General features: G+C 63.2%; 108 protein-coding genes, 3 pseudogenes and 1 riboswitch (1 of these 112 cut by a window edge). Of the genes and pseudogenes, 67 read left to right on the forward strand and 44 right to left on the reverse strand.

The annotated features are described in order from the left end of the window. Nucleotides 1-84 precede the first annotated feature (84 nt). From qcrB to ctaE, 4 genes are all read right to left on the reverse strand, one after another. Nucleotides 85-1,689 carry a cytochrome bc1 complex cytochrome b subunit gene (gene qcrB / locus QM716_RS12120; protein WP_283304471.1) on the reverse strand — a complete coding sequence of 535 codons (1,605 nt, stop codon included), beginning with the start codon at nt 1,687-1,689 and terminating at the stop codon, nt 85-87. Between the two features lie 59 nt (nt 1,690-1,748). Then, nucleotides 1,749-2,891, reverse strand: a complete 1,143-nt coding sequence (gene qcrA, locus QM716_RS12125; RefSeq protein ID WP_283304362.1) for a cytochrome bc1 complex Rieske iron-sulfur subunit — start codon at nt 2,889-2,891, stop codon at nt 1,749-1,751. After that, nucleotides 2,888-3,739, reverse strand: coding sequence for a cytochrome bc1 complex diheme cytochrome c subunit (gene qcrC / locus QM716_RS12130; protein WP_283304363.1), 852 nt, complete (start codon nt 3,737-3,739; stop codon nt 2,888-2,890). The genes qcrA and qcrC overlap by 4 nt, the downstream gene beginning before the upstream one ends. Nucleotides 3,740-3,803: 64 nt before the next feature. Continuing rightward, entirely contained in the window at nt 3,804-4,415 is a 612-nt protein-coding gene (ctaE, locus tag QM716_RS12135) for an aa3-type cytochrome oxidase subunit III (RefSeq protein ID WP_020908101.1), read from the reverse strand. Nucleotides 4,416-4,542: 127 nt separating this feature from the next. On the opposite strand from ctaE, the gene QM716_RS12140 reads away from it, so the two are divergent. Both QM716_RS12140 and trpD read left to right on the forward strand, forming a co-directional pair. Beyond that, nucleotides 4,543-5,031: a hypothetical protein gene (locus QM716_RS12140; protein WP_283304364.1), complete on the forward strand. Its 489-nt coding sequence runs from the start codon at nt 4,543-4,545 to the stop codon at nt 5,029-5,031. A 126-nt stretch (nt 5,032-5,157) separates the two neighbouring features. Next, complete coding sequence (gene trpD, locus QM716_RS12145; protein WP_283304365.1) at nt 5,158-6,249, forward strand: anthranilate phosphoribosyltransferase; 1,092 nt, start codon at nt 5,158-5,160, stop codon at nt 6,247-6,249. Nucleotides 6,250-6,292: 43 nt separating this feature from the next. Here trpD and QM716_RS12150 read toward each other — a convergent pair whose 3' ends face one another. Next, nucleotides 6,293-6,568: an Lrp/AsnC family transcriptional regulator gene (locus QM716_RS12150; RefSeq protein ID WP_283304366.1), complete on the reverse strand. Its 276-nt coding sequence runs from the start codon at nt 6,566-6,568 to the stop codon at nt 6,293-6,295. A 58-nt stretch (nt 6,569-6,626) separates the two neighbouring features. Continuing rightward, nucleotides 6,627-8,309, reverse strand: coding sequence for a DEDD exonuclease domain-containing protein (locus tag QM716_RS12155; protein WP_283304472.1), 1,683 nt, complete (start codon nt 8,307-8,309; stop codon nt 6,627-6,629). Between the two features lie 599 nt (nt 8,310-8,908). Further along, nucleotides 8,909-9,087, forward strand: a riboswitch (cyclic di-AMP (ydaO/yuaA leader). 14 nt (nt 9,088-9,101) lie between these two features. Here QM716_RS12155 and QM716_RS12160 point away from each other — a divergent pair. The 4 genes from QM716_RS12160 to QM716_RS12175 all read left to right on the forward strand — a co-directional run bounded on the left by QM716_RS12160 (nt 9,102) and on the right by QM716_RS12175 (nt 13,734). Continuing rightward, nucleotides 9,102-9,659: a C40 family peptidase gene (locus tag QM716_RS12160; protein WP_283304367.1), complete on the forward strand. Its 558-nt coding sequence runs from the start codon at nt 9,102-9,104 to the stop codon at nt 9,657-9,659. 326 nt (nt 9,660-9,985) lie between these two features. Next, nucleotides 9,986-11,038, forward strand: coding sequence for a C40 family peptidase (locus QM716_RS12165; protein ID WP_283304368.1), 1,053 nt, complete (start codon nt 9,986-9,988; stop codon nt 11,036-11,038). 74 nt (nt 11,039-11,112) lie between these two features. Beyond that, nucleotides 11,113-12,471 (forward strand): hypothetical protein, encoded by a 1,359-nt coding sequence (locus QM716_RS12170; RefSeq protein ID WP_283304369.1) that lies wholly within the window; start codon nt 11,113-11,115, stop codon nt 12,469-12,471. Nucleotides 12,472-12,606: 135 nt separating this feature from the next. Then, on the forward strand, nt 12,607-13,734 hold the full coding sequence (locus QM716_RS12175) for a glycosyltransferase family 4 protein (RefSeq protein ID WP_283304370.1): 1,128 nt from the start codon (nt 12,607-12,609) through the stop codon (nt 13,732-13,734). Between the two features lie 83 nt (nt 13,735-13,817). Here QM716_RS12175 and QM716_RS12180 read toward each other — a convergent pair whose 3' ends face one another. Then, the gene (locus QM716_RS12180) at nt 13,818-15,629 is read right to left on the reverse strand and encodes an AMP-dependent synthetase/ligase (protein ID WP_283304371.1); all 1,812 of its coding nucleotides are present in this window, start codon (nt 15,627-15,629) and stop codon (nt 13,818-13,820) included. Nucleotides 15,630-15,788: 159 nt separating this feature from the next. Here QM716_RS12180 and QM716_RS12185 point away from each other — a divergent pair, with 159 nt between their 5' ends. The 8 genes from QM716_RS12185 to QM716_RS12220 all read left to right on the forward strand — a co-directional run bounded on the left by QM716_RS12185 (nt 15,789) and on the right by QM716_RS12220 (nt 22,482). Next, nucleotides 15,789-16,175, forward strand: coding sequence for a polyketide cyclase / dehydrase and lipid transport (locus QM716_RS12185; protein WP_283304372.1), 387 nt, complete (start codon nt 15,789-15,791; stop codon nt 16,173-16,175). 63 nt (nt 16,176-16,238) lie between these two features. Then, nucleotides 16,239-16,676, forward strand: a complete 438-nt coding sequence (locus QM716_RS12190; RefSeq protein WP_283304373.1) for an SRPBCC family protein — start codon at nt 16,239-16,241, stop codon at nt 16,674-16,676. Beyond that, nucleotides 16,677-17,975, forward strand: coding sequence for an ArsA family ATPase (locus tag QM716_RS12195; RefSeq protein ID WP_283304374.1), 1,299 nt, complete (start codon nt 16,677-16,679; stop codon nt 17,973-17,975). Further along, nucleotides 17,972-18,382: a hypothetical protein gene (locus tag QM716_RS12200; RefSeq protein WP_283304375.1), complete on the forward strand. Its 411-nt coding sequence runs from the start codon at nt 17,972-17,974 to the stop codon at nt 18,380-18,382. The genes QM716_RS12195 and QM716_RS12200 overlap by 4 nt, the downstream gene beginning before the upstream one ends. Before the next feature lie 124 nt (nt 18,383-18,506). Further along, entirely contained in the window at nt 18,507-19,547 is a 1,041-nt protein-coding gene (locus QM716_RS12205) for an ROK family protein (RefSeq protein WP_283304473.1), read from the forward strand. Between the two features lie 94 nt (nt 19,548-19,641). Then, nucleotides 19,642-20,448 carry a lysophospholipid acyltransferase family protein gene (locus QM716_RS12210; RefSeq protein ID WP_283304376.1) on the forward strand — a complete coding sequence of 269 codons (807 nt, stop codon included), beginning with the start codon at nt 19,642-19,644 and terminating at the stop codon, nt 20,446-20,448. 66 nt (nt 20,449-20,514) lie between these two features. Next, on the forward strand, nt 20,515-21,006 hold the full coding sequence (locus QM716_RS12215; RefSeq protein ID WP_003941683.1) for a polyadenylate-specific 3'-exoribonuclease AS: 492 nt from the start codon (nt 20,515-20,517) through the stop codon (nt 21,004-21,006). Between the two features lie 90 nt (nt 21,007-21,096). Further along, nucleotides 21,097-22,482: a class II 3-deoxy-7-phosphoheptulonate synthase gene (locus QM716_RS12220; RefSeq protein ID WP_007730070.1), complete on the forward strand. Its 1,386-nt coding sequence runs from the start codon at nt 21,097-21,099 to the stop codon at nt 22,480-22,482. A 95-nt stretch (nt 22,483-22,577) separates the two neighbouring features. On the opposite strand, the gene QM716_RS12225 is transcribed toward QM716_RS12220, so the two are convergent. Continuing rightward, on the reverse strand, nt 22,578-23,006 hold the full coding sequence (locus QM716_RS12225) for a protein-tyrosine phosphatase family protein (RefSeq protein WP_283304377.1): 429 nt from the start codon (nt 23,004-23,006) through the stop codon (nt 22,578-22,580). A 27-nt stretch (nt 23,007-23,033) separates the two neighbouring features. Then, nucleotides 23,034-25,097, reverse strand: coding sequence for a Stk1 family PASTA domain-containing Ser/Thr kinase (gene pknB / locus QM716_RS12230; protein ID WP_283304378.1), 2,064 nt, complete (start codon nt 25,095-25,097; stop codon nt 23,034-23,036). Nucleotides 25,098-25,433: 336 nt separating this feature from the next. On the opposite strand from pknB, the gene QM716_RS12235 reads away from it, so the two are divergent. Continuing rightward, nucleotides 25,434-25,802, forward strand: coding sequence for an Rv2175c family DNA-binding protein (locus QM716_RS12235; protein WP_141488829.1), 369 nt, complete (start codon nt 25,434-25,436; stop codon nt 25,800-25,802). A gap of 20 nt (nt 25,803-25,822) precedes the next feature. Here the strand turns inward: QM716_RS12235 and QM716_RS12240 are convergent, their stop codons facing one another. The 4 genes from QM716_RS12240 to QM716_RS12255 form a co-directional block, all read right to left on the reverse strand. Continuing rightward, nucleotides 25,823-26,764 carry a phytoene/squalene synthase family protein gene (locus tag QM716_RS12240; RefSeq protein WP_283304379.1) on the reverse strand — a complete coding sequence of 314 codons (942 nt, stop codon included), beginning with the start codon at nt 26,762-26,764 and terminating at the stop codon, nt 25,823-25,825. Between the two features lie 19 nt (nt 26,765-26,783). After that, on the reverse strand, nt 26,784-28,352 hold the full coding sequence (locus QM716_RS12245; protein WP_283304380.1) for an alpha-(1->6)-mannopyranosyltransferase A: 1,569 nt from the start codon (nt 28,350-28,352) through the stop codon (nt 26,784-26,786). 98 nt (nt 28,353-28,450) lie between these two features. Further along, nucleotides 28,451-30,043, reverse strand: coding sequence for a phytoene desaturase family protein (crtI, locus tag QM716_RS12250; RefSeq protein WP_283304381.1), 1,593 nt, complete (start codon nt 30,041-30,043; stop codon nt 28,451-28,453). Between the two features lie 2 nt (nt 30,044-30,045). Next, a complete protein-coding gene (locus QM716_RS12255) occupies nt 30,046-31,185 on the reverse strand; it encodes a polyprenyl synthetase family protein (protein ID WP_283304382.1) in 1,140 nt (379 codons plus the stop codon). A gap of 170 nt (nt 31,186-31,355) precedes the next feature. On the opposite strand from QM716_RS12255, the gene QM716_RS12260 reads away from it, so the two are divergent. After that, the gene (locus tag QM716_RS12260; protein WP_283304383.1) at nt 31,356-32,345 is read left to right on the forward strand and encodes a methylenetetrahydrofolate reductase; all 990 of its coding nucleotides are present in this window, start codon (nt 31,356-31,358) and stop codon (nt 32,343-32,345) included. Between the two features lie 46 nt (nt 32,346-32,391). Here the strand turns inward: QM716_RS12260 and QM716_RS12265 are convergent, their stop codons facing one another. Genes QM716_RS12265 through QM716_RS12275 form a run of 3 tightly spaced genes read right to left on the reverse strand, consistent with a single transcriptional unit; the run spans nt 32,392 to nt 35,428 of the window. After that, complete coding sequence (locus QM716_RS12265) at nt 32,392-33,171, reverse strand: LppM family (lipo)protein (RefSeq protein WP_502942025.1); 780 nt, start codon at nt 33,169-33,171, stop codon at nt 32,392-32,394. Between the two features lie 56 nt (nt 33,172-33,227). Next, entirely contained in the window at nt 33,228-34,826 is a 1,599-nt protein-coding gene (locus QM716_RS12270) for a phytoene desaturase family protein (protein ID WP_283304384.1), read from the reverse strand. After that, the gene (locus QM716_RS12275; protein WP_283304385.1) at nt 34,823-35,428 is read right to left on the reverse strand and encodes a GNAT family N-acetyltransferase; all 606 of its coding nucleotides are present in this window, start codon (nt 35,426-35,428) and stop codon (nt 34,823-34,825) included. The genes QM716_RS12270 and QM716_RS12275 overlap by 4 nt, the downstream gene beginning before the upstream one ends. 147 nt (nt 35,429-35,575) lie before the next feature. Between QM716_RS12275 and QM716_RS12280 the strand changes: the two genes are divergently transcribed. The 25 genes from QM716_RS12280 to QM716_RS12400 all read left to right on the forward strand — a co-directional run bounded on the left by QM716_RS12280 (nt 35,576) and on the right by QM716_RS12400 (nt 63,933). Beyond that, nucleotides 35,576-36,127 (forward strand): SAV_6107 family HEPN domain-containing protein, encoded by a 552-nt coding sequence (locus QM716_RS12280; protein ID WP_283304386.1) that lies wholly within the window; start codon nt 35,576-35,578, stop codon nt 36,125-36,127. Nucleotides 36,128-36,364: 237 nt separating this feature from the next. Further along, nucleotides 36,365-36,811, forward strand: a complete 447-nt coding sequence (locus tag QM716_RS12285) for an SCO2097 family morphological protein (protein ID WP_283304387.1) — start codon at nt 36,365-36,367, stop codon at nt 36,809-36,811. Nucleotides 36,812-37,435: 624 nt separating this feature from the next. Next, a complete protein-coding gene (gene mraZ / locus QM716_RS12290; RefSeq protein WP_003941779.1) occupies nt 37,436-37,867 on the forward strand; it encodes a division/cell wall cluster transcriptional repressor MraZ in 432 nt (143 codons plus the stop codon). Between the two features lie 190 nt (nt 37,868-38,057). Beyond that, nucleotides 38,058-39,071, forward strand: a complete 1,014-nt coding sequence (rsmH, locus tag QM716_RS12295) for a 16S rRNA (cytosine(1402)-N(4))-methyltransferase RsmH (protein WP_283304388.1) — start codon at nt 38,058-38,060, stop codon at nt 39,069-39,071. Next, nucleotides 39,068-39,712 carry a cell division protein FtsL gene (ftsL, locus tag QM716_RS12300; RefSeq protein ID WP_283304389.1) on the forward strand — a complete coding sequence of 215 codons (645 nt, stop codon included), beginning with the start codon at nt 39,068-39,070 and terminating at the stop codon, nt 39,710-39,712. Before rsmH ends, ftsL begins: the two co-directional genes overlap by 4 nt. Beyond that, complete coding sequence (locus QM716_RS12305) at nt 39,709-41,583, forward strand: peptidoglycan D,D-transpeptidase FtsI family protein (protein WP_283304390.1); 1,875 nt, start codon at nt 39,709-39,711, stop codon at nt 41,581-41,583. Before ftsL ends, QM716_RS12305 begins: the two co-directional genes overlap by 4 nt. A gap of 151 nt (nt 41,584-41,734) precedes the next feature. Continuing rightward, on the forward strand, nt 41,735-43,369 hold the full coding sequence (locus QM716_RS12310) for a UDP-N-acetylmuramoyl-L-alanyl-D-glutamate--2,6-diaminopimelate ligase (RefSeq protein WP_283304391.1): 1,635 nt from the start codon (nt 41,735-41,737) through the stop codon (nt 43,367-43,369). Then, nucleotides 43,366-44,919, forward strand: a complete 1,554-nt coding sequence (locus QM716_RS12315) for a UDP-N-acetylmuramoyl-tripeptide--D-alanyl-D-alanine ligase (protein ID WP_283304392.1) — start codon at nt 43,366-43,368, stop codon at nt 44,917-44,919. The genes QM716_RS12310 and QM716_RS12315 overlap by 4 nt, the downstream gene beginning before the upstream one ends. Then, nucleotides 44,916-45,998 carry a phospho-N-acetylmuramoyl-pentapeptide-transferase gene (gene mraY, locus QM716_RS12320; protein WP_003941699.1) on the forward strand — a complete coding sequence of 361 codons (1,083 nt, stop codon included), beginning with the start codon at nt 44,916-44,918 and terminating at the stop codon, nt 45,996-45,998. The genes QM716_RS12315 and mraY overlap by 4 nt, the downstream gene beginning before the upstream one ends. 5 nt (nt 45,999-46,003) lie before the next feature. Further along, the gene (gene murD, locus QM716_RS12325) at nt 46,004-47,527 is read left to right on the forward strand and encodes a UDP-N-acetylmuramoyl-L-alanine--D-glutamate ligase (RefSeq protein WP_283304393.1); all 1,524 of its coding nucleotides are present in this window, start codon (nt 46,004-46,006) and stop codon (nt 47,525-47,527) included. Continuing rightward, nucleotides 47,524-49,002 (forward strand): putative lipid II flippase FtsW, encoded by a 1,479-nt coding sequence (ftsW, locus tag QM716_RS12330; RefSeq protein ID WP_283304394.1) that lies wholly within the window; start codon nt 47,524-47,526, stop codon nt 49,000-49,002. The genes murD and ftsW overlap by 4 nt, the downstream gene beginning before the upstream one ends. Beyond that, nucleotides 48,999-50,168 carry an undecaprenyldiphospho-muramoylpentapeptide beta-N-acetylglucosaminyltransferase gene (gene murG / locus QM716_RS12335; protein WP_283304395.1) on the forward strand — a complete coding sequence of 390 codons (1,170 nt, stop codon included), beginning with the start codon at nt 48,999-49,001 and terminating at the stop codon, nt 50,166-50,168. The genes ftsW and murG overlap by 4 nt, the downstream gene beginning before the upstream one ends. After that, entirely contained in the window at nt 50,165-51,673 is a 1,509-nt protein-coding gene (gene murC, locus QM716_RS12340) for a UDP-N-acetylmuramate--L-alanine ligase (RefSeq protein ID WP_283304396.1), read from the forward strand. The genes murG and murC overlap by 4 nt, the downstream gene beginning before the upstream one ends. Next, nucleotides 51,670-52,476: a cell division protein FtsQ/DivIB gene (locus tag QM716_RS12345; RefSeq protein WP_283304397.1), complete on the forward strand. Its 807-nt coding sequence runs from the start codon at nt 51,670-51,672 to the stop codon at nt 52,474-52,476. Before murC ends, QM716_RS12345 begins: the two co-directional genes overlap by 4 nt. Nucleotides 52,477-52,750: 274 nt before the next feature. Beyond that, the gene (gene ftsZ / locus QM716_RS12350; RefSeq protein ID WP_230813510.1) at nt 52,751-53,938 is read left to right on the forward strand and encodes a cell division protein FtsZ; all 1,188 of its coding nucleotides are present in this window, start codon (nt 52,751-52,753) and stop codon (nt 53,936-53,938) included. Between the two features lie 108 nt (nt 53,939-54,046). Continuing rightward, nucleotides 54,047-54,814 carry a peptidoglycan editing factor PgeF gene (gene pgeF / locus QM716_RS12355; protein WP_283304398.1) on the forward strand — a complete coding sequence of 256 codons (768 nt, stop codon included), beginning with the start codon at nt 54,047-54,049 and terminating at the stop codon, nt 54,812-54,814. 6 nt (nt 54,815-54,820) lie between these two features. Next, complete coding sequence (locus QM716_RS12360; protein WP_283304399.1) at nt 54,821-55,570, forward strand: YggS family pyridoxal phosphate-dependent enzyme; 750 nt, start codon at nt 54,821-54,823, stop codon at nt 55,568-55,570. An 85-nt stretch (nt 55,571-55,655) separates the two neighbouring features. Beyond that, entirely contained in the window at nt 55,656-56,306 is a 651-nt protein-coding gene (locus QM716_RS12365; protein WP_003941752.1) for a cell division protein SepF, read from the forward strand. Between the two features lie 189 nt (nt 56,307-56,495). Continuing rightward, nucleotides 56,496-56,774, forward strand: a complete 279-nt coding sequence (locus QM716_RS12370; RefSeq protein ID WP_003941780.1) for a YggT family protein — start codon at nt 56,496-56,498, stop codon at nt 56,772-56,774. A gap of 126 nt (nt 56,775-56,900) precedes the next feature. Then, nucleotides 56,901-57,728, forward strand: a complete 828-nt coding sequence (wag31, locus tag QM716_RS12375) for a DivIVA-like cell division protein Wag31 (RefSeq protein WP_003941722.1) — start codon at nt 56,901-56,903, stop codon at nt 57,726-57,728. Nucleotides 57,729-57,777: 49 nt separating this feature from the next. Then, nucleotides 57,778-58,086, forward strand: coding sequence for a hypothetical protein (locus QM716_RS12380; protein WP_283304400.1), 309 nt, complete (start codon nt 57,778-57,780; stop codon nt 58,084-58,086). Between the two features lie 311 nt (nt 58,087-58,397). Next, nucleotides 58,398-61,511 carry an isoleucine--tRNA ligase gene (gene ileS, locus QM716_RS12385; protein WP_283304475.1) on the forward strand — a complete coding sequence of 1,038 codons (3,114 nt, stop codon included), beginning with the start codon at nt 58,398-58,400 and terminating at the stop codon, nt 61,509-61,511. Nucleotides 61,512-61,579: 68 nt separating this feature from the next. After that, nucleotides 61,580-61,918 (forward strand): TfoX/Sxy family protein, encoded by a 339-nt coding sequence (locus QM716_RS12390; protein ID WP_283304401.1) that lies wholly within the window; start codon nt 61,580-61,582, stop codon nt 61,916-61,918. A gap of 36 nt (nt 61,919-61,954) precedes the next feature. Then, the gene (locus tag QM716_RS12395; protein WP_283304402.1) at nt 61,955-63,319 is read left to right on the forward strand and encodes a DNA polymerase IV; all 1,365 of its coding nucleotides are present in this window, start codon (nt 61,955-61,957) and stop codon (nt 63,317-63,319) included. A gap of 116 nt (nt 63,320-63,435) precedes the next feature. Further along, nucleotides 63,436-63,933, forward strand: a complete 498-nt coding sequence (locus QM716_RS12400; RefSeq protein ID WP_283304476.1) for a WKL family lipoprotein — start codon at nt 63,436-63,438, stop codon at nt 63,931-63,933. 30 nt (nt 63,934-63,963) lie between these two features. On the opposite strand, the pseudogene gad reads toward QM716_RS12400, so the two are convergent. From gad to QM716_RS12415, 3 genes and pseudogenes are all read right to left on the reverse strand, one after another. Beyond that, nucleotides 63,964-65,325, reverse strand: a pseudogene (gene gad / locus QM716_RS12405) (glutamate decarboxylase); the annotation flags it as partial. A 143-nt stretch (nt 65,326-65,468) separates the two neighbouring features. Further along, nucleotides 65,469-66,236, reverse strand: a complete 768-nt coding sequence (locus QM716_RS12410; protein WP_283304403.1) for a sensor domain-containing protein — start codon at nt 66,234-66,236, stop codon at nt 65,469-65,471. Further along, nucleotides 66,233-67,159 carry a hypothetical protein gene (locus QM716_RS12415; RefSeq protein WP_283304404.1) on the reverse strand — a complete coding sequence of 309 codons (927 nt, stop codon included), beginning with the start codon at nt 67,157-67,159 and terminating at the stop codon, nt 66,233-66,235. The genes QM716_RS12410 and QM716_RS12415 overlap by 4 nt, the downstream gene beginning before the upstream one ends. A 68-nt stretch (nt 67,160-67,227) precedes the next feature. Here QM716_RS12415 and lspA point away from each other — a divergent pair, with 68 nt between their 5' ends. From lspA to dnaE, 5 genes are all read left to right on the forward strand, one after another. Continuing rightward, on the forward strand, nt 67,228-67,929 hold the full coding sequence (gene lspA / locus QM716_RS12420; RefSeq protein ID WP_283304405.1) for a signal peptidase II: 702 nt from the start codon (nt 67,228-67,230) through the stop codon (nt 67,927-67,929). Continuing rightward, nucleotides 67,926-68,852 carry an RluA family pseudouridine synthase gene (locus tag QM716_RS12425; protein ID WP_007733161.1) on the forward strand — a complete coding sequence of 309 codons (927 nt, stop codon included), beginning with the start codon at nt 67,926-67,928 and terminating at the stop codon, nt 68,850-68,852. Before lspA ends, QM716_RS12425 begins: the two co-directional genes overlap by 4 nt. After that, complete coding sequence (locus QM716_RS12430; protein WP_283304406.1) at nt 68,849-69,517, forward strand: hypothetical protein; 669 nt, start codon at nt 68,849-68,851, stop codon at nt 69,515-69,517. The genes QM716_RS12425 and QM716_RS12430 overlap by 4 nt, the downstream gene beginning before the upstream one ends. Continuing rightward, on the forward strand, nt 69,514-70,443 hold the full coding sequence (rarD, locus tag QM716_RS12435; protein WP_283304407.1) for an EamA family transporter RarD: 930 nt from the start codon (nt 69,514-69,516) through the stop codon (nt 70,441-70,443). Before QM716_RS12430 ends, rarD begins: the two co-directional genes overlap by 4 nt. 99 nt (nt 70,444-70,542) lie before the next feature. Further along, on the forward strand, nt 70,543-74,079 hold the full coding sequence (gene dnaE, locus QM716_RS12440; RefSeq protein WP_283304408.1) for a DNA polymerase III subunit alpha: 3,537 nt from the start codon (nt 70,543-70,545) through the stop codon (nt 74,077-74,079). A 95-nt stretch (nt 74,080-74,174) separates the two neighbouring features. Here the strand turns inward: dnaE and QM716_RS12445 are convergent, their stop codons facing one another. Then, nucleotides 74,175-74,408 (reverse strand): hypothetical protein, encoded by a 234-nt coding sequence (locus QM716_RS12445; protein WP_283304409.1) that lies wholly within the window; start codon nt 74,406-74,408, stop codon nt 74,175-74,177. A 200-nt stretch (nt 74,409-74,608) separates the two neighbouring features. Between QM716_RS12445 and QM716_RS12450 the strand changes: the two genes are divergently transcribed. The 3 genes from QM716_RS12450 to ilvA all read left to right on the forward strand — a co-directional run bounded on the left by QM716_RS12450 (nt 74,609) and on the right by ilvA (nt 78,393). Next, entirely contained in the window at nt 74,609-75,043 is a 435-nt protein-coding gene (locus tag QM716_RS12450; protein WP_283304410.1) for a nitroreductase family deazaflavin-dependent oxidoreductase, read from the forward strand. 116 nt (nt 75,044-75,159) lie between these two features. Next, entirely contained in the window at nt 75,160-76,935 is a 1,776-nt protein-coding gene (locus QM716_RS12455) for a pyruvate dehydrogenase (protein WP_283304411.1), read from the forward strand. 102 nt (nt 76,936-77,037) lie between these two features. Further along, nucleotides 77,038-78,393: a threonine ammonia-lyase IlvA gene (ilvA, locus tag QM716_RS12460; RefSeq protein WP_283304412.1), complete on the forward strand. Its 1,356-nt coding sequence runs from the start codon at nt 77,038-77,040 to the stop codon at nt 78,391-78,393. A 13-nt stretch (nt 78,394-78,406) separates the two neighbouring features. On the opposite strand, the gene QM716_RS12465 is transcribed toward ilvA, so the two are convergent. Further along, on the reverse strand, nt 78,407-78,928 hold the full coding sequence (locus QM716_RS12465) for a TetR/AcrR family transcriptional regulator (RefSeq protein WP_003941685.1): 522 nt from the start codon (nt 78,926-78,928) through the stop codon (nt 78,407-78,409). A 129-nt stretch (nt 78,929-79,057) separates the two neighbouring features. On the opposite strand from QM716_RS12465, the gene QM716_RS12470 reads away from it, so the two are divergent. Beyond that, nucleotides 79,058-80,602: an MFS transporter gene (locus QM716_RS12470; protein WP_283304413.1), complete on the forward strand. Its 1,545-nt coding sequence runs from the start codon at nt 79,058-79,060 to the stop codon at nt 80,600-80,602. Between the two features lie 21 nt (nt 80,603-80,623). On the opposite strand, the gene treZ is transcribed toward QM716_RS12470, so the two are convergent. Together treZ and QM716_RS12480 are read right to left on the reverse strand one after the other, a co-directional pair. Further along, nucleotides 80,624-82,345, reverse strand: a complete 1,722-nt coding sequence (gene treZ, locus QM716_RS12475; RefSeq protein WP_283304414.1) for a malto-oligosyltrehalose trehalohydrolase — start codon at nt 82,343-82,345, stop codon at nt 80,624-80,626. A 69-nt stretch (nt 82,346-82,414) separates the two neighbouring features. Next, complete coding sequence (locus QM716_RS12480) at nt 82,415-83,776, reverse strand: NAD(P)-binding domain-containing protein (protein WP_283304415.1); 1,362 nt, start codon at nt 83,774-83,776, stop codon at nt 82,415-82,417. Between the two features lie 98 nt (nt 83,777-83,874). Between QM716_RS12480 and QM716_RS12485 the strand changes: the two genes are divergently transcribed. The 4 genes from QM716_RS12485 to QM716_RS12500 all read left to right on the forward strand — a co-directional run bounded on the left by QM716_RS12485 (nt 83,875) and on the right by QM716_RS12500 (nt 86,724). Beyond that, nucleotides 83,875-84,759, forward strand: a complete 885-nt coding sequence (locus QM716_RS12485; RefSeq protein WP_283304416.1) for a helix-turn-helix domain-containing GNAT family N-acetyltransferase — start codon at nt 83,875-83,877, stop codon at nt 84,757-84,759. Between the two features lie 68 nt (nt 84,760-84,827). Next, the gene (locus QM716_RS12490) at nt 84,828-85,214 is read left to right on the forward strand and encodes an ArsR/SmtB family transcription factor (protein ID WP_283304417.1); all 387 of its coding nucleotides are present in this window, start codon (nt 84,828-84,830) and stop codon (nt 85,212-85,214) included. Next, a complete protein-coding gene (gene arsB, locus QM716_RS12495; protein WP_283304418.1) occupies nt 85,211-86,314 on the forward strand; it encodes an ACR3 family arsenite efflux transporter in 1,104 nt (367 codons plus the stop codon). The genes QM716_RS12490 and arsB overlap by 4 nt, the downstream gene beginning before the upstream one ends. Continuing rightward, nucleotides 86,311-86,724, forward strand: a complete 414-nt coding sequence (locus QM716_RS12500) for an arsenate reductase ArsC (protein ID WP_283304419.1) — start codon at nt 86,311-86,313, stop codon at nt 86,722-86,724. The genes arsB and QM716_RS12500 overlap by 4 nt, the downstream gene beginning before the upstream one ends. A gap of 21 nt (nt 86,725-86,745) precedes the next feature. Here the strand turns inward: QM716_RS12500 and QM716_RS12505 are convergent, their stop codons facing one another. From QM716_RS12505 to QM716_RS12510, 3 genes and pseudogenes are all read right to left on the reverse strand, one after another. Then, nucleotides 86,746-86,877 carry a hypothetical protein gene (locus QM716_RS12505; RefSeq protein ID WP_256922339.1) on the reverse strand — a complete coding sequence of 44 codons (132 nt, stop codon included), beginning with the start codon at nt 86,875-86,877 and terminating at the stop codon, nt 86,746-86,748. A 273-nt stretch (nt 86,878-87,150) separates the two neighbouring features. Continuing rightward, nucleotides 87,151-87,198, reverse strand: a pseudogene (locus QM716_RS29255) (hypothetical protein); the annotation flags it as partial. A gap of 15 nt (nt 87,199-87,213) precedes the next feature. Next, nucleotides 87,214-87,696, reverse strand: coding sequence for an MFS transporter (locus QM716_RS12510; RefSeq protein ID WP_283304420.1), 483 nt, complete (start codon nt 87,694-87,696; stop codon nt 87,214-87,216). Between the two features lie 193 nt (nt 87,697-87,889). On the opposite strand from QM716_RS12510, the gene QM716_RS12515 reads away from it, so the two are divergent. Genes QM716_RS12515 through QM716_RS12525 form a run of 3 tightly spaced genes read left to right on the forward strand, consistent with a single transcriptional unit; the run spans nt 87,890 to nt 89,178 of the window. Further along, on the forward strand, nt 87,890-88,084 hold the full coding sequence (locus QM716_RS12515; RefSeq protein ID WP_283304421.1) for a DUF1918 domain-containing protein: 195 nt from the start codon (nt 87,890-87,892) through the stop codon (nt 88,082-88,084). 57 nt (nt 88,085-88,141) lie between these two features. Beyond that, nucleotides 88,142-88,765 (forward strand): TetR/AcrR family transcriptional regulator, encoded by a 624-nt coding sequence (locus QM716_RS12520; protein ID WP_283304422.1) that lies wholly within the window; start codon nt 88,142-88,144, stop codon nt 88,763-88,765. Between the two features lie 56 nt (nt 88,766-88,821). Beyond that, entirely contained in the window at nt 88,822-89,178 is a 357-nt protein-coding gene (locus tag QM716_RS12525; RefSeq protein ID WP_283304423.1) for a PLD nuclease N-terminal domain-containing protein, read from the forward strand. A 1-nt stretch (nt 89,179) separates the two neighbouring features. On the opposite strand, the gene QM716_RS12530 is transcribed toward QM716_RS12525, so the two are convergent. After that, nucleotides 89,180-90,070 carry a LysR family transcriptional regulator gene (locus QM716_RS12530; protein ID WP_283304424.1) on the reverse strand — a complete coding sequence of 297 codons (891 nt, stop codon included), beginning with the start codon at nt 90,068-90,070 and terminating at the stop codon, nt 89,180-89,182. An 82-nt stretch (nt 90,071-90,152) separates the two neighbouring features. Between QM716_RS12530 and QM716_RS12535 the strand changes: the two genes are divergently transcribed. Further along, entirely contained in the window at nt 90,153-91,049 is an 897-nt protein-coding gene (locus QM716_RS12535) for an EamA family transporter (protein WP_283304425.1), read from the forward strand. Nucleotides 91,050-91,068: 19 nt separating this feature from the next. Here QM716_RS12535 and QM716_RS12540 read toward each other — a convergent pair whose 3' ends face one another. Then, nucleotides 91,069-91,662, reverse strand: a complete 594-nt coding sequence (locus tag QM716_RS12540; RefSeq protein ID WP_283304426.1) for a TetR/AcrR family transcriptional regulator — start codon at nt 91,660-91,662, stop codon at nt 91,069-91,071. A 55-nt stretch (nt 91,663-91,717) separates the two neighbouring features. Here QM716_RS12540 and QM716_RS12545 point away from each other — a divergent pair, with 55 nt between their 5' ends. Then, nucleotides 91,718-92,137 carry a PaaI family thioesterase gene (locus tag QM716_RS12545; RefSeq protein WP_283304427.1) on the forward strand — a complete coding sequence of 140 codons (420 nt, stop codon included), beginning with the start codon at nt 91,718-91,720 and terminating at the stop codon, nt 92,135-92,137. Between the two features lie 18 nt (nt 92,138-92,155). On the opposite strand, the gene QM716_RS12550 is transcribed toward QM716_RS12545, so the two are convergent. The 5 genes and pseudogenes from QM716_RS12550 to QM716_RS12570 all read right to left on the reverse strand — a co-directional run bounded on the left by QM716_RS12550 (nt 92,156) and on the right by QM716_RS12570 (nt 100,088). Beyond that, nucleotides 92,156-93,085 carry an NADP-dependent oxidoreductase gene (locus QM716_RS12550; RefSeq protein ID WP_283304428.1) on the reverse strand — a complete coding sequence of 310 codons (930 nt, stop codon included), beginning with the start codon at nt 93,083-93,085 and terminating at the stop codon, nt 92,156-92,158. Between the two features lie 66 nt (nt 93,086-93,151). Further along, a pseudogene (locus QM716_RS12555) lies at nt 93,152-93,852 on the reverse strand (SDR family NAD(P)-dependent oxidoreductase). A gap of 94 nt (nt 93,853-93,946) precedes the next feature. Beyond that, on the reverse strand, nt 93,947-96,304 hold the full coding sequence (gene treY / locus QM716_RS12560) for a malto-oligosyltrehalose synthase (protein WP_283304429.1): 2,358 nt from the start codon (nt 96,302-96,304) through the stop codon (nt 93,947-93,949). Nucleotides 96,305-96,317: 13 nt separating this feature from the next. Further along, nucleotides 96,318-98,738: a glycogen debranching protein GlgX gene (glgX, locus tag QM716_RS12565; RefSeq protein ID WP_283304430.1), complete on the reverse strand. Its 2,421-nt coding sequence runs from the start codon at nt 98,736-98,738 to the stop codon at nt 96,318-96,320. 45 nt (nt 98,739-98,783) lie between these two features. Then, complete coding sequence (locus tag QM716_RS12570) at nt 98,784-100,088, reverse strand: adenosylmethionine--8-amino-7-oxononanoate transaminase (RefSeq protein WP_283304431.1); 1,305 nt, start codon at nt 100,086-100,088, stop codon at nt 98,784-98,786. Between the two features lie 38 nt (nt 100,089-100,126). Here QM716_RS12570 and QM716_RS12575 point away from each other — a divergent pair, with 38 nt between their 5' ends. The 4 genes from QM716_RS12575 (at nt 100,127) to QM716_RS12590 (ending at nt 103,551) form a co-directional block, all read left to right on the forward strand. Next, nucleotides 100,127-101,272: an 8-amino-7-oxononanoate synthase gene (locus QM716_RS12575; RefSeq protein ID WP_283304432.1), complete on the forward strand. Its 1,146-nt coding sequence runs from the start codon at nt 100,127-100,129 to the stop codon at nt 101,270-101,272. Beyond that, nucleotides 101,269-101,952, forward strand: coding sequence for a dethiobiotin synthase (bioD, locus tag QM716_RS12580; protein WP_283304433.1), 684 nt, complete (start codon nt 101,269-101,271; stop codon nt 101,950-101,952). Before QM716_RS12575 ends, bioD begins: the two co-directional genes overlap by 4 nt. 184 nt (nt 101,953-102,136) lie before the next feature. Further along, on the forward strand, nt 102,137-102,886 hold the full coding sequence (locus tag QM716_RS12585; RefSeq protein ID WP_283304434.1) for a diguanylate cyclase family protein: 750 nt from the start codon (nt 102,137-102,139) through the stop codon (nt 102,884-102,886). Continuing rightward, complete coding sequence (locus QM716_RS12590) at nt 102,847-103,551, forward strand: GGDEF domain-containing protein (protein WP_283304435.1); 705 nt, start codon at nt 102,847-102,849, stop codon at nt 103,549-103,551. The genes QM716_RS12585 and QM716_RS12590 overlap by 40 nt, the downstream gene beginning before the upstream one ends. A 55-nt stretch (nt 103,552-103,606) precedes the next feature. Here QM716_RS12590 and QM716_RS12595 read toward each other — a convergent pair whose 3' ends face one another. The 7 genes from QM716_RS12595 to QM716_RS12625 form a co-directional block, all read right to left on the reverse strand. Beyond that, on the reverse strand, nt 103,607-104,989 hold the full coding sequence (locus tag QM716_RS12595) for a tripartite tricarboxylate transporter permease (protein ID WP_283304436.1): 1,383 nt from the start codon (nt 104,987-104,989) through the stop codon (nt 103,607-103,609). After that, nucleotides 104,986-105,480 (reverse strand): hypothetical protein, encoded by a 495-nt coding sequence (locus QM716_RS12600; RefSeq protein WP_283304437.1) that lies wholly within the window; start codon nt 105,478-105,480, stop codon nt 104,986-104,988. The genes QM716_RS12595 and QM716_RS12600 overlap by 4 nt, the downstream gene beginning before the upstream one ends. Nucleotides 105,481-105,559: 79 nt before the next feature. Continuing rightward, nucleotides 105,560-106,528 (reverse strand): hydroxymethylglutaryl-CoA lyase, encoded by a 969-nt coding sequence (locus QM716_RS12605; RefSeq protein ID WP_283304438.1) that lies wholly within the window; start codon nt 106,526-106,528, stop codon nt 105,560-105,562. Nucleotides 106,529-106,533: 5 nt separating this feature from the next. Further along, nucleotides 106,534-107,838 carry a hydroxymethylglutaryl-CoA reductase, degradative gene (locus QM716_RS12610; protein WP_283304439.1) on the reverse strand — a complete coding sequence of 435 codons (1,305 nt, stop codon included), beginning with the start codon at nt 107,836-107,838 and terminating at the stop codon, nt 106,534-106,536. A gap of 106 nt (nt 107,839-107,944) precedes the next feature. Next, complete coding sequence (locus tag QM716_RS12615) at nt 107,945-109,918, reverse strand: helix-turn-helix domain-containing protein (RefSeq protein WP_283304440.1); 1,974 nt, start codon at nt 109,916-109,918, stop codon at nt 107,945-107,947. Nucleotides 109,919-109,928: 10 nt separating this feature from the next. Further along, nucleotides 109,929-110,474 carry a tail fiber domain-containing protein gene (locus tag QM716_RS12620; RefSeq protein WP_283304441.1) on the reverse strand — a complete coding sequence of 182 codons (546 nt, stop codon included), beginning with the start codon at nt 110,472-110,474 and terminating at the stop codon, nt 109,929-109,931. Continuing rightward, a complete protein-coding gene (locus QM716_RS12625) occupies nt 110,458-110,586 on the reverse strand; it encodes a hypothetical protein (RefSeq protein WP_003941742.1) in 129 nt (42 codons plus the stop codon). The genes QM716_RS12620 and QM716_RS12625 overlap by 17 nt, the downstream gene beginning before the upstream one ends. Before the next feature lie 288 nt (nt 110,587-110,874). Between QM716_RS12625 and QM716_RS12630 the strand changes: the two genes are divergently transcribed. Then, nucleotides 110,875-111,039, forward strand: a complete 165-nt coding sequence (locus QM716_RS12630) for a hypothetical protein (protein WP_214888215.1) — start codon at nt 110,875-110,877, stop codon at nt 111,037-111,039. 5 nt (nt 111,040-111,044) lie between these two features. On the opposite strand, the gene QM716_RS12635 is transcribed toward QM716_RS12630, so the two are convergent. The 3 genes from QM716_RS12635 to QM716_RS12645 all read right to left on the reverse strand — a co-directional run bounded on the left by QM716_RS12635 (nt 111,045) and on the right by QM716_RS12645 (nt 112,567). After that, nucleotides 111,045-111,419 carry a VOC family protein gene (locus QM716_RS12635; protein ID WP_283304442.1) on the reverse strand — a complete coding sequence of 125 codons (375 nt, stop codon included), beginning with the start codon at nt 111,417-111,419 and terminating at the stop codon, nt 111,045-111,047. Between the two features lie 29 nt (nt 111,420-111,448). Next, a complete protein-coding gene (locus QM716_RS12640) occupies nt 111,449-111,862 on the reverse strand; it encodes a VOC family protein (RefSeq protein WP_283304443.1) in 414 nt (137 codons plus the stop codon). Nucleotides 111,863-111,976: 114 nt separating this feature from the next. Then, nucleotides 111,977-112,567: a helix-turn-helix domain-containing protein gene (locus tag QM716_RS12645; RefSeq protein WP_283304477.1), complete on the reverse strand. Its 591-nt coding sequence runs from the start codon at nt 112,565-112,567 to the stop codon at nt 111,977-111,979. Between the two features lie 64 nt (nt 112,568-112,631). On the opposite strand from QM716_RS12645, the gene QM716_RS12650 reads away from it, so the two are divergent. Further along, nucleotides 112,632-113,363, forward strand: coding sequence for an AzlC family ABC transporter permease (locus tag QM716_RS12650; protein WP_283304444.1), 732 nt, complete (start codon nt 112,632-112,634; stop codon nt 113,361-113,363). Continuing rightward, nucleotides 113,360-113,680, forward strand: a complete 321-nt coding sequence (locus QM716_RS12655) for an AzlD domain-containing protein (RefSeq protein ID WP_283304445.1) — start codon at nt 113,360-113,362, stop codon at nt 113,678-113,680. Before QM716_RS12650 ends, QM716_RS12655 begins: the two co-directional genes overlap by 4 nt. On the opposite strand, the gene QM716_RS12660 is transcribed toward QM716_RS12655, so the two are convergent. After that, nucleotides 113,666-114,322 (reverse strand): TetR/AcrR family transcriptional regulator C-terminal domain-containing protein, encoded by a 657-nt coding sequence (locus tag QM716_RS12660; RefSeq protein ID WP_283304446.1) that lies wholly within the window; start codon nt 114,320-114,322, stop codon nt 113,666-113,668. The two genes, QM716_RS12655 and QM716_RS12660, sit on opposite strands and share 15 nt — an antisense overlap. Nucleotides 114,323-114,486: 164 nt before the next feature. Here QM716_RS12660 and bioB point away from each other — a divergent pair, with 164 nt between their 5' ends. Next, nucleotides 114,487-115,011: the 5' portion of a biotin synthase BioB gene (gene bioB, locus QM716_RS12665; protein ID WP_024487821.1), read on the forward strand. It continues 489 nt past the right edge of the window; only the first 525 of its 1,014 coding nucleotides appear in the window; the start codon lies at nt 114,487-114,489; its stop codon lies beyond the right edge, outside the window.

Below are 115,011 nucleotides of genomic sequence, written 5' to 3' on the forward strand. Positions count from 1 at the left end.
GGTTCTCACCACTGAATCCATCAGCCAACGAGTGGGGCCCCTACCCGCAATCCGGTTGGGGGCCCCACTGGTCAGCTGTCGTTCTTAGTGGAGCTCTCCACTCGAACCGTCGGACTTGCCATTGGTTCGGTTCTGGTAGTCCAGAAGGATCTGAAGCTGCTCGTGCTCAGCTTCGTGATGAGCGGCTTCGAGAGCGTCGCTCTCCTCGACCGGGTCAGCGGTGATCAGGCTACCGCTACCGGGCTTGCCTGCGAGGCCGAGCTTGTTCATCTTCTTCGGGACAGCTGCACCCTGGTACTCGAGCGGGATCGGGTGTCCGTGCTCGTCGACGGGGCCGAGCGGCTGGTGGATCTCGATGTACTGGCCGTTCGGCATCCGCTTGATGATGCCGGTCTCGATGCCGTGCTCGAGGACTGCACGGTCACTGCGCTGCAGGCCGATGCAGAACCGGTACGTCACGAAGTACGCGATGGGCGGAAGGATGACCATGCCGATGCGGCCGATCCACGTCATTGCATTCAGCGAGATGTGCAGGTGGTACGCGATGATGTCGTTGACGCAGGAGATCGTGAGCACCAGGTAGAACGCGATGGACATTGCACCGATAGCGGTACGGACCGGCACATCGCGCGGGCGCTGCAGGATGTTGTGGTGAGCGTCGTCTCCGGTGAGACGCTTCTCGATCCACGGGTACGCGATCAACAGTGCGAAGACGAGACCCATGATCAGGGCGACGGCAAACACAGCGGGGATCGTGTAGCGGTTGAACAGGTAGATCTCCCACGCCGGCCACAGTCGAGCAAGGCCGTCCGTCCACATCATGTAGATATCGGGCTGGGAACCAGCCGAGACCTGAGACGGGTTGTACGGACCGATGTTCCACACGGGGTTGATCTGGAACAGACCACCGAGCAGTGCGAGCACGCCGAAGGTCATGGCGAAGAACGCGCCACCCTTCATCGCGAAGACCGGGAGAATACGAACGCCGACGACGTTCTGTTCCGTACGGCCGGGGCCGGGGAACTGCGTGTGCTTCTGGTACCAGACCAACGCGAGGTGGCCGGCGATCAGGGCCAGGATGATGCCCGGGAACAGCAGCACGTGTGCGACGTAGAGGCGCGGAATGATGAGGTCGCCGGGGAAGTCGCCGTCGAAGATCAGCCAGTGCATCCAGGTACCGACGATCGGGATACTCATCGTGATACCACCGAAAGCGGCGCGAAGGCCGGTGCCCGAGAGCAGGTCGTCGGGGATGGTGTAGCCGAAGAAGCCTTCGAACATCGCCAGGATGAGCAGCAGGCAGCCGATGACCCAGTTCGCCTCACGCGGACGACGGAATGCGCCGGTGAAGAAGATGCGAGCGAGGTGAACGACGATCGACGCCGCGAACATCAGTGCAGCCCAGTGGTGAATCTGGCGAACGAAGAGACCGCCGCGCACCTCGAAGGAGATGTTGAGGGTGGTCTCGTAGGCGCGAGACATCGTGACGCCGCGTAGCGGCTGGTATGCGCCCTGGTAGACGACGTGTGCCATCGACGGATCGAAGAACAGTGTCAGGAACACACCGGAGATCAGCAGGATCACGAAGCTGTACAGCGCGATCTCGCCGAGCATGAAGGACCAGTGCGTCGGGAAGACCTTGTTGATCTGCCGACGCATGCCTGCGGCGAGGTGGTAGCGGGAGTCCATAGCCTCCGCTTGTCCAGCCGCTGCCGCGCTGATCTTGGACGGTTTGGTTGTTGTTGTGGTCACGGTCGACGCTCCCAAAATGCCGGGCCGAGTGCTTCGATGAAGTCACCGTCGGCGACCAGGAAGCCCTCTTCGTTCACTGTAATAGGCAACTGCGGAAGTGCGCGAGCAGCGGGACCGAAGATCGGCTTGCCGTAGGTCAGTGCGTCGAACTGCGACTGGTGGCAGGGGCACAGAATACGGTTGCTCTGCTGTTCGTAGAGCGAGGTGGGGCAACCCAGGTGGGTGCAGATCTTCGAGTACGCGAAGTAGTCGCCGTAGTTGAAGCTTTCCTGGCCCTTGCGCTTGGTGACACGCGCGGTGTCTTCCGTGCGGAGGCGGATGAGCATCACCGAGTTGCGAATGCCGCGCAGTGCTGCGAGCAAAGCATGCTCGTCGCCACGGTCGGACTCGCGGAACGGGAAGACCGTTTCCATCGATCCGGCATCGAGATCTTCCGGGCGAACGAGGACGATGTCCTCGGGACGGCCGGTGTCACGACGCAGGTAGATGGTCTCGCCCGGGTAGTTCGGGGTCCAGCCGGACACCCACAGGGGTGAGTCGTCGCCCTTGGCCCACGGGTTCTTGATGAGTCCGCCGAGAGGCATGACCATCATCACGCCGAGTGCGCCACCGCCGAACATCAAGCTGCGCTTGATGGCCTTGCGGCGGGGGAGGGTGGACGTATCGAGGGTGTCGCTGAGTTCGGCAACGACCGTGCGACGATCGACCTCTGTGGAACCACCGTCGTGGCGGTCCTGGATCGAAACCTCTTCGGGGATGAACTTCTTCGTGAACTGGACAGCACCGATGCCGACGCCGAGGATCGCCAGACCCATGGTCAAGCCGATCAGCGGGGTGTACAGGCTGTACTTGCCGTAGTTCTCGTCACCGGCGCCGGCGTATTCCCAGGGCCAGAACAGGTAAATCGCGATGAACGCGATCGCCGAAACGCCAGCGAGGCCGAACCAGAAGGCGACGTTGCGCTCTGCGCGCTTCTCCGCCCTGGTGCCCTTTACCGACCAACGATCACGGCGGTAGACGACGTCGACGCCATCGAGATTGGTACCCAGCTTGACCAGGTCGTCGCGTGACATCGCGTCGAGCTCTTCATCTGTGTACTTCTTAGGCGTATCGCCGCCATGCTGGCCAGCGTCGCTCATGACCTTGCTCCGATCCACAATGCTGCACCGACGACAGCGATGATTCCGACGGCCCACATGGCGAGACCCTCAGAGGCCGGACCGATGCCACCGAGCCCGTACCCACCGGGGTCCTTCGACTCGCCAGACGACTTGACGTAGGCGATGATGTCCTTCTTCTCCTCGATCGTCAGCTGACGATCCGAGAACTTCGGCATGTTCTGGGGGCCGGTAACCATGGCAGCGTAGATCTGCTGCTCGCTGGCCGGATCCAGGACCGGGGCGTACTTGCCCGAGGACAGTGCGCCGCCGCGGCCGGTGAAGTTGTGGCACGACGCGCAGTTGAGCCGGAAGAGCTCACTGCCGCGTCCGATGTCGCCACCGCGCAGCGAGGACTGGGCGATTTCGCCGTTCTCGTCGCGGATGAGCGTCGGGCCGCCGCCGTTGGCCTGGATGAAAGCGCCGAGGGCGTCGGTCTGCGCAGCATCGAACTTGGGGTCCTTGCGCTCGGCCTGGGCCTCGTTGCGAGCTGCGGGCATACGACCAGAGGAAACCTGGAAGTACACGGCTGCTTCGCCGACGCCGATGAGGCTCGGACCGCGGTCCTGGACGCCCTGCAAGTTCGCGCCGTGGCACGTGATGCATGACGTGTCGTAGAGCTGCTTGCCTTCACGAATCAGGGCTGCTGAATCGTCACTGGCGGTCGCAACCTGCGGAGCTGGTGTCAACGCCGAAGCGAGGAAACCTGCGCTGATCAATCCCATCATCAATACGAGCGCGCCGGTAACGCGCCGGCGGATTTTCCGCTGGCGACGCGACTTCGCGGCATTCGCTGAGTTATCGGATGCGGGAGGGGGGGATGAACTCATCTGTATCCCTTTGGTATGTCGGGACGGAACTGGACGTCAGGGGCTGCCTGGGGCGTACAGCTGATTAACGGATGAAATAAATCGTGGCAAACAGCGCGATCCACACGATGTCGACAAAGTGCCAGTAGTACGAAACAACGATCGCGGCGGTGGCCTGGGCGGGCGTGAACTTGCTGACCCGGGTACGTGCGATCAAGAAGACGAAGGCGATGAGACCGCCGATGACGTGCAGACCATGGAAGCCGGTGGTCATGTAGAACACCGAGCCGTACACGCTGCTCGAAATCGTGGTGCCCTCGTGCACAAGGTGGTAGTACTCGTAACCCTGGCCGGAGACGAAGAACGCCCCCATGATCAAGGTGATGGTGTACCAGCGGCGAAGTCCGAAGACGTCGCCACGCTCAGCCGCGAAGACACCCATCTGGCAGGTGAACGAAGATGCGATCAGCACCAAGGTCACCGGCACGGCCAGATACAGGTTCAATTCGGTTGGCTCCGGCGGCCAATTTCCGTTCGCCTGAGCTCGTGCCACGAAGTACATGGCAAAGAGCCCCGCGAAGAACATGAGCTCACTTGACAACCACACGATGGTGCCAACGCTGACCATATTCGGCCGGTTCAGCGAGTGCACGCGTTGGGTGATTGCCGATCCTGAAGTCCCTACTGCGCTCGTCACAGACAGAAGTATGACGCTTCGTCGTAAGAGACGACCACTCGGGTCCACCATCGGCGCGTCGCTCGGCTCGAGTTCGCGGGATCGGGCGGCGAACGCGCTGGTGGCGTGGTCGGAATATGCTGGCGCGATGGCAGCTACACACAAGAGTAGACCGTGGTTCCTGAGAATTTTCGGCACAAAGATTCCGATGCCGCTCGACGCAACGCGGTCGGATCTGGTCGTCGTAGCCGAGGGCTTCGACGACGCCGAGGCGAGTTCGACCGCTCTCGAACGTGCCGGCTCCACCGAGCCGGAGTTCCGGGCGGAGTCCGAAGTGGTCCTGCGGCACCATCTCGACCTCCCGGAGGGTTCGGTTGCCGATGCCGAGAACATCGTCGCCCAGGACGGATATGTGCGAGGCGTGAGTCGGCCTGAGGACGTGGCTCAGGCGGTCGGGAATTCGGTTCGCGTCATCTTCGAGCGTGTCCAGGTGCTGGACGCCCTGCATTGCTCCCAGGAGCGATCACGAATGGCCGGTCTGGCCCAGCGACTCGGTGGTTCGGTAGCCGGGTGGGATGCGCTCCAGCCCCCAGCTCTTGCGGAGGCGATGCCCAAGCGCGGTCGCCGAAAGTCCTGAGCGGCCCTATTCGGTGTCCTCGCCACCTCACTGGCTAGGCTGCGAGGGTCATCGGCAGCACAAAATGACAGCACGAAATGACAGCACGAAATACAGCCCACATGAACGACAGGGGACCAAGGCACTATGGCCGGCACCGACGCATCCAACGCCGTGAACGTCGATTCGAGTGCAGTGGTGCGGTCCTGGCCGATGATTCTCGGATTGCTCACGGACGGCAGTGACTTGTCGGAAGAGGACGCCCGTTGGGCGATGGGCGAGATCATGTCGGACAACGCCACTTCCGCTCAGATCGCAGCCTTCGGCGTCGGGCTGAAGATGAAGGGCGAAACTCCCGCGGAGTTGGAAGGGCTCGCTGCCGCGATGCTCGAACACTCCCGGCGCGTCCCGGTCGATTCCGACGTCGTCGACATCGTCGGTACGGGTGGTGACCGCTCCAACACCGTCAACATCTCGACGATGGCCTCGATCGTGGTTGCCGCGTCCGGTGTGCGAGTTGTCAAGCACGGCAACCGCGCTGCTTCGTCCAAGAGTGGAGGAGCCGACGTGCTCGAGGCACTCGGCGTTCGCATCAACCTCGGGCCGGAGGAGGTGGCGAGGTGTGTCGAGGAGGTCGGCATCGGCTTCTGCTTCGCGCCGGTCTTCCATCCCGCACTGCGCTTTGCAGCGGTGCCCCGCAAGGAAATCGGCATCCCGACGGCGTTCAACGTGCTCGGTCCACTGACCAATCCGGCTCGCCCGCGAGCCGGCCTGATCGGGTGCGCATTTCCGAAGCTGATCTCGGTTGTCGCGGGAGTACTTGCGCAGCGCGGTAATTCGGCGTTGGTGGTGCGCGGAGACGACGGACTCGACGAGCTGACCACCTCCACGACTTCGACGATCCACATCGTCGGCGGTGGAAGTGTGCGAACCGTCACGTTGGATCCGCGTGATCTCGGACTCGACCGCGTTCCTCTCGAAGAGTTGCGGGGAGGAGACGCCGAAGTCAACGCCACGGTTGCACGAACGCTGCTCTCCGGGCAGAAGGGCCCGGTCCGGGACGCGGTCTTGTTGAATGCGGGAGCGGCCATCGCGGCATTCAACGGTGTCGGCGACGACCTCGAGGGTGCGATCTCTGCCGGGATGAACGCCGCCGCTGCCGCGATCGACAGCGGCGCGGGGGCTGAACTGCTTCACCAATGGGCGGCACTCACCGTCGATCTGGCTGACCGAGCCTGATCGACGTCAGTCGAAGAGGCACCGATCAGGCTCGGCCGACGGGCTACTCGCCCAGCGAGAAACCGGCCTCGACGTCAGCGCTGGAGAATGACTGGAAGGCAATGTGGGTAGCGGTTCGGAGAACACCGGGCACCTTGTTGATTCCTCCGGTGACCACCTCGGCGATCTGGGCGTGGTCACGTACTTTCACGATGGCGATCAAGTCGACGTCGCCTGCGCACGAGTAGACCTCGGTCACTCCGGACAGGTCGGCCACGGCCTGGGCGGTTTCCGGGATCCGGGCGGACTCGGCGTGAATCATGACGATGGCGTTGATCATTTCTCTCCTTGATTGCCGGTGCTCGTGATCGAGCTTAGGGTGCCGCTGAACGCTGACGTCACCGATGTTCGGATTCGGTACCCGCCCGCGCGAGTCGGCACCAGGCTTCCCACTTGCCGGCGCCGCCCAGGGGTTCGACGTAGCCGGATGTCGCCGACACGATTCGGACACCGTCCGATCCGAGCCACCTGGCGATCAATCCCAGTTCTTCGGGCGAGGCGCCGCGAAACGGGGCGTCGTCCGGCAACACGGTTTCGGCCGCCGCAGTAATGGCGTCGACGACGGGCATCGGGTGTGTTCCGTGTCTGGCGAGTCCCGCGGAGGCGAGCCGTCCGGAGCGGATCACGGACAGCTCCCAGCCGCCGTCCCCCGTGGGGCGGGCGAGAACGAGTTGTTCGATCGCCGCGACTGCGGCGAGCCGCTGTGTGCGCCGCACTGCGGTGGCGACTGCGACTGTTCGGTCACGTAGACGAGCGGCATTCTCGAACAACGCGTGTGCGGACAGTTCGTCTATCCGCGCTTGCATCTGTTGTAGGGGAGCGTCGTTGGCTCCCCGGAAGAAACCACGCACAGCCTCAGGGGCCGCCGCGTAGTCCTCTGCATTGATTTCCGGGGCCCAGGAGGCCGGACACGCTCCTAATTCGCGAGCGGGGCAATCAGGGCCGTGGACGGCGCCGCGCCCCAGTCGCTTGGTGCAGGTGCGTAGACGACTGAACTCCGCGACGGTTTCGGCGACGTCGACTGCGTCGGTGCGAGAGGTGAACGGGCCGATTGACTCGGCAGTCGGCGTGCGCACCACGGACAGTCTCGGAAATACCTCGTCTGTGAGGGTGATCCACCATCCTCGTTTGGGAAATTTGGAGCGACGGTTGTACGGCGGCGCATGCGCGCTCAACAGGCGCAATTCGCGGACCCCGGCTTCCAAAGCGTGCGCGCACTCGACGTGGTCGACGCGAGTGGCCAGCGCGACCATTTCCTTCATCCGGCCGCGCGTCTCCGAACCGGTGAAGTAGTTGCGGACGCGGCGTCGTAGGTCGGTAGCCGTTCCTATATAGAGGGCTTCGTCCGAGGGACCTCGGAAAAGGTAGACGCCAGGGCTTCTCGGCAGGTCCGCGGCAAAGGACCGTTTGGCCCGTTGATGCGAGGAAATGTTGGGCAGGTAGTCGACGAGTTCGCTGTAACTGTGGACGCCCTGGTTTCCGACCCTGTCGATCAATCCGTGGAGAACGTCGACGGTCGCACGCGCGTCGTCGAGAGCCCGGTGTGTCGGCTGGGTGGTCACTTGGAAGAGATGGGCGAGTGCGGAGAGCTTCACCGAAGGTGCTTCGTCGCGTGTGAGTACCCGTCGGGCGAGTTTGACGGTGCACAGGACACGGAACGCCGGCCACGGGCGTGCGCTGCGTGACGCCGCTGCTTTGAGGAAGCCGATGTCGAAGGGCGCGTTGTGCGCCACCAGCACCGCACCCTCGGCGAATTCGAGAAAAGCGGGCAGGACACGCTCGATCGGCGGTGCGCCGATCAGCATGGCCGTGGTGATTCCGGTCAGCTCGACGATGTATGGCGGAATCGAGCGGCCGGGGTCGACGAGTGTCGCCATTTCACCGAGTACCTCGCCGCCCCGGATCTTGACGGCGCCGATCTCGGTGATGGAGTCCTGGTCGGCGCTTCCGCCTGTGGTCTCGAGGTCGACGACGACAAACGTTGTCTCGCTCAGCGGTGTGTCCAGCTCGTCGAAGCTCAGTTGCCGCCCGACGTCGAATTTCTCCCCGTCGGAGAACGGGGGCGGAGACGGAAATTCTCGGGCCGAGGCGGGACTCACATCGCAGACAGTAGAAGGACCCCCCGACAGGAATCGGAGAGTGCCGACGCGGAATCCGGCTCACTCCGACTTCCAATGCGAAAGCAGCGGATTGACCCCCGACAAAAGTATGAGAGACGAGGATCACACTAGCGGCAGGAACTCGCGAATGCGGCCTCGTGCCTACTTGCCGGTAGGGCGATTCGTGAGGTTGTTGCTACGACGATCAGTCGCCGAAAACGCTCGATTGATCGAAACAGGTTCTAGTTTCAAGTAATCGGCGTTGAACTGCATGGAAGTTCGGATTGTCGGGTTTGGTGACCCTTGCCATTGGGTAACGAGTGCAGGTTTGCGGGCCAGGTGAGCCTCGCCGAACAGACCTGTTGTTATCTCTTCGTGACCCGTTGGGAGTATCGCGGGCGCGGCAGCACGATTTCGGGCGAATCGGGCGCGATTGTCACGAAGCGGTCGACATCGTCGCGATCATTTCGTAACCTTCCTGAGACCTAACGAAGTCTTGCCGGACCAAACAGGACCGGCATCGTCAGGAACCGCCTAATCGGGATCTCCGCGAGGAACCCGAACCGGGAACCCAAGTTTCCACTGGGGTGAATCCCGCCTGGGGTGCAGCACGCATGATCGCTGCGGACCACGCGGGTAGGGCTGATCTTCCCAGCCCGAACCCGTCAGCTAACTCGGTCGGCGGATGAATGGAAGAAATGGAGCACCCCTTAAGTGGCGTCACAGAGTTTCAAGCGTTCAGCGCAGTTGGCAGTAGCCGGCGCGCTCGCAGTAGGTGCATTTGCTGCAACCGCTGCACCTGCCTCGGCAGACCCCATCACGATCCCCGGCGTCGGCACCTTCGAGGTTCCGGGCGTTTCTATTCCTCAGTTGCCGGTCATCCCGGGCATCACTGACATCGCACCGGCCGCACCGGCCGCTCCCATCTCCAGTGTTGGTGAGCAGGCAGTTCGCGCCGCAGAGAGCAAGCTGGGCTCCCCGTACGTGTACGGCGCATCGGGCCCGGACGCATTCGACTGCTCCGGTCTGGTCCAGTGGGCATACAAGCAGGCCGGCCTGAACCTGCCTCGCACGAGCTACGACCAGGCTGCAGCCGGCTTTGCCGTCGCACAGTCCGATCTCCAGGTCGGCGACGTGATCTCCTTCTACGGCGGATCGCACTCGGGCATCTACGCCGGCAACGGCAATGTCATCCACGCGTCGACTGCTGGTCAGCCCGTGAAGCTCGCACCGGTGTCCTCGATGCCGTACGACGGCGCTCGCCGTTACTGATTTCTGATCACGCTCGACGGCTGTCTCCGGTAGGCAGTCGGAACGATCCGCCGCTGCAAGGCGGCGGAGCTCGGGGGAGCTCCGGATCTTCGAATGTGGGCCTCGAATCTTTTGATTCGAGGCCCACATTTTTGGTTCTTCGACGATTTGCCCAGTACTTCACCCCGACACGCCTACCGGCGAGTAGACACAAACGTATGCCGTTCCGTAACCTTACCGAGACATTGCGCGGCCGAGACAGGTACTGTGGATAGTTGACAGCCAGCTAACAGATCGTCGACCGGTCCCGGTCGACGTCGCTTCACCGAGACGGAGAGTTGCATTCCGTGGTTTCATCGAAAAACAACAGTCGAGTACGCGCCGCATTGACAGTGGGAGTGCTGGCGTTCGGACTCGTCGTAGGGCCTTCGATGCAGGCCGGTGCCGACCCCGTCATCACCAATCCGACCGAGGCGCTCGAAAAGCTGGGTGAGCTCTCCCGGGTTTCCGAGCAGACCAACGAAGCGCTGCACAATGCGCAGATCGATCTCGACGCGAAGCTGGGCGTTGCGAACGATGCGGACGCGCGATCGGCAGCCGATCAGGGCCTTCTCGACGCGGCTTCGGCACGTGTCGCCGAGTTCGCTCCGGCGGTAAACCGTATTGCCACAGCGAATTACCAGGGTGCGCGGACCAATCGCCTCTTCGCTTTGATGGTGAGCGATTCGCCGCAACAGTTGCTCGACCAGATGTCCGCGCTCGACGTGATTTCCAACGACGCCGCAGTGCAGGTCTCCCAGTTCAACCAAGCTACTGCCGATGCGCGTGCTGCCTCGGAAGCGTCGAAGCGATCGGCCGAAGAGGCTCGAACCGCCGCCGATCAAGCCCGTGCTCTCAGTGACGACTTGCAGCGCAAGCAGAGTGAGCTGCAGACGCAGATCGCTGACGTGACCAAGGCATTCCAGAATCTCACCGATGCCGAGCGTAACCAACTGAGTGGTACGTCATTCCCGCCGGACGTCGATCTCAGCAAAATTCTAGCTAACTTGACGCCAGGTTCCGGTGCCGCGGCACTCCAGGCAGGCCTGACCCGTATCGGTGATCCGTACGTCTGGGGCGCAACCGGCCCGAACGAGTTCGACTGCTCCGGTCTGGTGGTCTGGGCCTACAAGCAGATCGGGAAGACCCTGCCCCGTTCGAGCCAAGCGCAGGCGCAGGGCGGTGTACCGGTGTCGAGGGACCAACTACAGCCCGGTGACGTCGTGACTTTCTACAGCGACAACTCGCATGTCGGTATCTACGCCGGCGACGGAAACATTCTGCATGCGTCGACGTTCGGCGTACCGGTGAAGGTTCAATCGATGGCAGGCATGGAGTTTTCCACTGCGCGTCGTTACTGACGGCTTGCTGCGTCCGGGCGACGTGTGGCCAGCCGCCGTGAAGCGTCGAGTCGAGTGCTCCTACACTCGGCACCGTGCCGACTGAACCGATGACGACGTCCGCCGTCGGCGCAGATCGAAAACGCCGTTGGGAGTATCCAGCTCTCGTGGCGCTCGGTGTTGCCGTGGTGCTCGTTCTCGGTTTGACGATCTTCCTGACGAACAGGTCCGATTCCGACGAAAATGCAGCCAGCGAGCAGGACGCCGAACGAACCGCGCAGGTACAGGCCTTTCTCGATGCCTGGGCCGCGGCGCAGATGTCCGACGATCCGTCGGGGCTGGCGAATTTCGTCGACGAGGCTGCCGCGCCCGGTGTGCTCGAGGCGGAAATTCGACGAGCCACTGCAGCGGGAGCGCTCGACTTCTCCGACTGGGGATACGAGATTCCCGGCGGCGGCCTGACTCTGGCGCCGCGAACCGGTGCGCCGGCCGGAGACGTCGAAGCATGGAATGCGCAAGTTCTGTTGCGGTACGCCCTCGACGGAGTTGACGCGTTGCCCACTCGCAAGGGAGTGTCCATGACGCTCGCGAAACGCGGTGATCAGTGGTCGGTTCTTGCTGACGGGGCGATCGTCGGACTGGACGGAGCGCGAACGTCGGGCGAATCCTGGAACGGCCCTTGGGACTTCGGCCCGCTGGCCGTCGCCGAAAATTCTGCGGGTAACGCGCTGGTGATCGGGCATCCAGGTCAGCAGGCGTTTGTCGATGCGTTGGCGGCCGATGTGGACTCGGCCATCGAGAACACGACGCAATTGTGGGGTCCATGGTGGTCCGAGCGAGCGGTGCTCATGGTGGCGGGATCGGCGGAGGAATTCACCGCACTGGTCGGCTCCCATCACGATGGAGCTTCGATTGCCGCAGTGTCGGTCGCGGATGCGACGGCGGACGGGTCTTCCGACGTGAGCGGCCAGCGGGTGGTCTTCTCACCTGCCGCGGCTTCGAGGTTGACCGACATCACCAGGCGAACTGTGTTGCGCCACGAACTCATGCACATAGCCGCCCGATCGAAAACCCGTGACGGGTCGCCGATGTGGGTATTGGAAGGGTTCGCCGAATACGCGGGAAACCGCGGATCCTCGCGGGCGTGGGGTGAGATCGCGCCGACTCTGGCAGCAGCGGTACGCGCCGGCGATACTCCGACAGAGTTTCCGGACGACACGCAGTTCGGCGGCGTACCGGTCGCGAGTTCATTGGCGTACGAATCGGCGTGGTCGATCAACGCGTACATCGCTGATCGATTCGGAGAGGTCAAGCTGACCGACCTCTTTCGGGCCCTGGCCTCCGGAAAGATGACGGCCGAAGACCTCGACTCGCGGATCCGTGCGGTTCTCGGCGTCGGAACCGAGGAACTACGAGTCGGATGGGTCGACTGGACCGATAGTCATCTGGGCTGAGCAGTTCGCGGCTGAGTCGATTGCAGCGGCGAGGTGACCTTGTCATGTCTCGATGCACCAAGTGGCCTTGTCGCGTCTCGATGCACCAAGTGGCCTTGTCGCATCTCTATGCACCGAGTGCCCTACGGTGGACGGATGCGCCGGACCCTCTTGGTGACCAATGATTTTCCTCCTCGTCCCGGAGGTATCCAGTCTTATCTCCACACGTTCGCAGGGCACCTGCCGGCGGACAAGTTGGTGGTGTACGCGCCGCGATGGCGGGGTGACTCGCACAAGAAGTTCGACGCGGCACAGCCTTTCGAGGTCGTTCGGCACCCGACGACGCTGATGCTGCCGTCGCCTTTTGTCGCTCGTCGGGCTGCGAAGCTGGTCAAGAAGCACGACTGTGAGTCGGTCTGGTTCGGTGCGGCGGCGCCGTTGGCGTTGTTGGCGCCGGTTGTTCGGCGCGCCGGAGCGAGCCGAGTGATCGCGAGTACTCATGGCCACGAGGTCGGATGGTCGATGATTCCCGGTGCGCGGCAATCGTTGCGCGTCATCGGTGACCACACGGATGCGGTGACGTTTGTCAGCAAGTACACCCGCGGACGGTTCTCGGCGGCCTTCGGCCCGCAAGCGGCGCTCGAGCACCTGCCGTCCGGAGTCGACACGTCGGTGTTCCACCCGGACTCGGTCGCCCGCGCGGAACTGCGCAAGCGATACGGGTTGGGGGAGCGGCCCACGATCCTGTGCTTGTCGCGGCTCGTGCCACGCAAGGGACAAGACATGCTCATCAAGGCACTTCCGACTATTCGCAAGAGCATCGACGGGGCGGTACTGGTGATAGTCGGAGGTGGGCCCTACGAGGACCACCTCCGTCAATTGGCGCGTAAGACGGGGATGGACGATCACGTCGTCTTCACCGGCACGGTGCCCGCCGCGGAGTTGTCGGCTCACCACACGATTGCCGACGTGTTTGCCATGCCGTGTCGTACCCGAGGTGCCGGATTGGACGTCGAAGGATTGGGAATCGTATACCTCGAGGCCTCGGCGACCGGCGTTCCGGTGATCGCCGGTCGCAGTGGTGGCGCTCCGGAAACCGTGCAGCAGAACAAGACCGGGCTCGTGGTCGACGGCACCTCAGTTCGTGACGTGGCCGAATCGGTGATCGAGGTGCTGTCCGATCGTGATCGAGCGGCCGCGATGGGAGCCGCCGGCCGGGCGTGGGTTGCCGAAGAATGGAAGTGGGACACGCTCGCTTCGAAGCTGCGCAATCTCCTCGGCTGAGCTACGGCGGACTCGAACGCGAACGGCCCGCACCGAATTCGGTGCGGGCCGTTCACTGCGGCGGAGGCCTACTTGCCGAAAAACTACTTGGCGTAGATCTTTTCGATGTCGGCGGCAAAGCTCTCGTGCACGACGTTGCGCTTGAGCTTCATCGTGGGTGTGAGTTCGCCTGTGTCCTCGGAGAAGTCGACTGGAAGGATGCGGAACTTCTTGATCGCCTCGGCGTGTGAGACGAGCTTGTTCGCCTCGTCGATGGCGTCCTGGATTTCACCGACCAGTTCGCCGTCCGAGACCAGGTCGGCAGCTGTGGTTCCTGCGGCCTTGTTGTTTCGCTCGTTCCACGCGGGAAGAGCCTCGGCGTCGATGGTGATGAGAGCGCCGATGAATGGCTTCTGGTCGCCGACCACGATGGCCTGGCTGATCAGCGGGTGGGCACGAAGGGAATCTTCGAGCTGAGCGGGGGAGACGTTCTTGCCGCCTGCTGTGACGATGATTTCCTTCTTGCGCCCGGTGATGGTGATGTAGCCGTCCTTGTCGACCGTGCCCAGGTCGCCGGTATGGAACCAGCCGTCCTCGATCGACTCGGCGGTCGCCTTCTCGTTGCGCCAGTAGCCGGTGAAGACCACTGGTCCCGAGAGCAGGATCTCGCCGTCTTCGGCAATGCGAACGGAGTTGCCGGCCAACGGCTTTCCGACAGAGCCGACCTTCTGTGCGCCGATGGTGTTGACGGCGAACGCGGCGGTGGTTTCGGTCAGTCCGTAGCCCTCGTAGATCGTGACGCCGATACCGCGGAAGAAGTGGCCGAGTCGAGCGCCGAGAGGTGCACCACCGGAAATGGCCAGCTGGCACTGTCCGCCGAGTGCAGCGCGCAGTTTCGAGTAGACGAGCTTGTCGAAGAGGGCGTGCTTGGCCTTGAGGACGATGCCGGCGCCGCCCTTGTCCTGTGCCTCGCTCCAGGCAACCGCAGTGTCTGCGGCCGCGTCGAAGATCTTGCCCTTGCCGTCGCCGTGCGCCTTGGCACGTGCGCTGTTGTAGACCTTCTCGAACACACGCGGCACCGAGAGGATGAAGTCGGGCTTGAACTCACCGAACGTCGGAACGAGGTTCGGGATGTCGCTCGTGTGCCCTAGCGATGCACCGGCATCGAACGATGCGATGCTGACTGCGCGAGCGAGAACGTGCGCGAGCGGCAAGAACATCAGGGTGCGAACGCCGGGAGTCTTGAGCAGTGTGCCGAGGTTGGAGTCGAGGATGCCCTTCGACTCGGCAATGAGGTTGGAGTGCGTCAGCTGGCAGCCCTTGGGGCGGCCCGTGGTGCCCGACGTGTAGATCAGGGTCGCGGGATCGGAGGCCTTCAGCGCAGCGACGCGGGCGTGGACGTCCTCGTCGGAGATGTCGGCGCCCAGTGCGGTCAATTCCTCGATGACACCCTTACCGCCTGACGCGGCGTCGATCTGGTACACCGTGCGCAGCGCGGGTGCGGCTGTAGCGACGTCCTTCACGGTCGCGGCGTGCGTGTCGTTCTCGACGATGAGGTCGATTACTTCGGAGTCCTCGAGAATCCAACGAACCTGCTCAGCTGCGGAGGTTTCGTAGATCGGAACCGTCACGCCACCGGCTGCCCAGATGGCGTAGTCGACGAGTGGCCATTCGAAGCGAGTCGCCGACATGAGGCCGACGCGGTCGCCCTGCTTGACGCCGATCGCAATGAGCCCCTTGGCGACGGCGGTCACCTGAGCGGCGAAATCGCCTGCAGTGACATCGACCCATGCATTTCCGACTTTGCGCTTGTAGACAACCGCCGCCGGTTTCGTCTTCGCGAAGGCGAATACCGAGTCGACCGCGGAGGCATCCTCGGGAATGGTGAACGTCTGGGGTGCGCTGAACTCAGGCACGAACTACCTCCGACACTGCGAAATACTGACGAGTAGGGTTTTCGTCTCCTACTGTAGTCGCATGTCCGACGCAGTTGTGGCCAGGCTTACAGTCTGTCCGGTAGGTAGTGGTGCGACACCCCTCGACGCTTCGCCGACGCGATATGTGAAGCTACTTCGGTGAGCAGTATTCAGGTCGCAGACCAGACTTTCATCGCCGCCCCGCCCGAGCGGGTCGCCGAACTGTTGTCCGCGCGTGCGCAATGGCGTCGCTGGTTCAGCGATCTTGCGCTCGAAGTCCGGGAAGATCGCGGCCCCGCAGGTTTTCGCTGGGGAGTGTCCGGTCAGCTGGTCGGCACCATGGAGGTGTGGCTCGAACCGGTCATGGACGGGACGATCGCGCACTACTTCCTGCACTGCGAACCGGTCGGCGTATCACCGTCCGATCTGCCGACCCTCGACCTCGCCGGGATGAACCGAAAGCGTCGGGTCGACGGCAAGGTCATGTCCTTCCAGCTCAAGCGCGAACTCGAAGCAGGACGCGCCGCCGGAGTAGCACCGGACTGACAATCGAAGCAGCGCACGTTGTGCAGGTTCTGGACTTTTGACGAAGGAAGGTAGCGCAGTCGTATGGCCGAGAAGACCAAGGGGTTGATCAGCATCGAGGCCCCTGCCGACGCCGTGATGGACGTCATCGCCGATTTCGCGCAGTACCCCGAATGGGTGGCCGCGGCGAAGTCCGTCGAGGTGACGGCGCCGGGGCAGGGCGGCCGTGCGGACCGAGTACGTTTTGTTCTCGACGCGGGAATGGTCAAGGACACCTACGAACTGCAGTATTCGTGGGCATCGGACGGTATGGCGGTGAGCTGGGAGCTGATCTCGGGTGAGATCCAGAAGTCCCAATTCGGTTCGTACACACTCGAGCCCGGCCCGAACGGCACCACGTCGGTCACCTACGAGTTGACGGTCGACCTGACGATTCCCATGATCGGTCTGTTCAAGCGCAAGGCCGAGAAGATCATCACCGACACAGCTCTGAAAGAACTGAAGAAGCGAGTCGAGGGCTGAGTGCCGGAGCAACGATCGCGCGTCCAACTGTTCGTCGGTAAAGGCGGAGTAGGCACGACGACGCTTGCCGCAGCGACTGCTGTGTCGGCTGCGGCCGACGGGGTGAGAGTGCTCTTGGTGTCGATCGATCAGGCAGGTTCTCTCGCGGATGTCCTGGGCGTGCCTGCGCTGCGAGCGACTGGGCCACGAACGACTGGGCCACCAACGAGGACGCCTCTCACTGATCTGCTCGACGTCCTGCACCTCGACACTTCGGCGCTCCTCGAGGAAAAGTTTCGAGGATTGTCGGGATTGATCGATGCTGCAGGAAATTTCGGAGCCGGAGATCACGAACACGGTTCGTCGTTCGAGGGGTTGGAACCGGAGGAGTTGACGGGATCCCTGGGCGTCCAGGACATACTCGGGCTCTCTGAGATCGTCGACTTCTCTGACAGCGGCGACTACGACCTCGTGATCGTGGACTGTCCGGCCGCAGCCGAAGCGCTGCGGATCCTCGGGTCGCCGTCGATGGTGTCGGAGTACCTCGAGCGATTGTGGCCGCGGCACAGGCGGATGGTCGCCGTGACGGGCACGGACATGCGATTGCTTTTGCTCGTGTCCGTCATCGAACGGGTGCTCGCGTCGGTGGATCGAATCGCAGTTCACCTCTCGGATCGGGAGAACACCAGCGTGCGTGTGGTGACGTCGGCGGATGGCGTGTCGGTCGCGGCGACTCGTCGGACGTTGTCAGGGCTGGCTCTCGCAGGTTTGCGAGTCGACGGGATTGTCGTCAACAACCTTGTCCCGCAGTTCAACTCGCCGGCTGCGGTGGGTGTCGACGATTCGCCGGCGGCATGGTGGCTCGCTTCGATCCGGGCGTCACAGGAACTCGTCGTCGACGAATTGCGTGGATCAACCGATGGAATGTCCGTCACAACGGTCGAACGCGCACGCGTCGAACCGGTAGGGTTGGCGGCTCTGGGCGAGATCGCGGCCACGTTCGTGGGTGGAACGGGCACGGATTCGGGCACTTTCGACCCCGTCGACACCGTCGACACCGCGGACAACATCGTGGTCTCGTTGGAGTCGGGGGCCGGAGTCGATTCGGTGTACGTGATGCGGATGTACCTTCCGCTCGTGGATCCGTCGTCGTTGTCGTTGGGCCGGGTGGAGGACGATGTGCTGGTGGGAGCAGACGGCGTACGACGCAGAGTTCGTTTGGCGTCGGTGCTGCGTCGTTGTGTCGTGAACGGGGCGGAGTTGGACGGCAGTTACCTGATCATCCGGTTCAGCCCGGATCCCGCGGTATGGCCGGCATGAGCGAAGAGCACGAGCGCCTCGTCGCGGAATTTCGCGCGCTGGCGGATACCGTTCTGACCCGCCTGGAACCGATGTTGCAGAAGGCGGCCGCAGCTCCCCCTGCCTCGACGACCACTGACTTGGCCGGTGACCCCGGTTCAGCGGATACGCAGCCGCTGTTCAGCGGCTGCAGCTGGTGTCCGGTGTGCGCCCTCGCTGCACTGGTTCGCGGTGAGAACCACGAACTGCTGGCTTTCCTCGCGGGTCAGGCAGCAGCATTCCTTGCGTTGCTTCGCGAGATCCTCGACGAGTTTCTCGGGGGGTCCTCCGGCCCGGATCGTGGACCTGACGGTGGTGCGACGACGCCAGGGGCCGAGCGAACTCGGACGGCGGCATTTGTCCCGATCAACGTGACGGTCAAGGACTGACTTAGTACCCCGGGTAGAGCGAACGGCTCGAGTTGAGCACAATCGACACAATGGTCACCGACGCACGAGGCACCGATACAGGGTGCGCACTCCAGCGGGCGCCGCTCGCGTGGGAATTATCGCGATGAGCGCGCGGCGCTTGAAAGCGGTTTCCGACTCCACCATGGACGACATCTTGACGGTCGGCATCGACGTCGGCGGGACGAGCATCAGGGCATCCGTCGTGGACGTGGACGGACAAGTGCTCGAGATGATTCAAGCTCCGACCCCGCAGTCGGCCCGGGCTCTCGAAGACGGCCTTGATCGCGTCGTACGCGAGTTGGTCACCAGGCACGAGGTATCGGCCGTGGGGTTGGCGGTCGCCGGCTTCATCACGTCCGATCGAAGCTCGGTTCGGTTCGCGCCGCACTTGCCGTGGGTGGACGCGCCGGTCGGAAGCGACTTGAGCAAGCGACTCGGACTGCCGGTCGTTCTCGAGCACGACGCCAACGCCGCAGCATTTGCGGAACATCGATTCGGCGCAGCCGCAGGGGGCCGCAATGTCGTGATGGTGGCAATCGGGACCGGAATCGGCGGCGCGCTTCTCATCAACGGCGAGCTGTACCGGGGGAGCCACGGCGTCGCCCCTGAACTCGGCCACATCCAGGTCGTGCCAGGCGGGCGGCAGTGCGCGTGTGGCAAGCGTGGGTGTTGGGAGCGCTATTGCAGCGGAACGGCGCTCGTGGACACGGCAATCGAACTGCTGGCCGCCGACCCGGCCGCGTCGACGGTTCTGGCGCGTGAGGTAGCGGTGGATCCGGGATCCCTCACCGGTCGCCGGATCGCCAACGCCGCGCAGGACGGCGACCCACTCGCGCTGGCAACCATTGCCGAGTTCACCCGTTGGCTGGCCGTCGGATTGGCGATGGTCGGCGACGTCTACGACCCCGATCTGGTGGTGATCGCCGGCGGCGTCGCAAGTTCAGCCCCACTGTTTCTCGACGACGCCCGTGAGCAGTACGCGACATTGTTGACGGGTGCGAAGCACCGCCCGCTGGCACGAATCCGTTCCGCTCAGCTGGGCGAAGCTGCAGGCATGGTCGGCGCCGCAGCCTTGGCTCGTTCGGCAGTGCCTCAGGAGCTCGGTGGGGTCGACGGCGCTGGAACCACATCTGCCGGACTGTGATCGGGTCGATCCTGCAGGGGCTTGTGTAGCGGGGGTTACGGGTCGGCAGTAAGGTCGTACTCAGCGAAATTCAGTTGTGAATGGGAGGGACGCCGTGTGGTATTGGCTCTTCAAGTATGTGTTGCTGGGGCCGATTCTCTGGATGCTCGGGCGTCCGACAGTCAAGGGTCACGAGAACATTCCGACTGACGGGGCGGTCATCCTGGCCAGCAATCACCAGGCGGTTCTGGACTCGTTCTACCTTCCGCTTCGCGTCAACCGCCGCATCACGTTCCTTGCCAAGAGTGAGTACTTCACCGGTTCCGGCCTGAAGGGCGCTTTTCAGAAGTGGTTCTTCACCGCGGTCGGTCAGGTTCCCATCGACCGAACCGGCGCAGACGCGGCGCAGGATGCGCTCAACGCAGGTCTCAAGGTTCTCGGTTCGGGCAGTCTGCTGGGTATCTACCCCGAGGGAACGCGTTCCCCTGACGGTCGCCTCTACAAGGGCAAGACCGGAATGGCGCGCCTCGCGCTCGAATCGGGCGTCAAGGTGATCCCGGTTGCGATGGTCGGTACCGACAAGATGAATCCGATCGGCTCACGGATGTGGCGCCCCGCCAAGGTCACCGTGATCGTCGGCGAACCCATCGATTTCTCACGCTTCGAAGGCATGGGCGGAAACCGCTTCGTCGAGCGCGCTGTGACCGACGAAGTGATGTACAAGCTGATGAAACTCTCCGGCCAGGAGTACGTGGACATCTACGCGGCGAGCCTGAAAAACCAGGCGCCCACGAAACCCGAAGTTGCCGTCGACGTTCCGGCGGAAAGCGGCGAGTCGGTTGTCGATCTCGTGGCCTCAGCTGAGTCGAAGGAAGCTGCGAAGACCGACAAGGATTCGGTCCCGGACGCCCAGGCCAGCTAGAGATTTCCCACATCCGCCGCACGCGCATTGGCTCCAGGGCCTGCGCGTGCGGCATAGTTTTCGGACGTGCGCTACTTCTACGACTGTGAATTCATCGAAGACGGTCGAACCATCGATCTCGTGTCCATCGGCGTTGTCTGTGAGGACGGCCGTGAGTACTACGCGGTCTCGACGGAGTTCGATCCCGCCCGTGCCGGTAGTTGGGTGCGCAAGAACGTGCTGCCGAAGTTACCGCAGCCGTCGTCGCCGCTGTGGAAATCCCGCGAGAAGATCCGCGACGACCTTCTGAAATTCTTCGTTCCGCGTCCGATGGTCGTTCCGGAGCTCTGGGCATGGGTGGCCGCTTACGACCACGTCGCGTTGTGCCAGCTGTGGGGCGATATGACCGAACTACCGCAGTCGATGCCGCGCTACACCCGCGAACTGCGACAGTTCTGGGAAGACAACGGCAGTCCCGCACTCCCGTCAGCGCCTGCCGACGCACACGACGCACTTGCCGACGCCAGGCACAACCTCGTGAAGTTCGACGCGATTTCGGCAGCGCGTTCACTTCGCTGACCCCGTCTTCGGCGCGCGAGAATTGTCCCGATTGAGCTGCGATCGAGAGCCTGTGTGACGCGCCGACGGGCGAGCGAATATCCTGTAGAGGTGAACTGGACTGTCGACGTGCCGATCGACCGCTTGCCCGAACTCCCGCCGCTGCCTGCCGGACTGCGTAAGCAGCTCGACGAGGCGCTCGCGAAGCCCGCTGCTCAGCAGCCCTCGTGGCCCGCTGACCAGGCGGCCGCCATGCGGACTGTGCTCGAGAGCGTGCCTCCCATCACGGTGGCCAGCGAAGTCGAGGCGCTGCAAGAGCGTCTCGCGCAGGTCGCGCGTGGTGAGGCATTCCTGCTCCAGGGCGGTGACTGCGCCGAGACATTTGCGGACAACACCGAGCCGCACATCAAGGGAAACATCCGCACGTTGCTGCAGATGGCCGTCGTGCTCACCTACGGTTCCTCGATGCCGGTCGTCAAGGTTGCTCGCATCGCCGGCCAGTACGCCAAGCCGCGTTCTGCCGACATCGACTCGCTGGGTCTGAAGTCCTACCGCGGCGACATGATCAACTCGCTCGTCGCTGACGAGGCAGTCCGCGCGCACGATCCTTCACGTCTGGTGCGTGCATACGCCAACGCCAGCGCCGCGATGAACCTGGTTCGCGCACTCACCGGCGCCGGCATGGCCGACCTGCACAAGGTGCACGACTGGAACCGCGAGTTCGTCGCAGCGTCTCCCGCCGGCGCACGCTACGAGCAACTCGCTGCCGAGATCGACCGCGGGTTGCAGTTCATGAACGCGTGTGGCGTCACCGATCCGAGCCTGCACCAGGCACAGATCTTCGCCAGCCACGAGGCTCTGGTTCTGGACTACGAGCGCGCGATGCTGCGTCTCGACAACGACAGCGATCACCCCAAGCTCTACGACCTGTCGGCTCACTTCCTCTGGATCGGTGACCGCACCCGTCAGCTCGACGGCGCGCACATCGCCTTCGCCGAGTTGGTGTCCAACCCGATCGGCCTCAAGATCGGGCCGAGCACGACGCCGGAAATGGCGGTGGAATACGTCGAGCGCCTCGACCCCACCAACAAGCCGGGTCGACTGACCCTGATCTCGCGCATGGGCAACGGCAAGGTCCGCGACCTGCTGCCCGCGATCATCGAGAAGGTCCAGGCCACCGGCCACCAGGTCATCTGGCAGTGCGATCCGATGCACGGCAACACGCACGAAGCCTCCACCGGATACAAGACGCGCCACTTCGACCGCATCGTCGACGAGGTTCAGGGCTTCTTCGAGGTCCACAACGGTCTCGGCACGCATCCGGGTGGTATCCACGTCGAGCTGACCGGTGAGAACGTCACCGAGTGCCTCGGCGGCGCACAGGACATCTCCGACCTCGATCTCGGCGGTCGCTACGAGACGGCTTGCGACCCTCGACTGAACACCCAGCAGTCGTTGGAGCTCGCCTTCCTCGTGGCCGAGATGCTGCGAGGCTGAAACCTGACCCGACGCTGATTCGCCCGGAAGCTGATTTGCGTCGACACTGATTTTCAGCAAACGCCCTCACTCGCTCGCACAGGTGGGGGCGTTCGCTATTTCTTGAATCGCGTGACAAATCGGCGCTGCCACGGCATTTCGACAGCGCGAGGTGAGTAGTGTGCGCGAACGTAGGCGGTGGCGTCCTGACTCGGCACGCCGTCCACAATGGCGAGAGCGGCCAAAGCTGTTCCGGTGCGGCCGTATCCACCACCGCACGCGATCTCGACTCGTTCGGTTTCCGAACGCACCCACGCTTCGTGCAGGGCGCTGCGCAGCGCAGCCGGATCGCTCGGCAACCAGAAATCCCGCCAGCGGACCCACACCGAATCCCACTCGGTAGCGGGAGATTCCTTACCGGTCAGATAGACGCCGAAGGTGGGGAGAGGTCCGGAAGGAAGTGGATTGCGGAGTCCTCGACCCCGAATCGATCGTCCCGACGGCAGGTCGAGTATCCCTAAGCTCTCGGGTTCCCATATGACCATGAATTCAGACTAGGCCGAAGCGGACTGTCAGGGAATTGCGACGACGCTGATGTCGGTGCCCTTGGCAACGAGGTCGTTCTTGACGCTCTGGCTGATGATGACCGAGCTGTCGTTCTGAGTGAGCTGACGCACGGTGATCTCGAGGCCGAGGCGGCCGAGTTCTTCGCGTGCTGAGGAGACGGAGCGGCCGATCAGCGAGGGAACCTTGACGGAGTCGGAGATCAGGAGAACAACGGAGGTGCCCGCGTTGACGGAGGAACCGACAGCGGGATCGGTGCCGATCACATTGCCGCCCTCGACGGCGTCGTCGAACGTTGTTCTGGTGGTGCTGACGGAGATGCCTACCTTGTCGAGGGCGGCGCGTGCGGCGTTCTCGGACATACCTTTCACGTCGGGAATGTCGACTGGCGGTGACCCTTTGGACGTGATGACCTTGACCGAGGAGCCCACGGCAACTTCGGTTCCCGGTGCCGGGTCGAGGGCTGCCACGCCGCCGATCGGGATCTTGGAACTGAAGGTGTCGCCGCCGTCGACGGCCACGAGAGTGCGGTCGGAGAGTTGCGCGCCCAACGCCGTGACGTCGCCGCCGGCCGGAATGGGTGGGACCGTCGGACGCCCGAGCGAAGTCAGGAGCGCGACGGTCGAGCCCTTGGTAACCCTGGATCCGGAGGCCGGGTCTGTCCCGATCACCGTGTCGATTGGTTGGGCGTCGGAGTACTGACCCTGGACGTCGGGGGAGAGCCCGGCGTCCTGCAGGGCGGTGACCGCAGTGTCCTTGGTCAGTCCGTCGATCGAGGGAACGGCTGTGTAGCGGCCCGAGCCCATCCACCATCCGCCGAAGCCCAATGCAAGCGCGAGGACCGCGATGACGAGCAGCCAGATCAGGGTGGCTCGCCGCGATTTGCGTCGTGCCTCGACAAAATGAGCATGCGGATCGTGGGGCCCCAATTGCTCGTCGCCGAAATCGGAACCGTCGTCGAAATCCGAGGCGCCGTCGACCGTCGCCGGACGAGCAGTTTGAGCGGTGACAGCGCGAGTGTGCTGGATGCCGCCAGGCGGAGGGGAGCCCGTGCCGAGTGCCGTGGTGGCTGCGGCAGAAGGAGCAACGCCGGACGCCAACACCGTTGTGGCAGCAGAGTTCGGGCGCGCAGCAGTCTTCGGGCGCGCATCCGCGGGAGGCGCCGGCGCCGGTTGTGGTCGAGCCGGGGCAACCTGCGCGCTTTGGTGCTGGGCGCTTCGGCGCGGCGCCGGAACGCGGTACGACGGAAGCTCCAGTTGTTCGCTCACGCTGCGAAGTGCAGCCGCCATCTCACCAGCGTCGGCGAAACGATGTGCCGGCTCGCGGTGAGTGGCTTCGGCAACCAGACGATCGAACTGCGCCGGTACACCGGGAATGCGGGAACCGGGGCGCGGGACATCGTCGTGGATGCGTTGGTAAGCGATGGAGAGTGAAGTATCACCGGTGAAAGGTGTTGTACCAGTGAGAAGTTCGAACATCAGCACGCCGGTGGAGTAGACGTCGCTTCGAGTGTCGGCAACTCCTGACGTCACCTGTTCCGGCGACAGGTAGGCCGCGGTGCCGAGGATCACGCTGTTGGATGTGGTGGTTGCCGCCGCAGCTGCACGCACCAATCCGAAGTCGGCGATCTTCACTTCACCGGTGTCCGAGATGAGGATGTTCTCCGGTTTGACGTCACGGTGAACCAGTCCGGCTCGGTGCGCGACCGCCAGCGCGTCCAGGACAGGCGCTACGACTGCGGCGACCGCGTGAGGCGGCATCGGTCCGCGCTCACGGAGGAGTTCGCGCAAAGTTCCACCGTCGACGAGTTCCATGACGAGGAACACGTGATTGCGATCGCTGCCCTGGTCGTAGACGGCCACCAGGGCCGGGTGCTTGAGCCGGGCCACGGCCCGGGCCTCGAACTCGAAACGAGTCAGGAACGCTGGATCACCGGCGAACTGCGGGTCCATCACCTTGATCGCGACAGGTCGATCCAACCGTGTATCGAGGCCTCGATACACGGTCGACATACCGCCGCGCGCGATCGGTGCGTCCACTCGATAGCGGCGCTCGAGCATTTCGCCGATCAACCCTCGACCTCCGTAATGACTGTTCCTCCGTGTTTACGATCTGTGTGTTTGCGATCTGTGTGTTTGCGATCTGTGTGTTTGCGATCTGTGTTGTGGTAGCTATCAGCAAGTAAGTGGTTGTGTGCGTCGCAATGGCCCCCGCCGCACGGGCGCCGATTCACGGTCACCGCGAAATCCCGGTTACTGATACGCCGCATCCCGTCCATCGTAGCCAGCGATACCGACGTGGAAGTCTCGAGAACGTCACAGAGCGTACTGGCCGAACCGGAGCGACGGTTTCGAGCACTGCACCGGGCGGTACACAGCGGGCACGCCGGACCGGATAAACTTCTCGCGGTGAGCGCGATTCCTTATTGTGATGATGTCCTGGATTCTTCGGTTTCCCTGTTCCAGCTGGTGGATGTGGCGAAGAACGTCGGGTTGCCGGTGAGCAAGGTTCACCAGTTGCTCCGCGATCACAAGATCATCGCAGTCAAGCGTCACGGTGTTCTCGGTGTTCCCGAAGTGTTCTTCGGGGAGGACGGCCAGATCGTCAAGTGGCTGCCCGGTCTCCTGGCGGTGTTGTACGACGGCGGCTACACCGACATAGAAATCCTTCGCTGGTTGTTCCTGGCCGACGATTCCCTGCCTGGTCGCCCGGTAGACGCACTGCATGGTGATCTCGCGCGTGAGGTCATCCGCCGCGCGCAGGCGATGGCCTTCTAACGTGCCGGCCTTCCGATAACTCACCCCATGCGGTTTTTCGCCGCATACGTAGCCGACCGGACGAGACCGGGCGCTGCGATCCGAAGTCGCGTGCGTCCGGGAACGGATACTCGTCGATGCAGTATCCGGAAGTCGGCGCGCTCGACCTGATCGAGGATTGCTCCGTACAACACGAAAGCCGTGTGGATCGACGGCTGGACCCGCCGGTCGAGCATCGGGATTCCGGATTCGGCAGACCGATACCGCCCTCGCGTCACGGCAATGAAGTGTGCCAGTGCGCGCTTGACGCGAACGTCCACCGTTCCGGTTCTGCGACCGTACTCGAGCATCTCGATGTCGACGCCGAACGCGGCGAACTCGCTTGCCGGTAGATACAGACGTCCTCGGTCGAGGTCTTCACCGACGTCGCGGATGAAGTTGGTCAGCTGAAACGCCTCACCGAGATTCGACGCGGGCACTACGGCTTCCTCCTGCGGAACGCTCACTCCGAGAATCGGCAGCATCTGCAAACCGATCACCACGGCAGAGCCGTACATGTACTCGCCCAGCTCGTCCATGGTGTTGTAGACCGGTCGAAACTTCGCCGTGTCGGGGGCGTCCATCCGCATGGACTCGAAGAAGGCTTCGAAATATGCACGAGGAATGTCGAACATCTTCACGGCGTCGGCGAAGGCCGGAAGTACCCGGTTCAGGTCCGCGGGAATCGTTGCCGGGAGGTCACGTATTCCAGCGGCGTCCAGCGCCGTGAACGTCGCACGTTCGACATCGGCGAGGACGGTGCCGCGTTCATGCATTCCCGACGGTTCGTCCACGACGTCGTCGACGACGCGAGCAAATGCGTAGAGTGCGTGAACTGCGCGGCGTCGTGGCTCGGGTAGCAACCGCGCGGCCAGAAAGTACGTGCGGCCGTGTTTCTTCGTCACGCCCTCGCAGAATCCGTAGGACGCGGACAGTGCGTTCATGACCCGTGGATCACGCGGATCATGACGTCGAGGTCGCCGAGGCTGGTGTAGAGACTTCGACCGGTTTTTCATGACGGCGACCACGAAGTCGGAGTGGGTCTTCCGTTTGCAAGGACATCGCCGCGATCACGGCGGCGAAGATGGCCAGAGCCACATGCGGGAAGGTGTACAGGCCGATGGATCCGTCCGGCTGGAACACCAGCATGAGCCAGGTGGACAGGCCGGTCAGGACAGCGAGGGTGGTCGGCGACATTGCAAAACCGGCCGCTACTGCCAGCGGCCAGGAGTAGTACCAGGGGAGTGCGGCGGGGGAGAGAACGACGATGGCGACCATCACGATCACGATGCCCATGACGGCGTCGCGCTCGGTCTTGCGGTAGCGCCACCACACGACTGCGATGATCGCGATCAACACAACCGCCGAGATGGTCCGGGACACTTCGAGGATGTCGTTGAAATGGTCACCAGCGAACCAGGAGGTGGCCATGGTTCCGATGTGCGCCACGATCGTGGGCAGCGAGAGCCAGTTGATGATCTTTGCCGAGCCCGAGAGTGCCGTCGTCCAGCCGAGACCGACGCCGGCAATCAGTGAGGTGGATCCGAGTACTGCCACGAACACGGCAAAACCAGCACCCGCCGTCTTGACGAACGACCGGATCGGTGACGCCGGTTCGCGGCCGGCGGCCGCTGCATCCTCCCTCTCGTGGATCATCCAGATCCAGACGATGAACGGGAGCGCAACGCCCGCTGTTGCCTTGATCGCGACGGCGAGTGCAATCAACCCTATTCCGAACAGATGCTTACGTTCGAGAGCGAGCGCGATGCCTGCGGCCATGAGGCCGACCATGAGCATCTCGTTGTGAACGCCGCCGATCAGGTGGATCAGGACGAGGGGATTGAGTACTGCGAGCCACAGGGCGATCGAGGTGTTTCCGCCGAGCTTCGTCGCGAGATGGGGGACGGCCCACATCATCAGGGCAAGTCCGGGGAGCATCGTGATCCGCAACAGCATCGTGCCTGCGATGACGTTCTCACCGGTCAGGCGAACGATGGCGTCGGCGAGGAGAAGGTGAACCGGACCGTATGGAGTAGTTGTCGTCGTCCACACGTTGGAGACGTTGTCGAGCAGGATCCCCGGATTGACGACGGGTCCGACGGCGTACGGGTCGAAGCCGTTGCGCAACAAGGCGCCTTGTGCCAGGTAGGAGTAGGCGTCACGGCTGAACATGGGAACCGCGAACAGCAGCGGAAACGTCCAGACCGGGACTACGTAGCGCAGACCGCGCAACGAGACGTCACCGCGCAGAGTCGAGCGGCCCAGTCGAACCCAGGCGCCGATCATGCAGAGAACACCGATCCACACGATTGCCGCCGACAGGATCGATCCGTGTCCGAAACGTAGCCAGGACAGATGCATCGACTCGAGCAGCGGATCCTGACGCCGAACGCTACCGGCACCGAACCCGCCGAAAGTGATCATGACTGCGCCGAAGAAACCGAGCAGTGCACTGTGACCTTCGGGAGTCCGAAGGAAATTGGCGGCCCTTAGGTGCCACGGTCTTTCAGTGGCTGCGGCAGAGGACGTCATCGGTGCAGGTTCCTCCCCCGAGGAGATCGGTGTCGATCGGCGCGTGCAGCGCCCGAGTCGGTGAATCGTGGATGAATGGTCGGTTACGAGGGGCTAGTTTAGTTGCTCGCACGAGTGCCCACCGCGCTGGCTCGCTCGCGTGTACCGGTAATACGTTCGGCAGCGAGCCGTCCGGACAGCAGAACGGTCGGTACTCCCACCCCCGGAACGGTTCCCGACCCGGCGAGAACGACGTTGTCGAAGCCGCGGGCGAGGTTCTTGCGTCGGAACGGCCCCGTTTGGGTGAAGGTGTGTGCCGCCGCGAACGGGCTACCCGCGGCCATGCCCTTCTCGAGCCAGGTCTGCGGTGTGTCGACGTGATCGATCTCGAACGACTCGACCAGTCCCGTGTAACCGCGTTCCTGCAGCGTGAGGATAATTTCGCGGACGTAAGGCGTGCCGAGAGCCGACCAGTCGAGCGGCGCACTGTCCAGATTCGGGCAGGGCGCGAGGACTGACAGTGGTTCACGGATCCGGCCGTCTCGCGAGAAGGCCAAACGCGGATCGGTCTGTGCCGGTCGGGTGACGAGCAGTGACGGATCACTCATCAGTTGCCCGCGGCCGCGGCGTGCCGTGATCTCGGCGAAGGTTCGCTTCCACGCCTCGCCGAAGTCGATCATGTGGTGTCGCTGCGCGGGCCATCCGTCGGCGACCGCAGAGGAAACAGTGCCGTGAATCACGACCGCGGACGGCGATGTACGCACCGGGCGCGGGCGGAATCGGGTATGCGGGCGCAGGAGCGAGTCCGTGACGGCCATGTCGGGGGTGAGGACAGCGGCGTCACAGTGGAAGCGCTCACCGTCGCTTGTGCGAACGGCGTGCACGCGCCGATCGCTCACTTCGAGGCGTTCGACAGTGCGGCCGAGATGCAGAATTCCACCGGCCTCGGTGAAGGCGTCGGCCATCGACTCGGCGATCGTGTGCATTCCGCCCTCGGGGAAGTAGACGCCGAGCGAGGTGTCCATGTGAGCGATCGCCCCGTACACCGCGAGCGCACGAGACGGAGCAACGCCCGCATACAGCGCTTGGAAGGTGAAGATCCGCCGAAGGCGAGGGTCGCGGATCTTGCGATCCACCTGCCCGCCCAATTTCCCGAATCCTCCCAGCGCGACGAGACGGCTCAGATCCTTGACCGCGGCACGCGAACTGACCAGTCCGAGGGGAGAATCGAAGTCGGCGTCCATGAAGCGATCGAATTCGGCGTCGAAGATTCGGTTCAGCCATCGGCGCAGCGCGCGGTATCGCTGCGCTTCTTCCGGCCCGCAGACGCGGGCTACTTCGGCAGCCATGTCTTCGGGATCAGCGTGAACGTCGAGAGCGGTGCCGTCCGCGAATCGCGCGTGGTACGTCGGATCGAGCTTGTGCACAACGAATTTGGGGTTCGTCGAGTCGGGGTCGGCGCCGACGGCGGCCAGGGCGTCGTCGACGAGTTCGGGCATCGTGAGCACTGTGGCGCCGTTGTCGATGCTGTAGTCACTGCCTTGGTAGACGCCGACTCGTCCGCCGACCGAGCTGTTGCTCTCGAGGATGGTGACGTCGCGCCCGGCGCCCCGCAGATACAAGCCCGCAGACAGTCCGGCAAGTCCCGCGCCGACGATCACGACTCGATCGGTCGGCGAGCTGACGGTTCGAGTGCGGTGCACGTCTGCCACGGTCAGTAGCTTCGCTTCGTGGCGGCGATCGCCATGTCGGTCAGGCGAGCCTTGGACTCTGCCGTCGCCGTGCTTGCGTCGAGGGCGTTCGCAGCTGCCTCGACGAGGGTGTCGATCTGCGTTTCGACGTCGGTGACGGCGCCGAGATCGGTGATCACCTGGCGCAGAGTGTCGACCTCGGTGTCGGTCAGATCGGTGCCGATTCCGTTGCGGAGCAGTTCTGCTGCGGCCGGATCTGCGGCGTCGGCGCGGGCAAGCGCCATCGCGAACAGCACTGTCCGTTTGCCGGCAATGAGATCGTCGCCCGACGGTTTGCCTGTGACGGACGGGTCTCCGAACACTCCGAGTAGGTCGTCGCGAAGTTGGAACGCGATGCCGATGTCGGTTCCGAACGTGCGGTACGCGTCGATCAACTCGGCGTCTGCACCGAACAGAGCGGCGCCGAGGTGCAGTGGACGTTCGATCGTGTACGCGGCGGTTTTGTAGCGGTTGACCCGCATGGCTGCCTCGACGGTCTCGTCACCGCGAGCTTCGTTGCTGATGTCGAGGAACTGGCCACCGAGCACCTCGGTGCGCATTGCCGACCAGACCGGGCTGACTCGTGCGGCCGCCTCGGGGCTGATCCCGGATTCTCGGATCATGTCGTCCGCCCAGGCCAAGGCCAGGTCGCCGAGAAGAATAGCGACGGCCTCGCCGAAGTGCGCGGAGTCGCCGCTCCACTCCTCGCCTCTGTGCTGGTCCTCGAATTCGACGTGAACGGTCGGGAAGCCGCGCCTGGTCGTGGATGCGTCGATGATGTCGTCGTGGACGAGCGCGCAGGCCTGCACCAGTTCGAGGGCCGCGCATGCACGAATCACCGCGTCCGCGTCGCTTCCGTTCGGGTCGCCTCCGGCGCCGAGCCATCCCGTCCAGGCGAACGACGGCCGGACGCGCTTTCCTCCGCGCAGGACGAAGGCCTCGAGGGTACTGACGGCCTTCTCGTATCCACCGCCGATGTTCGAGACGAGTTCGCGGCGTGAATCGAAGAAGTCGCGGAGCGCTCCTTCGAACATGCCTGGCAGTTCGAGTGAGGTCGGATGCGGTGCGGTGTTGGTCGAACTCTGTCCAACGCGCGCGGTTCCTGCGGACAGGGTGGCCTCCAAGATCGGTATGTTCTCGCGCCGGAGGGTTACACGGAAGCGAGCTTGGGGCCCAGCTTAGTGGGGGTTGGAATCAACGGCGGTTCGGGCCGTGAACTGCGTGATCCTGACATTCGGGATGCGCAGTCCTGGGCGATGAGCTTGTTTGCAGCTGGAAAACATATGCTTGACCGGTGACATTCGATCCAGTCAGGGGCCGCTCCAGCGAGGGGTGGGCTACCCGAACACCGTCGATCGTCGATCGGATCGCTTCCTCGACAGGTAGCCGCATTCCGTTCTCGGTCGAGTTTTCGCCGCCGCGCGACGCCGACGCCGAAGCGCGCTTGTGGCGTGCGGTGCGTACCTTCGAGCGGCTCGGACCGGCATTCGTCTCGATGACGTACGGCGCAGGTGGCTCGACGCGCGATCGTACGGTGCGTGTCACCGGTGAACTGGCCGAAGAGACGACCCTGCTGCCGGTTGCTCACCTGACTGCGGTGTCGCACAGCACCGAAGAACTTCGTGCCATGGTCGGTGCCTACGCCGATCGTGGGATCAGCAACATTCTCGTATTGCGCGGCGATCCGCCCGGCGATCCGCTCGGCGAGTGGAAGAAGCATCCCGAAGGCGTCGAGTACGCCGAGGAACTCGTGCGGATGGTCCGTGACCTGGGCGACTTCCACGTCGGTGTCGCGTCGTTCCCCGAGGGCCACTACCGCGCTCCGGACTTGGCATACGACACGAAGTACCTGGTGTCGAAGCTGCGTGCCGGCGCCGAGTACTCGATCACGCAGATGTTCTTCGACGTGGAGGACTACCTGCGTCTTCGTGACCGGGTGAGTGCGTACGACGCAGAACAGGCCGCCAAGCCGATCATCCCGGAGATCATGCCGGTGACCTCGCTGCGTTCGGTGAGGCGCATGCTCGAACTGTCGGGCTCGTCTCTGCCTCCCGCCCTCGAACGTCGATTCGACGCCGCGGCCGGGAGCGGTTCGGATGAGAACCGTGCAGCGGTCCGTGAACTCGGCATCGATCTGGCCACCGAGATGGGTGAGCGGTTGATCGCCGAAGGCGCTCCGTGCCTGCACTTCATCACGTTGAACTTCGCGCGTGCAACGAGTGAGGTCCTGGGGCGCCTCGGTCTCACCCCTGACACCTCCGTCGGGACAGCGCAAGCCGTCTGACCTTCGGAGGGGCGCTCGACAGCAATCGAGCGGGAACCGCCGGGCGCTATTTCGGGGGGTATTTCGGATCCTTCGTGACACCTTGTTTCGTGACTGGTGTCTTCATGGCCGGTGCTTTCGCGGCGGGTGCAGGCTTGACCGGTGCGCGATTGCGAGCCAACCAGGCCATTGCACCGACGACGATTGCGACCCCGAGCGTCAGTCCGGCCACGATGCCGGCCCACCCGGCGAAGCTTCGAGTGCTGGGGTCCGCATAGTTGACCTCGGCGCGCATCGTCGACACCTCACCGGCAGGCAACGTCCACGACACCCGCGAATCACCGTCCCGGGTTCCGTTCGTGGTGCCCACCCGTGCCGGGAATGCGATGCTGACCTGGACGTCGGCGCCCTGGGTCGGCAGCGTCTTCAGGTCTACCTTGCCGTCGAGTGTGACGGTGTCTCCCGAGCGCTTGAGGGTGATCTGGAACGAGCCGGATCCCTCGGCGTACATCGAACTCAGCTGGGCGACGTCACCGAAAGACAGATCGCTGAAGAACGCCTGGCTGCCGACGTATCCGTCCTTCTTGTACTCCTGGACCCGTACTTTGTCCTCCAGTGAAGACGGCGGGGTCAGCTGCGGCCCCTTGTCTGCCTCGTCCGCAGGTATCGCGGCGGCGACCACCTGACCCGACACACGATCGTTCGCGGACACGCCCATCGACACCTGCACGCGGATGCACCCGGCCAGCAAGGGAACCAACATCAGGGCGAGCGCGGCAACCGTCAGGAAGCGTTTCCGACTGGTCGGCTTGGCGGCAGGATCGGTGGACTGTTGCACACTGGCCATCGTGCCAGCCGCGGCGTAGCCAGTCATCGAGGCGGGGGCGTGTCGGCGGGTGAAGTTCACGGCCTGCTCGAACGACGCATCCAACGACGAGTCGCACCCCGGCGACTGTCGGACAGTGCGATTCGAGCGGCACTGCGACCACTGGCTCCGGACACACCACCACCGGGATGCGTCGACGCACCGGTCAGATACAACCCGTCTGCTCCCGGAACGCGATGTCCGGACAGTTCCGGAAGCGGTCGCCACAACATCATCTGATCGAGTGACATCTCGACGTGCATGACATTTCCGCCGATCATCCCCAATTCCGACTCGATGTCGCGGGGAGTCTGAATGAAGCGGTCGAGGATGGAGTCGGCGAATCCGGGCGCGAAGGCCTCCATCTCGCCGACGATTCGGTCGGCCTCCGCCTCCGCGACCGACGCCCAATCACGATGTCCGCTGAGGCGATACGGTTGCCACTGCGACCACAGTGTCACCTGATGTCGACCGGCCGGGGAGATCGTGGGATCGATTCCGCTGAAACTCATTCCGAGAACCGCCGGGCGAGGAGGAAGTTCCCCCGCCAGCGCTGCGCCGTGTGCAGTGCGCAAGTGGGCGCGATCGGAAACGAGCAATTGCAATCCCGACGTGCTTTCCTGCGTCGTGGCGTCGCCGCGGTAGGACGGAAGCGCAGATGTTGCCAGTCGCAGTACCGCGCCGATGCCGGGGCCCACCCTGATGCGGCGACGCCATCGTTCGAGCGTCTCGCCGTCGAAGCCGCCGCGGCCCAGTAGTTCGAGCGTGGTGAGGATGTGGCACCCGGCAATTACCTTGCGAGCGTGAACTTCTCGACCGTTCTCGGTCGTGACGGTCCAGTGATTCGGGTTCCGGCGGATCGACGTCACGCCGTCACCGAGTGCGATGGCGGCGCCGTCGACAGCCATGCGGGAGGCCAACGCAGTACTCAGCGCGCCGCTACCGCCGACTGCCCGCCCAGGAGGCAAGACGTGCATGAGGGCAGCGAAGCCGACCATCGGAGCGGTTCCCGGTTCCGACATGGGAGGCCCGGACTGGGCGCCGAACCACGCCAACGCAGCCTTGAGTGCCTCGCTGTCGAAATACTCGTCCAGCAGTGCGTCGCCGGGTGCGAGGAACTGCCGCGACAGTTCGCTGTTGCCGCGTGCGGCGGCGAGACCTCCGAACGCACCGATAAGGTTCGGTCCGGTGGGCGGCGCGGAAAACGCTATCATGACATGTCGACTGCGCTCCGACCAGACTGCGACGAACCGCCGATACGAGTCGGCGTCCTTTGTCCCGCAAGCTCGTTCGATGGACTGGCAGGTTGCGTCGAGGTCGCGGTGAAATACGATGCCGGGCCCGTCGGTGCCCGGGGCGGGCGGCGCGAACGCCCACGGGTCACAGTCGATGTAGCGCAGCCCGTGCGCGCCGAGTCCGAGTTCCTCGATGATGCCGCTGTGTCGGATCATGAGGTGCGCCGACGACCCCCGGTCCACCTTGTAGCCGGGAAATCGCTCGACGGTCGAGACGGCGCCGCCGAGAACCGTGTCCTTCTCCAGAACCTCGACCGACCAACCCTCGCGTGCGAGGTAGGCGGCCGAAACGAGCGCGTTGTGTCCGGAGCCGACGACGACGGCGTCGAGAAGTGCGCTCACAGCGGCAGTCCGCGGCCGAGGACCGCGAACGGTCGGTTGTCGCCGGCAAAACGAAATCTGCGGAGCACGTCACGAAAGCCGAGGCGACGGTACAGCCGCCAGGCACGGTTGTCCTCGTCGTACACCTCGGGTGTCGACAAGAGAACACTGCGTTCGGGTCGATCGACGAGGAGGTGGCGCAAGAGCGATTCGCCCAACCGGTGACCTTGTCCGTTCGGATGCACGTGAAGTTCGGTGAGTTCGAAGTAGTCGCTCAGAATCGCATCGATCTCGCTCTGGGGGCGACCCGAGCGCCGAAGCCCGTGAAGTACCTGCTGATGCCACCACTGGTCCGGGCTCCCGCGATACCCGTAGGCGATCCCCACCAGTGGCAGATTTTCCGGCGACGGTTGTTGGGGAACTGCCAATGCGCCGACGGCTTTCCAGCCAGGCCGGTTCGCATGCTCCTGCCACATCGGTGCGCGATGGAACTCGGTTCCTCGCGGATAGTCCATCGCTGTGACGTACACGGTCAGTGCCTCGTGGAGTCGACTCGCGAATTCTTCGCGGTCGAGGTCGACCGTATGTGGTGTCCAGGCGATCTGCGGGTCGACCGGTCTCACCTCTTCTCTTGACGGCGTGTCGGTGGGTGCAGTTATATTGAATAGGTCGAACAGATGTTCGATGTGGGTGATCCGGAGATGCCCGAAGGGAAGCGGGCATCTCCGGCCCACCTGGTCTTGGATCCTTACGGTGCAGGAGGTGCCCCGATGTCCGAGCGTGTGAAGCCTGAACGTGTGAAGTCCGAACGAACTCTTCCTGCCGAATTGTCGAGTCCGTCGGAGGCCGCAATCTCTCGATTGCCGATGTCGGCGAGGCGGTCGTTCGGTGCGACGGCCACTGGCCACCGCACTGCTCGAGTGGGGAAGCCCGGTGTGGCGTGGGGGCTGCTTCGGAAGGCGGATGCGCTTCTCGAAGAAGCGATAGGGGCGGGCGATCCTGCCGACCGGTTCCGGTGTGCTTACCTGGCTGCGCTGCGTGGTGCCGGGGCAGTGTTGGCGGCAGCTCCTGCCGGTGCCGGTTCGAAGCGTAGGCGAACCGGAAACGCGTGGGTCCTGATGGACGCCGCAGCGCCCGCGTTCGGTGCGTGGTCGAAGTTCTTCGCGGGGTGGTCCGCAACGCGTGCGGCCGTGGAAACCGGTGTGTCGATCGTGATCACAGACACCGATTCCGACGCATTTTTCGCCGAGGTCGGTCGTTTTCTCACAGCCGTCGAAGAATTCATCGGTCAGGACACGTCCGCGCATTTGCAAGCGTCGTGAACAAATGGTCCGTCCCGGCAGTCGTTTCCGGGGAAATTCCTGGTCTGCGAGGGCAAATCGAGCCGAATCGGGGCCCTTCGGCACGAATACGTACGCTTGTGGCGGAACTCGTACCCGGAGTTGGTGGTCCGAGACCTAAACTGCTCGTATTATGAAAACAGGTAATCGTCGAAGTTGATTACCCGCCGCCTCACACCGTGAGGTGGTTGCCAAACTTCCAGTGCCGGGGGAGGTACCGTGCCACTCTCCGAGCACGAGCAGCGCATGCTCGATCAGATCGAGAGCGCTCTTTATGCCGAAGACCCCAAGTTCGCCTCCAATGTGAGGGGCGGCCGTATGCGGGCGCCGTCGAGTAGGCGGCGATTCCAAGCAGCGGCTCTATTCGTGCTGGGTCTGGTCCTGCTGATCGCGGGGGTTGCCCTCCCGCTCAAGCCGGGCGGTTTTCCGATCATCAGCCTGTTCGGTTTCTTGTTCATGTTCGGCGCAGGGGTGTTGTTCCTCTGGGGTGGTGGACGTAAGTCCGCAGCAGCTGCCGACCCCGCTTCCGAAGGCGGCAATCATCCGTCCGGTCCGCCGGGTAGGGGTACCGCCGGTGGTTCCGGTCGGGGACGCGGCCGGAAGTCCGGCGGCGGATTCTCGTCGCGGATGGAAGATCGATTCAAACGCAGGTTCGAGCAGGACTAGCTCTCCCGCCCTTCTTCGGGCGTACTTCGAGAGTGATGCAGTTCGAGCGTGATGCAGTTCGGACATGATGCAGTTCGGACGTGACGCCCTTTGCAGGGCACGGACGACCACACGTGTGGCGGTCGGCAACCAAGGTTGCCGACCGCCACATGCGTTGGTGTGGGTGTTGTCGTGTGCGCTGGCGGGGTTACTGGCGGATCAGTGACGCGCGAGCGAATCACTCGCCACCTCGGCTGCCCGTGGGCATGCCTACGGGCTTCCTCCACTTCGCTCCACCCGGCCCTCCACTCTCCTCCACTCTGGCCGAACTGCAACGCTCGACCAGACCTCGTCCCGCTCACGTCTATTCGAAAACCCTGCTTGTACTGCGAGTTTGTCTGGCGGAGCGACAAATGGTGGCGTGAAGGCTCGATACGACTGCGGTGTGGTCCGGGACACGGTTGTAAATTTCCCCCACGTCTCCCCACCTGTGCTGACCTGCTATTTTTCAGCAAATGATGCTGAATAGGGACCATGTGCTCCTTGTTTGTGGGGGAAAGTGGGGTACTGTGGGTTCGGGCGGAGAGCTGAAGCACGATCCGCTCGATAGGGAGGGTTTCAGCGCAAGCTCGCAGGAGGTGTCGAGTGTTCCTCGGTACCTTCACGCCGAAGCTCGACGACAAAGGTCGGCTCACGTTGCCGGCAAAGTTCCGAGACGAACTGGCAGGAGGATTGATGATCACCAAGAGTCAAGATCACAGCCTCGCCATCTACCCTCGGGACGAGTTCGTCAAGCTCGCTCGAAAGGCAGCGGCAGCTCCACGTAATGATCCGGCAGCTCGGGCGTATGTACGTGCCCTGGCCGCCGGCACAGATGAACAGCACGCCGATGCCCAGGGGCGAATCACCCTCTCGGCTGATCATCGGCGTTACGCAAACCTGTCGAAGGAATGCGTAGTGACCGGCTCCGTCGATTACCTCGAGATCTGGGATCTAGCAGCCTGGGAGAGGTATCTCGGAGACAACGAAGAGGACTATTCGCAGGCAACAGGCGAATCTCTCAGCGAGATCGTCTAGGCGAAGAGCCCCCGGCGAATGCCGCGAGGCCTCTGCCCGGAAAGACCCTGACGCACTTCCCCAGCGCCAGGTTCTCGTTCGGGCAGGGACCTCGAAGCATTCGCCTTCTCGAACAGTCATCGCCTTCTCGGAAAGTCAGCAACTTTTCGAAAAGTCATCGGAAATCATGAAAGTAGGAGCCGGAGCAATCATGGTGGATCACGAGGTGAACGAACCCTCGGATGCCGATGGCTTCGCACACGTTCCCGTACTTCTGCATCGAGCCGTTGATCTTCTCGGCCCTGCCATCACAGCCGTCGGTGACGGTGGTGCGGGTGCCTACATGATCGACGCGACGTTGGGGCTCGGCGGCCACTCCGAATTCTTCCTCGGCAAGTACCCGGGCCTTCATCTCATCGGTCTCGACCGCGACACCAATGCACTCCGTATCGCTTCCGAACGTCTGGCGCCCTTCGCGGACCGAACCACGTTCGTGCACACCACGTATGACGGGATCGAAGACGCGCTCGAACAGGCCGGTCTGCCGTCAACGGAGGCGGTTCACGCGATCCTCTTCGATCTGGGTGTGTCGTCGATGCAGCTGGACGAAGCCGACAGAGGATTTGCGTACTCGATCGACGCACCTCTCGACATGCGAATGGATCAGACGGTCGGGCTGACCGCGGCAGAGGTTCTCAACACCTACAGCCACGGCGACCTTGCTCGCATTCTGAGCACGTACGGCGAAGAGAGGTTCGCCGGAAAGATTGCGTCCGAGGTCCTTCGGCAGCGTGAGCGTGAACCTTTCACCACCAGTGCAGCTCTGGTCGAGTTGCTGTACCGGACAATCCCGGCAGCCACGCGACGTACCGGTGGACACCCGGCCAAGCGCACCTTCCAAGCGCTGCGGATCGAAGTCAATGCCGAGTTGGACTCGCTTCGTGCAGCGGTGCCTGCCGGGCTCGACGCACTGGCAGTCGGTGGGCGAGTGGTGTTCATGTCCTACCAGTCGCTCGAGGATCGAGTTGTGAAGGCGGAGTTGGTTCCCCGCTCCAAGTCCACCAGTCCTGAAGGTCTGCCGGTCGAGTTGCCGGGTATGGGCCCGGAGTTCCGCATTCTCACCCGTGGCGCAGAACGTGCGTCCGAGCAGGAAATCGAAGAGAACCCACGATCAGCTCCGGTGCGTTTGCGTGCCGCAGAACGCATTTCCAGGAGGCGAGCATGAGTGGTCAGGGCAAATCCGGTGCAGCGCAACGCGCATACGAGAAGCGCACCGCACGGGCGGCCGGTCGGACCGGAACTGCTGCTCCTGCCGGACCGTCGATCTCTCCTCGGGCGATGCTCAAGGGGCGAGTACCGTTCGTGGCCTCCGTCATCGGACTTTTGTCGATCGGTCTTGCGGTGACTCTGTTGCTGACCACTCGCGCTGCCGAGGATTCGTACCAACTCAGTGATGCGCGTGCCTACAACCAGTCTTTGGTCGAGCAGAAGGCAGCGCTCGAACGTGACTTCCAGTCGCGTAACTCGGCTCCGGAGTTGGCAAATCAGGCCAGCGCTCTCGGCATGGTCCCGGCAAAGGATCCTGCACGCCTCGTGGTGCATCCGGACGGTTCGGTCGAGGTAGTCGGAACACCGACTCCCGCTACTGCCGGAGCGATGCCGCCGCTCGATGCGCCCACGTCGGTCCCCGCACCGACCTCGACACCACCGCGCACCACGACGCCGGTTGTTCCCGGAGCCACGCCGAGCGTTCCCAATAACACGCGAAATCTCGCGCAGAGTGAACAATTGGTTCCTGTGATCCCTACGACGACAGCACCCGCCACCACGACGGCGGTGCCTGCCCCGCCTGAGGAACGTCGGTGAGTCAGAACTCCCGTAACAACTCCGGTCGGCGTCCGCGCCGCTCGGCCACTGCCTCCTTTCCGTTTCGTCAGCGGATCGGTCGTATCACCATGTGTGGTGCGCTCGCCGTTGCGGCATTGCAGCTCTTGTGGATTCAGGGCATTGATGCGCCGAGTCTGGCCGCGGAGTCCGCGAATCAACGAACCACGACGCAGGTCGATCCGGCCGTACGTGGCTCGATTACCGACCGCAACGGAAACCCCCTCGCGTTCACCATGGAAGCCAAAGCGCTGACCTTCCAGCCGGTGCGGGTGCGCAAGGAGCTCGAGGAAGCGCGTGCGAAGAGCATCGAGCAGGGCGCCGAGGGCGACAAAGTGGCACCGGACGTCAGTGATCGCCTCGCCGAGATCGCAGCCGGAATCCACGCCGAACTCGGCGATACCGTTCCGGAAAAAGATCTGCTTCAGAAGATGAACAGCAACGAGACGTTCACCTACCTCGCGCGCAGCGTGGATCCGGCGGTTGCAGCCGAGATCTCGGACAAGTTCCGGGAGGTCGGCCTCGAGCGACAGGACATCCGTGAGTACCCCGGCGGTTCCTTGGCCGCGAATCTCGTCGGCGCGACAGGTTGGGACGGGCACGGGTTGCTCGGCCTCGAAGATTCGATGGACTCCACGCTCGCCGGCACAGATGGGTCCGAGACCTACGACCGCGGTTCCGACGGGGCCGTGATCCCCGGTAGCTGGCGTGACAAGCAACCGGCCGTGAATGGATCGGGCATCGAACTGACCATCGATTCGGATCTCCAGTTCTACGTTCAGCAGCAGGTTCAGATCGCCAAGGACAAGTCGGGCGCAAAGAACGCTTCGGTTGTGGTCATGGATTCCAAGACGGGGCAGGTGTTGGCCATGTCCAACGACAGCACCTTCAACCCCGCGATCGGCATCGACAAGAACGCGCCGACAGTCGAAATGGGCAATCCGTCGGTCAGCACACCGTTCGAACCCGGATCGGTGAACAAGATCGTCACCGCAGCAGCGGCCATCGAGGACGGTAAGACAACTCCAGACGAAGTTCTGCAGGTCCCGGGCAGCATCACGATGGCCGGCGCCACAGTCAAGGATGCGTGGGATCACGGTGTGGCTCCGTACACCTCTACCGGTGTGTTCGGAAAGTCCTCGAACGTCGGCACGTTGATGCTCGCTCAGCGAGTCGGCGAGGATCGCTACGCAGACATGCTGAACAGGTTCGGCCTCGGACAACGCACCGACGTCGGACTTCCCGGCGAGAGCGCGGGCAGCGTGCCGAGCCGCGACCAGTGGTCCGGCGGAACCTTCGCGAACTTGCCGATCGGGCAGGGTCTGTCGATGACAACCCTGCAGATGACGGGGATGTACCAGGCTATTGCCAACGACGGTGTGCGAATTCCTCCGCGGATCGTGAAGTCGACTGTCGATTCTTCCGGCGCTCGGGCCGAGACGCCGCAACCCGAAGGCGTCGAGGTGGTCAGCGCCCAGACAGCCGCGACGGTTCGGGACATGTTCCGATCGGTCACGCAGGAAGACACCGGCAACCAGCGGGGAACCGGTGTTGCCGCGGGCATCGAGGGATATCAGGTCAGCGGCAAGACGGGCACCGCGCAGCAGGTGGATCCGGCGTGCAAGTGCTACTCCAACTCCAACTACTGGATCACCTTCGCGGGAATCGCGCCCGCGGACAACCCTCGATTCGTGATCGGAATCATGCTCGACGCACCGGTTCGCGGCGTGGACGGCGGCGGCGGTCAATCGGCAGCGCCGTTGTTCCACAACATTGCCTCGTGGATGTTGCAGCGTGACAGTGTTCCGATGTCGCCGGACCCCGGTCGCAAGTTGGTGTTGCAGGCGGACTGATTGCGGGGTGTGGGGTTCGACACGGTCTTCTGGTTAATCCCGGACACGGTAATCTCAAACGCCGCAGTAATCTCATTCATTGCAGTGCCCCGAACTTTGCTTGCGCTGCGACCGACATAGACCAACGACAATTCCCAGGAGTCGAGTGACAGTGCCGAATCGTTTGCAATCGTCGAACTCGGACGGCGCTCCCGGGACGCGTCCGACACAACCGGTTGCGACCGCGGTCACGGCGCTGTCCGAACTGTCCGGGGCTCGCCTCGAATGGGTCGGACAACCGGGATCGCAGTCACCGGAGGTCATCGTCAAGGGCGTTGACCTGCGTGCACAGGGAATCGTGACCGATGACCTCTTCGCCGCTCTGCCCGGTGCCAGGACACATGGCGCTCAGTTCGCCGTCGACGCTCTGGGGCGTGGTGCGACCGCGATCTTGACCGACGAGGCCGGCCTCGAACTGATCGAGGCCGCTGACAAGGCGCCCGACCGGTCCGTCCCGGTTCTCGTTCATCCGAACCCGCGGGATGTACTCGGTGAGATCTCAGCGGAAATCTACGGCCGACCTTCAGAGAAGATGCAGGTCGTCGGCATCACCGGCACGTCCGGCAAGACCACGACGTCGTACCTGCTCGAAGCAGCGATTGCCGGAGCCGGCCGCAAGCCCGGCCTGGTGGGCACCATCGAGACTCGCATCGACGGCCGCAGGGTCCCCAGCGCGCTGACCACGCCGGAAGCTCCGCAACTGCATGCTCTGTTCGCCGTGATGGCGGAGCAGGGGATCGACACTGTCGTCATGGAGGTGTCCAGTCACGCGCTCGCTCTCGGACGCGTCGACGGCATCCGCTTCGACATCGGCGCATTCACCAATCTTTCGCAGGACCACCTCGATTTCCATCGGGACTTCGAGGAGTACTTCCAGGCCAAGGCTCGGTTGTTCGATCCCGAGTCGACGGTGCGAGCCGAGCATGCCGTCGTCTGCGTCGACGACGTATGGGGTCGACGGATGGCCGAGTTGGCCGCGACCGACGAGAGCGATGCAGTGACCACGGTCTCGACCTCGACGGCCGAGGCCGAGTGGAAGGTCGGCGCAGTCGAGGTTGCCGAGGACGGCTCACAGACTTTCGAGTTGGTCGGCCCGGACGGACAATCATGGCCGGTCTCGCTTCGCCTCCCCGGGCGATACAACGTGGCCAACGCTGCGCTGGCGTTGACCGTCAGTTTTGCTGCCGGCCTCGATCCGGACGCCGCTGTTCGGGCGCTCGGAACGGTGGATGTCCCGGGACGAGTTCAGCGGATCGACCGTGGGCAGAGCTTTCTCGCCGTGGTCGACTACGCGCACAAGCCGGCAGCGCTCGAAGCCGTGATCGCCACGCTGCGCAACCAGGTTCCCGGCCGAGTTGCCGTGGTGGTCGGTGCGGGCGGAGATCGCGACGCCGGCAAACGGAGTCTCATGGGCGAAGCGGGTGCGCGAGGTGCAGATCTGCTGATCGTCACCGACGACAACCCACGCACCGAGGACCCGGCGAAGATTCGCGCTTCGGTGATGCAAGGCGCCATGGACGTGCCCGAGTCCGAACGCGGTGAGGTTCGTGAAGTGGGGGACCGGGCTACCGCGATCGAGCAAGCGGTCCGGTGGGCGCAGCCAGGAGATGTTGTCCTGGTGGCAGGCAAAGGCCACGAGGTAGGTCAAGAAATCGACGGGGTCAAACACCCGTTCGACGACCGCGAGGTGTTGGGCGAAATGATCGGCCGATTCGCGATCAACACGGCACATGGAGGCAAGCAATGATCCCGATGACGCTCTCTCGGATCGCCGAGATCGTCGGAGGAACCCTGCACGACGTCGACGATTCGTCGACGCAGGTGACTGGAACCGTCGAATTCGATTCGCGCAAGGTCAGTCCAGGTGGGCTTTTCCTCGCACTACCCGGCGCGCGCGTCGACGGTCACGATCACGCAGAAGCTGCGGTGGCAGCAGGCGCCGTGGCGGTACTCGCGGCGCGGCCGGTCGGAGTGCCGGCGATCGTCGTTCCTTCGGTGCCGAACGACGGTCCCAGTGCGGTGATGCTGCTCGAACACGACACCGACGGATCCGGGGCCGCAGTCCTGCACGCCCTCGGTCTTCTGGCCCGAGCAGTTGTCGACGAACTGGCAACTGATGGAACAGCAACCGATGGTGGGCTGACGCTGGTCGGTGTCACCGGTTCTGCGGGCAAGACCTCGACCAAGGACCTGATTGCAGCGCTGTTGCGCGAGCGCGGTGAGGTGGTTGCGCCGCCCGGATCGTTCAACAATGAACTGGGTTTGCCGTGGACGGTCCTCCGCGCGGACGCGAAGACTCGCTTCCTGGTCCTTGAGATGTCGGCACGCGGGGTCGGCCACGTCGGCGAGCTGACCAGGATTGCGCCGCCGAAGATCGGCGTCGTTCTCAACGTCGGTACCGCTCACCTCGGCGAATTCGGTTCGCGTGAAGCGATCGCTGTCGCCAAAGGTGAACTGGTGGAAGCACTCCCGTCGGCAGCCGACGGTGGAGTTGCGGTACTCAACGCCGACGACCGCATGGTCGCCGCCATGGCGAGTCGAACCAAGGCCCGGATCGTATTCGTCGGCCAGTCGGAAGACTGCGACGTTCGGGCGACCGACGTGGTCGTCGACGATCAGGCCCGGGCTTCCTTCACACTGAACTGTTCGCAGGGTTCGGCGCGTATTCGCCTGGCCGTCCACGGCGAACATCACGTGAGCAATGCTCTTGCCGCTGCGGCTGTCGCGCTCGAGAACGGCCTCGCGGTTGAAGACATCGCGCGTGTCCTCGAGGGTACGAAGGCGGCGTCCGCGAGGCGGATGGAAGTTACCGAGCGCGCCGACGGCGTCACCGTTGTCAACGACAGTTACAACGCCAATCCCGATTCCATGCGCGCCGCCCTCAAAGCGTTGGTGTCCATGGCACGATCGGATCGGCACTTCGGGCGTCGTAGCTGGGCTGTGCTCGGTGAGATGGGTGAACTCGGGCCGGAATCGGTGGTCGAGCACGACGCGATCGGTCGCCTTGCCGTCAGGCTCGACGTCAGCAAGTTGATCGTCGTCGGAACGGGCCGCACCTCGCGTGCGATGCATCAAGGAGCGGTGATGGAGGGGTCGTGGGGTGACGAGTCCGTCGTCGTGCCCGACGCAGCCGCGGCAATTGCCATCCTCGAAGCGGAACTCGAACCCGGCGATCTCGTGCTGGTGAAGGCGTCCAAGTCGGTTGAACTGTGGACGGTCGCCGAAGCAATTCTGGCCGCAACGCCCGGCGCCGACGGCGAGAACACTGACGGCGAGAACAGCGGGGATTCGCAGTGATCCAGATTCTTCTCGCCGCAGGCATCGCGCTCGCGGTCTCCATCATGCTCACGCCGATCCTGATCAAGGCGTTCTCGAAACAAGGCTTCGGGCAGGAGATCCGAACCGAGGGTCCGGCCAGTCACCAGGCCAAGCGCGGGACTCCCACCATGGGCGGCGTCGCGATCCTGACCGGAATCTGGGCCGGCTATCTCGGCTCCCACCTCATCGGTCTCGGCATGGACAACGCGGAGGGGCCCTCGGCGTCCGGCCTCCTCGTTCTGGGTCTGACCACAGCTCTCGGCGGAGTCGGTTTCCTCGACGACTTCATCAAGATCCGCAAGCAGCGCAATCTCGGGCTGAACAAGACAGCGAAGCTGGTCGGTCAGTTCGTCGCAGCCATTGCCTTCGGTATCTTGGCCCTTCAGTTCCGCGGTGACGACGGGCTGACTCCGGGCAGTGTTCATCTGTCGTACGTTCGCGACATCGCCACCGTCTCACTCGGTTCCGTGGTCTTCATCGCGTTCTGCTACCTACTGGTCAGCGCCTGGTCCAATGCCGTCAACCTGACCGACGGCCTGGACGGTCTGGCCGCCGGAGCGATGAGTTTCGTTCTCGGCGCCTACGTCATCATCACGTTCTGGCAGTTCCGTTACTCGTGTGAAACCAACCCCGGCAAGGGTTGCTACGACGTCCGCGATCCGCTCGATCTTGCGGTGCTCTGCGCTGCCGGCGCCGGCGCGTGCATCGGTTTCCTCTGGTGGAACGCCGCACCCGCAAAGATCTTCATGGGCGACACCGGTTCTCTTGCCCTCGGCGGCATGCTCGCCGGATTGTCGATCACCACCAGCACGGAACTGTTGATGGTTGTCATCGGTGCACTGTTCGTCGCGGAGGCCGCGTCGGTGGTGATCCAGGTAGCGGTGTTCCGGTCCAGCCGACGGCGAGTCTTCCGAATGGCGCCGTTCCATCACCACTTCGAACTCGCCGGGTGGGCTGAAACCACGGTGATCATCAGATTCTGGTTGCTGGCGGCTATCGCGTCGGCTATCGGACTGGCACTCTTCTACAGCGAATATCTCGCAGCGCTCGGAGGCTGAAAACCATGACCAGCTCAGCGGATTCCGAGAACGATCTGTCCTGGCTCCGCGGTAAGCGCGTGCTGGTCGCCGGTGGGCGGGTGTCCGGTCAAGCGACCATCGAGCCTCTTGTCGCTCTCGGCGCTGTCGTGACGGTTGCCGATTCGACCCTGGACTTCGCGGAGCGCTGCGCCGAACTCGGCGCGGACATGGTGACCACGACCTCGATCGAGGATGCCCCGGATTCGATCACCGAGTACGGGCTCGTTGTCACCAGTCCCGGCTTTCGGCCGGATGCACCGATCCTTGCAGCGGCCGCCGGTCATGGGATCCCGATTTGGGGAGACGTCGAGTTCTCCTGGCGTGTCGACCACAGCGGTCACTTCGGCGCACCGCGTAAATGGCTGGTTGTGACGGGGACCAACGGAAAGACCACGACGACGTCGATGCTGGCCTCGATTCTCGACGCCGCCGGAGTTGTCGGCCGAGCCTGCGGGAACATCGGCCTGCCGATACTCGACGCGCTCGCCGAAACGTCACCGCGCGTGGAGTATCTCGCTGTCGAACTGTCGTCGTTCCAATTGCACTGGGCGCCTTCGGTGCGTCCGGATGCCGGCGTGGTCCTCAACGTCGCCGAGGATCACCTCGACTGGCACGGCGGAATGAGCGCGTACGCCGAAGCCAAATCGCGGGCACTGAGTGGAAAGGTCGCTGTGGTCGGCCTCGATGACGCGATCGCTTCCGAGCTGGGAACTCGCGCTGATGCAGACATTGTCACCGGGTTCAGATTGGGTGAACCGGGCGAAGGAGAACTGGGTGTCGACGCGGGATACCTCGTCGACAATGCTTTCGGCGATCACGTCCGCTTGGCCGAAGCGGCGTCCATAGATCCGGCCGGCCCGGCCGGCGTTATGGACGCGCTCGCCGCTGCTGCCTTGGCGCGGGCACTCGGATTCGAAGCAGGCGTCGTCGAGCGCGGTCTGGCCGCACACAAGGTCGGTCCACACCGCGGGGCCCTGGTCGGTCGTGTCGGGTCCGTTGTGTACATCGACGATTCCAAGGCCACCAATCCACACGCAGCCAGACCGTCGATACTCGCGCACGATCGCGTCGTCTGGATTGCGGGCGGTCTGCTCAAGGGAGCAAGCGTCGACCAGTTGGTGAGCGAAGTCGGTCCGCGACTCTCCGGCGCTGTCCTTCTCGGCCGTGACGCTGGTGTGATCGAGGACGCGCTCGCGCGACACGCGCCCGATGTTCCCGTGGTGCACGTGATGTCGGGGGACGATGCAGTAGTGAGCGAAAACAGCAGCAACTCGACTCTCACCATCCGGCTGCCGTCGGGTGCCGACGCAGATGCCGTCATGGCCGCAGTCGTGGTCGAAGCTGCCGAGTTGGCATCCCCAGGTGACGCCGTTGTACTCGCGCCGGCCGCCGCGTCCTTGGATATGTTTGTCAGCTACGGACACCGCGGTGACAGCTTTGCCGCCGCAGTAGCCGCGCTACCCGATCCGTATACAGATTCGCCTGGCGAAGCCGGGAACCTGCGATGACCAAGGGTCCCAAGACCCGAATCGGTGCCTGGTTGGCGCGGCCGTTGGCGTCGTTCCACCTGGTGGTGACGATTGCCACGATGTTGACTGTCTTGGGGCTCGTGATGGTTCTGTCGGCGTCGAGCGTCGAGCAATATGTGTCCGGCGGCTCGGCATATTCCTTGTTCACCCAGCAGCTGATCTTCGCGATCCTCGGTGCGGTGCTCTTCTACGTCGCGCTGCGGATTCCGGCGAGAGTGCTCCGGCAGTATTCCTTTCCGCTGTTTGTCGTCGTGCTGATAATGCTGGTACTCGTCCTGATTCCGGGAATCGGCACCGAAGCGCAGGGCGCGCGTCGCTGGTTCAACGTCGGTGGATTCTCGGTGCAGCCCTCGGAAATCATGAAGGTCGCGTTGGCGATCTGGGGCGCCCATCTGTTGGCCTCGAGGCGGCCGGACGACCGATCCGTGAAGTCGATCCTGATTCCGCTCGTACCCGCCGCGATGCTGGTCTTCGCCCTGGTCGTCGCGCAGCCGAACCTCAGTACGACCATCGCATTGGGAATCATCGTCGGGGCCCTGCTGTGGTTCGGTGGGCTGCCACTGAAGCTCTTCGGCTCGATCGCGTTGACGGGGGTCGTCGTGGCGGGCGTGCTGGCCATGACGGCCGGTTATCGTTCCGATCGAGTTCAGGCCTTCTTCAACAAGAGCGATGACCTGCAGGGCAACAACTACCAGGCCAAGCAGGCTCTGTATTCGCTCGCCGACGGCGGCTTGCTCGGTCGCGGACTCGGGCAGAGCGTCGCCAAATGGAACTACCTACCCAACGCTCACAACGACTTCATCTTCGCGATCATCGGCGAAGAGCTGGGATTTGTCGGCTGTGCGGTCGTGATCGGGTTGTTCGCCGTATTCGTGTACACGGGATTGCGGATCGCAGCCCGCAGCATCGATCCGTTCTGGCGGCTCCTGTCGGCCACCGCAACTACCTGGATCGTCGGCCAGGCAATGATCAACATCGGCTACGTCATCGGACTGCTGCCGGTGACCGGACTCCAGTTGCCGTTGGTCTCCGCCGGCGGTTCGTCCTTGGCGATCACACTGTTCATGTTCGGTGTCATCGCCAATGCTGCTCGCCACGAGCCCGAAGCGGTTGCCGCTCTGAACTCCGGGCAGGACGGCAAGATCTCGAAGTTGCTCAAACTCCCCAAGCCGGTGCTGTACCACCCTCCGTCAGGGGGTCGGCCGATCCGTCGACCGAAGCCGACGCGGCAGATCGAACCGGCTCGCGGACGCGACGGCCGGCGTGCGATCGAGACGGGTGATCGACGCACGCGGGCAGGTCAAGGCGCTCGTACTTCCACGGATTCCAACCGAGGTGCGGCCGCTGGGTCACGGAAGCGCACCGCGGGAGGGCAGAATGGTCAGCGTCGGCAGGCGCCGACACGTAGGGCACAAGATCCACGAGAAGTTCGAGAGCGAGGAATTCGTAGGTGAGCGGCAACAAATCGGCTCTGTCGGTAGTGGTGGCAGGGGGAGGCACGGCTGGTCACATCGAACCCGCTCTTGCGGTCGCGGACGCGGTCAGGGCCGCTCAGCCCGACACCCGGATCACTGCACTCGGGACTGCGCGTGGTCTCGAAACCACCTTGGTGCCTGCCCGCGGCTACACGCTCGAGCTCATTCCGCCGGTTCCGCTTCCTCGTAAGCCCACGATGGATCTCGTCAAACTGCCGACACGCATCCTCGCGTCGGTGCGCAAGACCCGCGAGGTACTCGATTCCGTCGACGCCGACGTGATTGTCGGCTTCGGTGGCTACGTCGCGCTTCCGGCGTACCTTGCCGCCCGTGGTGGTGTTCTTCGTCGCCGACGCAAGATTCCGATCGTCATCCACGAAGCAAACGCCAGTGCCGGAATTGCGAACAAGATCGGTGCTCGCCTGGCGACGCGCGTGCTTGCCGCCGTTCCGGGGTCAGGTGTGAAGAATCGCGGCGATCAGGACGCCGAGATCGTCGGCATTCCGGTCCGGGCGTCGATCGCCAATTTCGATCGAGCGGGACTTCGCTCGCAAGCGCGCGAGTACTTCGGACTGCCGCAGGACGGTCCCGTTCTGCTCGTCTTCGGCGGATCACAGGGCGCGAAGTCGCTCAACGACGCGGTCTCCGGCGCTGCCCAGGAACTCGCGAAAGCGGGGATCTCGGTGCTGCACGCACACGGACCCAAGAACTCCCTCGAGGTCACGCAGTACTCGGAGACCGCACCGTACGTGGCTGTTCCTTATCTTTCGCGGATGGATCTCGCGTATGCCGCAGCCGACGCGACGATCTGTCGTTCTGGCGCGATGACGGTCGCTGAGGTCTCGGCGGTCGGGCTTCCGGCCGTCTACGTTCCGCTGCCGCACGGAAACGGTGAGCAGGAGCTCAACGCGAAACCCGTTGTCACAGCTGGCGGCGCGATCATCGTCTCCGACAACGAGCTCACGCCGACGTTTGTCGCCGGTACCGTCGTCCCGATGCTGAGTGACAGCGCGCGCCTCGACAAGATGAGCAGTGGCGCTGCCAATGTCGGACACCGCACGGCGGCAACCGAGATCGCACGGATCGTGCTCGACATCGCGGCAAAGGAAAACGCCGTCCAGGAAAACGCAAGGGGAAACCGATGACCGCGCTGCCCGCCCACCTCGAGCGAGTACACATGGTCGGAATCGGCGGTGCCGGCATGTCCGGCATCGCGCGAATTCTGCTTTCCCGCGGAGGCCTCGTCTCGGGTTCGGACGCGAAGGAGAGCCGAGGAGTCCTGGCGCTTCGTGCACGCGGGGCGCAGGTGCGGATCGGCCACGACGCCGATGCTCTCGACCTGCTGCCAGGCGGGCCGACCGTCGTCGTCACGACCCACGCGGCCATCCCGAAGGACAACCCGGAACTCGTCGAGGCCGCTCGCCGCGGAATCCCGGTGATTCTTCGGCCGGCCGTCCTTGCCTCACTGATGCAGGGCAATCGCACGTTCCTGGTTTCGGGTACACACGGCAAGACGTCGACGACCTCTATGCTCGTGGTCGCCCTGCAGCACTGTGGTTTCGACCCCTCGTTTGCCGTTGGCGGCGAACTCAACGAAGCGGGAACGAATGCCCATCACGGCAGCGGTGACGTCTTTGTCGCCGAGGCGGACGAGAGTGACGGGTCGCTCCTGCAGTACGACCCCAACGTCATCGTCGTGACCAACATCGAGGCCGATCACCTCGACTACTTCGGCAGCGTCGAAGCGTATGTGAAGGTGTTCGACGATTTTGTCGACAAGCTACGCCCGGGCGGGCTCCTGATTGTCTGCCTCGACGATCCGGGATCGGCGGATCTCGCGAAGCGCATCGTGGCCTCGGGTCGTTCGGACATCCGGGTGCTCGGTTACGGATCCGCGGATGCGCAGGAAGTGGAGGCCGGCACTGCCTTCGAGCCTGTCGACGGTGTCGAGGTCGGAGTCCGACTACTGGGATTCCACGCACACGACGTCGGGGGAGTCCTGCAGTTCCACCTGGCGGGGGAGAGCGCTGCGCGAACCGTGCGGATGGCAGTGCCGGGTCGGCACATGGCGCTCAATGCGCTTGCCGCCCTGCTGGCCGCCCGGGACGCCGGAGCCGAGACGGAGGAAATCGTCGAGGGGCTCGCCGGATTCGGTGGCGTCCACCGCCGGTTCCAGTTCACGGGGCGCGAGCGTGGTGTCCGGGTGTTCGACGACTACGCACACCATCCGACCGAAGTTCGCGCGGTCCTCGGCGCGGCAGCGGATCTGGTTCGACCGGAAGATGATTCGTCGTCGACCAATTCGGCAGCCGGACGCGTGATCGTGGTATTCCAACCTCACCTCTATTCGCGCACAGCCGCGTTCGCCGAGGAATTCGCGCAGGCACTGGACTTGGCCGACGAGGTAGTGGTTCTCGACGTCTACGGCGCTCGCGAAGAGCCGATGCCGGGCGTCAGCGGTGCGCTGGTCGCTCAATCGGTCACCAAACCTGTTCACTATCAACCTGATCTGTCCCAGGCACCGAAGCAGGTTGCGGCGTTGGCTCACCCCGGCGACATCGTCATCACGATGGGCGCAGGTGATGTGACCATGCTCGGTAAACAGATCCTCGATGCTTTGCGTTCGGCGCCGCATCCCGCACCGCGATGACACCCGACGCACGAAGTCGGCGCGGGCGTCGAGATCCTCAAGCCAGACGCGCCACCAGTTCGCGCCGGCGCAGTACTCGCACCGAATCGCGATACTCGACGCGGTCGACGGAGCCGGCTCCCGAACCCACACCGACTCGTAAGTGGTTCAAGCGACCGCTGATCGTGGCACCGCTGGCAATCGTGCTGGTGGTGGGAATTGCGCTGACGGCCTGGTTGTCTCCGGTGCTCTCGGTCCGGGGCACCGAAGTTCTCGGTGCGACGACCGTCAGTGAGGAACAGATCCTTTCACTCCTGGCCGTACCGACCGGTCAGCCGTTGATGCGGGTCGATACCGGCGCAGCCGCCGCACGAGTCGCGACGATTCCGAAGGTGGCCTCGGCCCGGGTGCAGCGGATGTATCCGTCGACCATCCGCGTCACAGTTACCGAACGGGTACCGGTTGTCTTCGTCGACTCCCCCGAGGGCGCACACCTGCTGGACGAGAAGGGCGTCGACTTCGAGATGGGCGTCCCACCGCCTGGGGTACCGCGCCTGGTGACACCGACACCCGGGTGGAACGACGAGCCCACGCTCGCCGCTCTCGAGGTGTTGTCGGTGTTGCCGCCGGATCTGAGGTTTCAGGTGGGAGAGGTTGCCGCTCGGTCGATTTCGAGTGTCACGCTGACCCTGCTCGACGGTCGCGTCGTAAACTGGGGCGGTGTCGAGCACTCGGATCGCAAGGCTGCCGTGACGCTTCCGCTGTTGACCCAGCCGGGACAGACGTACGACGTGTCCAGTCCCGATCTTCCGACGGTGCGGTAGCGCACGGTGCGCTCGTGCGTCAGTGCGTGGCAAATACTTCGGTGTGTCTCGGCGCGCCTAATGGCGGAACGCGACGACGGTGCATAGCGTTTCGTTTCAGATCGAATACTTGACATAACTCTAACCCTGTGGTTGAGGTTTAGGGTTTATCTCGAACAACAGCAGTAACAAAGCCCCAGCAGTTACAGAGCCCCACAAGTTACACAGCCAGCAGCAGTAAAAAGACAGCAGCACTGACAAGCAGCGTGAAACACGACACGGAAGGCGAGAGCCGATGACGCCCCCGCACAACTACCTCGCCGTAATCAAGGTCGTCGGCATCGGCGGCGGCGGCGTGAACGCAGTCAACCGCATGATCGAACAAGGACTCAAGGGAGTCGAGTTCATCGCGGTCAACACGGACGCGCAAGCCCTTCTGATGAGTGACGCCGACGTCAAGCTCGACGTCGGTCGTGAATTGACCCGTGGCCTCGGCGCCGGTGCTGATCCTGAAGTGGGTCGCAAGGCAGCCGAAGATCACAAGGACGAGATCGAAGAGGTCATCAAGGGCGCCGACATGGTGTTCGTGACCGCAGGCGAGGGTGGTGGCACCGGAACCGGTGGTGCCCCTGTCGTGGCAAGCATCGCCCGGAAGCTGGGCGCACTCACCGTCGGTGTCGTGACACGACCGTTCTCCTTCGAAGGCAAGCGTCGTGGGGGACAGGCCGATACCGGAATTCAGGCGCTCCGCGAGTCCTGCGACACGCTGATCGTCATTCCGAACGATCGCTTGCTCCAGTTGGGTGATGCCGCAGTCAGCCTGATGGACGCGTTCCGCAGCGCCGACGAGGTTCTCCTCAACGGCGTCCAGGGCATCACGGACCTCATCACCACCCCGGGTCTGATCAACGTCGACTTCGCGGACGTCAAGGGTGTCATGTCCGGCGCCGGCAGTGCGTTGATGGGCATCGGTTCCTCACGTGGTGAGGGGCGCGCGATCAAGGCGGCGGAATCCGCGATCAATTCGCCTCTCCTCGAAGCATCGATGGAAGGCGCCCGCGGCGTTCTCCTGTCGATCGCCGGTGGCAGCGATCTCGGCCTCTTCGAGATCAACGAGGCGGCGTCGCTGGTTCAGGAAGCCGCCCACATCGACGCCAACATCATCTTCGGAACGGTCATCGACGATTCGCTCGGTGACGAGGTTCGTGTGACGGTCATCGCTGCGGGATTCGACGGTGGAGCTCCGGCTCGTCGTCCCGTGGAGTCGACCGCGCAGGGACGTGGAGCGATCGGCGCCGGGCGCGCAGGTGAGGTCGGCCGGTCACCGGTTGCCGCCGAACCTGCTGGCGAGCAGCCGATTTCCGCGGCGCGCGAGACTATCGGTTCGGGCAGCTTGCCTCCGATCGGTGGCCCACGCCACGCGCCGGTCCAGGAAGACGAGGGCGACGACGACGTCGATGTTCCCGTCTTCATGCGTCGCTGACGTAGGGCTACAAACAGTTTCGAGAACAGGGTGCCCGGAATTTCTGGGTACCCTGTTCTTGACTGGATGTCCGGTCACGTCTGAGCCGGACGACAACTTTCGACGTTTGTGAGCACACTTATCTTGAGTACCGAGAAGTCGACCACCCGCACCCGCATTCGCCGCGTCGTGACCAGCCGAGCCGGCGGTGTTTCCGCGTCGCCGTACGAGTCGTTCAATCTCGGCGATCACGTCGGAGACGATCCGGCAGCCGTCGATGCGAATCGTCGTCGTCTGGCACGCGAAATAGGCGTCGAGCCCGACCATCTCGTGTGGATGGAACAAATCCATTCGCGCAACGTCACTGTCGTGACGGAACCGACCGACGAGGTCATTCCGGTGACGGATGCTCTGGTCACCACCGTTCCCGGCCTGGCGCTCGCCACCCTCAGCGCAGACTGTGTTCCTGTTCTTCTCTCCGACGAGGAGGCCGGTGTCATCGCGGCCGTTCATGCCGGACGGATCGGTGCCCGCATCGGTATCGTCCCGCGCGTCCTCGCGGAGATGGTGCGACAGGGCGCGGAGGTCTCGCGTATCGGCGCCTTCCTCGGTCCGGCGGCGAGCGGACGCCAGTACGAGGTTCCCGCCTCGATGCGTGCGGACGTGGAAAAGCACTTGCCGGGCAGCGCAACTCGCACCGAGAAGGGCACTCCGGGACTCGATCTGCGTGCGGGACTGCGTAAGCAGTTGCTCGCCGCGGGTGTGTCCGGTGTCGCCGAGGACCCGCGGTGCACGATCGAGGATCGCGCGCTGTTCAGTCATCGCCGAGAATCACTGACCGGACGTCAAGCTGCAGTGATCTGGATGGAAGCGCCCGCAGCGCCGGAAACCGTCTAGGCAGAAATGCGACAGACAGAATTGCGGCTGACAGAAATATCGACGGCACTCGACTCGGTGAGGGCGCGACTGGCCGCCGCGTGCCTTGCTGCCGGTCGCGAAGTTTCCGACGTCGCACTGCTGCCAGTTACCAAATTCTTTCCGGCGTCCGACGCCCGAATGCTGTACGGACTGGGTTGCCGTGAATTCGGTGAGTCTCGTGAGCAGGAAGCAGTGGAGAAGGTCGCGGACTTCGACGGCGCTGCTCGCAGCGGTGCGATCGATGATCCGGTTCGCTGGCACATGATCGGACAGTTGCAGCGCAACAAAGCTCGGTCGGTAGCGAAGTGGGCCTACGCAATTCACTCGGTGGACAGTGCGCGGTTGGCCGATGCACTCGATCGGGCGGCGCTCGGCGCTTTGTCCGACGGCGAGCGCAGGGCGCCGCTGCGGGTGCTCATCCAGGTAAGTCTCGACGGAGACCCTGCGCGTGGCGGAGTTCCGACGGGGGAGTTAACCCCTCTTGCCGAGCGGATCGAATCAGCCGAAGGTCTCGAATTCGCGGGACTGATGGCCGTCCCGCCACTTGGATCAGATCCGGACGAGCAGTTCGAAATCCTCCGCAGGGCACATCTTTTGATTCTCGAATCGCATCCCCGGGCAACCGAACTCTCCGCCGGTATGACCGGCGACCTGGAGGCTGCAGTGCGCCACGGTTCCACGTGCGTGCGTGTCGGAACCGCACTGCTCGGCTCACGACCAGTAATCTCGAGGTGATCGCTCAGGTGATCGCCCAACCCGTCCACACCGCTGCGACCGGTCGCAGTCGGATTGATTCCGCCGCGCCAAGGAAGGTCGATCAATGAGCAACCTGCATAAGTTCAAGGCTTACTTCGGCATGGTTCCCCTCGATGACTACGAGGACGAATACGTGGAGGAGCCCGATCAGGCTCGCCGCGCACCCCGTCGTAGTCACGACGGCTATGCCGAGCGCGACGACCGTGAGTTCGTCGAACCTGCCTTCTCGAAGGCGAGCTACGCGCCCAGTCGTCGTGACGAAGAGGACGCGGAGTTCGATCGCTACGATTCCCGGCCCCGCGTCGACACCGTTCCCAGCCGCAGTAGCCGCCCGGCGATGGCGCCGCGTCCGGCCAGCCGCGGCAACCTCGCAGTCGACGCGCGTGCCGAGCGGCCCGAAGCGCGACGTGCGCCGGTTGTCGACGACGGCGGCCCGCTCGCCAAGATCACGACATTGCGTCCGCAGAGCTACGCAGAGGCCCGCACCATCGGTGAGCGTTTCCGCGACGGCACGCCCGTCATCATGGATCTGGTCGACATGAGCAACGCCGACGCGAAGCGTCTGGTCGATTTCGCGGCCGGCCTGGCGTTCGCATTGCGTGGTTCTTTCGACAAGGTAGCTACCAAAGTGTTTCTTCTCTCACCGGCTGACATCGACGTTTCCGCTGAGGAACGTCGTCGGATCGCCGAGACGGGTTTCTACAGCCAGAAATGATGGTCTCGACCGCAGTCCGGCCCCTGAGCAGGGGTGACGTGAGCACATTCGAACGGCGACCCGTCTCGGCGGGCGCCGCATTCGGACCCATCGCCGGCCGTTACAAGACGGACTCGATGCGGACCGGTTCCGGAATTGCTGCGGTGTGTCTGTTTTGGACACAACGCAGAAGTCAGGCAGAGTGAGGGTGTGGACGCGCTTCTCTCTGTGATCTATCTGGTGCTGGTTGTCTTCTGGCTGTTGCTGATCGGCAGAGTGATCGTCGAGTTCGTTCGTTCGTTTGCCAGAGATTGGCGACCGACCGGATTGGTCGCAGTCATTCTCGAAACCATTTTTACGATCACCGATCCTCCGGTGAAACTGCTCCGCAGGTTGATCCCCCCGATCAACCTCGGTGGAGTTCGCTTGGATCTATCCATCATGGTCTTGCTTTTCATCGTCATCATCCTGATGTCGGTTGTTCGCTGAGCGCAGTCCGAGTGTGTGGTGTGCCAGAATGGAACCCATAACTCATACGGTGGTTCGCCACTACGTAGACTGTGTTGCAACTGAATGCTTGCTAGACCGCCAAATGACGCGTGAAGGGATCCTTCCATGCCGCAACTGACTCCAGCTGACGTGCACAACGTTGCGTTCAGCAAGCCGCCTATCGGCAAGCGTGGCTACAACGAGGACGAGGTCGACGCATTCCTCGACCTCGTCGAGCAGGCGCTGTCGCAGCTCATCGAAGAGAATGCGGACCTGCGCCAGCGCGTAGGTGAGCTGGATCAGGAGCTCGCGGCTGCCAAGAAGTCGCCGGCACCTGCTCAGCAGGCAGCACCCGTCGCAGCGCAGCCCAAGCCGGAGCCCGCTCGGGTCGTCGAACCGCCCAAGCCTGCACCCGTTGCAGCTCCGGTTCCCGCCGCCGCTGCCGTTGCAGCGCCGCAGAGTGGCGACACCCACATGCAGGCCGCAAAGGTCCTCGGACTGGCTCAGGAGATGGCGGATCGCCTCACCAACGATGCCAAGACCGAATCCGAGCAGCTGCTCGGCAGTGCTCGCACCAACTCCGAGCAGCTCATGAGCGAGGCTCGCAGCAAGGCCGACGGCATGATCGCGGATGCGCGCAACAAGTCGGAGGCAATGCTCACCGACGCTCAGACTCGCTCCGAGACTCAGCTTCGCCAGGCTCAGGAGAAGGCAGACGCTCTCAAGGCGGACGCCGAGAAGAAGCACACCGAAATCATGGCGACCATCAACCAGCAGCGTTCGGTCCTCGAGGGCCGTATCGAGCAGCTCAAGACGTTCGAACGCGAGTACCGGGTGCGCCTGAAGTCCTACCTGGAATCGCAGCTCGAAGAGCTCGAGCAGCGTGGCTCGGCCGTACCGGTCGACGGTGGACAGGATTCCTACAGCCCGTCCTTCGCCAAGGGAAACAGCTGACCGAGAGCGCCCCGTCGGCTCAGCGATCGGACCGGACAAAGGTTGATACGTGCTGGTCGTGACGTTGGTCCTCGCGGGAGTTGGCTTCGCACTCCTGATCGTTGCCCTGACCACAGGGTCGTTGATCTGGGCGTGGGCATGTATCGCGATTTGTGTAGCAGGTGCCGTCCTCCTGCTGGTCAGTGCGCTGACCAGCAGGAAGGCGGTTCCTTCGTTGGATGACCCGATATCGGGTAGCGAAATGTCGTCGCCTTACGGTCGAGCCGAGAATTCCTCGGATTCCTCTACCGGTGATGCAGCCACTGCCAACGATGACAATCCGGGCAATCATGGCGAATCGTCGGGCGGCAAGTCCTAGGCCCCACCGACAAGTCCTAGGCAGTACCGACACGTCCTAGGGGCAAGTATTAGACTGTCGATCACGAATACCTGGCTTTGATCCGGCAATCACCGGGGAGCTTTCGGAAGAACGGTTCTCGACGCTTTCACGCGTGCCGAGAACCCAGTAGAACCGAACGGGTGAGCCCGTCACAGCTCGATCGAGTGGCAGTTCGAGATCCAAGCGTGAAAGCGCGGATCTGCGGGATGCAAACGGGGTGGTACCGCGGTGTCGGCGCACAAGCGCCACGTCGTCCCCGTGCCGAGTCCGACTGGCACGAGGAGATCGCCATGGCGAGTAACGGGTATCCCAAAGTCGACTACGGTGTCCCCGCCGACACCGGAGTCAAGTTCCCCGATCTGGAACAGAAGGTCCTGAAACAGTGGGACGACGACGACACCTTCCGTGCGTCGGTTTCCAATCGGGACGGTAACGAAGAGTTCGTTTTCTACGACGGACCGCCATTCGCCAACGGTTTGCCGCATTACGGCCACCTGCTGACGGGGTACGTCAAGGATCTGGTGCCGCGCTTCCAGACCATGCGTGGACGCAAGGTCGAACGACGATTCGGCTGGGATTGCCACGGCCTTCCCGCAGAACTCGAAGCGGAGAAGCAGCTCGGTATCAAGGACAAGGCCGAGATCGAAGTCATGGGTCTGGCCAAGTTCAACGAGTACTGCAAGGCCTCGGTGCTCAAGTACACCGACGAGTGGCGCGACTATGTCACCCGCCAGGCACGTTGGGTCGACTTCGACAACGACTACAAGACCCTGGACGTCGACTTCATGGAGTCCGTCATGTGGGCCTTCAAGGAGCTGCACGACAAGGGCCTGATCTATCAGGGCTTCCGCGTGCTGCCCTACAGCTGGTATGAGCAGACTCCGCTGTCCAATCAGGAGACTCGCCTCGACGACGCGTACAAGATGCGTCAGGATCCCGCCGTTACGGTCGACATGCAGCTGGTCGCTCCGGGTTCGCCACTCGACGGCGCAAACGCGATCATCTGGACCACGACCCCGTGGACACTGCCGTCCAACTTGGCCACTGCGGTGCATCCCGAGGTCGACTACGTCCAGGTGCTCGGCGAGGACGGAAAGCGGTACGTGCTCGCAGAAGCACGGGTAGCTCATTACGCTCGCGAGCTGGGGGAGGACCCCGAGGTCGTTTCCCGTCACAAGGGCACCGAGCTGGTCGGCCTGTCGTACACACCGCCGTTCGACTTCTTCCTCGGACACCCGAACGCGCACGTCGTGCTCGCGGCCGACTACGTGACAACCGACTCCGGAACCGGAATCGTCCACCTCGCACCGGCTTTCGGTGAAGAGGATATGGACGTGGCAACGGCCAACGGTATCGAGGTCGTGCAGCCGCTCGATCCGGGTGGAAAGTTCACCTCGATGGTTCCGCCGTACGAGGGCCTGATGGTGTTCGACGCCAACCCGGTCATCATCAAGGACCTCAAGGCGGCCGGAAAGCTGCTGCGGCACGAGACGATCGAGCACTCCTACCCGCACAGTTGGCGCAGTGGACAGCCGCTCATCTACATGGCGGTTCCCTCGTGGTTCGTCGCGGTCACCAAGTTCCGCGATCGTATGGTCGAGCTGAACAAGGACATCACGTGGGTGCCCGAGCACATCCGTGACGGCCAGTTCGGCAAGTGGCTCGAAGGTGCACGCGACTGGAACATCAGCCGAAACCGTTACTGGGGCAGCCCGATCCCGGTGTGGGTGTCGGACGATCCGCAGTACCCGCGCACGGACGTGTACGGATCGCTCGATCAGTTGGAGGCAGACTTCGGTGTGCGCCCGACCGATCTGCATCGCCCGATGATCGACGACCTGGTCCGCCCGAACCCGGACGACCCGACCGGGAAGTCGATGATGCGCCGAGTTCCCGAAGTGCTCGACTGCTGGTTCGAATCCGGTTCGATGCCGTATGCGCAGGTGCACTACCCATTCGAGAACCGTGAGTGGTTCGAGGGTCATTTCCCGGGCGATTTCATCGTCGAGTACAACGGTCAGACCCGTGGTTGGTTCTACACGCTGCACGTACTGGCCACCGCACTCTTCGATCGTCCGGCTTTCAAAACCGTTGCCGCACACGGAATCGTGCTTGGTGACGACGGACTGAAGATGAGCAAGTCCAAGGGCAACTACCCGGACGTGAAGGAGGTGTTCAACCGCGACGGTAGCGATGCGATGCGATGGTTCCTGATGTCCTCGCCGATCCTGCGCGGTGGAAACCTCATCGTGACCGAGCAGGGCATCCGCGAAGGGGTACGTCAGGCGTTGCTCCCGCTGTGGAACGCCTGGAGCTTCCTGCAGTTGTACGCGCCGGAATCCGGTGTGTGGCGTACCGATTCGGAGAACATCCTCGATCAGTACATCCTGGCCAAGCTCGCCACCACCCGCGACGTGATCACCGAGGCCCTCGAGGTCAACGACATCGCCGGCGCGTGCGACGAGCTTCGGTTGTTCTGTGACGCGCTCACCAACTGGTATGTGCGACGGTCTCGTTCGCGGTTCTGGGACGAGGATCGCGACGCGATCGACACCCTGCACACCGTGCTCGAGGTCGTGACGCGTCTCGCTGCGCCGCTGTTGCCGCTGGTGTCCGAGGTGATCTGGCGCGGACTGACCGGGGAACGCTCGGTTCACCTGGCTGATTGGCCGGAGGAGTCTGAGCTCCCCGCGAACCCCGAGTTGGTAGCGGCGATGGACGACGTACGGACCGTGTGCTCCACGGTGCTGAGTCTGCGCAAGGCGCAGAATCTGCGCGTTCGTCTTCCGTTGCCCGAGGTCACGGTTGCGGCGCCCGACGCCGAGCGTCTGCGTCCGTTCCTCGGACTGATCGCCGACGAGGTCAACGTCAAGAAGGTCGATCTGACCGATGACGTCGACGTGCACGGGCGCTTCGAGATCGCGGTGAACGCGCGTGCTGCAGGACCGCGTCTGGGCAAGTCCGTTCAGACCGTCATCAAGGCGGTCAAGGCGGGCGACTGGACCGAGAATGCGGACGGCGTCGTGGTTGCGGCCGGCATCGAACTGCTGCCCGAGGAGTACACGCAGAAACTGGTTGCGGCCGAGCCGGATTCGACAGCTGCACTGCCGGACGGCGCGGGACTCGTCGTACTCGATTCCGTCGTGACGGAGGAACTCGAAGCCGAGGGTTGGGCGAAGGACCGTATCCGCCAATTGCAGGACGCACGCCGTGCCGCAGGTTTGGACGTCTCGGACCGGATCAAGGTCGTGCTCGAGGTTCCGCAGGACTGCAAGGAATGGGCCGAGCGTCATCGGGAAATGATCGCCGGTGAGGTTCTGGCAACCTCGTTCTCGGTGGGTGAAGCGGGAGACGACGCCGTCGATCTCGGCGACGGTATCCGCGCCGCGATCACGAAGGTCTAGTACCGACGCAACTACTCCGGCTCCCCGATGAAGGTCAGTATGTCGGGGTGCCGGAGTAGTTTGCTCTCATGAGTACGAGCAAGGAAACCGTGGCGCGCATTCTCGAGCAGTTGGAACCGCTCGACGTGCGGGCAAGGGCGATGTTCGGCGAGTACGGATTGTATTGCGACGAGAAGATCGTGGGTTTGATCTGCGCAGACGTACTGTTCGTCAAACCCACCGAGGTCAGTGCTGAGTTCGGATCAGAGCGTGATCTGGCTCCGCCGTATCCAGGGGCAAAGGATTACTACCGGGTTCCGGAGGAAAAGCTGCAGGACGTCGATCATCTGCACGCCTTCATCCAACGGACTGCCGACGTATTACCCCTGCCGAAGAAGAAGTCGCCCAAGAAAAAGGCGCGGACGTAAATTCGGCACCCACTTGTGAGAGAACCGTAACTCCCGATGAATCAAGATGACCCCACACGAAGTCGCAGGTGGGTGCTGCATCTCGACATGGACGCGTTTTTCGCTTCCGCCGAGCAGTTGACCCGTCCCACGCTGCGAGGTCGCCCGGTCCTGGTCGGCGGCTTGGGCGGGCGCGGGGTGGTGGCCGGGGCAAGTTACGAAGCGAGAGTTTTCGGTGCGCGATCGGCAATGCCGATGCACCAAGCGCGCCGCATGGTCGGCGGCGGAGCGGTGGTATTGCCGCCTCGGATGTCGTTGTATTCGGTTCTGAGCAAACGCACCTTCGACGCGTTGCGCCTTCGCATGCCGATCCTCGAGCAGTTGTCGGTGGACGAGGCCTTCGGTGAACCGGTCGAATTGGCCGGCGTCGGCGCCGATGAGGTCCGCGCGTTTTGCGAGGATTTGCGGGCGTTGATCAAAGCCGAGACCGGGTTGGTCGCCTCGATCGGCGCTGGGGCAGGTAAGCAGGTGGCCAAGATTGCGTCGGGACTGGCAAAGCCCGACGGCGTCGCGGTGATTCCTCCCGGGATGCAGCGCGAGTTGCTCGATCCACTTCCGGTGCGAAAGCTGTGGGGGATCGGTCCCGTCGCCGAGGAAAAACTCAAGCGTCTCGGCATTGAAACCATCGGTGGGTTTGCCCGCACACCCACGGCGGAGGTGGCGTCGATACTGGGGACCACCGTCGGACCGGGGTTGCATCGCCTCGCACAGGGGATCGACGACCGACCGGTCGCCGAGCGTGCCGAATCCAAGCAGATCAGCGCGGAATCCACGTTCGCCGCCGACATCGTCACGATGGCGCAACTGCGCGCGGCCGTCGAAAGTAGTGGTCGTGCAGCATTTTCCAGGCTGGAGAAGGACGGAAGAGCGGCCCGTACCGTCGTACTGAAGCTCAAGAAGTCCGACATGAGTGTCTTGACTCGATCCGTGACGTTGCCGTTTGCCACCATCGACCGCCAAATCCTTATCGCCACCGCGCAGAAACAGGTCATCGACCCGCAGGAGTTGGGGCCGATTCGCCTGGTCGGTGTGGGATTCGCCGGTTTGTCCACCGTTCGCCAAGGATCACTTTTTCCCGAGTTGGATCAGGACGTTCCCGGCTATCCGGTCGAGACTCTCACCGGCGCCCTCGATGAGACCGAGCTCGACGCTCCGGTGGCCGCACGTGTCCCTCAGCGCTACTGGCACCCCGGTTTGGACGTCAAGCATCCAGAATACGGACACGGTTGGGTGCAGGGCGCGGGGCACGGTGTGGTGACGGTTCGCTTCGAAACCCGTTCCAGCGGAACGGGAATAGCCAAAACCTTCGCCGAATCCGATGAGGTACTCGAAGTAGCAGATGCGGTCGACAGCCTTCTCTGAGGATGTCCTTAGACTTTTTCCGCTTACCGTTGGGTAATGTTGTCGACGATCCTCGAGCAAGCACGTTGTTCGACTGACGCTCGAATGTGAACACCCGAATGGATAGGACTGAGAAGTTGAAGCTTCAGAAGATGACCGTTGCAGCCGTGGCGATCGCAGCAGCCCTGACGATGACTGCATGTAGCTCGGGTGAAAAGGAAGAATCACCCACCACGACGTCGAAGACGACCACCACCACGGCGGCTCCGACCACCGTTGAACTGCCGACGTCTGCCGAGCTCAACGGCAAGGTCGCTCAGGCACTCGACGAGTCCGTTCCGGGTGCCGACAAGGTCAACCTCGTCCAGGGCGCCGAGGAGGATCCCGAGCTGATCAACCAGGTCGCCGCTGCCGCGAAGGCTGCCGGCGCACAGGTCGAGATCCTCGACCCGGTCACTGACACGGGCAGCGACACGGCAGCCGCTTCGCTGAACATCGTCGTCAACGGTCAGCCGCTGCAGCAGGGCCTGCAGGCTTCGTTCGTCTACGAGGACGGCGTCTGGAAGCTCTCGAAGACCACCGCGTGCCAGATCGTCGGCGTTGCAGGTCTGACCTCGCCTGCTTGCGCTGCTTGATCTCTCAGCACCACCTGAACTCCAGAGCGGCCGTGGCATCGGGCTGTCCAGTTCGTCGAGGAACGCGGTTTCCTCTTCGATGATGCGCAGCAGAGTGGCAGCCAGGTCCATGCTCAGCCCGTTACGAACCACGATGCGCTGCACTGTCAGATCCGCGAGATCGTCCGGCATGGGATAGGCCGGCACCAACCAGCCCTTGCCGCGGAGTCGGTCCGACAGGTCGTACAGTGTCCAGTTGGACGTGTGACCCTCGGCAAGGCGCCACGCGAAGACCGGGATGTCGGACCCGTCGTTCCACAGCTCGAAGGCGTCGAGTTTCCCGATCCCTTCGGCGAGGAATTTCGCCACGTCCTGTGAAGACTGTTGGATCGCGCGATAGCCGTCGTGACCGAGACGCAGGAACAAGTAGAACTGCAGGATCACCTGAGCGCCGGGCCGCGAGAAGTTCAGCGCGAAGGTCGGCATGCTGCCGCCGAGGTAGCTCACTTTGAAGACGAGGTCATCGGGAAGTAGATCCTGCGAACGCCAGACCACCCATCCGAGGCCCGGGTAGACGAGTCCGTACTTGTGCGCCGAGGTGTTGATGGAATGCACGCGCGGTAGTCGGAAGTCCCATTCGAGTTCGGGCTGTAGGAATGGTGCGATCATCGCACCGGAAGCGCCGTCGACGTGGATGGGGACGTCGAGGCCCGTCTTCTCCTGGATGGCGTCGAGGGCCTTCGAGATTTCCAGGACCGGCTCGTACATCCCGGTGTAAGTGACACCCATGATCGCGACGACGCCGATGGTGTTCTCGTCGACATACTTGTCCAAATCATGGCCGTCGAGGGTCTGGTGTTCTTCGCTGATCGGCACGTAGCGCGCTTCGACGTCCCAGTAATTGCAGAACTTCTCCCAACACACCTGAACGGCGGAACTCATGATGAGATTGGGTTTTTCCGTGGACTTACCCGCGGCCTTTCGTGCGTGCTGCCAGCGTCGTTTCATTGCGAGGCCACCCAGCATGCAGGCTTCGGACGAACCGATCGTCGAAGTGCCGATTGCGTCCTCGGGCGAGGGTGAGTGCCAGAGATCGGCAAGGATGCGCCAGCAGTAGGTTTCGATCGCAGCGGTCTGCGGATACTCGTCCTTGTCGATCATGTTCTTGTCGAACGACTCGGTATACAGCTTGGTTGCGTGGTCGTCCATCCACGTGCTGACAAACGTCGCGAGATTAAGCCGCGCATTGCCGTCGAGCATCGTTTCGTCGTGGACGATCTGATAGGCGGTCTCGGGAAGCATGCCGTCGGGCTCGAGCGTGAATTTCGACGCAACCGAATCCTCGCCTGGCCTTGAGAAGATCGGATTGACGGCTACGTAATCGGTGTGATCTGACCTTCTGGGTTCCGGCATGAACTCTGGCTCCTCACATCAGTGTGTCGCGTTGGTCTGTTTCGTACCTACTCTCACCGTTCAGTGTGGACAGGCAGTTGTCAAAGGGTCTGCGGTCCCGAATCATTCGCGAGTCGCCCGGACCGGGCAGGTTCCGCTCGCTGCTACGGCGTTTGCGCGCGTAGTCGATCCGCAGCAACCGAGGCCATCGACTGCAGAACGTCGGGTGCGATCGGACTCGGCGCCGTCGCGGACACCTGAGTCAACGTCGTCCCCACGGCTGCGACTATCGCATCCGCCACCAAGGTGAATCCGCCACTCTCCGTGATGATTCGGAAAGCGAAAGACGCGTCACCGACATTCGGCGCCGACGATCCACCGACGCGATAGGTGATTTTCGTTCCGTCGGCATCTGTTCCTGAATACTCTGTGCACCCAGCCAGAGTCGTCTGAAGTTTCTCGAACGCTGCTGCTGTCGCAGTGCCGTCGGCGTACGAAGCCGAGTCCTGATCGATGCTCGTGAAATCGGGGCCGGTGAACATGTCGGAGAGGTCGGCGACGGATCCGGTGACCTGGGTGGCTATCGGCGCCAGAACCTGCGCGCACACCGCCGGATCGGTACTCGACTTGTCCGCCTCCGAACTCTCCGGCGCCGGTGCGAGGCCGAGATCGTCGACCGGATCGGGAACTATGTCGAAGTCCGCGGGTAGTTCGGAGAGGGTGAGCGCAGCGCGTTGCAGGCCGTCACGGTCGAGGGGTGCCCCGCTCAGTGGTGCGGCCGGAGCAACCGTGAACGGCGCCAAGCCGACCTGGGGTGCGGAAACCTGCGTAGTCGTGTCGCTGCTCGGGGATTCGTCCGAGGCGCAGCCGGTCACGACGAACAGTGCCGCCGTCGCTGTCAGGCCCAGTGAGAGAAGAGATCGACTGTTCACGATTCCCACCGAATGCTGTTCGAGATGGTCTGCCGGATCACCGAGGAACTGTCCGGATCGCCGTACGCCTGGTCTCCGCCGACGCTCATCTGACCGTCGATGGGCAAGGGGAGTGAGAGGTCGACGGTGAGGTTTCCGGAGCCGGCCATGACGTACTGATCGATGTTCAGCGTTCCGGCGTCACCGGCCAGATTCCAGACCGGGTTCTGCGGGCTCTGCGATACGTCCACGGCGAGCGAGAGCCGATTGCCCTCGCGTGCGGTGAGGGTGACGGTGGTTGTCTGGTCGAGCAGGATTTCGCTGCTGACTTGCTGGCGAACCACCCAACGTGCGCCGACACCGACAGGAGCGTCGGGGAGCGCAACGGTCCGGTATACCGCTTGGCCGAGCGCCTGCTCGATTGCGGCGCGGGCGGCATTGGCCGAGTTGGCGGACGGCTTCAGCCGTAGGGCGGTGATGGCGCCCGAATCCGTGACGGACAACCCGGCCGCAGATCCGTCAGCCCCGCTCAGTGCTGCTTGCAATGTTGCATCCGGCGAGGTCATCGACGCCAGCGTCAGGTCTACGACCGCCGTGGGATCGTCGGCCGTCACGTTTGCCGAGAGAGGAATCGTGATCTCCGGTGAAGAGAAATCCTGCGCCGGCTGTTGATCGATCTGCTGACTCACGACGGCCTGGGTGATGAGCGTCGCCGTCTGCGTGGTGCCGACAGGCAAGTTCATACGCAATACCTCGCGCGGCTCGCTTCCCGCATCGAGTACTTCGACCGTCGCGGCGGTCACCGGAACAGTGACTTCACTAGGCGAGGAGGTCGGAGCGTTCGGAGGTTGATCCGAGTCGCCGCAAGCGGTGAGAACGGTGGCGAGAGCGAGGGCAGCGAGGGCGAACGGAACGCGTCGGCCGGTCGTGGACAGCAGTGGCACGCGCTCCAGGCTAGCCGCAGTTGCAGAGTGCGTGACCCGGTGCGGTGAACATGAGGGATGATGGTTGCGTGAGTACAGACCACCCAGACCGAGATGTCAACGCGGAGGATCAGCCGATTACCGAAATCTCGAAGGCCGACGAGCCCGAAACCGTGCAGCAGAAAGACACGAAACCGGAAGTTGCGGAACCTGAGGGCGGCGACCCGGCCGAGCCGTCGGCTGCGAAGCCTCGCAAGCTGACCATGCTCATTGCCATCGCGGCGGTCATCCTGCTCTCGGACATTCTCACGAAGGTGTGGGCCGTCGCCGTAGTCAAGCCGGGGAAGCCGATCGAAATCATCGGTGACGTGGTCACATTCACGATGGTGCGCAATCCGGGGGCAGCGTTCTCGATGGCGACGTCGATGACGTGGATCCTCACCCTCGTCGCAATCGGTGTGGTCATCGGTGTGATCAAGATCGGTCGCACACTCCGATCACCGTGGTGGGCGCTCGGTCTCGGCCTGGTTCTCGGCGGCGCGCTGGGTAACCTCGTCGACCGATTCTTCCGCTCTCCCGGAATCATGCGCGGACATGTGGTGGACTTCGTGTCCGTCGGCTGGTGGCCGGTATTCAACATCGCGGATTCCGCGATCGTCTGTGGCGCGATCCTGCTCGTCGTCCTGACACTGTTCGGCTTCGAACCGAACGGTGAACGCCTGCGTGATCACAAGACGGAAGACACGAAGCTCACCGGTACGAAGGCAGCAGCCGAGGGGGAAACCAAGTGAGGGAATCCCGTTCGATGCCGGTGCCCGACGGCCTCGACGCCATGCGCGTCGACGCGGGCTTGGCGCGCCTCCTCGGACTCTCGCGCACCGTGGTCGCGACACTCGCGGAGGAAGGCTCGGTACTCGTCGACGGTGTGGCTGTCGGCAAGTCCGATCGTCTGACCGCAGGGTCGTGGCTCGAGGTTGTCTTGCCCGAACCGCCGCGGCCGTTGACCATCGAGGCGACGCCGGTCGAGGGGATGGAGATTCTCTACGCCGACGACGACGTCGTGGCAGTCGACAAGCCCGTCGGAGTTGCCGCGCACGCCAGCGTCGGTTGGACAGGACCGACCGTCATCGGTGGACTCGCCGCGGCCGGTTTCCGTATCTCGACGTCCGGTGCCCACGAGCGTCAGGGAATCGTCCACCGTCTGGACGTCGGTACGTCGGGCGTCATGGTGGTTGCCACGTCCGAGCGCGCGTACACGCTGCTCAAGCGGGCATTCAAGCAGCGGACCATCGACAAGCGCTACCACGCTCTCGTGCAGGGACACCCCGACCCGAGCAGCGGAACCATCGACGCCCCGATCGGACGCCACCACGGTAACGACTGGCGGTTCACGGTCACGGCCGACGGCAAGCCCAGCGTCACGCACTACGACACCATCGAAGCGTTCCAGGCAGCGAGTCTGCTGGACGTGCACCTCGAGACCGGTCGTACTCACCAGATCCGCGTGCACTTCTCGGCATTGCGCCATCCGTGCTGCGGCGACCTGACGTACGGCGCGGACCCTCGACTTGCCGAAAGGCTCGGCCTCGAGCGCCAGTGGCTGCACGCCGTGTCTCTTGGCTTCGCACATCCGGCAGACGGTCGCTGGGTCGAGATCAAGAGCAAGTACCCGAAGGATCTCGAACACGCACTCGAAGTTCTCCGGTCCTCATGACACCGCGCGGGCTTGTTCCCGCGTTGGCCGTCGTCGCAGTGGTGGCGGTGGTCGGTGTGGGGTTCCCGAATCCCGTGCCGACCCCGCCGATCAGGACGGACACACTCGGTCCGGACAGTGGGGAAGCTGTGCCGGACTACCTCGATCGAGCGCGAGATTCTGTTGCGTCGATCGACGGGCCGGTGTGGGCCTTGGTCTCGTTCACGAAGGCACTCACCGTCGACGAGGTCATCACGACCAGCACGTCTCAGGTTTCGAGTGTTCGCGTGTCCGATGTTCGGGTGGCAAGGGTCATATTTCGAGTACCGATCGAGCGCGTCCAGACGCCGCTCATGTCCGTGCCCGTTCCCGACAACGACGAGGCAGTGCGCAGATCGCCCGGTGTTGCAGCCACGCGGTTGGTCGCGCTCGGCGGCGACACCGATCGTCAGCAGCAGGTGGCGCTCGCGTCGGCGAAGCAATTGTCCACCGGATGCGCCTGCGCGGTGGGTGTGCTGGTGCGAGCTACTCCCGAAGGACTCGAAGCGATCGGACGTGAGTCGAATGTCCGTGCAGTGGAGGCATTGCCGTCCGACGCCTCGCCGTGGTTCGCGGCTGTTCGCCCCTTGCTGCCGGAGTACGTGGATGTCGTTGCTCCCGGCCCCGACGACGGCCCGGTCCCGTGAGCGAGGACAAACGCGGTAGATCCGGTTCGTCCTCGGGGATCTTCTACGGAGTTGCGGCTTTCCTGTTGTGGGGAACGTTCCCGGCTTTCTTCGGGCTTCTCGACTTCGCAGATCCGGTCGAGATCCTGGCGCACCGAGTGGTGTGGACCCTTCTGCTGATGCTGATCGTGTTGGCCTGCGCCGGCCGCCTCGGATCGCTTCGCGGAATCAGCGCACGCACCTGGCTCCTGGTGACTGCGGCATCAGCGGCAATCGCGGTGAATTGGGGAACGTACATCTATGCCGTGGTGTCCGGCCGCGTCGTGGAGGCGGCCCTCGGTTACTTCATCAACCCGCTGGTCACCGTTCTGCTCGGCGTGGTGATCTTCCGCGAACGATTGCGCCGCGCTCAGATCGCCGCCCTGGTCCTCGCCGCCACGGCAGTTGTCGTGATCACGGTCGATTTCGGCAAACCGCCGATCGTCGCATTGGTGCTCGCCAGTTCGTTTGCCACCTACGGGTTGGTCAAGAAGGTCGTTCCGCTCGATCCTCGAACCAGTTTGACCGCCGAGGGAGTTGTTGCCGCACCCTTCGCGGTCGGGTACCTCGTGTTTCTCGGCCTGACCGGGGCGGGCGCCTTCGTCAGCAGCGGCGCCGGACACAGCCTGTTGCTGCTCGCGGCCGGCCCGGTCACCGCGCTGCCACTGCTCCTTTTCGGCGTCGCCGCTCAGCGAGTTCCGTTGGCGACGATGGGCATGCTGCAGTACCTGACCCCGGCGCTGCAGATGGCGTGGGGCGTGGCCGTCATGCACGAGGACATGCCGGCGTCACGGTGGATCGGCTTCGTTCTGATCTGGGCCGCGCTGGTGATCTTCACGACAGATACCTTCGTCGGTTCTCGGCGTTCCAAGCGGTCGGCGGCGATGTCACAGGTGCCCGTCTCGTAACACGCGTCACGACTCGCCGGATCGGGGCTGCCGGAGACCAACCTTGTCAGTAGCTCGGCATACACTCGATCTCGCTCCCAGACCTTCAGAGAGGCGCACGTGGCTGACTCGTTCGTACATCTTCACAATCACACCGAGTACTCGATGCTCGACGGTGCGGCCAAGGTCGGCGCCATGTTCGAGGAGGCCGCTCGTCTCGAAATGACCGCTGTCGGCATGACCGACCACGGAAACATGTACGGCGCCAGCCAGTTCTACAACGAAGCCAAGAGTGCCGGCATCAAGCCGATCATCGGCATCGAGGCTTACATCGCGCCGGAATCCCGCTTCAACACCAAGCGAGTTCTGTGGGGAGATCGCAGCCAGAAGTCCGACGACGTCTCCGGTAGCGGCGCGTACACGCACATGACGATGGTGGCCGAGAACGCGACCGGGCTCCGGAACCTCTTCAAGCTGTCGTCGCTCGCGTCCATCGAAGGCCAGCTCGGCAAGTGGCCCCGCATGGACGAGGAGCTCATCGCAGCGCACGCCGAGGGCATCATCGCCACCACCGGTTGCCCGTCGGGTGAGATCCAGACGCGTCTTCGTCTCGGTCACGATCGCGAGGCTCTCGAAGCTGCCGCGAAGTGGCAGGAGATCTGGGGACCGGACAACTTCTTCCTCGAACTGATGGACCACGGTCTTTCGATCGAGCGCCGTGTGCGCGAGGGGCTGCTCAATATCGGTCAGCAGCTCGGTATACCGCCGCTTGCCACCAACGACTGCCACTACGTCACCAAGGACGCGGCCGAGAACCACGAGGCGCTGCTCTGTATCCAGACGGGCAAGACGCTGTCCGACCCCACGCGCTTCAAATTCGACGGCGACGGCTACTACCTCAAGTCCGCTGCCGAGATGCGCGCCATCTGGGACAACGAGGTGCCGGGTGCGTGCGACAACACCGTTGCCATCGGTGAGCGTGTTCAGTCGTACGACGACGTCTGGGCGTTCCACGACCGCATGCCGATCTTCCCGGTCCCGGAAGGCCACACGCAGCAGACCTTCCTACGCGCCGAGGTGATGCGCGGGCTGGACCGTCGCTTCCCGAGCGGACCTCCGCAGGAGTACCTCGCCCGCGCCGACTACGAGATCGGCGTCATCAACGAAATGGGCTTCCCGGCCTACTTCCTCGTGGTCGGCGACCTGATCAACCACGCCAAGGACGTCGGGATCCGCGTCGGGCCCGGCCGTGGATCGGCTGCCGGTTCGTTGGTCGCCTACGCGATGGGCATCACCAACATCGACCCCATCCCGTACGGGTTGCTGTTCGAGCGATTCCTCAATCCCGAGCGCGTGTCCATGCCCGATATCGATATCGACTTCGATGATCGCCGTCGCGGTGAGATGGTTCGCTACGCGACGGACAAGTGGGGCAGCGACAAGGTCGCCCAGGTCATCACCTTCGGCACCATCAAGACCAAGGCAGCCATCAAGGACTCGGCTCGCGTCCAGTTCGGCAAGCCGGGTTTTGCCATCGCCGATCAGATCACCAAGGCGCTCCCGCCGCCCATCATGGCCAAGGACATCTCGGTTTCCGGTATCACCGATCCGAAGCACGAGCGGTACAAGGAGGCCGTCGAGGTTCGGGCGCTCATCGACTCGAGCCCGGACGTCGCGAAGATCTACAAGACCGCGGTGGGTTTGGAAGGGCTGATCCGTAACGCGGGTGTGCACGCCTGCGCGGTGATCATGTCGTCCGAACCGCTCACCGACGCGATCCCGGTGTGGAAGCGCGCCCAGGACGGCGCCATCATCACCGGTTGGGACTATCCCTCGTGTGAAGCCATCGGTCTGCTCAAGATGGACTTCTTGGGTCTGCGTAACCTCACGGTCATCGGCGACACGCTCGAGAACATCAAAGCCAACCGCGGCATCGACCTCGACCTCGACACGTTGCCGATGGACGATGCGGCAACATACGAACTGCTCGCCCGCGGTGACACTCTCGGTGTGTTCCAGCTCGACGGCGGCGGTATGCGCGAGTTGCTGAAACTGATGCAGCCCACCGGATTCGGCGACATCGTGGCCGCATTGGCGCTGTATCGCCCGGGACCGATGGGTGTGGACGCCCACATCTCGTACGCCAAGCGCAAGAACGCTTTGGAAGACGTCAAGCCTATTCACCCCGAGTTGGAGGAGCCGCTCGCGGAGATCCTCTCGGAGACGTACGGCCTGATCATCTACCAGGAGCAGATCATGCAACTGGCGCAGAAGGTGGCCGGTTACACCCTGGGTCAGGCCGACTTGCTGCGTCGCGCCATGGGTAAGAAGAAGCTGTCCGAGTTGGAAAAGGCGTACGCCGGGTTCCGGCAGGGAATGCTGGACAACAACTTCAGCGAAGCGGCCATCAAGGCGCTGTGGGATACGGTCCTTCCCTTCGCCGGCTACGCGTTCAACAAGTCGCACTCCGCCGGATACGGACTCGTTTCGTACTGGACTGCGTACCTCAAGGCGAACTACCCGGCCGAGTACATGGCGGGTCTGCTCACCTCTGTCGGTGACGACAAGGACAAGTCCGCGATCTACCTCGCAGACTGCCGCAAATTGGGCATCACTGTGCTCCCGCCGGACGTCAACGAATCGCGAGTCGACTTCGCGACCGTGGGCGACGACATCCGATTCGGAATGGGGTCGGTGCGTAACGTCGGCGCCAACGTCGTGGCTTCGATCATCAAGGCGCGTACCGAGAAGTCGAAGTTCACCGATTTCTCCGACTACCTCGGCAAGATCGACGCAATGGCCTGCAACAAGAAGGTCACCGAATCTCTGATCAAGGCCGGTGCTTTCGACTCGTTGGGTCATCCGCGCAAGGGTCTGATGTTGGTTCATGCCGACGCCATCGATTCCGTGATGAGCACCAAGAAAGCGGAGGCGATCGGCCAGTTCGACCTCTTCGGCGGGGCTGAGGCCGACGAGTCGATCACCTCGGTGTTCGACGTCAAGATTCCCGAGGAAGAGTGGGATTCCAAGCATCGCCTGGCGCTCGAACGAGAGATGTTGGGGCTGTACGTCTCCGGCCATCCGCTCAACGGCGTCGAGCACATTCTTCGGCAGCAGTCCGACACGTCCATCGCCGCGATACTCGAAGGCGGCGTTCAGGACGGCGCCCAGGTCACTCTCGGCGGCATCATCGCCTCGGTGGATCGCCGGGTCAACAAGAACGGTCTGACCTGGTGCATCGTGCAGCTCGAAGATCTCGTGGGTGGAATCGAGGTGCTGTTCTTCCCGCAGGCGTACGCCGTGTACGGAATGGACATCGCCGAGGATGCCATCGTGTTGGTCAAGGCTCGCGTCTCGATCCGAGACGATCGGATGTCGCTGATCGGCAACGACCTTGCGGTGCCTGACATTTCGGCGATCGGGGTCGCGCGTCCGCTGTCGGTCTCGTTGCCACTACGGCAATGCACCAAGGACAAGCTCAGTGCTCTCAAGCAGGTGCTGACCAGGCATCCGGGAACGTCCGACGTCCATGTCCGGCTGATCGGGGGAACCGAAATCAGCTTGTGGAAGGTGGACGACGTCCTTCGGGTCGAACCGTCCTCGGCGCTGATGGGTGACCTGAAGGCTTTGCTCGGACCGAGCTGTCTGACGGTCTGACCGCCGACCGAGCGGACCTGAATCGAACGAAGGGACCTTGCTGCATCAGCAGCAAGGTCCCTTCGTGGTCCGCCAGAGATCGGGGAGTGCGGTGATCAGGTGGCGCGTGAGTAGTGCACACGTCGCATCCACCAGGTGATCACCGCTGCTGTTGCGGCAGTCAATACGGCCACCTGCATCGACTGCGTGACGGCACCTGCGACGACGAACAGCACAAAACCAACCACGAGAGCTTCGATCTTGTACAGGGGCCACCGAGTCCCGGCCAGATCGACGCAATGGTCGGCTGAGGGGCGTGATTCGCGAGTGGAGATATCTGCGGTAGTCATCTCGTCCCTTTCCCGGCGCGGCTAGCGGATACGGCTGTTCGAAGCTGTGGTTTCAGAGTAGCGAGAGATGAGAGTTCGGGCAAACGAACTTTATTGATCGGCAGCTCACTCAATCGATCAACCAGGGGAGTGCGCCGGCGACAGACCTGGTCGGCGTGGTTCGGTGGCCAAGGCAGTCGAGTGGGTGTTCACTGGTACACATGCCAATCACAGGTGAGTACGAACCCAGTCCAGCGTCGTGGGCCGCCGATCAGGTCGCACGCATCGAGAACTCCGGTGGCGCCGAGGGAAACGACATGAACGGCATGCCCGTCGTCGTTCTCACGACCATCGGGGCAAAGTCCGGCAAGGTCAGGAAGACGCCGCTGATGCGCGTCGAGCACGACGGTTCGTATGCCGTTGTGGCCTCGCTTGGTGGCGCTCCGAAGAATCCGGTCTGGTACTACAACGTCAAGGCTGATCCGCACGTCACGCTGCGTGACGCGACCCAGGTCTTCGACCTGGTTGCTCGTGAAATCACCGGAGACGAGAAGGCGATCTGGTGGGAGCGCGCTGTCGCTGCGTACCCCGACTACGCTGATTATCAGACGAAGACCGATCGTGAGATCCCGGTGTTCGTGCTCGAACCCAGGTAACGCACTGCGGTCTTCGAGAGACTGCGGTCCACAAGAAACACCGCAAGAACAACAAGTAAATCGTCACTCGCGGGCGTCGGCGATCCCGACTCCCGTGAGTGTGTCATGGAGGTCTGATGAGTCCGAAAACCGTTGCAGATCAATTGGTTCAGCAGCTCGTTGACGCGGGTGTCAGTCGGATCTACGGAATTGTCGGTGACAGTCTCAATCCCATCGTCGATGCGGTTCGTCGCACCGGTGGTTCTGAAAAGGGCGGAATCGACTGGATACACGTCCGTCATGAGGAAGCAGCCGCTTTTGCCGCCGCAGCAGATGCCCAGATCACCGGAAAGCTCGCGGTGTGTGCAGGATCCTGCGGTCCCGGAAACCTTCACCTGATCAACGGCCTGTACGACGCTCATCGTTCGGGCGCCCCGGTCCTCGCGATCGCCTCACACATTCCCAGTGCGCAGATCGGTATGGGCTACTTCCAGGAGACGCATCCCGAGCGGATCTTCATCGAATGTTCGAGTTACACCGAACTCGTCAGCACGCCAGTGCAATCACCCCGCGTGGTGCAGTCGGCGATTCAGCATTCGGTCGCTCGAAACGGCGTCTCGGTGATCGTGCTTCCCGGCGACATTGCCGACTGCCCGGCCGAAGGCACTCCGCGGACGCTCGTCGAAACGCGAAGGCCGACAGTCGTTCCGGATGCTGGTGATGTGTTGGCGTTGGCAGATGTGATCAACGGCTCGCGGAAGGTTGCGATCTTCGCCGGCGCCGGTGTGCGAGACGCTCGCGCGGAAGTATTGGCGCTGGCTGAAACCATCGGCGCTCCCATCGGGCATTCGCTGCGTGGAAAGGAATGGATCCAGTACGACAATCCGTACGACGTCGGAATGACCGGATTGCTCGGTTACGGTGCGGCGCACGACGGTATCCACGGCGCCGATCTCCTGCTCCTGATCGGTACGGACTTTCCCTATGACCAGTTCTTGCCCGACGACGTTCGCACTGCTCAGATCGACATCGCGGCGGAGCGGTTGGGGCGTCGAACCAGCCTGGACCTGGCCGTGCACGGTGACGTCGCGAGCACCTTGAGTGCACTGATTCCGCAGCTCGATCGAAAGACCGACCGCGGGTTCCTCGAGGATACGCTCGCCAAGCACAACACTCTGATGACCAAAGTGGTTGGTGCATACACGGATCCGGTCAAGCAGCGCACGCCCATTCACCCCGAGTATGCGGCCTCGATCCTCGACGATTTGGCTTCGGACGACGCAATCTTCACCGCCGACACCGGCATGTGCAATGTGTGGACGGCGCGCTATCTCAATCCGAACGGATCGCGACGATTCATCTCGTCGGCACTGCACGGATCCATGTCCAATGCGCTCCCGCATGCGATGGGTGCGGCATGGTCCAGCCCGGGGCGTCAGGTCATCTCGGTGTCGGGCGACGGTGGATTGTCGATGCTGCTCGGTGAGTTGGTCACCGTCGCCATGTACAAGTTGCCGGTCAAGATCGTGGTGTTCAACAACTCGACGCTCGGAATGGTCAAGCTCGAGATGCTGGTCGATGGCCTTCCGGATTTCGGGGTCGATGTGCCCGCTGTCGACTACGCGGCGGTCGCCGCTGCGCTCGGAATCTTCTCGCGCCGCATCGAGAATCCTGCCGACATCGAATCCGGTCTTCGCGCGGCGCTCGATCACGACGGCCCGGCCCTCGTGGATCTGGTGACCGATCCGCTGGCATTGTCGTTGCCGCCCACCATCACCGGCGGTCAGATGAAGGGCTTTGCTTTGGCGATGTCGAAGATGGTGATGAACGGCGGAGTCGGCGAGGCGGTACAGATGGCCAAGTCGAATCTGCGGAACGTGCCACGTCCCTCGCAGTTGGATCCGCGCGGCTGACCTACCGCCGCCCCGCCTCGCCGACGATGTTGGGGCGGGGTGGTGGGAAGGTTGCGGGCGGGGTGGTGGGAAGGCTGATCCCCGACGTGCGAAAATGGCGGAGTGTCTAACTCGCCCGATGTCGTAGTAACGAAGTCCACCGTCCCCGCGCTCGACGCGCAGGAGATCGACACGGCCATCGAGCGAATTCAGCACGTCATTGCGGCAACACCCTTGCAGTACAGCGACCGTCTTTCGGCGCTGACCGGCGCACACGTGTACCTCAAGCGTGAGGACCTGCAAGGCGTTCGTTCGTACAAGATTCGCGGCGCGTACAACCTGATCGCTCAGCTGAACGAGGCCGAGCGCGCGGCAGGCGTCGTGACCGCCAGTGCCGGAAACCATGCGCAGGGCGTTGCCTTCGCGTGCCGAACCATGCAGATCAAGGGTCGGATCTACGTGCCGGCCAACACGCCCAAGCAGAAGCGTGATCGCATCCGCGCTCACGGCGGAGCGTTTGTCGAACTGTTCATGATCGGTGAGACCTATGACGCCGCCGCCGCTGCGGCCGCAGAGGACGTAGCCGAAACCGGCGCAACCATGGTTCCTCCGTTCGACGACGTGCGCACCGCTGCGGGGCAAGGAACAATCGCAGCCGAGATCCTCACGCAACTCGACGCACCTCTCGACACGATCGTCGTGCCGGTCGGTGGGGGCGGTTGCATCGCGGGCATAGCTACCTATCTGCACGAGCGGTCGCCCAAGACGTCGATCGTCGGGATCGAGCCGTCCGGGGCCGCGTCCATGACGGCCGCGCTTGTTGCCGGCGGCCCGGTGACCCTTCCCGACGTCGATCCGTTCGTCGATGGTGCCGCCGTCAAGCGCATCGGTGACGTTCCCTACGAGGTCGTCTCACGTCTGGGTGCTGCCGTCGTGTCACACGCGTCGTTGCCGCTCGTCGCTCGTCAACTACAGACGCGGTCCGGTTCGGGATCGTTTGTCGTCAATCAGATCGACGAAGGCGCTATCTGCACGGCGATGCTCGAGCTGTACCAGAGCGAGGGCATCATCGCCGAACCCGCGGGCGCGCTTTCCGTTGCGGCACTGCAGAATCTGACGTTCGAGCCGGGCTCGACCGTCGTGTGCCTGATCTCCGGTGGTAACAACGACGTCTCCCGTTACGGCGAAATCCTCGAGCGTTCGCTCGTTCACCTCGGGCTCAAGCACTACTTCCTGGTCGACTTTCCGCAGGAACCGGGAGCGTTGCGCCGGTTCCTCTCGGACGTGCTGGGGCCGGACGACGACATCGCGCTGTTCGAGTACGTCAAGCGAAACAATCGCGAGACGGGTGCCGCGTTGGTGGGTATCGAACTCGGTTCCGCCGACGGTTTGGCGTCGTTGCTCGAGCGGATGGAGCACGCGCCGATGCAGTCCGAGAGGCTCGAGCCGGGAAGCCCGGCGTACCGCTATCTGACGTAAGGGACGCCCCCGGTCAGGGCCGCAGTCGCTCGACCACCTGTCGATGCAGTTCGGGATCTGGCTGGGGGAGTCCGAGCATGGCTGCCAGATACAGGCCGTCGCCGACGAGTCGGATGATCTCGGCCTGCACAGGATCGGCGATCTCGGTCTGAAGGCCCTTGTCCCAGCTCCGCATCACATGTGTGACGGCCTTCTGGATTTCGTCGTGTTGTCCGTCGACTGTTCGGAGCGCGGCAATGATCGAGCGAAAGAGTGAGAGTTCTTCGCTTTCGTTCGCATCGGGGATCTGCAGGTAGAACTCGGTGACCGTGGTACCGCCGGCTACGGCGTCGTCGAGTTGCTGATCCGAGCGTTCCCCGAGTCTGCGGACCATCGCCGCGAGGAGGGCTTCCTTGCTGGGGAAGTGATAGAGAAGTCCGCCCTTGGAAACCCCGGCTTCGGCGGCAACGCCTTCGAGCGTGACTTGGGCGACGCCGCTGACCAGCAGCAGCTTCTCCAGTGCGTCGAGAATTCGATCGCGAGTGTCGGCAGCCATGTGATGTGACCCTACCCGGAAATAACTTTACCGCTCAGGCGGTTCACTGTTACCGTAGACCTACTGTACCGGCTGGACGGTGCAGTGAATTTTTTTCGGAGAGAACTCAGAGAAAGTCGCAGGGGAGCAATGTCAGTGTCGGCAGATCACACGTCTGCAATCAATCCCGACGAGATTCGGGCGACAAAGCGTGACTGGGCGGGCTTGATAGTCCTTGCCTTTGCTGTGTTGCTCATCGCAGTCGACGGCACGGTGCTCGATCTTGCGCTTCCGTTCATCAGCGCCGACCTCGAACCGAGCAGCACGCAGTTGCTGTGGATCATCGACGTCTATTCGTTCGTGCTCGCCGGTCTGCTCATCACCATGGGCACGCTCGGTGACCGGATCGGTAGGCGGAAACTGCTCTTGATCGGCGCAGTCGGCTTCGGTCTCGCCTCGATCATCGCCGCTCTCGCTGTCAGTCCCGAGATGCTCATTGGCGCCCGCGTGCTGCAGGGTATTTCCGGTGCAACGCTGATGCCGGCCACCCTCGGTCTGATCCGCACGATCTTCGTCAACCCGCGTCAGCGCACCGAGGCGATCGGGGTCTGGGGCGCGATGGCAGGTGGCGGTACCGCGGCCGGCCCGTTGGTCGGCGGTTGGTTGCTCGAGCACTTCTGGTGGGGCTCGGTCTTCTTGATCAACATCCCGGTCATGATCGCGCTGGTCGTTCTCGGCCCGATTCTGATCCCGGAGTCGAAGGACCCCAATCCGGGTCGATTCGACCTCATCAGCGCTGGTCTGTCGATGGCGACCATGTTGCCGTTGGTGTACGCGGTCAAGGAATCCGTGGTGCACGGCGTCAGCATCACGTTGCTGGTGATCGGCCTTGTGGGTCTCGCGGCCGGCTACGCGTTCGTGCGTCGTCAGCGGTTGCTGAAGGATCCGATGTTGGATCTGAAACTGTTTGCCAACGCATCGTTCTCCACCGCCGTCATCACCAACCTGCTCTCGATCTTCGCGCTGGCAGGTGTCCTGTTCTTCGGTTCGCAGTACCTGCAGTTGGTGCTGGGTAACTCGGCGCTCGACGCCGGCTTGCTGATGCTCCCGGGTATGTTGCTCAGCGCATTCACCGCGGTTGCGGCGGCCTGGTTGATTCGCCGGTGGTCGGTGTCTCACGTGCTCAGCGCAGGCCTCGCCGTTGCCGGTATCGGCGCTGCGATGCTGCTCGCCCTCGGGGTGGACAGCGGGCCGTTGATGTTCGTGATCGGCTTCGGTCTGGCTGGTGCTGGTGTCGGTGTTGCGTTGACGTTGACCTCGGATCTTGTGGTCAGTTCGGTGGAACCCGAGCGTGCCGGTGCTGCGTCTGCGGTGTCGGAGACTGCGTACGAACTCGGCATCGCGCTCGGTGTGGCAATCCTGGGCAGTGTGGTGATGGCGATCTTCCGTAAGGGAATCGACACGTCCATGCTCGAAGCAGATCAGGCGCACGCTGCGCAGGGCACCCTCGGCGGTGCGCTGCAGGAAGCGACGTACCTACCGGGTGAGCTCGGTTCGGTACTTGCCGATTCCGCGAAGTCGGCGTTCGTCGACGGTATGCACGTTGCTGCCGGGGCGACTGCTCTGGTTCTGTTCGTCAGTGCCGCATTGGTTTTGCGGATGCTGCGGAGTACACCAGAGAACGCGAAGCGTTAATACCAGAATCTCGAGGGTTAGTCAGCTTTCGAGTACGACGAACGAGTGCCCAGGCACGACGGTTGCGGACGCGGTCTCGTCCTGTGTCGGCGGATCCCACCAGAGGATGGGGGTTCCGCCGGCCGGGACCGAGGCCGCGTCCGTTCCCAGATTGCACACGATCTGTAAAGCGCCGCGGCGTAGGGTAATCCACTGTTTGTCCTCGTCGTAGTCGACGTTCAGGTACCCAAGCCAAGGGTCGGTGATCTCGATTCGCTTCTTACGCAGGGCCAGTAGATCGCGATAGCACGCGAGGACGCGCGCGTGCGTCTCGTCGGTTCGCTCGCTCCAGTCCAGCTTCGACCGCAGAAATGTCTGGGGGTCTTGTGGATCCGGAATGTCGTCGCTGTTCCAGCCGTGAGCTGCGAACTCCGCCTTGCGGCCTTTGGCGGTGGCCTCCCCGAGTTCCGGTTCCGGATGCGAGGTGAAGAACTGGAACGGGGTAGTGGCTCCCCATTCTTCGCCCATGAACAGCATCGGCGTGTACGGCGAGAGCAGGACCAGTGCCGCCTTGATCACCAATTGTCCTGGCGTCAGATAGGCGCTCGGGCGGTCACCGATCGCGCGGTTGCCGATCTGATCGTGGGTGCACGTGTATGCGATCAGGGAGCTGGCCGGCTGATGCGTGATGTCGATCGGACGTCCGTGGACCCGCCCTCGAAATGAAGAATACGTTCCGGCGTGGAAGAAACCGCGGCGCAATGTATTTGCCAGGGATTCCAAGGATCCGAAGTCGGCGTAGTAACCCTGGCGTTCGCCCGAGACCGCCGTGTGAATGGTGTGGTGGATGTCGTCGTCCCACTGCGCGTCCAAACCGAATCCGCCCGCCGCGCGTGGCGTGATGAGAGTGGCGTCGTTGAGGTCGCTTTCGGCAATCAACGTGAGCGGTCGACCCAGATGGGCCGACAGTGTTTCCGTTCGGACCGCGAGTTCCTCGAGGATGTGCGTTCCGGTGTGGTCGACCAATGCATGGACGGCATCGAGACGTAGGCCGTCGATGTGGAAGTCGCGCATCCATCGCAAGGCATTGCCGATGATGTACTCGCGAACCTCGCCCGACGCAGGACCACCGATGTTGATCGTTCGGCCCCACGTGTTCGCGCCGTCGGCGATGTAGGGACCGAACCGTTCGAGATAGTTGCCCGACGGGCCCAGATGGTTGTAGACCACGTCCAAGATCACGCCGAGCCCGCGTTCGTGGGCCGCATTCACCAACCGCTGCAATCCGTCCGGACCACCGTAGATCTCGTGGACCGTGTACCAGAGCACACCGTCGTAGCCCCAGTTGTGAGTTCCGTTGAAGCCGTTGACCGGCATGATCTCCACGAACCCGACGCCGAGGTCCACCAGGTGATCGAGACGTTCGATCGCGGCGTCGAAAGTTCCTTCGGTGGTGAATGTTCCGATGTGCAGTTCGTAGACGGACGATCCTGGGAGTTGCCGTCCGGTCCACTGAGAGTCGGTCCAGGACGCCTCGTGCAGTTGGTGCAGTTGGGAGAGAAGATGCACGCCTTCGGGCTGGCGTGGCGACCGCGGATCCGGAAGGATGTCGCCGTCGACGACAAATCCGTAACGAGCCTGGTCGTCGCAGTCGATGTCGGCTCGCCACCATCCGTCGTCCGTGCGGTCCATGTCGTGAGTGATGCCGTTGACTTCGACTCGGACCGATTCCGGTGTGGGCGCCCAGACCTCGAAAGTATGCACACGATCAGCATGCCTTGTTCGGTCGGATGTGGCAGCCCAGCTGGGTGGATCCGTCGTCATGGGCTGTTTCTATCCGCAGATGTTGCCAGACGGAGCGGACAGCGTGATCAGTTTCGGAGCGGGGGCGCTGCAGCATCCGCCCTCGGCTTCCCCGGTGTCACCTTCGTCCGTGTCAGCTTCGTCGAAAACACCTGCACCGCCGCAGACTCCGGTCTCCGGAAGGATCAACTCGACCCGGGCTGCGGCGTCGTGGTCACCGGCGAGTTCGGCGGCGATGCTGCGAACCTGCTCGTAGCCGGTCATCGCCAGGAAGGTGGGCGCGCGGCCGTAGCTTTTCATTCCTGTCAGGTACACGCCTGGCTCCGGATGGCGAAGCTCTTTTGCGCCATGTGGATACACCGTGCCGCACGAGTGGACGTTCGGGTCGATCAGCGGAGCCAGCTCCACCGGTGCCTGCAACACCGGGTCGAGGCCGAGTCGGATTTCCGAAAGCCAGGACAGATCCGGGCGGAACCCGGTCAGCGTGACGACGTTGTCCACGTTCTCGATGCGCTCACCGGCATCGGAGGCAAGTAAGAGTTGTCCCGAGGGGGTTGTCGACACCTCAGCTGTGCGGAAACCGGTGACCACTCTCAGCAATCCGTCATCGACGGCCTTCTTCGCGCGTAGGCCCAGGGCGCCGCGAGCGGGCAGTTCGTCAGCGTCGCCGCCGCCGAACGCTGAGCCGACGTTTCCTCGGCGGACCGCCCAGGTGATGCGTGTGCTCGGTGCCTGCTCCGCCAACCCCGACAGTGCAACGATCGCCGTCAGCGCAGAGTGGCCGCTCCCTGCGACGACCGTGTGTTTTCCGGCGAACTGTCCGCGTACCGCCGGATCGTCGAGATCCGGAACCCGGTACCTGATCGCAGATTCAGCAGCGCTTTCGCCGAGGGCGGGTAGTCCTTCACCGCCGAGCGGGTTGGGAGTGCCCCAGGTGCCGGATGCGTCGACAACCGCCTGGGCGAAGACGCGGTCCTCGGTTCCGTCACGGCGGCGAAGGTGAATCGAGAGGGGTTCGGTATCGCGACCGGCGTCGACGACACGGTCACGCCCGCGCCGGGCTACGCCGATCACTTCGGTGTCGAACTGGACGGCGTCGCCGAGTGCTGAGGCGAGTGGCCCGAGGTAGAGGTCGCGCCATTGCCGGCCGGTCGGGTACCTCTCAGCGTCGGGAGAGCTCCATCCATTCTGTTCGAGGAGTCGCCTCGCGGCGGGGGAGACGAGTTCGGACCACCGGGAGAACAGTCGAACGTGATTCCACTCGGAAATCGCAGTACCGGCTGCGGCTCCGCGCTCGAGTACGAGCGGGGTGAGTCCACGTTCGCGCAGTTCTGCTGCGGCCGCCAGGCCGATCGGGCCGGCCCCGATCACGACGACGGGTAGGGGGTTCATTGTCCGTTCCTTTCATCGACACTTATCGATCTACAGTCGAACTGTATCGACAACCATCAATGTAAGCAACCATCGACAGCTGTCGATATAGTGGAGAGATGACATCGCTGCAGACTCCGACGGTGCGCGTCGGTGATTCGGACCAGGATCGGGTTGTTTCTTCCGTGCTCGCGCAGGGTGATGCCGATACCTACGCGCAGTGGTTCGCCTGCCTTGCCGAACCGATGCGTGTTCGACTGCTTCACCGGGTGGCGAGCGCGTTCGGCGGAATTACCGTCGGTGCGCTGGCAGGGTCGTTGGGGATCGGGCAGCCGACGGTGTCACATCACCTGCGCAAGCTCTCCGATGTGGGTTTTGTGACCATGCGTAAGGAAGGGACAAGCACGGTCGTCGCGATGAATCCGACGTGCTGCGTCGCTCTGCCGCAGGCGGCGGACGTGGTGATGGGGGTGCTTGCGCCGCGCCCGTGCTGCCCGAGTGATCTGCCGGACGATGTCACTGTCCGGGCGATGGCCGACGACGACTGGGATGCGGTTCTACGGATTTACGGCGAGGGCATCGACACTCGAAACGCCACCTTTGCCACCGAGGTTCCCGCGCGTGAGCATCTCCAGGAGCGGTGGCTGTCGCAGCATCGGTGGGTGGCGACTATCGAGGGTGTTGTCGTCGGTTGGGCTGCGTTGAGTCCGGTTTCCGAGCGTGACTGCTATCGCGGGGTGGCGGAAAACTCCGTGCACGTCGCGGACGGAATGCGTGGTCGGGGTGTCGGAAAAGCGTTGTTGCGCAAGCAAGTCATGGCCGCCGATGTCGACGACCTCTGGACACTGCAGACGTCGATATTTCCCGAGAATCGCGCCTCCATCTCACTGCATCATTCGGCCGGGTTCAGAACTGTCGGTCTCCGCGAGAAGATTGCCCAGCTCGACGGTGTCTGGCGTGACACCGTTCTGCTCGAACGACGTGCGGTGACCGTCTCCGATTGAGAGACCTGGATCAGGTGGCCGCGTGCCGCTCGATTGCGCCTTGATTCGAATTCTGTCAATATTGAAGAATGTCGAATCAGGGCCCTTCGGAATCCGAAGCTTGCTGCACCCCGCTCGTACGTGAACCGTTGACCGAGGATTGGGCCGGCGACCTGTCTCGGATGTTCAAGGCCCTCGGCGATCCGGTTCGCCTCCGCCTGCTCAGCTTGGTGGCAAGTCACGAGGGCGGGGAGGCCTGCGTCTGCGACATCTCGGATACGTTCGACCTGTCTCAGCCGACGATCTCGCATCATCTCAAGGTGCTGCGACAGGCCAGACTGCTCGACTGTGAACGTCGCGGGACCTGGGTGTACTACTGGGTTATTCCGGCTGCGCTGCAACAGCTTTCCGCCGTTCTACTGGTTGAAGGTACGAGCGTGAGTGTCGCGGACGCGTGCGCAGAGGTCACCGCATGAGCAACACCGCTGCCACCACCGAACACCCCGCAGTCGTCGGAAAACTCTCCACCCTCGACCGCTATCTGGCGGTCTGGATCGGCGTGGCCATGGTCGTCGGCCTGCTGGTTGGACGCTGGATCCCCGGTGTGAACACTGCCCTGGACAAGGTGCAGATCGACGGCATCTCATTACCGATCGCCCTCGGCCTGCTGATCATGATGTACCCGGTCCTAGCGAAGGTCCGCTACGACCGCCTCGACACAGTCACCGGAGACAAGAAACTCCTCGCCGGCTCCCTGTTCCTGAACTGGATTCTCGGCCCGGCGCTGATGTTCGCCCTCGCTTGGCTGTTCTTGCCTGACCTCCCGGAATACCGAACCGGTTTGATCATCGTCGGTCTCGCTCGCTGCATCGCGATGGTGATCATCTGGAATGACCTGGCCTGCGGAGACCGCGAAGCCGCCGCGGTGCTGGTCGCCATCAACTCGGTGTTCCAGGTGATCATGTTCGCCGTGCTCGGTTGGTTCTACCTCTCGGTCCTGCCCGGGTGGCTCGGCCTCGAACAGACCGCCATCGACACCTCGCCCTGGCAGATTGCGAAATCGGTCCTGATCTTCCTCGGTATCCCGCTGCTGGCAGGTTTCCTGTCCCGCTTCTTCGGCGAACGCGCCAAAGGCCGCGACTGGTACGACAACAAGTTCATCCCCAAGATCAGCCCGTGGGCGCTCTACGGTCTGCTGTTCACCATCGTCGTGCTCTTCTCGATGCAGGGCGAACAGATCACCTCCCAGCTATGGGATGTCGTCCGGATCGCGTTGCCGCTGCTGGCGTACTTCGCACTCATGTGGGGCGGTGGGTACATCCTCGGCGCCGCAATCGGATTGGGCTACGAACGCACCACGACCCTGGCGTTCACCGCCGCGGGCAACAACTTCGAACTCGCGATCGCCGTAGCCATCGCCACCTACGGCGCCACCTCGGGGCAAGCGCTTGCCGGTGTCGTCGGCCCGCTGATCGAGGTGCCGGTGCTCGTCGGTCTGGTGTACGTCTCCCTTGCTCTACGCAAACGCTTTGCAGTCAAAGAGGTTTCACCCGGTCGAGAAAGAGCGAGGTCATGAGCAAACCATCGGTGTTGTTCGTCTGCGTCCACAATGCCGGCCGATCGCAAATGGCCGCCGGATTCCTGAGTCATCTCGCGGGTGAGACCATCGAGGTTCGCTCCGCTGGATCCGCACCCGCCGAGACCGTCAATTCCGCAGCGGTCGACGCGATGGCAGAGCTCGGTATCGACATCTCCGCTCAGTCTCCGAAGATTCTCACCGTCGACGCTGTCCAGGATTCGGACGTCGTCATCACGATGGGATGCGGAGATACGTGCCCGATTTTTCCCGGCAAGAGCTACCGAGACTGGGTTCTCGACGATCCGGCAGGCCAGGGTCTCAATGCGGTTCGCCCGATCCGCGACGAAATCGAGCGACGTGTCCAAGCCTTGATCGCCGAACTCACCACTGCGGCGAAGTCTTCCTGACCGATCGGGGAATCGACGGGATCATTCGTCGGCGGGCTCGATGTGTTCGGCACCGAGGACCGAGAGCCGGTATTCCTGTGCGTCCTGCTCGGTTTCGAAATCCTTCTCTTCGAGAAGATTTCGATCAGCGTCGAGGTATCGGTAGGTAGTCATCCCTCCACCGTGCCACTGATGTCCGATTCTTGCTGGGGGACCGGGACTGTTTTTCGATCTCGGCCCGGGCGGCGTCCGGGTCTGGGGCTTCGTGCACGAGTATTGCGAGCATTGCCCACGGGTCAGTTTCGGCGGCTTCCCTGCGGCCGACGAGTTTCTCGACCAGTTGGTAGCCGATGTCACCGGAGGTGTCGATGGGATCGCTGCCGAATGCAACCGAGCTTTGCTGCCACATATCTTCATGACCAGGGCAGGGGAGTAGCCGGCCACTGCAGCGACATCCTTGATCTTCGTCGATGCGTATCCGCGTTCTGCGAACAGAGTTTTCGCTGCAGTTCAGCAACTGCCGCCAGGGCGGCGAGCCGGAAGATGTTCTTGAAAGCGTCGATCGACGGAAGGCCCCTCGCCGGGTCCGGACGGGATAACCATCGAGGTGAGCATAGCGGCCACCACTGCGCTGGAAATCGAGGTACCGACCGAGCGAAGGAGCGAGTTGAGCCCGTTTGCCGACGCGGTTTCAGTGATCGGAACCGAGCGAATGATCAACATCGGCATCGCGGAGTAGGCGATCGAAGTTCCGACGCTGACCACCGCCGCGCTGATGATGATCAGTGCGATCGAGCCGGTCAGGAACACGCGCGCGATGTAGGCGAGCGTGAGCACCGTGCCGCGGACGATCAAGGTGGTCTTGGCGCCGAATCGTTTGGTGATGTTCGCTGACACGGGAGCGAAGAAGACCATCGCGAGTCTTGCTGGAATCATGCACAGTCCGGCTGCCATCACTTCCAGCTCGAAGCCGTACCCGGAGACCTTCGGCATCTGCAGCTGTTGGGTACAACGGAATGACCATCGTTTGTTGAAGTGCGACCACGGTGCCGGACAGACATTGTCAGGTCGGGCGATTGAGTCTTCACTCACGATCTCGATGACGCTGTTGGTTTCCTTGCCGGTTTCGCGGGAACAACGACAGTGGTGTTCTGTGCCTGCGCTGGGCGGGCGGCTAGGAGGAGTGATGCGTGCCGAAGTAGGTGACCGCCTTCATGTTCAGGGGCGAGTGGTCGGTCAGACCGAGGTGACCGCCGAGGTCCTCGAAGTTCACGGCGATGACGGGGGACCGCCGTATCTGGTGAGGTACGACAACGGGCACGAGGCGCTCGTGTTTCCCGGTAGTGACGGTTGGATCGACCACCCCGGGAAAGGCCCCTGATCTGCGCCGTTCTTTCCATGCATGGCTGTTGCATCGAATGCGGCTAGAGTGTGCGCAATGGAGGGCAAACGCCAGTATCACTCCCGCGTGCGCGAGGCCTCGGCGCAGCGAACCCGAGAACTCATTCGTGATGCGGCGCAGGCTCTGTTCGTGCGAGACGGGTACGTCAGCGCCACTGTCAAACAGATTGCCGACGCTGCTGGCGTGGCCAATCGGACGGTGTTCACAGCGTTCCCCGGCGGAAAGCTCGAGATCTTCGAAGCGGCACTCGCCGCGGCCCTCGACGCTGAACCGGTTCCTCTCGGCGCGCCGAGTTCGGCCTCGGACCCGGACGACGTACGGCGGATCGTCTCCCAGATCGTGGCACAGGGCATCGGACTGCTTGAACGTGCCGGCGCGCTCATGATGGTCACGGTGGAATCCTCCGGCGCCGATTCCGATATGCGCCGTCTGTCCGAGGAGTCGGCCGAACAATCGGCAGTCAATGCGATGTCGATCGCGGAGGGCCTGTCAGAGCACGGTTTGCTGAGGCCGGAGATTTCGCTCGAGAAGGCCGCCGGAATCCTTGCCGCCTTCGTCTCGCCTCAGCTTCACCAGCAATTGCGTCGAGTCAGTGGTTGGGACGTCGACGCGTATCGAACGTGGCTCGAGTTCAACATTCGTCACAATCTAATGTACTAATCGGTCTGTTTTAGTTAGCATGGCGAGGGTTTTTATACTCGGGAGGAATCGCCAGCGTGCCCTATGCCTTGTTCGGCCTCATTACGATGCTGCTCTGGATCTTTTGCATCGTCGACGCCATCACGAGAGACGACGCCTATATCCAGTACCTACCCAAGGTCGTCTGGATTCTGATCATCATCTTCCTTCCCACGTTGGGGTCGGTGCTGTGGCTGGTGGTCGGCCGCGGGCAGAACGCACCTCGTGGGTACGTCGGCCCAACCAGTTACGGCGAATACGAGCGTCCGGGACGCGCGGTTGCCCAGGATCCCGCGGCGGACGAAGCCTTCCTGCGTCAGTGCCGCGAGCGAGCGGAGGAGCAGCGGCGAATCGCCAAGCAGCAGCGCCGCGACGGCGACGCCGATCGGATTTGAGTTACCGGTACGTCATGAGCTGGTCCAGTACGAGACGAAGTGGCGGCCACGATGTTCTGCCACGACGGGTCACCGCATAGGCAGTGAGGATGACGGGCGGATCGATGAGTGGTTCGACGCGCACGCCTTCGCGAGTCTTGCGTTCGAGAGGCATCAGCCCGACGCCGTAGCCGCTGAGGATCAAGAGTTCGACCAAGTCGAGACTGTCGATCTGGTGAGTGATCCGAGGGGTGAATCCGGCCAGCGATGCGAGTGTTCGCACGGCGCGCTCGTCTGCGGTGTTTCGTGAGTTCACTATCCATGGCGTGTCTGCGAAGGCGCGGAGATCGATCCCGGATCTCGCGGACTCGTCGGGAGTCCTGGCGTTGTCGGGAACGCACAGTCCCCACGGCGTCGACCAGAGCGGAATTGCTTCGAGTAGAGGGCTTGGCGACGCGGGAGCGAGGTTGTAGTCGTAGGTCAGTGCGAGGTCGAGGTCGTCGCGCTCGAGGAGTGCAAATGCCTCGACTGGTTCGTATTCGCAGATCACCACGTCCACCTGCGGATGACTGCGCTGCAGGCTTTGTGCGATGGGGAGCATCGCGGTTCTGATGGCAGTCGCGAATCCGCCGACTCGCAGAGTTCCCACCGGTTCTGCGTCCGGATCGAGGTCCAGGCGAGCGGCGTCGAGAGCCGCCAGGATAGTGACGGCATGATCGGCAAGTCGTTGCCCGGCAGGCGTGAGGCGAACGCGTCGGCCTTCCGGCTCGATCAACGCAGTGCCGGTTTCCGCAGTCAAGGCCGCGAGCTGTTGGGACACCGTCGACGTCGTGAGGTTGTGAGCTTCGGCGACGGCGCGCATCGAACCCAGACGCGAGAGTTCGAGGAGGAGATGGAGTCGACGGGTTTCCATCCCTCAATCATTCACTAATCATGAACATTATGTGGGTCAAAATCGCGTGGACGCGAACGTTGGTGTCCCGTTCAATTCAGATATGGATACGAGAGCGCGAGCCGGCGTCGGCCTGGCTGTTCTGGCGATGTTGTGCGTGCAGCTCGGGCTCGCTGTGTCAGTGGGTCTGATCGATCAGCTCGGCGCGGATGGGGCGGCGTGGGTGCGTCTCGCCTGGGCGGGCATCATTCTTCTGATCATCGTCAGGCCTCGGCCGTCCGCGTTCACCCGCAAGGCGTTTCTGGCCTGCGTGGTTCTCGGTGTGGTCACCGCCGGGATGACGCTCCTGTTCATGGCGGCCGTGGAGCGTCTTCCGCTGGGAACGGCAAGCGCGTTGGAGTTCTTGGGTCCGCTGACAGTTGCATTGCTGCGGGGGCGTGGCCGTATTCTGTGGCCGGTTCTGGCCGGCGCCGGAGTAGTGCTTCTGACCGAGCCGTGGGCGGGAACGGTCGACCTGGTCGGCGTGGCGTGCGCACTCGGTGCCGCCCTCTGCTGGGCGATGTACATACTGCTCACCCAGCGTGTCGGCGACGAGGTTGCCGGTATCAACGGGCTGGCGGTGTCGATGGCGGTTGCCGGATTGGCAGCGACAATTGCCGTGGGGCACTCGGCCATTGGGCGACTGACCCCGCACCTGATTCTCGTAGGACTCGGGCTCGCGATTTTGCTGCCCGTCGTCCCCTTCGTCTTGGAGATGGTCTCGTTGCGCAGGCTCTCCATGGCGGCGTTCGGCACGCTGATGAGTCTCGAGCCTGCGTTCGCTCAGCTCATCGGTTTGGTTGTGCTGCAACAGGTCCCGAGCCTTCTGGCTGTGGCCGGTATCGCTTGCGTCGTCATCGCTGGTATCGGCGCGGCCCGGGGTGGGGCTCGGGGTGGGGCCCAGAAGCCGGCTGACCCACCCTCCGATTCCGAGCGAACGTACCTTTCGGCGCCTTCATGAGACCGAGAGTGCCGTTCGCTCAGGGCGCGTCCGCCGCGGCGATGGCTGCATCGAATACGTCGGCGACCTCGCCGAGGGAATCGAGAATCGGCTGACCTGATTGTTCGACGCGAGCCCGAACCAGTGAACCCTCGAGTGCCGACACTGCCAGGACGGCAAGGCGCTCCGCTCGAGTGCGCGCGACACCGGACCCGATCAGTGAGTCGCTGAGTAGCGATGACCACTGTCGGTAGACCGCCTTCCCGGCGGCGGTGACGCTCTCCGAATCGGGGGCAAGCTCCAACAGTACCGTCGTGATCGGTGAGCCTTCGTGGAATTCGGATTCGCTCACCCACCCGACCAGCAACCGCGCGTACTCGCGTACTAGCGACCCGGCGTCCGGTTGGCTGTCGGCGAGTTCTGCCAGAGTGTCTGCGACCAACTGCCCGCCGACGCGAACGACCTCCGTGCCGATCTGCTCTTTACCGCCGGGGAAGTAGTGGTAGAGCGAACCTTTCGGGGCTCCACTCGACTTGAGGATCTCGTTGAGTCCCGTTGCCGCATACCCCTGGCGGCGAAAAAGATCGGCCGCTGCTCGAACGAGCGCTTCGCGGTGTTTCGGGGGAGTTGCCACGAGTTGGAGCTTAAACACCCCAGGGATCCACCACAATCTATGTAGACTGGTCTATATGGAAGATTCTGAAATGCTCGAGCGGTTGCGTGCGGTCAACGCGTCGGCGGCCTTCAACCGTTGGGCCGGATTCGAAGTGACGGAAGCCGCACCGGGCCACGTGCGTCTGCGGCTCGAGTGGCGTGAGGATCTGGGCCAGTACGCGGGACACCTGCACGCTGCACTCGTGGCTGGACTCGTCGACACCGCGTGCGGATTTGCTGCCTTCACACAGGTTGGTGTGGTGGCGGCATCCAACTGCACGGTCAATTTTGTGAGCCCGGGCGTCGGAACCGCATTTGTCGCCACAGCGCGCTCGGTCAAGGCTGGGCGCAAGCAGGTGTTCGTCACTGCCGAGGTACATGCCGAACGCGAAGGCGAACCGGTGCTCGTCGCGTTCGGCACCACTCTGTTGGTTCCACTCGCCACTAAGGCCTAGGCAAGACAGTCCTGATGGTCACGGAACCAGGATGAACTTTCCGGCGGGGTGCGAACTCTGCAACTCGGTGTGAGCGAGAGCCACGTCCGCGAGCGGGAAGGTCTTGGCGATCTTCACGGTGAGGTGTCCGGAACCGGCTTGTTCGACAAGCTCGGATCGTGCCTTCAACCGAGCTTCGGCGCTTGCCGGATTACCGCCGCCGACGGACGCGAAGCCGTCGGTCTGAGCTCGCCCGAACGCGACGATGGTGACGATGCGACTCTTGTCGGTGACCAAGGCCAGAGATGCATCGACGGCTTCGTCCGTTCCGGCGGTGTCGAATGCCGCATCGACGCCGTTCGGGGCGAGTTCGCGAACACGCGTTTCGAGTCCTTCGCCGTAGAGCGCTGGCGTCGCGCCGAGTGAACGCACGTAGTCCTGATTGGAGGCTCCCGCGGTGCCGATCACGGTGGCTCCACGTGCAACTGCCAGCTGGACGGCAATCGCGCCGACACCGCCGGACGCGCCGTGGATGAGGACGGTGTCCCCGGAGCCGACTCGAATGGTGTCGAGGGCGTCGACTGCCGTTCCGCCGACAAGAAGGAGGCCGGCTGCCTGTTCCCAGCTGATGCCGGTGGGCTTCGCGGTGATCGAGGAGACCGGCACGACTACCTGTTCGGCGTAAAGACCGTTGCCAGGGCTGACGATCACCTCGTCGCCGACGGCTACGGCGGTGACGCCGTCACCGACGGCCGCGACGACGCCCGCTGCCTCGCCGCCGAGGCGGATCGGAAGTTTCTCGGGATCGGTGCCGAAAGCGCCGCTGTAGAGCTTGAAGTCGAAGGGGTTCACGCCGACCGCTTTGACATCGACCAGGACTTCTCCTGATGTCGGCGACGGTAGCTCCACGTCAACCAGCTTCAGGACCTCGGGCGTTCCGTATGTCTGCGCTACAACAGTTTTGGTCATGTGTCGCGCAACCGTCCTCGGGGAGGCGATATTCCCCGAGAACGGGAAAAACTCGAGACGATTCGATCAGCGGATCAGCGTTCCCAGATCCAGTGGCATCGCGATCCCCGTGATGTGGTGGGCTTCGTCGGAACCGAGGAACGCTACGGCGGCTGCACTGTCTTCGGGCTGGCTGACGGGATCGGGCAAGGTCTGCAAGAAGATCGGGCCGAGCGTGTGGGCATTTGCGTCGATGAGTGGCTTCATGTCGGTCATTTGCATGCCGGTTTCCACGCCGTGCGGGTGAATGGTGTTGACCCGAATGTTGTACTGCCCCAATTTCGAGGCCATGGTCTTCGCCAGGCCGGTGATGCCGTGTTTGCTCGCGACGTAGTGGCCGAGGAAGGGGAGCCCGCGCAGGCCTGCCACTGCTCGGGCGTGATTTCCCAGGACATGTTGGCGGGGCAGATTCCAGCGTTCGCGACGACGACGTCGAGGCGCCCCAGTTCGTCGATGCCGGCATCGAGCGCCGCGGACAGCGCAGAGAAGTCGCGGGCGTCGGTCTTGGTGGCGACAATTCGACGGTCGAGAGCCTTGACCAGTTCGACTGTCTCGGCCAGGTCGTCTTCGGTGGCGCCGGCGTAAGACGTGGATTCGAATTGAACACACGCGTCGACCGCGATGATGTCTGCGCCCTCTTCTGCCAACCGGTCAGCCTCGGCTCGCCCCTGACCGCGGGCTGCTCTGGTGATGAAGGCAACTTTCCCGGTGAATCGACTGGCAGTCATGCTCGAACCTCCGAATAGTGGTGACAATCTGCTCTTCGGAAGTTAGCGCGACGAAGTTCTTTTCGGGCGGGAATGCCCAGTCAGCGGAAATCGCTCAGCACACTCTGGTCAACAGGGCACAGGGCCCGGCGGCGAAGATGTCGCGCGCATCCGCGGACAAAACGGGCTGTCTGCTCAGTGTGTCGATCCAGTCGCCATCGGGAAGGTCGATCCGAGTATCTCGCCAACCGTGCGCCGAGAGCCCGAGTGAATGCCGGGTCGCCAGAGCAACGACCCTGGCCGATTCGCCGACGGGGCCGCGCGAGAATCCGACCAGATGACCGGACGCGGAACCCGAAGCCAAGATCGGCCGGTACTCACCGCGGTCGAACCACGAGGGATTCTCCCGCCGCAGAGTCAGAGCCGCGCGAACGAGGTGCAGTTTTGCGGTTCCGGTCGCGTCGATCGGCGCGGCGTCGGCTTCGAGCAGTGATCGCCTCGCTCGGTAGTCGACAAGGCGCCGGTTGTCCGGATCGACCAACGAGTCCTCCCACAGCTCAGTGCCCTGGTAGACGTCGGGAACGCCCGGTCCGAGGAGTTGGAGTAGCTTTTGGCCCAGTGAGTCCGACCAGCCGTGACGAGCGATCCGGCCGACGAACTCGCTGACCGAATCACCGACCGAACCGTCGATCACCTCGTCGATCCACCTGTGCACATCCGATTCGAAGCCGACGTCCGGATCGTTCCAGGAAGTCTTTGCGCCGGATTCGCGAACAGCCTTCTCTGCATAGGCGTGTATACGCTCGCGCAGCTCGGGAACCGAGGCCGCCGAGCGACCGTCGACCGGCCACACGCCGATGATGTTCTGCCACAGGAACAATCCAGTCAGCGGATCAGGGCTGGGGCAGACATCTTCCCAGTCGCGAATCAGCCGGGACCACAGGGTCGGCACCTGGGACAGAACACCGATCCGCGCCCGCACGTCCTCGCCGCGTTTGGTGTCGTGAGTGGACAGACTCGTCATCGCGCGCGGCCACTGCTTCGCTCGGTCCGCGTTGTGGAGATGGAATTCGGCGACGGAGACAGCAAGCGATGCCGGGTTGCCGCCGACTTCCTGACGTGAGACCAGGCGTGCTGTCCGATAGAAGAGTCGATCTTCGACGGACTTGGCCATGACGGCGCCACACACCTGCTGGAAGCGAACCGCTGCTTCGCCGCCGTTGACCAGCGCTTGCGCCAACACGTTGAACACTGCTTCATGTCCAGGGGCCAACTCGTGCATGTCTCCGACGATGCGTGCGGCCAAACCGGCAAGGGGACTGTAGTCGGATCGATACACCGGCATCCGGGCGATCGCGACGACAACTGCGTCGTTCAGTTCGGTCTCACTGCAACGACTTCCGGTTTCGCGTTGGATTGCGCGCACGAGCCGGCGAACCTCGGGTGCTAGGTCACCGCGCCCGGTGTCGCGTTTGAACTGACGCTCGGTGTGATGCAACCACGAGCTGTCCCCGTCGTCACCGGTCAAATCTGCAGACAGTTCGGTCAATTCGTGTTCGGCGGCGGGATCGACGAAGACGCCGCCCAGTTGATTGAGGGCGTCGTATCCGGTGGTGCCGTCGATCGGGAGCAGCGGATCGAGTGGTTCCGTGTGGCCGAGGATCTTCTCGATCACGAGCCACTGCTTCGGTCCGATCAGTTCCCGCAGGCGCGCCAGATACTCTGCCGGATCGGCGAGTCCATCCGGGTGATCGATGCGAACGCCGTCGATCAGTCCTTCGTCGACCCACGACTTCAGTTCCCGATGGCAGAGTTCGAAGACTCGAGGATCGTCCTGGCGCAGGGCGGCGAGTTCGTTGACGGCAAAGAACCGTCGGTAGTTGATGATTCCGGCGTTCCACGGTACGAGTCGGTACGACTGCCTGGCGTGGACCTCCTGTGGGGATCCGAATTCGGTACCGGCCGCGACGGGGAAGCGGTGCTCGTAGAACGCGAGAAGTGTTTCCTCGCCAACTTTTTCGACAGTCAGCTCTTCTAGATCGTCCTGGCTGCCCAGTACCGGGAGCGAGAGTTTTCCGTCGGCGCCGTTGTCCTCGGCCCAGTCGATGTCGAAGAAAGCTGCGTACTCCGACCCCTGGCCGTGCGTGAGAACGTCCCACCACCAGGCATTTTCGCGTGGTTTGGCAACCCCGACATGGTTGGGGACCAGATCGACGATCAGGCCCATTCCGCGTGCTCGGGCCGCGTGCGACAACTCCACCAAGGCCTCCCGGCCGCCGAGTCCAGCGGACACGGTTGTCGGATCGGTGACGTCGTAGCCGTGCGTCGACCCGGACGTTGCCGTGAGAATGGGGGAGAGATAAAGATGCGAGACCCCCAACGCGTCGAAGTAGTCCACCAGTGCGGCCGCATCACGAAGGGTGAACGCGTCTGGGCGCAACTGCAGTCGGTAGGTGCTGGTTATCGGGGCCATGTGCACGTCTCCCTCAGGCGGTTCTGCGAAGTACCGTCAATGCTCGCGCTTTTACATCCAACGTTGTTCCGGCTTTGATCACGGTGTCGCTCTCACCGGTCGGGACCGAGGTGTCGAGCACGACGGTCCACTCCGACGCGTAGTCCGCATTGGGGGTGGAGAATTCGAGATCTTCGTAGTGCGCGTTGAAACAGAGGAGGAACGAATCTCCGGTGACGCGCTCGCCGCGGTAGTTCGGTTCCGGGATCGCGTCGCCGTTGAGAAAGACAGCCAGCGATTTACCGAATCCACTGTCCCAGTCGGCCGGAGTCATTTCCTCCCCTGACGGCGTGAGCCAGGCGATGTCGCGACTCTGATCGCCACTTCGAATGGGTCGGCCCTCGAAGAATCGGCGACGCCGAAAGACCGGGTTCTTGGCGCGCAAGGCAATTGCGCGCTTGGTGAACTCGACGAGGTCCGCGTTGGTTTCCGCGAGAGTCCAATCCATCCAGGACAGTTCCGAATCCTGGCAGTAGACGTTGTTGTTGCCCAGCTGAGTTCGGCCCATCTCGTCGCCGTGAGCGAGCATCGGGGTGCCTTGGCTGAGCATCAGCGTTGCGAGAATGTTCCGGCTCTGACGTCCACGCAGTTCGAGAATCTCCTGGTCGTCGGTGGGGCCTTCGACGCCGCAGTTCCAGGATCGGTTGTGTGACTCGCCGTCGTTGTTGTTCTCGCCGTTGGCTTCGTTGTGCTTCTCGTTGTACGAGACGAGGTCGTGCAGGGTGAAACCGTCGTGGGCGATGACAAAATTGATGCTCGCGCCGGGGCGTCGTCCGGTTGCCTCGTAGAGATCAGAGGAGCCGGTGAGGCGGGAAGCGAACTCGCCCAGGGTTGCCGGCTCACCGCGCCAGTAGTCGCGGACGGTATCGCGGTACTTGCCGTTCCACTCGGTCCACAGGCCGGGGAAGTTGCCGACCTGGTAACCGCCCTCGCCGACGTCCCACGGTTCGGCGATCAGCTTGACCTGACTGACGATCGGATCCTGTTGCACCAGATCGAAGAAGGCGGAGAGTCGGTCCACGTCGTGCAGTTCACGCGCGAGTGTGGAGGCGAGGTCGAAGCGGAAACCGTCGACATGCATTTCCGTGACCCAATACCGGAGCGAGTCCATGATCAGCTGCAGGGTGTGCGGATGACGGGCGTTGAGGCTGTTGCCCGTTCCGGTGTAGTCCATGTAGTGCGCTTCGTCGCCGTCGACCAGGCGGTAGTAGGCGGCATTGTCGATTCCGCGGAAGCTGATGGTCGGCCCCATGTGGTTGCCCTCGGCGGTGTGGTTGTAGACCACGTCGAGGATCACTTCGATGCCCGCTTGGTGGAAGCTACGCACCATGGCCTTGAATTCCGCGACTGCCGCATCGGGTTTTGCTGCCGAGGAGTAGTCGGTATGCGGAGCGAGGAAGCCGAAGGTGTTGTAACCCCAGTAGTTTCGCAGTCCCTGGTCGAGCAGCACCTGGTCGTGCATGAACTGGTGGACCGGCATCAGTTCGATCGCCGTGACACCCAGATTGGTGAGGTGCTCGATGATCACCGGATGCGCGAGTCCGGCGTAGGTGCCGCGCAACTCCTCCGGAACTCCGGGGTGCGTCGCGGTCATGCCCTTGACGTGCGCTTCGTAGATGACCGTCTCATGGTACGGACGCTTCGGTGAGCGGTCGGACGCCCAGTCGAAGAACGGATTGATGACGACGGTCGACATCGTGTGGCCGAGCGAATCATGTTGGGGGAAAGGAATGGTGGCGGGTTCGTCGACAAATGGTTCTGGGTTGAAGGGTTCGGGGTTGAAGGGTTCGGGGTCGAGGATCTCGTCCGACTCCTGATCGCCCGTCGGGGACTCGTCTTCGTCCTCGAGGTCCACCTCGGTCGATACACCTTCAGTCGAGACACCCTCAGTCGGCACAGCTTCAGTCGGCTCAGCTTCGGCCGATTCGGCTTCCGAACTCGTATCGGCGGTAGCTTCTTCCGACTCCACTGCAGGAGTTTCGTCGTCAGCCGAAGTATCGGGATCACCCGCCGACTCGACGTCGTACGAGAACAGCGAACGGTCTCCGTCGAAGTCTCCGTCGAACGCTTTTCCGTACGGGTCCAGCAGGAGTTTGCTCGGATCGCAGCGCAGACCCGCCGCCGGATCGTACGGTCCGTGCACGCGGTAGCCGTATCGCTGGCCGGGGGATACGGACGGAAGGTACGCATGCCAGACGTAACCGTCGACCTCGTCCATCCGAATGCGGGTTTCGGTTCCGTCCTTGGCAATCAGACACAGTTCGACAGCTTCGGCGACCTCGGAGAAGAGCGAGAAATTGGTCCCCGCGCCGTCGTAGGTTGCACCGAGTGGGTACGCACTGCCAGGCCATACCGGGATGGGAGTGGCTGAGGGCGCGCTCGGCGGTTGATCCATGAATCAGACCTTATCGGGTGCAGCCGATCGAATCTTGTCGACTACCTACGCCGCTGATCCCCGTTTTGCCTGGCTGCGGGCGGATGCAAGCATTCCGGCTGTGATCTGTTCCACCTCTGCCTCCGAGCACAGGTAGGGCGGCATCGCGTAGACGAGGTTTCGGAACGGTCGTAGCCAGACGCCGGCGTCGACAGCTGCATCGGTCGCGCTCTGCATATCGACCGGCTGTTCGAGTTCGATCACTCCGATTCCGCCTTTGACGCGGACGTCGACGACCCCGGGAATGGTGACGGCTTCGGCGAGGCCGCGAGCGAGACCATGTTCGAGGGCAGCGACATCACGCCGCCAGTCCATCGCGAGCAGGAGTTCGGTCGACGCGACCGCGACAGCGCACGCGAGTGGATTGCCCATGAAGGTAGGGCCGTGCATCAGCCCGCCGCCCTCACCTGCGGTGATGGTCTCCGCTATCTCTGTGGTGCACAGCGTTGCCGCCAGACTCATGTACCCGCCGGTCAGTGCCTTGCCGACGCACATGACATCGGGGCTGACGCCGGCGTGATCGGCGGCGAACAGTTCTCCGGTGCGTCCGAAGCCGGTGGCGATCTCGTCGAAGACCAAGAGGACTTGGTACTTGTCGCAGAGGTTACGTAGGTCGATCAGGTACGCGGGGTCGTGGAAGCGCATTCCGCCGGCGCCTTGGACTACCGGTTCGACGATCACCGCGGCCAGCTCGTCGTGATGCTCGGCCAACAGCGCTTCCAACTCCTGTACGTACTCGGGGAGATAGTCCGCCGGGGGAGTCTGGGCGAAGACCTGAGGGCGAAGGACGTCGGTCCAGAGTGAGTGCATGCCGCCGTCGGGATCGCAGACGCTCATGGGGGTGAAGGTGTCACCGTGGTATCCACCACGCCAGGTCATCAAACGATTTTTCGACGGCTTTCCGAGGCTCCGCCAGTACTGCAGGCACATCTTGACTGCGACTTCGACGGCCACCGACCCGGAATCGGAGAGGAACACCTTGTCGAGGTGAGGTGGTGTGATGTCGACGAGCATTCGCCCGAGGCGAGCGGCAGGTTCATGCGTCAGTCCGCCGAACATGACATGGCTCATCTTGCCCAGCTGCCGCGCGGCGGCGGCGTCGAGCACGGGATTGCGGTAGCCGTGAATGGCAGCCCACCACGAGCTCATCCCGTCGACGAGTCGCCGGCCGTCGGAGAGCGTGAGGGTAGCCCCCTGGGCAGAATCGACGATCAGCGGACGAGTCGACGCGGGAAACGATCCGTACGGATGCCAGAGGACATCGGCATCGATGGCGGAGATGTCATGAGGATCAAGTCCGGTTGTGAGCACGGATGCACCCTAACCATTGAGTTGAACGGTGTTCAAGTATGGTCGGAAAAGTGAACACCTCGCTGAATTGGCTCACTGCCGTCGAAGCGGACCGTAGGGCCGCTGGACTGCGTCGCGAACTCCGTCCGCGCATGGTCGACTCCCCGCTGATCGACCTGGCGTCGAACGACTACCTCGGACTGGTGCGGCACCCCGACGTGATCGAGGGCGCTACGGCGGCTCTGCACCGTTGGGGCGCAGGCGCCACGGGTTCGCGTCTGGTCACCGGAACCACCACCGAACACGAACTGCTCGAAGTCGAACTGGCCGAGTTCGTCGGGGCTGACTCCGGGCTCGTCTTCTCCTCCGGCTACACCGCCAATCTCGGCGCGGTGACGGCGCTCTCGGGTCCCGGGTCGTTGATCGTCTCCGACGCGGGATCGCATGCCTCGCTCGTGGATGCCTGCCGACTGTCACGCGCTCGGGTAGCCGTTTCCCCGCATTCGGACGTGAACTTTCTCGCCGACACGTTGCGCACCAGATCCGAAGAGCGAGCGCTGGTCGTCACCGATTCGGTCTTCAGTGCCGACGGAGATCTCGCGCCGCTGCGGGAGATGCACCAGGTGTGCCGCGAACACGGCGCGATTCTGCTGGTCGACGAGGCGCACGGCATCGGTGTGCGCGGTGCCGGTGGACGCGGACTCGTTCACGAGTCCGGCTTGGCCGGTGAATCCGACGTCGTCGTGACGGCAACATTGTCGAAGTCGCTCGCCAGCCAGGGTGGGGTTGTACTCGGCGACAACAAGATCCGCGCGCATCTCATCGACGCGGCAAGAACGTTCATCTTCGACACCGGTCTCGCACCGGCTGCCGTCGGCGCGGCCAGGGCTGCACTCGCCGTCCTCCAGCGCGAGCCGACGCGAGCGCTCGACGTCCTGGCCCGGGCGTCCGAACTCGCCGACGTCACCGGGGCCCCATCGCCTGAATCTGCCGTCGTCTCGGTCGTTCTCGGTGATCCGCAACGGGCGTTCGATGCCGCGTCGGCGTGCCGGGAACAAGGGCTGCATGTCGGATGCTTCCGTCCACCGTCGGTGCCGGAAGGAACGTCTCGGCTGCGTCTGACTGCGCGAGCGACGCTGTCCACTTCCGAGATGGAGCAGATCTCACTCGTACTGCGCGAAGTATTGAAAGGTGCCCGCGCATGAGCATTCTCGTGGTGACCGGAACGTCGACCGACGTCGGAAAAACAGTGGTGACGGCAGCTCTGGCCTCGGTCGCCCTGCAGACGGGTAAGTCGGTCGCTGTGCTCAAACCGGCGCAGACCGGCGTCGACGTGGACGGTGCGGGTGATCTGGCCGAGGTCGACCGTTTGACCGGTGGCGGTGTGACGCTGGTCGAGTTGGCGCGGTATCCCGAACCTCTGGCGCCTGATACTGCTGCGCGTAGAAGTGGTCTCCGGTTGTTGGCGCTCGACGACGTGGTCCGGGTCGCTTCCGACCTGGACGCCACTCACGACCTGACTCTGATCGAAGGCGCGGGCGGCTTGCTGGTCCGGTTGGGGTCCGACGGGTTCACCGCGCGTGATCTTGCCGCGGCGTTGTCAGCGCCGGTCCTGCTGGTGGTTGCCTCCGGCCTGGGCACGCTCAATCACACTGCTCTGACAGTGGAAGCGCTAGGGGCATCCGGCGTGGACTGCGCCGGGTTGGTGATCGGTTCGTGGCCGCAGGAACCGGACCTCGCCGAGAGGTGTAATCGCGAGGATCTGGTCTCGGTCAGCGGCGTTCCCCTTGTCGGAGCAATGCCGGCCGGTAGCGGCAGCGTGAGTGCCCGAGAGTTTGCTCAGACCGCTTCGGCTGCGCTCGGTAAGTCTCACTTGGCCAACTAAAGCCGTAACATCCGATTTGTCTGCATCGATAGCCAAGGCGCAGTGGGGCGCCTCGATTTCGACGTCCCCCGCGTACGATTCCGGTCGGTATATTTCGGCCGGCGTTTTGGCGACCCAGAGTCCTGGGGGCCTGAATCGCCGATAGTGGGTGTCGAATTGTGAGTAGGTCAGTCGAATGTAGGTGGTGAGTACGGTCGGAAGGTTGTCGTCATCGGCCGCACGCCGCGCAGTGCTCATCGGTGTTGTTGTATTCGTCTCGTGTCTGGTCGGAATTCTGAGTCGCCTACCCGGCACGCTCGCTGTCTTCTGGCCGGCCAACGCGCTGCTGCTCGGGATTCTCTTTCGGTCACCGCGCTCCGCGACACCGCTCACCTGGATCTGCGTCGTGGCAGGCTATGTCGGAGCCGACCTGATCACCGGCGGGGCGTGGGATTCCACGGTGTGGCTCAACGCGGCCAACATCGTCGGGGTCGCGAGCGGCTTCTACGCTTTTCACTGGGTTGACGGTGAGGATCGTCGTCTGACCAGTATTCAGTCTGTCGGATATCTCGTGTCGATGACTGTCGTCGGTGCGTCGATGGCAGCGCTCGTCGGCGGAATCGCAAACCGCGTGCTGTTCGGCGGACGGTGGTGGGACGGCTGGTTGCTCTGGTTCTCGAGTGAGTTCGTCAACTACATGACCATCGTCCCATTGGTGCTGACGTTCCCCTCGCTTCGGCGTGTCGATCGAGACCCGAAAGCTGTTGCCGTACTTCTGCGTCGATCGCTCGTTCCGACAGCGCTACTGACGATCTGCATCATTTTGGAGTGGGTGATCGGCGGCGCCGGAGCGATCGCGTTTGCCATGCCGGCGCTGGTGACTGCAGCCTTGCTCACCAATGTTTTGTCACGTCGATGCTCACAGCAGTATCAACTGCCTGGACGTTGGTGCTGACGGCCGACGGTCATCTCGGATTGTCCAGCGAAGGCCTCTCGCCCGTCAGTGCGTCGGTCCAGATCGGATTGTCTCTGCTGGCGGTAGCGCCGATCGCGGTGGCATGTGTGATCCTCGAGCGCCGCCGCGCGCTCGAGGCGCTGACACAAGCCGTGACCCACGACGATCTCACTGGTGCGTTGCGCCGGGACGAGTTCTTGCGGCGAGGCGGCGGCGTGACGGGTGCGACCGATCCGCGTCGACGCTCCGGACGTCCGGTCAGCGTCCTGATGATGGATCTGGATCACTTCAAGTTGGTGAACGACAACCTCGGTCACCGCGCGGGCGATACCGCGTTGGTGAGTTTTGCCGATCAGGTCAGGCGGAACCTCGATGACAAGCACCTGTTCGCCCGCTTGGGCGGCGAGGAGTTCGTCGTTTTGATGACAGGTGTCGATCTGGAAGGTGCAACCGCAACGGCCGAGATGATTCGACGCGCGCAGGCGGAGAATTCGTCGGCAGTGTTGGGCGATCTCGGGCCGACGGTCAGCATCGGTGTCGCGTGTTCACCCCACGGCGACGCAGATCTGACGCAACTGGTCGACTGTGCCGACGAAGCCTTGTACGAAGCGAAGAAACTCGACCGGAATCGAACTGTCTCGCTGACGCTCGGAGAAGTCACGTAACCCGTGCGGACCCACAGTGTTTGCAGGTCCGCACGGGTTGGTGGTGTCGAGCGATTCAGAAAAGGTTGACGAGAGCCGGAACGCTGAACAGGGCGACGTAGTAACCCATGAACAGGACACCGCCGTGAATCTTGAACAGACGCCCGAGAAGGCCGCCGACCAGGCCGACGGTCACGGTGATCAGGAGGCCCAGGATGCCGCCCTCCCAGATGCTGATGACGACGACGAGTCCGGTGAATACCGCGATCACAGCTTCGTGACTGATGTGCTTGACCACCGCTGACGCAGCGCGGTACGCGTAGTTCATGGCAAACGGATATGCGATGACCGTTGCCGTGACCACTGCCAGCAGGCCGTAGAGCAGGAACTCCCACTGCGTCAGGTACGTGGAGAGATTGTTGATCACTCCGGTTTCCTGGTTGGTCTCGAAGACCGGCGGAGCGTTGAAGAGAGGTGCCGCGGGACCTGCCGCGAGGGGGCTCAACGGAAGGCCGAAAGCCACGAGCGGGATGAGGGTTTCCGCGATGTAGGTGGATTCCGTCGTACCGTTTTTCGCCGAGACCATCGTGGTCAGTCGGTGATAGCCGTTTTTGATCCGCGCACCTACCAGCTCACCCATCAGAACGGTCATGGCGACGGGGCTGAAGACGAACGTTGCGCTCGATACCGTGGAAGCAGCTGCGGTGTAACCGATCTGCTTGCGATCGAGGACCTTCAGGGGATTGGGGAAGTATCCCTTCCATCCCTTGATGTCCGGGGCCAGTGCAACAGTTTTGGGTTCACTGCGCTCCATGTCCTTACGGGTCGACGGACCCAAAGTCAGTGCGAGATCCGCGATCAGCGGCCCGACTGCGATGGCAAGGAAGTAGCTGATGTTGAGCGACACATCGTAATTCGACGTCAACGCGCGGGCGCCGAGGATCAAGATGACGAAGGGAACGAGAGCGACGACCCCGGCCCAGCGGCCCGGCGAGGCGTAGGCGATACCGATGGCGGCGACCAGGAACAGCCAGGGTGCTATCGACTGAACAGTGTCGGCGAACGGCGCGAGGATGGTCGCGAACAGGACGGCAACCGGCACAGCGACGAACGCCGAGATCACCGCTCCCGAGATCGCCTTGCGGAGTGCGATGTGCGGGATGCCGAGTGAGCGCATCATCTGCGCCTCCGGCAAAAGCGGAATCGCCATCGTGTCACCGGGAATACCCAGCAGCATCGTCGGCACTGCGTGCGTCATGTGTTTGGCGATCGCACCGGAGAGGAAGAACGTGAACACTGCGGCCGGGGGAGCGCCGAGCAGGATCACGAGCAGCGTCAGTGGCGCGATGGTGGCGGTCTCGTCCGTTCCGGAAATCAATCCGATGAACGTGAACGCGACCGCGCCGATGATGCCGAACAGAACGGCAATCAGAATTTCGTTGGTCAGGACCGAACTCATGCGCGCCCACCGTCCTTCGGTGCGTTCGAGGCCGGTGCTTGCTCGGCCTCGGCGGTGGCGAAGTGGTCGTACAGACCGAGTTCGCGAAGTTCCTGTTGGCTCTGCTCCGGAATGTCGGCGAGAGTGCCCAGACCCTGGCGTTGTTCACTCATCATCGTGATGACGCCGTCGATCGACTCCGCGTCGGCGGCCGCCAAGGCGACTATTCGCTTCGGCTTGATGAAGATTCCGCAGACGACGCCGGCAAGCAGGCAGGCTGCGATGCCGACGAGCAGGCTGTACGCCTGGGCCAACGACGGTTCACTGACGACCCGTTCGAACAGCGCTTGGGCTGCCAGAAGGGTCGAAGCGCCGACGACACTGCCGACCAGGACGGAGATCGCGAGGTGTCGACCGTTGACGGTGTCGCCCCAGACTTCGAGGTACGTCTGCTGCTGCTCGGTCGGCTCGGTTGTGGTGGTCGGCGTCGTTGCCGACTGCGGTGGTGACATCAGTTTTCTCCAGTGTCATGCATGGCGAGAGGCTTGCGAGGTGGGGGACTTACGAGATGAGGGGCTTGCGTGACGAGTGTCAGGTGCGTGCTGCGCGGAGGGCGCTGACAACTCGGGACGGGCTCGGGTGTCCGATCTGTTCGGCCATCCAACTGCTTGTGTCGGTAAGGGAATCCAGGTCGATGCCGGTGTCGATCCCGAGGCCGTGGAGCATCCACACCAAATCCTCGGTGGCGAGATTTCCGGTCGCGCCCTTGGCATACGGGCACCGTCCGAGACCGCCTGCGGAACTGTCGAATTCGGAGACTCCCGCAGTCAACGACGCATAGACGTTCGACAGTGCCTGGCCGTAGGTATCGTGAAAGTGCATCGCGATCTGCGATGTGGGAATGCCACGTTCGCGGATCGCATCGAGTAGGGCGAGTACATGGCCAGGCGTGCCGACGCCGATGGTGTCGCCGAGAGAGAGCGACGTGGCACCGCAGTCGATCAAGGCCTTCGCGATGTCGGCGACACGCTCGACGGGCACGGCGCCTTCCCAGGGGTCGCCGAAGCACATCGAGATGTAACCGCGGACGGGAAGTTCCAGGGCTCGCGCTGCGGCAGTGACCTCGGCAGCCGCGGCGATCGCACCGTCCACCGTAGAGTTGAGGTTGCGTTTCGCGAATTCCTCTGTGGCGCTGACGAATACTGCAACTTCGCTCGCTCCGGCGGCAACGGCCCGCTCGAGACCCTTGCGGTTCGGGACAAGTACGACCGTGCGTACCGAGTCCGGCAGGTGCAGCCGACCCATCAATTCTTCCGCGTCGGCAAGTTGCGGGATCCATCGAGGCGAGACGAAGCTCGTCAATTCGACGGTGCGGGAACCGGCCGCGACCAGTCGTTCGATGAACTGGGCCTTCGTCTCGGTCGGGATCACTACCGTTTCGGCTTGAAGTCCGTCGCGTGGCCCGACTTCGTAGACCCGGACCGCGGTCGGTAGGCCCGTCGCCGACACTCGATGAGGCGCCGGCTTCCACACTGGTGATCCTGCAGCTGTTTCGGTCATCGTGGTCAGTTTCCGCCGCGGATCTCGGCGAGTACCTTCTCGGCATGTTCGACGCGAATGCTCTTGTCCGCGATCAGGCGTGCAACCACGGCGTCGATCTCACTCTTCTGGGCTCCGGCGGTGGCAGCGATGTTGCGGGCATGTAGTCCCATGTGTCCGCGCTGGACACCCTCACTGGCGAGAACGCGGACAGCAGCCAGGTTCTGTGCGAGACCAACTGCCAGGATGATGCCGGCGAGTTCTTCGGCACTCTCGACGCCGAGCATCTTGATCGCGGCCTGCGCTACCGGGTGCACCTTGGTGGCGCCGCCGACGAGGCCGACCGGCATGGGTAGCTCGAGGGTGCCGACGATGTTGCCGTCGGCATTTTTCTCGAAATGCGAGAGTGAGGAGTAGATTCCGTCGGCGTTGACTGCGTGGGAGTGGCACCCGGCTTCGACTGCGCGCGTGTCGTTTCCGGTCGCCAACACCACGGCGCTGATGCCGTTCATGATGCCCTTGTTGTGTGTCGCGGCGCGGTAGGGATCCAGCTCTGCCAAGCGTGCGGCATGGATCAGGTTGTCCACTACTTCTGCACCGCCGATCAACTCGGCGTCGAACACGGCGCGAACGCGCGTCAGCCGCAGATCTGCCTTGTTGGTGAGAATGCGAAGAACGACGTGCCCGCCGCCGATCTCGGCCACTCGATCTGCGATTGCCTCCGCCATCGTGTTGACTGCGTTGGCGCCCATCGCATCTCGTACGTCGACGTGAAGGTGGAGGACGACGTAGGTGGCCTTGTCCGAGGACACGATGCGAACCGAAATGTCCTTCACGCCACCGCCGACGCTGACCAGCTTCGGGTCCTGCTCGTTGGCGAGTGCAATGATTTCTTCACGTGCCTCGAGGAGTCGGATGCGGGCAGCTGCCGGATCCACGACGTCGACGAGTTGAATCTGGGCTTGCATGATCGGCTGGGTGCTCGAGACGTGAAAGCCCCCGAGTCCGCGTGCGATGCGAGCAGCGTTACTCGCAGCTGCGACCACCGACGGCTCCTCGGTGGCGAGGGGGATCAGGTAGTCCTTGCCGTTGATCGTGAAGTTGGTGGCCACGCCGACCGGGATGCCGATGACGCCGAGGACGTTCTCGACCATGCGATCGGCCTGATCGATGGTGAGGCCGTCGGCAGCGTCGTAGACCGCGATGTCTGCTTCGGTAAGGTCGGTCTGGCGGACGATCTCGGCGCGCCGTGCGGTGACGTCGTAGGACCGGAAATTGGCGATGCGGCTGTTGGTTGACCGGCTGTTGATAGACCGGCTGTTGGTTGACACTGGGGGTCGTCCTCCTGAAGTGGTTCTGTGCTCCGCTTCACAGTAGGGAGATTGATGCCTGCCAGACCACGTGCTCACAACACATCGATCGGTCGAAATTGTAGTTTCATGCACCATCGTCGCTGTCGTTGATGTCGCTTCCACCCTCTTCGGTTCCCACTTCTCGTAGTTCGTCGAGCCTCGCCGCCATGGACACTCGAAAGAAGTTCTCGTCTTCACGCCACGAGTGACCGAGGAGCGTGCGGATGCGGTCGAGACGCTGAACGACGGTGTTCGGGTGATAGTTGAGTGCGCGGGCAGCCTTGGTCGGGCTCCCGTCGTTGCGGACCAGAGCCCGAAGGGTCGCCGTGAGATCGGTGTCCTTGTCACGGTCGTAGGCGAGTACCGGGCCGATTACTTCGTCGACGAACTGATGGAGTGATTCCGGATTCTCGCCGAACAGAACGGTGTACGGCAGGTACGACGCCGTCGTGACCGCGCCGTCGGTCTTGCCCAAGGCCGACAGTAGGCGGGCGGTGCGCAGTGCAGAGGTGAAGCGCGCCGGGAGTTCTTCGGGGCGCTCCGCCGTTGCCGGCGCGATGACTACAGCGTGGGGTCCTACCGAACCGGTGATCTGGCGGTGAACGACGGTCGCCGCGGCTGCAGGGTTCCCCGAGCGCGAGACCACCGCGATCAATCCGGCGTGCTGCGACGCCAAAGCTCCGACCGGCAGACTCTGCCCGATTGCGCGGAGCGTTGCGGTGCGGAGTTCCGGAGCGACAGACACCACGAGGACGGTGTCGAGTTCGCCGAGGGAGATGCCGAGGTTGCGGGTCCGGCGTTCGAGATCGCGCCTCCGCTCGGGCGCAGTGCTCAACAGGTCGGCGACCAGTTCGTCACGTGCGCGCCGATCCGCTGCTGCGGCCGCCGAGTGTTGCAACACGAGAATCGCTGTAACCTGAGCTGCCCGTTCCACGGTCCGGAGTTCAACGGGTCCGATCGGCGCGTCCGATCGATTCAGCAAGATGGCCCCGAGGAATGATTCTCCGGCGGTGACGGCGCTGACGAGTTGGATCACGGTCTCGCTGTTATCAGAGACAAACGTGCATCGGCCACTGCGGCGACTCTGGGCGATGGCTTCGGACACGGCGCGAGGTAGCGACAACGGCACCGTCGTGATCTGCTCACCCGACGATGTCACGAGAGGGCGTAGCTCATTGTCGACGACGACGGTGCTGCGCTCGAGTGCGCTGCTGAGAGTTCGTGCTACCTGGGCGTAGCCACCGCCGCGGAGAACGGCATGGATCAGATCCTGGTGGACGATGTTCGATTTGTCCCGCGCGGACACGTGCTCGCGCAGCTCGTCGAGTGCTCGCCCGGTCTCGGCGGCGGATTCCTCGGAGCGGTCCAGCGCCCGTGCGGTTTGCAGGACTACCGAGGCGTGATCCGCGAGTGCAGAGAGCAGAGCGATCTGATCTGCGGTAAATCGTCGTTCCCGGCGGTCGGCGGCAAACAGGACTCCGAGGATCTGGCCGTCCGAGAGCATCGGCACGCCGAGAATCGCCACCAGACCCTCGGCGACTATCGCGGCGTCGACCACCTCGTCGTGACGCGACTGTGTGTACTCGCTGTAGTTCTGGACCCACTGGGCCGCACGAGATTCGGCAATCGCGCTGACCAAGCCGGCGCCCGCAGGAACCTGTAGATGCTGTAGCTCGGGCGAGACCGCGCCTGCTGTCTTTCGAACGTTCAGATCTCTGGTGTCCACATCGAACTCGGACAGGTACGTGACGTCGGTACCCATGATGTCGTGTGCGCGGTTGACCAGTCTCTGCAGCAGTGTGTCCACGTCGCGAACCTGCGCGAGCTCACGCGCACTCGAATAGAGGACCGCCAATTCGTTCTCGCGGCGGCGCAGTCGGCGAAATTCGGACCGACTGGCCCGGATGTGCGCGGCGGTCTCCGTGATCTCCGTTGCGCCAAGGCCGAATTCGGAAAGCACCTGTTCGACATGTTCGTCTCCGACCGCGTCGGACGTAAGGTCGAACAGTGCGGCAATCTCGTTGGGGTCTGAGTCCGGGACTGAGTCGGGGGCGGTCACACCGAACAAACTACAGACCGGTTGATCCACCGAATTCGTCGAGCGCCGTGAATTTGTGATTGTTGTTGATTTCTAACGTACTTCGATCCGTTCTCGTGTCTCCCATCTCCTTGCGCAGTATGTCCATGTTCTTCTCGAGGTCCTTCTCGAGCGCGCTGACTTTTGTCTCGAGGGCGCCGATTTTGCGGTTCAAGGCTTGGATGCTCGCCATGCATACGCCGTTCGCATCGACGGCCGAGATCCGACGGGTGTTGGATCCCAAGCCGAAAATCGCCGCAAAATCTTGCGCCATCGGACCCAGGTGACGGATCGACTTGTGGTCGAAACCGTAACTCCACGTGCTTATTCGAAGTGCTGTCAACCTGTCGAGCACATCCTGGGCGCTGGTCGGAACAACCGCGTCCGTATGCACGCCACGTCGTCGCGTTGCCCGTGAGAACACCCAGTGCGCGGGATGGCGCATCGCGGCGTTCACACGAGTGCTGACTCCAACGCCGAGGTATTCAGTGCGCTCGCCGTTTTCGGTGCGCTCGCCCTCGTCAGGCGGTGAGTTCACGTCGTGCGGTTTTGACGGTCTTGTCGCTCAGCAGAATTCCCGCTCCTGCGCCGAGCAGTCCGAGGCCGATTCCGACAGCGGCGCTGCCGAGGCCCAAAGCAATTCCCAACATGATTCCTCCAAAAATTGTGCGGTGAATTGAGGGGCCAGGTGTCCGACGAAAGTGCTGCCGACCTGCTCCACGCTCATCTTTCACATTGCTCCAGCGCGCGGTCTATGACAACCCGTCTGGACCGAATTTCTCGTGGAAAACACAGGCGTGCAACACTGGGTGAAGAACTGCTGAGTCATCGGCGTCTTGTCGGCGCCGTACGGGCGGCAGTATTTAAGTAGCCATCGACCGATCTCTAACGCAGGTTTATCTGCGCGCGGCAACGATGACCAGGCAAAAGGGTGGCATGTGAACGAATCGAACAGTGGCTTGTTTTCCGACCTCAGTGCGTCGGAGCCCGTTGTCGACGCAAAAAGCGCCGAGCAATTGGCGGCCGAGCGTGAAACTGCGGCAGCGGAACGCTCCAATACCGACACCGCTGAACAGCGGCAGTCACAGCTGTTCAGCGGTTAAGCGCGTCAGGACTCCTTGATTACCGACAGAACATTGCCGGCGGGGTCGGTGAACCACGCGATATCGGGGCCGTTGTCACGCATGATGCCTCGCGCATCCTGGGGGAATCCGTCGTATTTCAGAAACTCCACACCACGTGCGGTCAGTTGATCGACGGTTGTGTCGATGTCGTCGACGACGAAGTTGAGGATGGTGTACGTCGCCGCTTCGTGATTCGGTTTCGGATAAACCAGGATCTCGGTTCCGCCGGCAAGATGTAGGCGAATGAGTCCCATGTCTTCGTCGGTCACTTTCAACCCGAGTGTTTCGCCGTAGAACTTCTTTGCAGCGTCGATGTCTGTCACCGAAAATCCGCTGAATGCTTTTGTGCCTGCAAGCATGACTATCTCCGTTCCTAGCTGTTGCCGGACTAGGTGGTTTGGGAATCCGTCATTCCGGATTCCATCTCGGCCCTGGCTTCCTCGCCGAACTCGATGATCTGAACGTAGTTTCCGTCGGGGTCGATCGCAGTGGCGAACAAACTGTCCCCGCGGTCTTCGAGTGGGGCGAACCAGTTTCCGCCGAGTGCGTCGATGCGCTGTGCGATCGACCGGGCGTCGTCGGTCTCGACGTTGAGGAACATGCGGCCGGGCTGCGGGTTGGTCTCGCCGACGTCGTCGCGTCTGTCGAGCATCACGTAGAAACCGTTGAAGTCGAGGACGTCGTAGCCGGGTTCGCCCGGCGTACGGTCGACTTTCGGGGCGAACGCCTCGGCGTACCAGTCGCGCAAGCGTTCGGGGTTGGTGCTCGAGAGCAAAATGCTGCTGATGCTGGATCCGGACATGGGTCCTCCTGCTGTTGGTCGTTACTGCCGTCGGTGATCGAGGCGCTGGCCACATCACCTCGCAGATACAGACTTCCCGCAGTGGCGAAACTCATCGGCGAAACTCATCGAGGCTCAGGTGTGCTCCGAAACCATGATCGCCGTCGTGCCTGGTTCGAGTGCCCGAAAGATGTGTTCCTCGTCGCCGGGATAAGAGAGGTAGTCGCCCGGTCCGAGCTCGATCGGTTCTGCAGTCGGCCCGACCTCGGCCCGCCCCGTCCCGATCACCACGTGTTCGGTGGTGCCGCGGGCATGCGGAGTCGAAATGCGCGGCTCGCCCGGCTCAGCGACGATCCGGTACAGGTCGCGGCGTGCGTTCGGTGGGCTGGGCGCCAGGAGTGTCGCGATGTACGACGCGTTAGCCGACGCAATCGCGGGCCCTTCTCCGGCTCGGATCAACTGAACGGTCTGTGCCTGCGAGTCGACGAGTTGCGAGAAAGGTACACCCAATGCGTTGCCGAGTGCCCACAGCGTTTCGAGGCTCGGGTTTCCGAGGCCGGATTCGAGTTGGGAGAGTGTGGATTTGGCGATGTCGGCGCGCCGGGCGACCTCCGAGAGGCTCAAGCCCGCTCGGGTGCGCTCGCGTTTGAGCGCGACGGCCACCAGCTTCTGAGGGCTCTGATCCGTGCCAGTTTCATCACCACTGACAATTTCACCACTGACCATCGTTCGATTCTCCGATCGATTGTTCTTCTTGACGAACAGTGTCAATTCGTTCAACATAGAATACATGCGTTCTTTATGGCGAACAGTTGATCGCGACACCGTCCGGGTGAGTCTGTTGATCTGTCTCTCGGTGGCCATCGTCGGCGTGTCCTACGGTGTGACGGCAGGATCAGCTGGATTCTCGTTGTGGCAGCTCGTTGCATTGGCTGTGCTCGTTCTGGGTGCCTCCTCGGAGTTCTTGTTCATCGGAATCATCGCGGCCGGAGGCACTGCCGTCGCTGCCGTTGTAGCCGGCCTGCTGATCAACTCACGAAACTTTGCCTACGGATTGGCTGCGGGATCGTTTCTCGGCGGGGGTCGGCACAGAGACTCGGGCTGGTGCAGGGACTCGGGCTGGCGCAGGGACTCAGGCTGGCGCAAGTTGGTCGGCGCGCACCTGGTCAACGACGAAAGCGTCGCGGTCGCCATGGCGCAGGGCTCGGTGAAGCAGAAGCGTGCGGCTTTCTGGTTCTGTGGGATCGGGATCGCGGTGTCGTGGCCGATCGGAGCGCTCCTGGGCGGGCTGCTCGGCAGCGTCGTCCAAGATCCGGCCGCGTTGGGATTGGATGCCGCTTTTCCGGTTGTCATTCTGGCCCTTGTCTTGCCCGCGCTGAGGGAAAAGGTGACACTGCTTGCCGCTGTGATCGGTGCAGTGGTTGCGGTGGCAACGTCGCCGTTTCTGCCGTCGGGCATCGCGCCGCTCGTAGCTCTGCTGAGTATCGCGGTGACGATTCCGTTTCGGGAGAAGGTTCGATGAATACGGCATCGGTCTGGATCGGCATTGTCGTTTTCGCTTGCGGCTCTTACGCTTTGCGGGTCAGTGGCGTTCTGCTACGCGCTCGGGTGACACTCTCCGACTTCGCCGAGAAGACCCTCGATCGTGCTGTCGTGGTGCTACTGCTCGCAGTGGTTGCGACCTCGACGATCTTCACCGGGTATGAAGTTGCGGGGCCGGCGCGAGTGCTCGGCGTGGCGGCCGGAGGCATCTGCGCCTGGTTCAAGGCTCCGTTGGTGGTCGTGGTGGTTGTCGCGGCCGGCACTACTGCATTACTACGACTGTCAGGAGTGTCGTAGAGCTGATTCGGTGTGGGTCGAATTCAGGGTCGAATTCAAACGAGTGCGAATGCCGTCGATGAACAAGTCCAGGCCGAACTGGAAGCGCACTGTCGGATCGCCGTCGAGGAGGTCCTCGTCGGAGCCGCTGCCGATCACCTCGGGGGAGTCGGGGGAGATGGGAGCACGGGTGAGTGCCCCCATTTCTTCCATCTGCGCTCGGGACTGCTCGTCGACGGTATGGCCGAGTACGTAATACAGCAGGGCATACGCCGCGAGTTGGGCGTGCTCGCGTGAGAGGCCGGATTCTTGCCCGGCTTGTACGAAGTGCTCGCGCACCTTGCTGTTTGTCATCCGTGAGGCGAAGGTGGCGCTGACCAACTCGGCGCCGTCGCGGTGTGCCAGCAGGGCAGACCGAAGTCTGTGTGCCAGTTCGGAATACGCCTCTTGCCAAGTCTCTGCGTCAACGGGGGCGTCAAGGTCTTCGAGGATCTTGTCGACGACCGCGCCGAGCAAGGTCTGTTTGTTCGGGAAGTGCCAGTAGAGAGCGCCGGGTTGGACGCCCAGCGAGGTTGCGAGCCTGCGCATCGTGAGGTCGGCAAGTCCGAACTCGTCGAGTATCGCCATGGCGCCGTCCAGCACGTCGCCGCGTCGCAACTGCACTTGTCGTTCCCCTCGTTTCGTCCCGCTGTGGACCGCTCGCGATCGAATGTCGATCGGACCCGCCTTTGACAGTATTCCACCACGTCTCTAACGTGAACACCGTTCAACTTGTACGGTGTTCAATTTTGCTGGTTCTGAAGGAGACGTCTGTGACCCCGCCCCCGATTAGCACGGCCCCTGCGACGGTCGACATCCTCGACCAGGCGCGTGAGCAAGTTCTCGAAAGAGGAGTTGGCCTGACCGAAAGCCAGGTGCTCGACGTACTCCGGCTCGACGACGACAGGCTCGAAGACCTGCTGGCTCTCGCCCACGATGTGCGTATGAAGTGGTGTGGACCGGAGGTCGAGGTCGAGGGCATCATCAGCCTCAAGACCGGCGGCTGCCCCGAGGACTGCCATTTCTGCTCGCAGTCCGGACTCTTCCAGTCGCCGGTTCGCGCGGCCTGGTTGGACATCCCGAGCCTGGTGGAAGCTGCCAAGCAGACTGCGAAGTCGGGCGCTACCGAGTTCTGCATCGTGGCCGCCGTCCGCGGACCCGACGCCCGGTTGCTCGCTCAGGTCGCTGCCGGCATCGAGGCGATCCGCAACGAGGTCGACATCCAGATCGCCTGCTCGCTCGGCATGCTGACCCAGGAACAGGTCGACCAACTGGCGGCCATGGGTGTGCACCGGTACAACCACAACTTGGAG

It is taken from the genome of Rhodococcus sp. IEGM 1409, from assembly GCF_030056735.1.
GTDB lineage: Bacteria > Actinomycetota > Actinomycetes > Mycobacteriales > Mycobacteriaceae > Rhodococcus_F.

Excerpts from the sequence above, each read along its gene's own strand:
- qcrB (WP_283304471.1), bottom strand. The coding sequence starts at position 1,689 with ATGGACTCCCGCTACCACCTCGCCGCAGGCATGCGTCGGCAGATCAAC.
- qcrA (WP_283304362.1), bottom strand. The coding sequence starts at position 2,891 with ATGAGCGACGCTGGCCAGCATGGCGGCGATACGCCTAAGAAGTACACA.
- qcrC (WP_283304363.1), bottom strand. The coding sequence starts at position 3,739 with ATGAGTTCATCCCCCCCTCCCGCATCCGATAACTCAGCGAATGCCGCG.
- QM716_RS12140 (WP_283304364.1), top strand. The coding sequence starts at position 4,543 with ATGGCAGCTACACACAAGAGTAGACCGTGGTTCCTGAGAATTTTCGGC.
- trpD (WP_283304365.1), top strand. The coding sequence starts at position 5,158 with ATGGCCGGCACCGACGCATCCAACGCCGTGAACGTCGATTCGAGTGCA.
- QM716_RS12150 (WP_283304366.1), bottom strand. The coding sequence starts at position 6,568 with ATGATCAACGCCATCGTCATGATTCACGCCGAGTCCGCCCGGATCCCG.
- QM716_RS12175 (WP_283304370.1), top strand. The coding sequence starts at position 12,607 with ATGCGCCGGACCCTCTTGGTGACCAATGATTTTCCTCCTCGTCCCGGA.
- QM716_RS12190 (WP_283304373.1), top strand. The coding sequence starts at position 16,239 with ATGGCCGAGAAGACCAAGGGGTTGATCAGCATCGAGGCCCCTGCCGAC.
- QM716_RS12200 (WP_283304375.1), top strand. The coding sequence starts at position 17,972 with ATGAGCGAAGAGCACGAGCGCCTCGTCGCGGAATTTCGCGCGCTGGCG.
- QM716_RS12205 (WP_283304473.1), top strand. The coding sequence starts at position 18,507 with ATGAGCGCGCGGCGCTTGAAAGCGGTTTCCGACTCCACCATGGACGAC.
- QM716_RS12225 (WP_283304377.1), bottom strand. The coding sequence starts at position 23,006 with ATGGTCATATGGGAACCCGAGAGCTTAGGGATACTCGACCTGCCGTCG.
- QM716_RS12240 (WP_283304379.1), bottom strand. The coding sequence starts at position 26,764 with ATGAACGCACTGTCCGCGTCCTACGGATTCTGCGAGGGCGTGACGAAG.
- QM716_RS12245 (WP_283304380.1), bottom strand. The coding sequence starts at position 28,352 with ATGACGTCCTCTGCCGCAGCCACTGAAAGACCGTGGCACCTAAGGGCC.
- QM716_RS12265 (WP_502942025.1), bottom strand. The coding sequence starts at position 33,171 with ATGGCCAGTGTGCAACAGTCCACCGATCCTGCCGCCAAGCCGACCAGT.
- QM716_RS12280 (WP_283304386.1), top strand. The coding sequence starts at position 35,576 with ATGTCCGAGCGTGTGAAGCCTGAACGTGTGAAGTCCGAACGAACTCTT.
- rsmH (WP_283304388.1), top strand. The coding sequence starts at position 38,058 with ATGGTGGATCACGAGGTGAACGAACCCTCGGATGCCGATGGCTTCGCA.
- ftsL (WP_283304389.1), top strand. The coding sequence starts at position 39,068 with ATGAGTGGTCAGGGCAAATCCGGTGCAGCGCAACGCGCATACGAGAAG.
- QM716_RS12315 (WP_283304392.1), top strand. The coding sequence starts at position 43,366 with ATGATCCCGATGACGCTCTCTCGGATCGCCGAGATCGTCGGAGGAACC.
- murD (WP_283304393.1), top strand. The coding sequence starts at position 46,004 with ATGACCAGCTCAGCGGATTCCGAGAACGATCTGTCCTGGCTCCGCGGT.
- ftsW (WP_283304394.1), top strand. The coding sequence starts at position 47,524 with ATGACCAAGGGTCCCAAGACCCGAATCGGTGCCTGGTTGGCGCGGCCG.
- murC (WP_283304396.1), top strand. The coding sequence starts at position 50,165 with ATGACCGCGCTGCCCGCCCACCTCGAGCGAGTACACATGGTCGGAATC.
- QM716_RS12345 (WP_283304397.1), top strand. The coding sequence starts at position 51,670 with ATGACACCCGACGCACGAAGTCGGCGCGGGCGTCGAGATCCTCAAGCC.
- ftsZ (WP_230813510.1), top strand. The coding sequence starts at position 52,751 with ATGACGCCCCCGCACAACTACCTCGCCGTAATCAAGGTCGTCGGCATC.
- QM716_RS12360 (WP_283304399.1), top strand. The coding sequence starts at position 54,821 with ATGCGACAGACAGAATTGCGGCTGACAGAAATATCGACGGCACTCGAC.
- QM716_RS12365 (WP_003941752.1), top strand. The coding sequence starts at position 55,656 with ATGAGCAACCTGCATAAGTTCAAGGCTTACTTCGGCATGGTTCCCCTC.
- wag31 (WP_003941722.1), top strand. The coding sequence starts at position 56,901 with ATGCCGCAACTGACTCCAGCTGACGTGCACAACGTTGCGTTCAGCAAG.
- ileS (WP_283304475.1), top strand. The coding sequence starts at position 58,398 with ATGGCGAGTAACGGGTATCCCAAAGTCGACTACGGTGTCCCCGCCGAC.
- QM716_RS12390 (WP_283304401.1), top strand. The coding sequence starts at position 61,580 with ATGAGTACGAGCAAGGAAACCGTGGCGCGCATTCTCGAGCAGTTGGAA.
- QM716_RS12395 (WP_283304402.1), top strand. The coding sequence starts at position 61,955 with ATGAATCAAGATGACCCCACACGAAGTCGCAGGTGGGTGCTGCATCTC.
- QM716_RS12430 (WP_283304406.1), top strand. The coding sequence starts at position 68,849 with ATGACACCGCGCGGGCTTGTTCCCGCGTTGGCCGTCGTCGCAGTGGTG.
- QM716_RS12445 (WP_283304409.1), bottom strand. The coding sequence starts at position 74,408 with ATGACTACCGCAGATATCTCCACTCGCGAATCACGCCCCTCAGCCGAC.
- QM716_RS12450 (WP_283304410.1), top strand. The coding sequence starts at position 74,609 with ATGCCAATCACAGGTGAGTACGAACCCAGTCCAGCGTCGTGGGCCGCC.
- QM716_RS12455 (WP_283304411.1), top strand. The coding sequence starts at position 75,160 with ATGAGTCCGAAAACCGTTGCAGATCAATTGGTTCAGCAGCTCGTTGAC.
- QM716_RS12465 (WP_003941685.1), bottom strand. The coding sequence starts at position 78,928 with ATGGCTGCCGACACTCGCGATCGAATTCTCGACGCACTGGAGAAGCTG.
- QM716_RS12470 (WP_283304413.1), top strand. The coding sequence starts at position 79,058 with ATGTCAGTGTCGGCAGATCACACGTCTGCAATCAATCCCGACGAGATT.
- QM716_RS12480 (WP_283304415.1), bottom strand. The coding sequence starts at position 83,776 with ATGAACCCCCTACCCGTCGTCGTGATCGGGGCCGGCCCGATCGGCCTG.
- QM716_RS12485 (WP_283304416.1), top strand. The coding sequence starts at position 83,875 with ATGACATCGCTGCAGACTCCGACGGTGCGCGTCGGTGATTCGGACCAG.
- QM716_RS12490 (WP_283304417.1), top strand. The coding sequence starts at position 84,828 with ATGTCGAATCAGGGCCCTTCGGAATCCGAAGCTTGCTGCACCCCGCTC.
- arsB (WP_283304418.1), top strand. The coding sequence starts at position 85,211 with ATGAGCAACACCGCTGCCACCACCGAACACCCCGCAGTCGTCGGAAAA.
- QM716_RS12500 (WP_283304419.1), top strand. The coding sequence starts at position 86,311 with ATGAGCAAACCATCGGTGTTGTTCGTCTGCGTCCACAATGCCGGCCGA.
- QM716_RS12505 (WP_256922339.1), bottom strand. The coding sequence starts at position 86,877 with ATGACTACCTACCGATACCTCGACGCTGATCGAAATCTTCTCGAAGAG.
- QM716_RS12510 (WP_283304420.1), bottom strand. The coding sequence starts at position 87,696 with ATGCCGAAGGTCTCCGGGTACGGCTTCGAGCTGGAAGTGATGGCAGCC.
- QM716_RS12515 (WP_283304421.1), top strand. The coding sequence starts at position 87,890 with ATGCGTGCCGAAGTAGGTGACCGCCTTCATGTTCAGGGGCGAGTGGTC.
- QM716_RS12520 (WP_283304422.1), top strand. The coding sequence starts at position 88,142 with ATGGAGGGCAAACGCCAGTATCACTCCCGCGTGCGCGAGGCCTCGGCG.
- QM716_RS12530 (WP_283304424.1), bottom strand. The coding sequence starts at position 90,070 with ATGGAAACCCGTCGACTCCATCTCCTCCTCGAACTCTCGCGTCTGGGT.
- QM716_RS12535 (WP_283304425.1), top strand. The coding sequence starts at position 90,153 with ATGGATACGAGAGCGCGAGCCGGCGTCGGCCTGGCTGTTCTGGCGATG.
- QM716_RS12545 (WP_283304427.1), top strand. The coding sequence starts at position 91,718 with ATGGAAGATTCTGAAATGCTCGAGCGGTTGCGTGCGGTCAACGCGTCG.
- QM716_RS12550 (WP_283304428.1), bottom strand. The coding sequence starts at position 93,085 with ATGACCAAAACTGTTGTAGCGCAGACATACGGAACGCCCGAGGTCCTG.
- treY (WP_283304429.1), bottom strand. The coding sequence starts at position 96,304 with ATGGCCCCGATAACCAGCACCTACCGACTGCAGTTGCGCCCAGACGCG.
- glgX (WP_283304430.1), bottom strand. The coding sequence starts at position 98,738 with ATGGATCAACCGCCGAGCGCGCCCTCAGCCACTCCCATCCCGGTATGG.
- QM716_RS12575 (WP_283304432.1), top strand. The coding sequence starts at position 100,127 with ATGGTCGGAAAAGTGAACACCTCGCTGAATTGGCTCACTGCCGTCGAA.
- bioD (WP_283304433.1), top strand. The coding sequence starts at position 101,269 with ATGAGCATTCTCGTGGTGACCGGAACGTCGACCGACGTCGGAAAAACA.
- QM716_RS12590 (WP_283304435.1), top strand. The coding sequence starts at position 102,847 with ATGCTCACAGCAGTATCAACTGCCTGGACGTTGGTGCTGACGGCCGAC.
- QM716_RS12595 (WP_283304436.1), bottom strand. The coding sequence starts at position 104,989 with ATGAGTTCGGTCCTGACCAACGAAATTCTGATTGCCGTTCTGTTCGGC.
- QM716_RS12600 (WP_283304437.1), bottom strand. The coding sequence starts at position 105,480 with ATGTCACCACCGCAGTCGGCAACGACGCCGACCACCACAACCGAGCCG.
- QM716_RS12605 (WP_283304438.1), bottom strand. The coding sequence starts at position 106,528 with ATGACCGAAACAGCTGCAGGATCACCAGTGTGGAAGCCGGCGCCTCAT.
- QM716_RS12625 (WP_003941742.1), bottom strand. The coding sequence starts at position 110,586 with ATGTTGGGAATTGCTTTGGGCCTCGGCAGCGCCGCTGTCGGAATCGGC.
- QM716_RS12635 (WP_283304442.1), bottom strand. The coding sequence starts at position 111,419 with ATGCTTGCAGGCACAAAAGCATTCAGCGGATTTTCGGTGACAGACATC.
- QM716_RS12640 (WP_283304443.1), bottom strand. The coding sequence starts at position 111,862 with ATGTCCGGATCCAGCATCAGCAGCATTTTGCTCTCGAGCACCAACCCC.
- QM716_RS12645 (WP_283304477.1), bottom strand. The coding sequence starts at position 112,567 with ATGGTCAGTGGTGAAATTGTCAGTGGTGATGAAACTGGCACGGATCAG.
- QM716_RS12650 (WP_283304444.1), top strand. The coding sequence starts at position 112,632 with ATGCGTTCTTTATGGCGAACAGTTGATCGCGACACCGTCCGGGTGAGT.
- QM716_RS12655 (WP_283304445.1), top strand. The coding sequence starts at position 113,360 with ATGAATACGGCATCGGTCTGGATCGGCATTGTCGTTTTCGCTTGCGGC.